Raw genomic sequence first — 91,694 nt, forward strand, 5'->3', positions numbered from 1 at the left:
TCCATGGCAATTGCTGATTTTATTACTCATTATCGTACTGCTGTTTGGCAGCAAACGTCTGCGTAACCTCGGTTCAGACGTAGGTAGCGCGGTGCGCGGATTTAAAAAATCAGTCAGTGATGACCCGAAAAAGGATGAAGATGATTCAGAAGAGACACCTAAGAATCTGAATCAAAACAACCATGCGGAAAGCACAAAAAGCGAATCCGAGAAAGACAAGAACGCTTAACCCTGTATGTTCGATATCGGTTTTTGGGAGTTGCTGGTCATTATTGTGGTCGGCCTATTAGTGCTTGGACCTGAGCGGCTGCCGTCTGCTTTGCGCGGCATTCAGCGCGGTATGGCAAAAGTGAAGTCCTTCTCTCAGAACGTACAAAATGAACTCGATCACGAACTTCGAGTAAAAGAGCTACACGAACACCTGCGTAAATTCGAACAGGAAGGTAAAGACTTCCACGAGTTGAGTCCTGAATTACAGCGTTCTATCGTCGAGCTACAAAATGCAGCGGCCGAAGTTCAGCGGCCCTATCAAGCGTCGAAGGAAGTTGACCCCGAGCCTAAAAAGCATGACTGATTCGCCACTTCTTAGTCACCTCATTGAACTACGCAAACGATTACTCAGAGCGGTTATCGCCGTTGTCGGCGTCTTTGCTGCGCTGGCGTATTTTGCTAACGATCTTTATCGTCTGCTCGCGGACCCCTTGATACGTTATTTGCCCGAAGGTTCGCAAATGATCGCGACTAATGTGGCGGCGCCCTTCTTTACACCGTTTAAGCTGACCTTTGTGGTTGCCTTTGCGCTGGCGATACCTATCATTCTCTGGCAAATATGGGCATTTATTGCGCCTGGGTTATACAAAAAAGAAAAACGCGTTGTGGTGCCGCTGTTAGCCAGCAGTACGTTGCTGTTTTACCTCGGTGTGGCGTTTGCCTATTTTGTTGTATTACCTTTGGCAATGAGCTTTTTTATGGCGGCGGCGCCTGATGACATTCAAGTGGCAACAGATATTTCGAACTACTTGGACTTTGTTTTAGCAATATTCGTCGCGTTTGGTATTGCGTTTGAGACACCTGTCGCTATTGTGCTCCTGATCTGGTCCGGGGTGACTACTCCGGCCAGCTTACGCAAGAAGCGACCTTATGTGATTGTAGCCGCATTTACCATTGGCATGTTGTTGACACCTCCGGATGTTATTTCGCAAACATTAATGGCAATTCCAATGTGGCTATTATTTGAGCTTGGTCTTATCATAGGTAGTTGGTATAAACCCAAATTGAATAATAACTAAAAATAAAGCGGGCTTTATGGAATGGTTTGATGCGGGTGTGAATTTGACGCACACTCGACTTAATCGCCAACTTGAATCGGTCATTGAACGAGCGCAAGCCGCTGGGGTTCGTAACCAGCTTGTGATCGCCACGAATCTATCAGAAGCACAATCAGCACTCGAGCTATGCCAACGGTTTCCTGATACGTTACATATGACAGTGGGCGTTCATCCCCACGATGCAGATAACGCTCCCAGTGATTTACAGCAACAACTCTTCGATCTCGCGCAGTCGCCCTTTGTTAAGGCAATCGGTGAGTGTGGTTTAGATTTTAATCGCAATTTTTCAAGCGCTGATAACCAGAAGCGTGTTTTCATTGAGCAAGTCGAAGTCGCAAATGAATTGTGCTTGCCGCTCTACTTACATGAGCGCGAGGCGCTCGCAGAACAACTCGATATACTCGATCGGTTTGCTCACCCGGACGTACCTCGTTTAACCCATTGTTTCACTGGCGGGCGCACTGCTGCCGACGCCTACAATGAGCGCGCGCATTGGTTCGGTCTCACAGGCTGGCTGTGTGACGAACGGAGAAATCACGAGCTGTTGACAGCTTTACCGGTGCTTCCTCAACAACGTACGGTACTTGAGACCGACGCGCCTTTCTTGTTACCCCGTAATATTCGCCCGCGGCCGCGCGATAATGAGCCTGCATTCGTGCCTCACATCGGTGAGGTGTTAGCTCAATATTGGCATATGAGCGTAGACGAAGTAGCTGCATTGACGACCACAAATGCCAAGCGATTGTTTGATCGTGAACTGATGTCGGGTAACGTATGAGTCGCTGGTCTTCGATAGCAATATTTCTTGTTGTTATAGCGGCAACCATTCTGTGGTTTGCGTTCTCGTCTTTGACGATGGATCAGCGGCGTAGTTCTGAAGATCTGAATATCGAGTACTTTAGTACCCCAGCCGCGTTGAATCTTGAACAGGTTAAATCACGACCCGCTTCAGACTGGCGCGTACTTAAGGGTGACCGCGGTTCCTTTGGTTACACGGACGACCGTTATTGGCTGAAGTTCAACATCGACTCAGCAGATTATGATCGCATTTTATATATTGCCTATCCTTTGCTCGACTCGATCCATGTATTTTGGCAAGCAGACTCGGGTCTTATCGAATATCAATTGGGTGATAAACAACCCTATTTCGAACGTCCAATACTTATTTCCGATTTTGCGATCCCCGTACCTGGTCAGCTGCAAGGTCAGATTTATATCGAGGTTGCGAGTTCGAGCTCAATGCGGATGCCTGTAGCGCTGATGTCCGAAAGTGATTTCTTTGATGCCAAATTACAAAGACGTTTGATTGAAGGACTTTATTTTGGACTGTTGTTTTGTATGACGGTCTATAACCTATTTGGTTTTCTCGCGTCACGAGAACCCGAGTTTGGTATTTATTCGTTATACACGATTTTCTTTGGCGGCTTAATGCTCAGCTTGGATGGCTTGGGCTTTCGGTATTTATGGCCTGATTGGTTGTACCTGCAAGACAAAGGCATACCTATTTTTGGTAGCTTAACTTTGCTCATGGCTGCGTTGTTTGCCTACCAGTTGTTACGGCTAAAAAACTACCGTCGCACGTTGGCACGCGGATTATTTATCATGGCCGGGCTAGCTCTGATTAGTCTGGCGATAGGTGCCTTTAGCAGTTATCAAATTGGCATTCATGCACTGTTGGCATTAGCGGTACCCGGATGTTTGTACTTGCTGATTATTGGCGTTTACTTATGGAGGAAGGGCTTAGTCTATGCCCGTATGTTTACCATCGCATGGGGCGCATTGCTGCTATCTGTTATGGTTAACTCTCTTGGCTATTTGGGCATTATCGATAGCATGTTTATTCAACGTCATGCGATTATGCTCGGCTCTGCCTTAGAAATATTGCTGCTCTCGTGGGTACTGGCGGTTCGTTACAACGAGCAGCGCCGTGAACGCCTCATTGCGCAGCAGCGTTACAATGAAGAGCTCGAAATACGTGTCGAAGAGCGCACGTTTGAACTAGAAATCACCCTGAAAGAGCTGCAAGAGGTGAATAACGAGTTAGAACAACGCAACCTTGAAGACCCATTAACGGGGCTCAATAATCGGCGTTACTTTAATCAACAGCTGGAACGTGAGTACCGCCGCAGTAGGCGTAATCAAAAACCGATGTGTTTGATTATGGTGGATATTGATCGCTTTAAAAAGGTTAATGATACCTATGGGCACGGTGTTGGCGATGATATTTTGCAGGCGGTGAGTAAGGAGCTGCGAGAGCAAGCGCGACGCCCTACGGATGCGGTGTGTCGTTATGGTGGTGAGGAGTTTGCTTTGATTCTTGCCGAGACAAACCTTACTCACGGCGTTGCTTTTGCGGAGAAGCTTGTTGCACATGTTAGACAATGCATGTTCTCTACGCGTGACGGTCAGCATTCCATCACTATCAGCGCAGGAGTTGCAGCGATAGACAATACGCGCGATCATAGTGTTGATGATTTATTTACTGCGGCAGATTCAGCGCTTTACAAAGCCAAACGAGAAGGTCGCGATCAGGTTGTAACAACGTCCATTGAGGAGTAGCCGTCATGTCGACGAATGGCAGTTTCCCACGCACACGGATGCGCCGTAACCGCGTATCTGATTTTAGACGCCGACTGGTAGCAGAGAATTCGCTTACGGTTAATGATTTAATTTACCCCGTGTTTGTCTTAGAAGGCGAGCAACAGCGTGAGGCCGTTCCGTCTATGCCCGGTGTGGAGCGTAAGTCGATCGACTTATTACTCGAAGAATGTGCGGAACTCGTGGAGTTAGGGGTGCCGTTGTTGGCATTGTTCCCTGTCACGCCTGCGTCAGCAAAATCTGAGATGGCTGAAGCGGCTTATGATGACAATGGTCTTGCACAACGTGCTGTACGCGCCATAAAGGCGACGTTCCCACAACTGGGCGTGATGACAGACGTGGCATTGGATCCGTTTACCGTGCATGGTCAGGATGGCATCATCGACGATGACGGTTATGTGATGAACGATATCACCACTGAGGTGTTGGTCAAACAAGCGTTGTCCCATGCGCGCGCAGGTGCCGATATGGTGGCACCTTCGGACATGATGGATGGTCGTATTGGTGCTATTCGCGATGCACTGGAACGTGAAGGCTTCTGTAATACCCAAATTATGGCGTACTCGGCTAAGTACGCTAGCGCATTCTATGGACCTTTCCGCGATGCTGTGGGTTCTGCTGGTAATCTTAAAGGCGGTGATAAGAAAACCTATCAAATGGATCCCGCCAATCGACTTGAGGCATTACATGAGATCGCGCTGGATATTGATGAAGGCGCGGATATGGTCATGGTGAAACCTGGCATGCCCTACTTGGATATTGTCCGTGAAGTCAAAGATCAATTCAAAGTGCCGACATTTGCTTATCAAGTGAGCGGCGAGTACGCGATGTTGCAGGCCGCTATTCAAAATGGTTGGCTGGCAGAGGATGTGGTGCACGAAAGTTTGTTAGCGTTTAAACGCGCGGGCGCCGATGGCATTTTAACGTACTTTGCTAAACAGGTTGCACGACAACTAGCGCAACGCTAATTGCTCCATTTGCTGGCTGATTTCAGCCAGCAATCCCTCACGCAGTGCGCCGTTAGTTATCTCAATTGCGTCAATACCCAACTGCTCCACGAGTGTTGCGAGGATGACCAGTCCGCCCACGAAAATTGGCTTTCGGTCGTCGCGTAAGCCTGCCAAGTTGAGCTTTTCAACTGAGCCTGATGTAACGCAACGAGCGAGTAATTCATTGAGGTATTCGCCATTGATAGGCTCACGTTGGTGAGCTTGTGCTATTTCGTATACCGCTCTAAAGGTGCCTGAAGCTCCAATCACACGACGCCAGCCGAGGCGCTTGAATGCTTGTTGATAATGGCTCAACTGATTGCGCACTTGCGCTTGTGCTGACTCAACCCGACTTTGGCTGATGATACCCTCAGGGAAGTAGTTATTTTGGAATACAACACAGCCCATATCAAAGCTGTGCATGAGCTTAGGTACTTTATCACGACCCGCGATAACTTCAGTGCTGGCACCGCCGATATCAATAACCAGCGTGTCACCCTGGCTTCGCGCTGTTGACGTGACACCCGCGTAAATCAACTCCGCCTCGCGTAAGCCACTGATTATTTCTATCTTGAATTGTAAAGCGTGCTCGAGCGCTTGCAGCACGTCGGCTTGATTATTTGCCTGTCGCATCGCTGCTGTGGCAACCGCTTTGATGGTGCTTGCACCAAACTCGATTATTTCATGATGAAACAGGTTTAAGCAGCGAATGGCTCGGTCTATGCCTTGTTGGCTGATATTGCGCGAGGCGTCAAAGCCGTCGGCTAGACGAACCTTTTGCTTTACGCGCTTAACAATACGGGGGGTATCGATGCCGCCGCGTGTCACCATTTCGGCCAAGAGTAAATGAAAACTGTTGGAACCTAAATCAATGGCGGCAATGCGGCGGTTGTTCGAGGTCATGTTAGTTCTTTGGACCTCTATGCTTGTTGTTATTGCGACTCCGATTACGGTTATTCGGATGAGGACCGCGGCGGCGTCTATGCTGATTTCGAGGGCGCTTTAAATCCGTCAAAATAGCGGTCTCATCATATTTTGTGACCGGAATCGTATGGCCAATATAATCTTCGATAGCCGGCAGATTATAAACGTACTCTTCGCAGGCCAAGCTAATTGCTGCGCCGCTTGCCCCAGCACGGCCGGTACGACCAATGCGGTGAACATAATCTTCACAGTCATCAGGTAAGTCAAAGTTATAGACGTGCGTGACTTCTGGAATATGAAGACCGCGGGCGGCTACATCCGTCGCAACTAAGATATCGAGGTGACCTTCGGCAAAGTCATCGAGAATCTTCAAGCGCTTTTTCTGTGGCACATCGCCAGTGAGCAAACCAACACGGTGACCATTGATCTCAAGCCATTGATGAACTTTGTCGCAGCCATGTTTAGTGTTCGCGAACACGATAGCGCGATCGGGCCAGTCTTCCTCAATGAGTGTGAGCAACAATGGCATTTTGTCGTACTTAGAAGGATAGAAAAGTTCCTCCGAAATACGCACGCCAGTTTTTTGTTTAGGCTCTACCTCAACTTTGGTCGGTGCGTTCATATGCTCGTATGCAAGCTCCTGCACACGATATGACAAGGTTGCAGAAAACAGCAAGTTGAGTCGCTCGCTTGGCTCAGGCATCGCTTTGAGCAAGTAACGAATATCGTTGATAAAGCCTAAGTCGAACATGCGGTCAGCTTCGTCAAGAACGACCACTTCGATATTACTGAGCGGGAACAAGCTCTGCTTGTAAAAGTCAATAATTCGCCCAGTGGTACCGATAATGATATCGGGCTTTTCGGCAAGCTGTTGCTGTTGCGCTTCGTAACCCTCTCCACCATAGATAACGGCAGTTTTTAGATCGCAGCTCTGGGTTAGAATTTTTGCATCATTAGCAATTTGTATCGCAAGTTCGCGTGTTGGTGCCATAATGATGGCGCGCGGGCCTTGCTCAGACGATTTTTGCGATTGCATTAATCGGTTGAAAGTTGCCAACAAAAATGCCAAGGTTTTGCCAGTGCCTGTTTGGGCTTGACCTGCAACATCTTGATTAGAGAGCGCTACCGGTAGGCTAAGTGCTTGAATAGGTGTACAATTTTCAAATCCTGCAGACGCAAGTGCCTGTTGGATTTTGTCATGCAAACCCAGCGTTTCGAATCGAGTTTCAGTTAAATGTGTTTTATTCATAGGTTATAAGCATATCAGTTTGCGCTTGTAATCAAAAACAGAAATAATATCATCATACACACATTAGTCGCGAAAAGAGTAGCGGAGATTAACATGAGTGACGTAATTGTTCAGCTTAGCGATGACAGCTTTGAAGCGGATGTCATCAATTCTGATAAACCTGTATTAGTAGACTTCTGGGCCGAGTGGTGTGGTCCATGTAAGATGATCGCGCCAATTTTGGACGATATCTCAAAAGACTACGAAGGTCGTTTGACCATCGGCAAGCTGAACGTAGACCATAACGATCAGACGCCGCCTAAGTATGGTATCCGTGGTATTCCTACTTTGCTGTTATTTAAAAACGGTGAAGTGGTAGCCACTAAAGTAGGTGCATTGTCACGAGCTCAGCTTACTGAGTTTCTTGACCAACACATCTAATTTGTTCGTAAAAACGGCGTCTAAGACGCCGTTTTTTAATTTTTATGGCCTAAAAACTGGACGAATCCGAAGTTTGGTGTTAGGTTTTGCTCATTAACTGAGCATCGAGGCGATGAGCGCCATTCATTGCGCGCAAAACAAGTCTTTCTTGACTCGATTTCCAACCGCTCGGAATCCAAATTTCAAATTTTAATGTAACCCTAACTTATAACCTTAGCGAGTCCTTACCGACTTTGTGATGAATCGATAATTCGAAACCCCCCTATGAATCTGACTGAACTTAAAAACAAACCTGTAAATGAATTAGTAGAGCTAGCCGATAGCATGGGCCTTGAAAACATGGCCCGTCTGCGTAAACAAGACATTATCTTCGCGATTTTAAAGGCGCACGCCAAAAGTGGTGAGGATATTTATGGCGGTGGCGTCCTAGAAATACTGCAAGATGGCTTTGGCTTTTTACGCTCAGCCGACTCTTCATATCTCGCAGGGCCCGATGACATTTATGTCTCGCCCAGTCAGATAAGACGCTTTAACTTACGCACTGGCGACACCATTGGCGGTAAAATCCGCCCTCCGAAAGACAGCGAACGTTACTTTGCATTACTTAAGATTCGCGAAGTCAACTTTGATAAGCCTGAAAACTCACGCAACAAGATACTATTCGAAAACTTAACGCCTCTGCATGCTAATGAGCGTTTTCACCTTGAGCGTGGTAACGGCAGTACAGAAGATATTACGGCTCGCGTACTGGATTTATCGGCACCTATCGGTAAAGGTCAACGGGGTCTTATCGTTGCACCACCTAAAGCGGGTAAAACGATGTTGTTGCAGAATATTGCAACGTCGTTGGCTGCCAATCACCCAGAAGCGGAACTCATCGTGTTGCTTATCGATGAACGTCCAGAGGAAGTGACCGAGATGCATCGTCTGGTGAAAGGTGAAGTTGTAGCTTCAACCTTTGATGAGCCGGCTAACCGTCACGTGCAAGTTGCTGAAATGGTGATTGAAAAGGCCAAGCGTCTGGTTGAACACAAGAAAGATGTGGTTATCTTATTGGATTCGATTACGCGTCTCGCGCGCGCATACAACACCGTTATACCGAGCTCAGGTAAAGTCCTGACAGGTGGTGTCGACGCCAATGCCTTACATAAACCAAAACGCTTCTTCGGTGCGGCGCGTAATGTCGAGGAAGGTGGTAGCTTAACGATTATCGCTACGGCACTGATTGATACCGGCTCTAAGATGGACGAAGTCATCTACGAAGAGTTTAAGGGTACAGGTAACATGGAGCTGCACTTAAACCGCAAGCTTGCAGAGCGCCGTGTATTCCCAGCGATTGACTTTAACCGCTCTGGTACTCGTCGTGAGGAACTACTCACATCTCAAGACGAACTGCAGAAGATGTGGATCCTTCGTAAGATCATGAACCCAATGGGCGAAGTTGAAGCGATGGAATTTTTGATCGACCGTCTGCAAATGACTAAGACAAATGACGAGTTCTTTGAGTCAATGAAGCGTCAACGCAATAGCTAGCCTATGAAATATCAAGATCTGCGTGATTTTATTCAGCAGCTTGAGGCGAAAGGTGAGCTCAAGCGTATCCAACACGAGATCGATCCATACTTAGAAATGACAGAAATTGCTGACCGCACGCTGAAAGCGGGCGGTCCAGCACTGTTATTCGAGAATGTGAAAGGTCACTCTATTCCTGTTCTTGCCAACCTATTTGGCACCCCTGACCGAGTTGCAATGGGCATGGGGCAAACGTCCGTCACGGCATTACGTGATGTCGGTAAGTTGTTAGCGTTTTTAAAAGAACCTGAGCCTCCTAAAGGCTTCAAGGACGCGCTTAATCTGCTACCGACATACAAAAAAGTGCTCAGTATGGCGCCTAAGTCTATCAAGAAAGCCCCCTGCCAAGAGACGGTCATTGAAGGCGATGACGTTGATCTAACCCAATTGCCGATTCAACATTGTTGGCCCGGCGACGCGGCTCCTTTAATCACCTGGGGTTTAACCATCACTCGCGGTCCGCACAAAGAACGTCAAAACTTGGGGATCTATCGACAGCAGGTGTTAGGCAAGAACAAGTTGATTATGCGTTGGTTGTCTCACCGGGGTGGCGCGTTGGACTTTCAGGAGTGGTGTCAGCAAAACCCAGGAAAACGTTTCCCTGTCTCGGTTGCGTTAGGTGCCGATCCAGCGACTATCTTAGGCGCGGTAACGCCGGTGCCAGATAGCTTGTCTGAGTACGCCTTTGCCGGGTTATTACGCGACAGCCGCACGCAAGTAACACAAAGTATCAGCAACGATTTGCAAGTGCCTGCTCACGCAGAAATGATATTGGAAGGTTACATTGAACCTGGTGAAATGGCGCCAGAGGGACCTTATGGTGACCACACGGGTTATTACAACGAAGTTGATGAGTTTCCTGTATTCACTGTAACCCACATTACGCACCGTAACGATCCGATTTATCACAGCACTTATACGGGACGTCCGCCGGATGAACCCGCGGTACTTGGGGTCGCGTTGAACGAAGTCTTTATCCCACTGTTGCAAAAGCAGTTCCCTGAGATTGTCGATTTTTACTTACCCCCCGAGGGATGTTCATATCGCTTGGCGGTTGTCACCATGAAAAAGCAATACCCCGGGCATGCGAAGCGTGTGATGATGGGCGTTTGGTCTTTTTTACGGCAATTCATGTATACCAAGTTTGTCATTGTGTGTGACGATGACGTTAATGCGCGAGATTGGAAAGACGTTATTTGGGCAATGACGACCCGAATGGATCCAGCGCGCGATACCACGATGGTGGAACATACGCCGATTGATTACCTAGATTTTGCCTCACCGGTGTCTGGTTTAGGCTCAAAGATGGGGCTCGACGCAACTAACAAGTGGCCAGGCGAAACAAACCGAGAGTGGGGTGAACCCATTGTGATGAGTGAAGCGGTTAAAAACCGGGTTGACTCGCTATGGGACGAATTAAATATTTTGGAGAAGTAAATGACGCAAGTAATGCACTGTAAAGCGCATGTGAGTCGCCAGCTAGCCAAGCACGTGTGGGAAGTGAGCGTGACTTTGCCAGCGGAAACTCAGTTTGCTGCGGGACAGTACCTGATGGTTGTCATGGGTGAGCGTGATAAGCGTCCATTTAGTATTGCTTCTGCGCCAACCGCGCATAAAGAGTGGTTACTCCATATTGGTGCACCACCGGATAACAGTTACGCAACTGAAGTGCTTGATACCGTTAAAGCAACGGGCGAACTTACGATTGAAGCGCCGGCAGGCGATGCGTTTTTCAAGGCAGATCGTAAGGGTGATACCGTGCTGATTGCTGGTGGTACGGGCTTTTCATACACGTATTCGATTCTGCAGAAGTTGCTTACTGATGGACTTGATAAGCCCGTTTACTTTTATTGGGGTGCTAAGTCGGCCGATGACCTTTATTTGCACAGTCAACTCGAGGCGCTAGCTGAGCAGCATCCGCTGTTCACATACCATCCTGTGGTCGAAGACGCCTCGGCTGATTGGGCTTACGGTATTGGGCTGGTGCATCATGAAGTCATCGCTCAGCAAAAGAATTTATCGGAATGTCAGATCTATATGGCAGGTCGATTTGAAATGGTGCGTGTCATTCGTGACGATTTCACGGCGCGCGATGTGCCGTTAGAAAATATGCACGGTGACGCACTGGCATTCATCTAGGTTTGCCAATTTAAAACGAGGCGTTATACTAGCGCCCGAGTACCAAGGGGTGCCTTTTTAGGCTGAGATGCGAAAGCGAACCCTTTTTACCTGATCCGGTTAATACTGGCGTAGGGATGGTCAAGTCTCGCATACAATGAGTGAATAACCTCCTTCAGTATCAGTCGCTGACTGATCAAAACCGGATCGTTTCTTTGCAGTCAATAAGGGAAATGATCCATGCACAACAACAAATTCAAACTATCCGCACTATTGCTCGGTTTGCTGAGCAGCACTTCTGCTTGGGCACAAGCCGCCGCTGAAACGATCGATGAATCCATCGAAGTCGTGGGTGACTTTCAAAAACAAACCATCACAGAAACGACACGCAGCATCGCGATTGTTGATGAAAATGCGATGCAACAACGCGCCTCGCGTCACTTACAAGATGTCTTGAACTCGGTGGCTAACGTAAACTTTTCGGGTGGTTCGAATACCGCGCGTTTTATTCAAATACGTGGTATCGGTGAACGTTCGCAGTTTGTCGATGCGATTAATCCATCGGTAGGCTTGGTTATCGATGGTATCGACTATTCTGGGTTGGGCTCTGCGGCGACATTATTCGATGTCGGACAAGTGGAAGTCTATCGTGGCCCACAAAGTGGTCGATTTGGCGTTAACGGGCTAGCGGGTATGGTGTTGCTCGAGTCTAATCAGCCTACCGAGGCTACGAGTGGTGAGTGGCTAATCGGTGTGGGTAACTACTCTGAAAGCACATTGGCCGGCGCTGTGGGCGGCTCCTTGGGCGTGTTGGGCAATGCACGCTTATCCCTCATGCAATTCGACCAAAATGGCTATACTGAGAATACTTTTCTAAACCGCGATGATACTGAGCAACGTGATGAGTTCACGGCACGCTTAAGTATCGATACTCAGCTCGGGCAAGATTGGCTTTTAAAAACCCGTATCCACAAAGTGGATGTAGACAATGGCTACGATGCCTTTAGTTTAGAGAACGATCGTACCACTTTATCTGATGAACCTGGGTTTGATCGTTTGGATTCAACGGCTGCTCGATTACAGCTCGATTACAGTGGCTTTGAAAACTTTACGATTGAAACCGCGGTTAACGTACTCAGCGCTGACAAAGACTACGCGTTTGACGAAGACTGGACTTATGTCGGTATTGCCCCTGGCTGGGAATACTCTTCGTTTGATGCGTATTATCGTGAACGTGACGATTTTACTGCCGAGTTGCGTATGACCTCAGATAAGCCAACAGCACTATGGGGCTTACCGACCGATTGGACCGCAGGGGTCTACTATTACAGTAAAGATGTTCAGTTGACCCGCGACTATTTTAATTGGGACATTGGCTCGCCAAGTATCTTTGGTAGCCAGTATGAAACCCACAATCAAGCGATTTATGGCGAGCTTGTGCAGCAGTTAAATGAAGCTTGGAGTTGGATTGGTGGGTTGCGTATCGAGCGGTATGACAACGACTATATGGATAGTAACGATGTGGTCGCCGAGCCAAGTGATACGATGGTTGGTGGTAACCTTAGCCTGCGCTATCAGTATGCGCCACAAAGCTATGCCTACGCTACGCTAGCGCGTGGTTACAAAGCGGGTGGTGTGAACGGTGAAGCGCTAGGCCGTGCTAAAGATCAACAGCTCGACGAGCTTGAAGCGTACTTGTTAGAACGAGCGACGTTTGCGCCCGAAATTCTGTGGAACGCGGAAGTGGGCGTCAAGGCAAGCCAGAGTGATTGGAGCTATCGTGTCGCTGCGTTTTATAACTGGCGTGATGATGTGCAACTCAAGAGTTGGGTTAATCGTAACCAGTCCTTCGTGGGGTATATCGAGAACGCCGCACAAGGTAGCAACTATGGCGTAGAAGCAGAACTGCGTTACCGCTTAAACGAAGGTGTCAGTGCGTTTGCATCACTCGGTTGGCTAGATACCGAAATCGATGGCTTTGTCACAGAAGACGGTATGGATATGAGTGGGCGCGAGCAGGCACATGCTCCTAATTATCAGGCGAACATTGGCTTTGAAGGGCAACTGACTAATGCCTTGAGTTGGAGCCTGCAAACCGATCTGAAAGATGGCTTTTATTTCTCTAACTCGCATAACCAGCAAGCCGATAGTATGGCGTTGGTGCACGCACAGTTGAATTATGATTGGCACCAGTGGCGGTTCACGCTGTGGGGACGTAATTTAACGGATGAAGATTATGAAATCAGAGGTTTCTACTTTGGCAACGACCCACGTGATGAGTACGTGACAGAAACCTATGTTCAATATGGTGAGCCACGTCGCTTTGGTTTAACCGCACGTTATACATTTTAAGGAGGTTGTATGCCATTTTCTGCAGAACTCTCGTTGTATCCACTAGCGAATAACTACATTGAGGTGATTCAAGCGTTTATTGATCGACTCAACCAACACGAGGATTTAACTGTGTTGACGAATACCATGAGCACGCAAGTGTTTGGTGAGCTTGAGGTTGTTATGAGTGCGCTGACTGAAGAACTAACTTGGTTGTATGACCGTGTGCCTTCGCAGGTCTTGGTGTGTAAGTTTATCAATAAAGATCTCACGCCTGATCATGCTAAGTGAGTTAATGGAAAAACTTATGCTGAGCTCCGTTTGGGAGCTCGGCGCATTGATATTGGCGCTTGCCTACTTAGTGTTGGCGGCACACCAACGGCAATGGTGCTGGCTGGCAGCAGCCGTAAGCTGTTGCGTATATGCCAGTATTTTTTGGGATGCCAAGCTGTATATGGAATCTTTATTACAGGTGATTTACGTCTTGATGGCTGGCTACGGTTGGTGGCAGTGGCGGCATCAAGGCAGTGCCGTTGAAGAGAACCAACGAGGTCATCACTATTCACTTAAGTGGCATCTCACGCAATGGACATGGGTTTCTGTTGCAGCGGTTATCACGGCACTCCTGCTGCAACGCTATACTGACGCAGATGCAGTTTGGCTGGATACCTTTACCACGGCGTTTAGCTTACTGGCGACCTATTTGGTCACAAAAAAAGCGATGGAAACATGGTGGTATTGGCTCGTCATCGATTCGGTTTATGTTTATTTGTACCTAAGTAAAGGCTTTGTTGCCACAGCCATGTTGTTCGTTGTGTACCTTGCGCTGGTGGTTTACGCCATGTACCGATGGCGAGTGGATGATGAACCTGCGGCACAAGCCACATGAAATTACCACGACCGCAATGCGTTGAGCGTATTTCAACTGGACAGGTAAACGACGTTTGGCGCATTGTCTGTGCCGATAATAGTTACCTGTTTAAATGGCTTAATTCACACGCCGGTCTATTACTTGATCGGCGTGATGAACTCCGCTTACAGACCGCGCTTGCGGCTCAAGGGCTAGCGCCGGGCATCATTGATACGGACTATCAGCGCTGGGTGCTGCAGCACTATGTTGAAGGGCCGACGTTAGCGCAAAGTGCGTTGTCGCGAGCGCAACGCCTTGATATCACCATGCAACTGATGGCAACGCTTCACCAAACATCCGTGAGCTATCAGGGCCCCACCTTTTGGCAGCGTCTGGACGGTTATTTTAAATCGGCACCGAGTCACATAACCGAGCGAATTAAATCACTGCGATCACGCTTAGAAATTGACTCAACGCACGTGTGCCTTTGCCATTTCGATCTTTCTTTCGATAATATCGTACTAACAGAACGACCTGTCGCGTTGGATTGGGAGTACGCTAGTCTGGGTAACCCCGCCATTGATTTTGCCAGTACCATGTTAATTAATGCGTGTACTGTACATGAGCAACACACCTGCTTTGCAGAGTATGCTCGGCTTCATCCGAACCGCTTGCAGTGGAACGATGTGGCGATAGCTTTGGAACTGATGCAATGGGTCAATGACATTTGGTATCAATTAGCTGACGATTAGGGAAAAATAATGGCAGACAAGCAATTGATGAATCGTGTCTACGGTTACCTTGCCGAGGACGAAGACGCACGAGTATGTAAAGATATCCCAGACAATGCATGTAATGAGCAGCCTCGCTCATTTGTGTTGATGCTTATTTCGTTAATGTTTACCAAGCTTGGCGATTCATTGGTCAGTGCACGGCTTGTCTTAGCATGGATGCTCAGTGCTCTAGGCGCACCGCCAGTATTTATCAGTGCATTGGTGCCGATCCGAGAGTCGTTGGCACTGCTACCACAACTGTTTGTTGCGCAAAAGCTCCGCGAACAACCTGTCCGTAAGTGGTTTTGGGTGGCGGGTAGTGTTGGCCAAGCTGTTTCACTTGCCTTAATGCTGGTTGCCGTGGCGACGCTCGACGGCAGTGCGCTGGGTTGGACAGTCATTTTATTCTTAATTACTTTTTCACTGTCGCGCGGAATATGCTCGGTCGCCAACAAAGACGTGACGGGAAAAACTATCTCTAAAACACGGCGCGGAAGACTCTCAGGTGTTGCTGCCTCGGCAGCGGGTTTACTGACCCTGGTAACGGCAGTCGTGATTGTCATGTTCCCAGATGTTGAGGGTGAACGTAGCCTCTTTCTCGTTCTACTGGGTGGTGGCGTTGTGCTGTGGTCGCTTGCTGCTATTACCTACGCTGGTATCCCTGAAGTCGCTGGTGCCACTGAGGGAGGCGGTAACGCAATCAGCGAAGCGCTAAAATCCTTGTCTTTGCTGTGGCGCAATAGCCTATTTGGGCACTTTGTCATTACCCGCGCATCACTCGTCGCAGCGGCATTTGCTATCCCATATATCGTTGTCTTGATTCAGCGTGAGGGCGGTGCCGGTTACACGAGCTTGGGTAGTTTACTGTTGGCCAGTGGACTCGCGGGTCTATTAGCCGGTCGATTCTGGGGACGTTGGTCTGATTCGGCGAGCCATCATGTGATGGCAGCGGCTTCGGTGATGTCCACCCTTGTCATGCTGTTGGCTTTGGCATTGTTTTATTGGTTTCCTGAAGCGCTCAGTTCAATTTGGGCCGCAGGTGGGCTGATGTTTTTATCGGCAGTAGCACACCATGGCGCACGTGTCGGGCGCAAAACTTATCTTGTTGATATGGCAAACCAAGACAATCGAGCGCAGTTGACTGCCGTCTCGAACACCGTGATGGGTGTCATCTTACTCGCCGGAATTCTACTGGGCTGGCTGGATGCCGCCTTTGGCGTGTCAGCTGTATTATGGTTGCTCGTGAGTATCGGTGTGCTGGCAACCGTTTCGTCATTGTCGCTGAAAAATGTGTCTGGCGCTTAGCCAGACACATCACGGGTACTAAAAACCCTGTTACTTACCCTTGAATACCGCGTATAGGCCGATAATCACGGCGACAACGCCGCCGATCAAATACCACATGGTGTTATCGGTGGGTTCGTTGGTGACCATTTGTGAAGCTTCTGAAGCCAGTGACTGAGATGCCTCGTACGAAAAATACAATAAAATTGCTCCGACCACTAAAAGAATAATACCTACGATTTTGTTCATGTTGTTCCACCTAACTTGTTGTTTTGTAATTAAAATAACGAAAACTCATTTATAACCATAGCAGTTATTTTTCAATTTGACGTCACTATTACGTCAAATGTCATATATATATTCTTCCGTAATATAAGTAAACACTGTAAATGAACAATTACAAAATGGTGAAGGAAGAGCGAGCATGAAAGATAAAATAATTAAATTGAGTGTGGTCGCGCTTGCCGTCTCAGCAGTTTGCAGTGCCTCACCGGCTTTGGCACAACAACAACAAGCTGAAGAAGCGCCAGAAGATATTGAGCGTATTGTGACGTTAGGTTCGCGTGTTAATGGACGCACAGCCACCGAATCGGCGTCTCCTGTTGATATTATCTCAAGCGAGCAGCTTGCGGAAACAGGAGCGTCAGAACTCGGTAAGGCGATCCAAATGAGCGCACCCTCGTTTAACTTTTCTTCCACCACCATTTCAGATGGTTCGGATATCATTCGACCCGCAACATTACGCGGTCTAGGTCCGGATCAAGTACTTGTGCTCGTCAACGGTAAACGCCGTCATCAACAGGCATTGGTTAACGTGCAAGAGACCATTGGCAAGGGCTCCGCTGGTTACGATATTAATGCTATTCCTATTACCGCAGTGGAGCGTGTTGAGATCTTGCGCGATGGCGCCGCTGCGCAGTATGGCTCTGATGCAATCGCGGGTGTTATTAATATCACGCTAAAGTCCAGCGACGGTGGCAGTGTTAATGCGGAAATCGGGCAAACCTATGAAGGCGATGGTGAAGTTAATCAAGTTGGCTTGAACCTAGGCACCACCAGTGACAAAGGTCACTTTAACGTTACGCTCGAGTATCGAGACCGTGGCATGACCAATCGTGCCGCGCCAGCGACACTCGAAGCGACCGGCGGTCAACTCATTGGTGACTGGTGGGATCGCAATGGCGATCCGGTGGTGCGTCTGCATGTGGGTGATGCCGATTCAGAAAACTATTATGCGTGGTTTAACTCGGCTTACACTCTCTCTAGTACGACTGAGCTTTATGCGTTTGGCGGTATTTCATCGCGTGATGGCGGTTCAGCGGGCTTTTTCCGTGGGCGCGGTCACCCAAGAACAATCGAAACACTTTATCCCGATGGGTTTTTACCGCAACTTAAAACCGAGGCAGATGATCAATCGCTGGCGGTTGGCGTGCGAGGCGACTTACCCAATGCGTGGTTATGGGACGCCAGTATCGTTTATGGCAAGAATGAGTTTGGTTTTAACTCAGCCAATTCGGCTAACGTAAGTTGGTATTACGAGCCTGCTCCGGGCGGCGGAATTTACGCAGAAACGCCGACAGAGGCATTTGACGGTGAATTGGTGTTTGACCAAACCACATTTAATCTTGATTTTAACGGTACTGTTGATTTAAACAACGAACTGCTCTATCTCGCGTTAGGTGTTGAGTTTAGAACGGACGGTTATGAGATCAATGCAGGTGACCCCGTGTCGTGGGCATACGGTCGCACCAATGATCCATCAGTCACTATTCTGACACCTTCGGGTGACCCAGCAGAGGCGGGTATTCAGGGCTTCCCTGGCTTCAGTCCAGGTCAAGAAGTGGATGCAACTCGAGATAGCTATGGCGCGTACGTGGATGCTGAGTACTACGTGACACCCGACTGGTTGTTAGCTGGTGCGTTGCGATATGAAGACTACGATATTGCTGGAGATAACATCTCGGGAAAAATCTCCACGCGCTATGATATTACCAGTGACTTTTCTGTGCGCGGTACCTTAGCGACCGGCTTTAGGGCGCCTGGTGTGCAACAGATTTATTACTCGCAAGTGCTCACTAATATTGTCAACGGTACCCTGGTGCAGACGGGGACTGTATCCAATGACGACGATGTCGCGCGTCAGTTTGGTATCAATCGACTTGAAGAGGAAACCTCAGAGAGCGCGAGTATCGGTATCATTAAACGTTGGCGAAACGGCCTCGATCTGACGGTCGACTTGTATCAGATCAACATTGACGACCGCATTGTGATCTCTGAACCCTTGACCGCCGATGTTGGTGCGGAGTTTGCCGCTATCCTCGAGAACAATAACCTCGGTGCGGCTCAGTTTTTCACGAACTCTGTGGATACCAAAACTCAAGGGTTGGATATCATTGCCTCATATCCGACTGAAGTGCTCAGCGGTGATCTGGTATTAACCACCGCACTGAGCTTTGTTAATACGGACGTTGAACAGGTCAATTCGGTATCTTCGCTGATCTCGGCAGAGCAGATCTTCAATGATACGCAGGTGCTGCGTATTGAGGAGGGCCAGCCGAGCGAGAAGGCGTCAATTATGGCGGATTGGGAGCGAGACCGTTGGAGTGTGAATGTGGCATTTAACTACTTTGGTGCGGTCGAAGGTCAAGCGTTTACGGGTATAAAGCACAAGTGGGATGGTAAGTGGCTCACCGATTTGTCGGTCGGCTATGATCTCACCGATGATTTCAAAGTGGTCGTGGGTGCGAATAACTTGTTCGATACCTATCCCGACGAGTGGGGGAGCGCGGGCGTGCCTTTCTCTCAAGCTGGCTTTAAGTATGGCTGGGAGACTTTACCCTTTGGGATCAATGGTGGTTATTACTACGTAAAAGCGAAGTACAGTTTCTAATCGTTTATAAAAAAAGCCCACCGTATGGTGGGCTTTCAGTTTTATACTACGAATTAGTCGTTTAAATATGAGGTTAGCATCCACGCTGTTTTCTCTTGCTCGCGGATATAATCACTCATTAACGCTGAGGTTCCCTCATCGCTTGCTTCATTGGCCAAATCTTGAATTTCGCGTTGTAAGCGAATTGTCGTTTGATAGCTATCAAGGATGTTGGCAACACACGCGCGACCATCATGAACATCTTTGACTTCTTCGATGTCACTGGTTCTGATGTAAGTCGAGTAAGCATGCATCGGACGTTGGCCCAAGGTTAAAATACGCTCTGCGATTTCATCAATTTTCAACAACAAATCGTCGTATGTCTCTTCAAATTTTGCGTGCAATTCAAAAAAGCGCTCACCTTTGATATTCCAGTGAAAACCGCGCACGTTCATGTAGAAAATTTGATAGTTTGACAACAACTCGTTGAGTTTATCGGCTAACTGTTCAGCTTTCTTCTCATCTAAACCAATGACTTTTAATTGCTTCATGACTTACCTCCAGTAAATACGATGCTGTTGAACTGATACGAATCTAGCGCAATTACGATCAGTTTTGTAGTGTGGCATCGCGTTTGCCATCGCGAATATGTTCTTCACCGCGTTGCTTGGCTAACTGGATTTGTCGTTCGCGTTCAGCATACCGCGCTTTCTGTTCGTCAGTGGTTTTGTTGTAGCAATGCGGACAACTGACACCCTTCACGTAATGTTCAGACTGCTTTTCTTGCTCTGTGATAGGCATTCGGCAGGCATAGCATTGGTCATACTCACCTTGCTCTAGACCATGCTTGACTGTGACGCGCTGGTCGAACACAAAGCATTCACCGTCCCATAAACTGGTCTCTTCGGGTACCATTTCTAAGTATTTGAGGATGCCACCCTTTAAATGATAGACCTCATCGAACCCCTGTTCTTTTAAATACGCTGTCGACTTTTCGCAGCGAATACCACCGGTACAAAACATGGCTACTTTTTTGTGCTTACTAGGATCTAGGTGTTGCTTAACGTATTCAGGAAACTCGCGGAACGTTTCTGTTTTTGGATTTACCGAACCTTTGAAGGTGCCAACGGCGTACTCGTATTCGTTACGCGTATCAATCAGAAGCACTTCAGGGTCAGAAATAAGGTCGTTCCACTGTTCAGGTTCAACATAAGTGCCTACGGTGTTCTTTGGATCGACCCAGTCGACACCCATGGTGACAATTTCACTTTTTAGTTTCACCTTAGTGCGGTAGAAAGCTTGTTCATCGCTGGGTGACTCTTTATGCTCAATACCAGCGAGGCGCTCATCAGCGTTGATATGAGCTAATACATTGTCGATGCCTTCGCGTGTGCCGCAGATAGTCCCATTAATGCCCTCACGAGCGAGCAAAAGGGTACCTTTGACATCGTTTTTTAACATGACTTGATAAAGTGGTTCGCGTAGGGCTTCATAATCGTTGAGTTCAACAAATTTATATAAAGCTGCACAAATATACATAGTTACTTCCTTTTTCAGCAGGTCGGATCGCAAATCCGGAGCGTTAAAATCGGGCGGATTATAACCAAATTAGTGCGGTGTGTGTAGGGGAGAATGGATTGGGCGTTGATAACATTTGGTTTGCTTTACTGATTGCTCTTTCGTTTTTGACTTCGTTGCTGAGTGCCGTTGCGGGTGCAGGTGGCGGGGCCGTGTTGATTGCCGTATTAGCATCGGTGCTGCCGTCCCATGCGATTATTCCGGTACACGGCTTTGTGCAAATGGGATCGAATGTCGGGCGATCGGTTCTGACATGGCGTCATATCGATTGGCCGACGGTGTTTTGGTTCGTCCCCTTTGGCTTAGCTGGCACATTAGTTGGCAGTTTGGTGCTGCTTCAGTTGCCCCAACACTGGTTGCAGTTGAGTATTGCGAGCTTCTTGCTTTTTCTAACCTGGGGACCGGCACTGCCTAAGCTGGTATTGGGGCGTATAGGTCTCGCTCTGGGTGCGGTGTTATGTGGCTTTATCTCGTTGTTTGTGGGGGCTTCAGGACCTGTTGTGGCAAGCTTTATTAAAGCACGCTTTGATCAGCGACATACCGTCGTGGCGACATTTGCTGCAGTCATGACCATGCAACATGCACCTAAAGCGATTGTGTTCAGTGCGCAAGGATTTGTGTTTGAGCAATGGTGGTTATTGATTATTTGCATGATCATTGCTGGCTTGCTGGGGACTCTAATTGGTTTGCGCTGGTTGAAGACGATCTCCAACCAGCATTTTGACCGCTTATTTAAATGGGTGATTACGTTACTCGCCCTGCGTTTGCTTTGGACTGCTTTTTAAACGTTTATCCCACCGTTGTCTGGCGTAACGACGTAGGCTCGCAATGTTGTCGGTTTCATCCATGATGGGTGTACCTAGGATAGTTTCGATAATATCCTCTAAGGTAATCAGACCCAACCAACTGCCGTGCTCGTCGTACACTAAGCACATGTGCTGGCGCTCTTGTAGTAAGTGCGCCATTAATGCCTCGACACTGACCGTCTCGGTAACAATTTCAACAGGACGGGTGAGTTCGGCCAAGGTGGTATCTGGGTCTGCCTCGAGCGCATCGCTGCGGAATAAGATACCATGGGGCTCTTCTTCAGCATCAATGACTGGGAACCTAGAAAAAGGGAGTTGCTTAGTGTGCTTGTAGAACTCGCTAATGGTCATATCAGGACGCACTGTCTCGCATACGGTGCGTGGAGTCATGACCTGTTTTACACGAATATCGTGTAAATCTAATATATTCCAAATCACCCGACGCTCGTCTTCATCTAATGCTTGCTGTTCAAGGCCCATCGTCGCCATGGCTTTGATTTCTGAGCGAACATCAATATCTGCCTCATTCGCACCAATTCGTTTAGTAATTTGATCAGAGAGCCAAATAAACGGCTTGAGGCTGCCAATTAGGAAGTTCAGGATACCTGGTAAAAGTGGCGCTAATGAGCGCCAAAACTTGGCGCCAATGGTTTTTGGAATAATCTCCGACAACACCAAGATGAGCAGGGTCATCACTGCGCTGGCGGCGCCGAGGTAGCCATCACCAAATACAACACCTACTTGCGCGCCGACCCCGGCTGCACCCGCGGTATGAGCGATTGTGTTAAGCGTAAGAATTGCTGCAAGAGGGCGATCAATCGTTTGTTTGAGTTTAGAAAGTTGCTTGTGCAACTTTGGGTGTTCTTCTTTTAGGCCAGCGATGTAGCTAGGCGTAATAGAGAGTAGGGACGCCTCTAGCATTGAGCATACAAAGGATATACCAATAGCAACAAAAGCAAATACAATCAGCAAAAACATGGATGAATACCTATACGAGTTGAACGCCGATAATAACCATTGCGGCGATAAGTACAACCCCCCAGCCGAGCTTAACTGCATGTTTTTGCCACCACTCCTGCGCGTATGGGCCTAACCACAGCGCGAGAACTGCAAGGCCGTAGTAACGAATCCCCCGAGAAAGGCCTGAGGCAATCATAAACATGACAAACGAGTAATCGACTGCGCCTGCTGCGAGCATTGCAGTTTGGAACGGAACAGGTGTAACACCGACAAGAAAAACAGCCCAGAACCCTTGGCTATCGAGTGTATTTTTAAACTGTTCAAACGAGCTTTCTAACCCCAAGTAACTAATCGCCCAAGCGCCGGCGGTATCCATAAACACCTGCCCAACAAAATAGCCGACTGTTGCGCCTGTCAAACATCCTGCCAACGCAACGGATGCGATCAACCAGATGCGCTTGCGCTCCATTAACATGTAAGGCACGAGTATCAGTTCAAGAGGGATCGGTATGATGGTGGCTTCTAGCGCCGAGAAAAAGAATAGCAGTATTAATGCATGAGGAGAGTCGACGAGCTTTTGAAACCATTTGTTCGCCTTTTTATCATTCGGTTTGACTTGCTGCTCAGGCATGTGTTCGTTGGCCACTTAAGATATCCCTTTTTACTCGATTAGCTTAATCGTATCGTTATACTGCTTAAATTGGAATTTAGTGGATCGTAAAGTCGAAAAATTTCGTAAACTAAGCCTAGAATAAAGTTAATAAGGTGTTCCTCTTAATGAATTATCGCGGTAATACAGCATTTTCGCATCAGCAAGCAGATAAAGTCGGTGTATTGTTGACCAACCTCGGTACGCCGGATGCGCCGACTAAGGCAGCTTTAAAGCCTTATCTAAAAGAGTTCTTATCGGATCCGCGCGTCGTTGAGTTCCCACGTTGGCTATGGAAAATTATTCTGAATGGCATCATTTTGAATGTCAGACCTAAACGATCAGCCGAGGCTTATTCAACGGTATGGACTGATCGTGGCTCGCCTTTGCTCTATCATACCGAGGATCAAGCCGCTGCTGTGCAACAGGCGCTGACACAGGATTTCGGTGAGCATGTCGTGGTCGATTACGCGATGCGCTACGGTAAACCGTCAATACAGGCAGCGCTGGACAGAATGATGCGTGCGGGTGTACGCAAATTGCTCGTGCTTCCGCTTTATCCGCAGTATTCGGCTTCGACGGTAGGCTCAACCTTTGATGCAATTGCCAATGATTTCACGCAGCGCCGCTGGTTGCCTGAATTTCGATTCATTTCGCACTACCATGACTACGACCCTTTTATTACTGCGTTGGTTAATAAAATAGAGCGTCACTGGGCGTCACACGGTCGCGCCGACAAATTAATATTTTCTTATCACGGTGTGCCGTTGCGCTACCTCAAAAACGCTGACCCCTACCACTGTGAGTGCTACAAAACGACGCGCTTAGTTGCCGAGCGTTTAGGCTTATCCGAGAATGAATACATGACAACGTTTCAATCGCGTTTTGGTCGTGAAGAATGGTTAAAGCCATACACCGATGAGACGTTAAAAGCGTTGCCTAAGCAATCAGTGAAGTCGGTTCAGGTGGTATGTCCTGGTTTCTCATCCGATTGTTTAGAAACGATTGAAGAAATTGGTGAAGAGAATCGCGAGTACTTCATGGAAAGTGGTGGTGAGCGTTACGAGTATATCAGTGCACTGAATGCCGATGAGGAACATATCTCAGCGCTGGTTAGCCTCATTAAAGATAACCTCAGCGGCTGGACGATACCTCAACAACAAGCTGAAGCGCTCGCGACACGACAGCGCGAAGCTGATAAGGTACAGCGAAACACGGCGAATTGAGTCAAGCATGAGTAGCACTCAAGGTTTTGGTAAAACATTTAGCTTTATAGCGTGGGGCCTCGCACTCGCGCTCCTTGTTTGGTTTTTTCAAGATAAACTCGAACAGCAGTTCAATCCTAACCAAGAGGTCATGTCGCAGCGGGTTGGTGATCAGACGGTCGTCGAGCTCACGCAGAACCGAATGGGGCACTATGTCGTTGATGGCGAAATTAACGGGCAACGTGTCACGTTTCTTTTAGATACTGGCGCAACTCTGGTAGCGATTCCTCAACAAGTGGCCGATCGACTGGGTTTAGTGAGGGGGCGCCAGGGTATCTCAGCGACCGCCAATGGTCGAGTTATTACCTATCGGACACACCTGAATAGCTTAACCCTGGGTGGAATTACACTGAATAACGTGGATGCATCAATTACGCCCGGTTTAGAGGAAGATGTGATCTTGCTCGGCATGAGTGCGTTAAAGCAAATGGAGCTGATACAAAAGGGTGACACCCTAACTATCAAATATTGAGAGGATTTATGAAACATGTAATCGCAATGGGTATGGTTGTACTGATGTCGACCCTAGCTTCTTCGTCGCTGATGGCACAGCAGTCCTATCGCGACTGTGCGGTCATCAATGACGATCAAGAGCGACTGATGTGTTATGACCGATTGAATGAACAGGACAAGAAACCCGTTCCCGCAACGAAGATGAAAGAGAAAGTTGAGCGTGAGCGTAAGGGTAACTCGGATTTCGGTTTAGAACATAAGCAATTGAAAAAAGATGAGCGTATGTCGGTGACCATTACTGCGCGTGATGAGGATGCATACGGTAAGTGGATACTCACTTTTGATAACGGCCAAGTGTGGAAACAAGAAGGTTCAGATAGCTACTTTCCGTGGCAAGAGGGTGCCAACTACTTTGTTGAGCGTGGCATGTTTAACTCGTTTTACTTGGCTCGCGAAGGTGTTAACAAACGCTTGAAAATAGAGCGTATTAAGTAGTTTCTTGCTCAATCACTTCAATTAACTGCTCAAGGGGCATGGGGCGATAATAGTAAAAGCCCTGCGCCGCTTGGCAGCTTCGTTTAGCAAAATACTCAGCTTCTTCTGCTCGCTCAATACCTTCAACAGTAATTGATTTATTCATTCCTAGCGCCATAGAAATTACCGCCTCGGTCACCGGGTGTGAGGCACTGTCAGTAAGGACACGGCGCGTAAAGCTACGATCAATTTTGATGATATCAGCGGGTAAGTCATTTAAATATGAAAGCGATGAGTAGCCTGTTCCAAAGTCATCTATTGCGATTTTGCAACCAAGCGTTCGCAGTTCGGCTAACTGTTTAAAGGCTGATTTTGCGTCGTCGACGATCATCGTTTCGGTCAGCTCAAACTGCAATTTGCCAAAGGGTATCTTGTATTGCTGGGCAAGCTCTGTTACTTGGTTGATAAGGTGACCGCTCTGAAGTTGTTTTGGCGATAGGTTAATCGACAAAACAAAGTTGGGATGAGCGATATATTGAGCTATTTCACTGATCGCCTTTTCTAATATGAGCGCCGACAACGGCATGATTTGACCGGTATGCTCAGCAAGTGGAATAAATACATCAGGAGGCACCCAGTTTCCTTCATTGTCTCGCCAACGAGCAAGCGCCTCGACGCCAATAATTTGTTCGCTTTTTAAATCCACGAAAGGTTGGTAAAAGACCTCTAATCGGCGGTTCTCAATTGCGACTTGAAGTTGGTTCCGTAAGGTTAAATCTGACTGATATTTTAATCCCATGGCTTGGGTAAAGAATGCATATGCGTTGCCGCCGAACTCTTTTGCTTTCGTCATCGCGACATCTGCATTTTGAATAAACGCCTCTGCCGAGGTGACATGTAGTTCCCGCGAAGCAATACCAATGCTGGCTGTTAAATAGAGATCGATGTTCTCAATCTCGAACTTCTTCTGTAGTGATTCGAGCAGCTCGTGGGCAACGCGACGTGATGTAGCCGCATCGGACTCTGGAAGAAATAGAATAAACTCATCACTACTAAAACGTGATAATAACGCTGATGAAGGGATTGTGTTAGATAAACGGCTCGCGACGTGTTTAAGTAACTCATTACCAGTATGTAACCCCAAACTGTCGTTGATCGGTTTAAAGCCATCTAAATCAATAAACAATATGTGGGCGTCGGACGAATGCGCTAACAACCATTGGTTGATATGTCGCTCTAATACATCACGACGCATGAGTTGAGTAACTGAATCAAAGTTAGCCATTTGAATCAGTTGTCCTTGTTGCTCCGTGAGTTTGCGATTGCTTTCAATAGACTCCAACAACAAAAAGGCCAAAAGAATACCCGCGATTAAGATGGTCTGGTTTACACGTGCGGCTTGCCAAAATACCGTTGGATCGGAGATAACAGCGTGCAGTGTAATAGGTTGACCTAAAACCGATGAGGATGCTGACACCTTAAAGGCGTGCTGGCCGTTCAGCTCGCTTAATGAGATGACATCAAATGATTCACTGCTGATCGGCAGTAGATAATCCTCTGATAATTCGACATAACTATCAAAAATATCTAAGTAAGGAATGCGCTCTACTCGCATTAAATCCTTTATGTCCAAAACCACGATCAACTGATTAAAGTCGCCCATTGCGTTGGTAATTGGATAGCTCAAGATCAACCGCGGCACACCTTGTTTGAGTGAATAAGCCGAGATAACTCGACTCACTTGTGTGACGTTATTAGCGCGCCATTGTTTGATGGATGGCTGGTTGATTATCTCTTCGTCAATGTTTGAGAGGTTGGTTGGGCTATGGACCAAGTTTTGATCATGACTATAAATCCCCATCCACTGAATCAGCGAAAAATCACGGGTGTAGTCTTCTGTGTCGATGCCGATAATTTGCGCTACGGAGCTGGGAGGTAACTCGCTCCAACGCCGATAAAGCCGTGTAAGAGCTTCAAATTGCGATTTAAGACGTTGGCTAATCACATCAGCAGACTGTGTTAGGTTAACCTCACCGCGACTACGAATTTCACTAATATCGGTATTGGACTGAGCAAACCAAATGCCGATCGTCGCACTCAAAGCAAAAATAAGGCATGCGACTGATAGCTTAGAGCGGTTTTGCGCTGCTTGATTAAAACAGTAAAAGACCATGCCTAAACCGGTTAATAGACCGACGATGGTGGCTGCCGAAAACGCAATGGGGTTTTGTATCAGGGGTGACGTCGGCAAACCGAGCCAAGTGATACCAAAGCTAACGATTGAAACGAGTATAAAAATACTGCCAACGGCTTTCCACACGATGCGATTTATATGGTTCTGGCCCGTCGCAAGAAACACTGCCGCAAGTAAAAAGCAGCATGATGGTAGAAACAGTGGTAATTGCAGGTCGGTTGCATTAAGGGCGAATAGGCCAGTGCATAGCAATCCCAGTCCAGCTAGCCGAGTCAACCAAAAGCGATGTGTTTGTTGACCAATGAGTGCGGCACCGATACACAAAGCGGCGGCACTGAGTGAGAGACTCGCCGAGTTGATGCGTGCTGATGGTTCTAAAAAGAGGTAGTTAAAAAAGCCAAATAAGCCGAACAGCAAGCATGAAAAAGCGGCCGTTTGTACGACTGAGGTTGACGCGTGTTTGAGTAATGCCTTTAGCAAAGCGAATCTCTCTTATCGTTCAGCTTTTTTACTTTTTAATCCAAAACAGCAAGTTAACAGATTATCGCATGCAGAACAGAAATTTTTGATCTTTGCTATTTATTTTCTGTCAGTACCGTATTTTGAGCGACTAATGAACTATCTGTCCTCTACCATACAGGCTAATGTATAGCTATTAAAACAATAAATAGGTCGATTATGGTTACCAAATATTTCACAGCCGCGTGCTCGTTGGGATTACTCGGCGTGCTAACCCTTTCAGGTTGTTCGTCTTCTACTCAAGCGCCATCAACATTAGCCCAAACACTCGAAACGGGTGGCGCATTAAAGCCGTTGCAAAAGCACGTCGAGTTAGAACGCGCGGACTTGTTTTTTGATATTCATCCAGACTCGAAATCAGTTACCGGTGAGACCACACTGACATTATCATTAAGTCAGCCGCAACAGCGCTTACTTCTTGATTTAGATAATAATTATGACATCACCTCGCTTGCTGTTGCAGGCACGAGGGTCAACAGTTTTGAGCACACAAAAGGCGAAATACGTATTCCGCTACCCGACGATATAAAGGTAGAACAGTCATTCAACGTGACTATTGCTTACACGGGTCAACCTCATGTTGCCGAGCGAGCGCCTTGGGATGGCGGATATGTGTGGTCAGAAACTGATTCCGGTGAACCTTGGATTGCGACTGCCGTGCAAGGGGAAGGCTGCGATTTAATTTGGCCTTGCCTTGATCACCCGCAATTTGAACCACAACAAACAGATATTCGCATTCGGGTACCAAAGGGTCTTGTGGCGGCGAGCAACGGGCGTTTAATTAACACCACCGAGGGAAGCACGTGGAGTGAGTATCATTGGCGCAGCGAGCAGTCGCAAAACAACTATGGTATCGCACTAAATATTGGACCCTACGACAAACTAGAAGCGACCTATGAGAGTCGCTATGGCCATGAATACCCTCTGGTGTTTTATTACTTACGAGGTCAGAAAGAGCAGGCTGAGCGTCTGTTTGCTGAGTTCCCGAAGCAGCTTGAGTTTTACGAACGTGTTATCGGTCCTTACCCCTTCTATGCCGAAAAAATGGGTGTGGTACAAACCCCTCATTTAGGTATGGAGCATCAAACGATTAATGCGTATGGGCAAGACTACAAGCCGGGTAAATATGACTTTGACTGGTTATTACAACACGAGCTGGCGCACGAGTGGTTTGGTAATCAAATCACCAATACGGATTGGGATCATATGTGGCTTCACGAGGGTTTTGGCACTTACATGCAACCGCTCTATGGCCAATACCTCCATGGCGATGCACTGTATAACACGATGATGTACGACCAACGTATTGGTATTAGAAATGAGCATCCGATTGTTTCGAATCAACCGATGGCCGAAGACGATGTTTACAAAGCTGACCGAGGGCCAGGCAGTGATATTTATCAAAAGGGTGCTTGGATTCTACATACATTACGCCACCTTATAGGTGATGAGGCGTTCTTTGCCGCAACGCGAAAACTCGTTTACGGAACAACGAACCCAGAGCCTGGCAATTTCAAACCCCACTTTGCCGATACTCAATACTTTATCGACGCGGTCAATGCCGAAGTCGGTGAAGACATGACGTGGTTTTTTGAACACTATGTGTACCAGGCTGAATTACCGGAACTTGTGTCGGAGCGTGATGGTGATCAACTTACGCTATACTTTAAGTCTGCGGCGAACGCGCCATTTAGTATGCCTGTTGAGGTGCGTGTAGGGGATGGGTTGAAAACCATTGAGGTGTCAAAGACGCCCAATACAGTGAAACTTGAATCCTCAGATGCTCACGTTGTGTTGGATCCCCATGCAAAAATCTTGCGACAGCGCGACTATGTGGATGAATATTCAGCGTTCGAGGATCAATAAGCGATCCAAAATACCATGGAAAGGTTACTTATTATGTATCTTAGAGAAACGAGAAGGAACGCATGAGCTACGTAAAAGAAACAATCGATATGTTGAAGCGCACCTCACCTGCGCAAAATGAGTTTTATCAAGCGGTAGAAGAGGTGCTGGAGTCTATTGAACCCTTATTGGAAGAGCATCCAAAGTATCGCCAACAGGCGATCATTGAGCGGCTTGTAGAACCCGAGCGACAAATCATGTTTCGCGTGCCATGGCAAGATGACAGTGGACAAGTTCACGTAAATAAGGGCTACCGGATCGAATTCAATTCGGCATTAGGGCCTTATAAGGGGGGACTGCGATTTCACCCATCGGTCAACGCTGGCATTATTAAGTTTCTCGGATTTGAACAGATTTTTAAAAATGCGCTTACCGGTTTGCCCATAGGCGGTGGCAAAGGCGGCTCTAACTTTGACCCTAAAGGCAAGTCGGACGCTGAAATCATGCGTTTTTGTCAGTCCTTTATGACCGAACTACAACGCCATATTGGTCCGCATACTGACGTTCCAGCCGGTGATATCGGTGTCGGAACGCGCGAGATTGGCTATATGTTTGGGCAATATAAACGACTTAAGAACCGTTACGAAGGTGTTCTTACCGGTAAAAGTTTACGCTGGGGCGGGTCTCATGCGCGTAAACAAGCCACTGGATATGGCGCGGTGTATTTTGCTCAATGCTTATTGAGTGATTTAGGCGAAAAGCTCAGTGATAAGCGTTGTCTTGTATCCGGCTCGGGTAACGTCGCGATTTACGCTATGGAGAAGCTATATGAGTTAGGTGCTAAACCTATCACCTGTAGTGATTCAAGTGGCATGATCTACCATGAGTCTGGTATTGATTTAGATTTGGTCAAACAAATCAAAGAAGAAAACCATGATCGCTTAAAGACTTATCTCGACACTCACGATGATGCCGAATACATTGCGCGTGAGGACTACCCTGAGAATGGTCACAGTGTGTGGCGCTATCAAGCGGATATCGCTTTTCCTTGCGCAACACAAAATGAGCTGACCGAACAAGATGCACACGCCTTAGCAGAAAACGGCTGCTTGGCAGTTGTTGAAGGTGCGAATATGCCATCGACTCCCGCCGCGGCTGATTTCTTTATTGAGCAAAAAATCGGGTATGGGCCAGGCAAAGCGGCAAATGCCGGCGGTGTGGCAACGAGCCAATTAGAAATGGCACAAAATGCGAGTATGCAGCAATGGTCGTTCGATGAAGTCGATCGCAAGTTGCAGGATATTATGAAGACCATTTACTCAGATTGTAAACGCACTGCTGAGCAGTTTGGTGAACCAGATAACCTTGTTTTAGGTGCTAACATAGCCGGCTTTAAGAAAGTCGCGGATGCGATGATTGAACAAGGCGTTGTTTAATACGTGAGCAGTTGATAAGAATAAAAAGGGAGTGCATCGCACTCCCTTTTTTTATTCCTGTTGATCGTCAACGCTGTCGGATTCCTTCTGTTCAATGAAGGGATCGATTGGGCGATGACGCTCCCAAAAACCCGTCTCATTATCTAAATCAGCTCCGGTACAAGCAGGCTGCGGTCCAATATCAGGATGTGAATCCCATTGTGAGTGATTGCTGTTAGCCATGTTTTCGTCCTCGTGATTAGGGCACTCTACTATTAGACGAAAAAATAACCAATTCGGATGCTGTGTTCGAAAAATTTCATCATTGCTGTAATAAAGCGCAGGGTTTGATCCAATCATTTACAAATCGACATCACTTTGACACCCAAATACACACATGACTGACTATAGTTAGTGCATAACAAAAATAATTTTACGGTGATGCAACCTTTGCTTTAGTGAGCACGACTCATTAGGTAAGCCTCAAGATTAGGAGTCAAGATTATGAAACGGTTAATGTGGATGGTCGCTGGCTTAGTCGTATCAGCGAATGTCATGGCAAATACAGAAATGAATACTGAACAAGCGGCAGTGCAGTCGAACGTGATGCAGCGTTATACCGTAACGCCGAGCCAAACAGGTTATCACGACACGATCCGAGGCAGTGTGCGATTAACACAACAACGCATGATGCATGACTTGGTATTAACCAACCAGGCGATGTTGGCACGTGATGCTCAAGGAGTCGTGTCACAAGTACGGGAGCAGTTTCGTGTCAGTGGGCTGGCAGCAACAGGCTTTCCAAGTGCGTTAAAGCTGCGAGCGAATAAGTAACGAAGATACCGAGTTCCCAACCTCTGCCTATTGATTTAGGTGGTTGTAAAAAAGGCGCCTAACGGCGCCTTTTACTTTTTTAATCAACGTTTGATTACTGCTTAGGCATCTCTTGGTGAAACTTCGCCAAATCATCAATGACCAACTGATCCGGTAAGTCAGCAAAGTCGGCGTCTTGGAACTTTTCACCGCGCAGCTGTACCGAGATACGAGCGCTGTTATCATTAAGCATTGTGTCTTGGTAGAACTGCTTTGCATCGTCCAACGTCACTTGCTCGACAGCGTCAATAAGTTGTTGCTTAGTGTCGAAGTTGTAGCGGTCTAAATACCAATCGCTGATAACCGGCTGGAGCTCCTCTGTCAGATTTTTCGGCGGCTCATTCAAAGTGACTAATGTGCTCGCTTTTAACTGTTCGAAGGTTGCTGGCTCCAAGTTTTGCAGTGTCTCCCAATACTCCTGTTTAAAGGACTCAAAGCGTGCTTGCATGTCGGCAACGTTTTTAACCGGTGTTTGTATATAAAGTCCAAAGCCCGTGTAGCGATCCAGCTGCGGTGCAAACGTGCCCACGGCATAGGCAAGTTGTTCTTCGGTGCGCAGCGTATCAAATGCTTCGGTGCGGAAATGCCCCTGCAATACGGTTGCTGCCGCTTGCGTTGCAAAACTCGGTGTACCGTTGATATGCGCGTCTACAATACCTACATCAGCCACTGATAAGTCTTTCCGCAATACGAGCGATGTATTTGCTTGGGGTTTCCAAAAGCGCGCGGTGCGGAACTCAGTGATATTTCTGTTTGCCGGTAACACGCCTTTAATCTCATTAACGGCTAACTGCAAATCCGCCTTATCGTAGTTGCCGAAGGCAAACATTTTGATTGAGTTACTTGCTAATAACTCGTCCATGTAGCCAGCTAAATCAGCAGGCTTCACATTTTGTGCTGTTTCAATCAAGCGCTCATCGGCAAACTGACCTTCGCGAATGATCTGTCCATAAGCATCAAAGGATTGGTACAGTGGGAATTGTTGCCCTTTATTCTTGATACCGCGTACCAGCCTATCAACAGCTTGAGCAAACGCCTGTGGCTCGACGTCGAAGGTGAGTTCGTTCAAGGCACGTTGCATGAGTTCGGGTTGCTTGTCGGTAAAGCCTGAAATATTAAAAGTTAAACCACGGCTATCGTTGAGGGATAAATTCATGCCCGCGATGCTCGCCTCGGTGGATAAGGCACTAACGCGCAGGTTATAGAGATCTTGCCACAAGCTTAATAATACGGACTTTTTAATGTCAGTGACTGGATCTGGATTATTAATAATGGTCGTTAGTACGCCGCGAGGTTGGTCTGAGAAGACTTGGCTCGGATACTGCCATACCTCGATACCTGGCTCCTCGATGACGATTTTAGGCTGCTCAAAATCAGCATTGCTTTTCAGGTCAAAGTTTTCAGGTAACAATGTGTTGACCTTAGGCAGGTTAATTGCGACCTGAGGCTCATTTGACCAAGTGGCTACTTCAGCATCTGTGATGCCTGCCACTTTATATTTTCCATCATAGAAACTCAGTGCTTGATCATGGGGTTCATCTTTTGAGATGTACCATACACGCAGGTGCTCCGGTGTTAACTGGTCTAGCACCTCGTTCACCGCCGCTGCATCAAACGCTTTGTATTCATAAGGTGCACTGATCACATACTGTGCTGGGTAGTTCTGCATGGCTTCAGCGAGCGAAGACACATAGCTAAATTCGTCACCCTTTTCTAAGAAACGGAAGCTATTAGCTAAGCTCGTTTGAATTTCCTTAAAGTACTTTTGATCAACGCCTTGCTCTTTAATCATGTTGATATACTGCATGATGAGGGCGGTGATATCTTCACGGTGCTGCATGCCGGCATCGGTTAGGTTGATATCAAGCGTGAGTGCGCCGTAATTACCATATTGAGTTGGCGAGGCAGACGCATTTAGGCTCGAAATAAGTCCCATACTCTTCAGGCGCTCTGTTGGCGTCCCAGGCATTTCAGAGCCCAGCAAATACGTCACGAAACGATTCGGCTTTGCAGCAAATTGATCTTGGTTGTTGTTAATAATGAACTCAAGTCGCAGTTGCTTCACATCTTCGTTCGGTACGTAGTGAATACGCTTCTTGCCAGCTTCAGCAAAATCAATCTTATCCGTTGTCTCGGGCGGCTCAATATTATCGTTTTCAATACTTGCGAAGTGTTTCTTCGCTAAGGTTTCCATTTGGTCGAGTGGCTCATTACTGATCATCGCCACTTTCATAATATTTGCTGAATAGTACTGATTATAAAACTTAACCAGCTCATCGTGTAAGGCGCTGTCTTCTTTATCGCCCAGAGTCTCGTTATTACCGATCAAAAAGCGGTTTGCAGGGTGTTCACCGAGTAATTGACGAGCAAGTTTGAATTGGCCAAAGAAGTCCATTTCACGGCGCATCGACCACTCCGCATTGACAGCATTTTTCTCTTTATCAGCGTATTCTGCGTAAAGTTTGGGCGCTTTGAAAAAATCCGAGAAACGGTCAAGGGCTTCGTCGTAAGCGTTGTTGTTCACTTTGAACATGTAGTTGGTGATATCCAGCCACGTGTACGCATTTTGGCTCCCACCATTGTTACTCATAAACTCGCTGTAACCATTGGTATCTGGATATTTATCGGTGCCGAGAAAGAGCATGTGCTCGAGATAATGTGCCATACCCTGCTGTGTCATCGGGTCTTTCAACAAGCCGACACCAACGCTTAACGAGGCTGCTGACTTTTCGGTATTGGGGTCAGAGACTAATAATACTTCGAGCTGGTTGGGTAAGGTAACAACACGGTATTCGCGTTCGTCGTTGGGGCTTTTTATCACTTGTTCGGTCAACGCTTGCTGCGACTGAGCGGCTACCTGTGCATTATTTGATTGCGTTTCTGAACTGCTACAACCAGCGAGTATAAGGGCTGATGTTAATGCAGACAGCATAAATAAATTTTTCATGATTCTGGTATTCCTGTTTGAGGGGACATTTAATAATAAACAGAAATACGGGTTTTCTGGCAGTAAAGAAGTGCGAATATACAGGGCAATTTGTAACAGAATTTAACAACCGCTTACTGGTGTATAGCAAGCGGTTGCTACGTCAGTGCTAGCGCATGGTTACGAATTCTTCTGCGCTGGTTGGGTGCAATGCTACGGTTGAATCGAGATCAGCTTTGGTTGCGCCCATCTTCATCGCGGTGGCAAACCCTTGCAGGATCTCATCCATACCCTCGCCGATGCCGTGAATACCGACTACGCGCTCTTCTTTGCCAAAGCACACCAGCTTAAAGTAACTTAATGCGCGGTGTGGCGTGACGGCGTTGTACATCGCAGCAAAAGAAGAAGTATACACTTTGATATTGCTCTTACCGTATTTAACGATGGCATCTTCTTCGCTTAAGCCTACAGTACCGATGGTGGGGTGGCTGAATACGACGGTCGGGATATTTTCATAATCCATATGGGCGTTCGGCATATCGTTAAATAAGCGTTCGGCCAATTGACGACCGGCTTTAATCGCAACAGGCGTTAACGCAGCTGCGCCCGTGTTGTCGCCTACCGCGTAAATGCCTTGTACACTGGTATTTTGAAACTTGTCGACTTTAATAAAGCCCTGCGCGTCAAGTTCAACACCCGTTGCTTCTAGGTTGATCTTATCGGTTGCGGGGACACGACCAATCGCCCAGACCAGGCAGTCGACATCACGCATTGTTTCGCCGCTTTCGAAATGCAACGTCAGCGTGCCGTTTTGTTCTTTAACGACTTCTTTCACGACTGTTTCGGTATGCAGCGTCGGACCGTCTTGCTCCATACGTTCTAGCAGACCATCGGTGATGTAGCGGTCGAACGAACGCAGTGGACGATCGCGTCGAACAAGTAAGTGTGTATCAGTACCTAGCGCATGAAAAACGCCGGCAATTTCAACGGCAATGTAGCCTGCTCCTACGACAGCGGCTTTTTTAGGTTGCTCGGTGAGGGCAAAAAAGCCGTCTGAATCAATACCATGCTCCGCACCCGGCACATCAGGAATCATTGGGCGACCACCGGTGGCGATGGTTATATGGTCGGCGGTAATTTTCTCACCGTTCACCTCGACGGTGCGATGGTCAACAAACTTGGCAAACCCTTCGATAAACTCAACACCGTTACCCTGAAAGCCACGGTGGTAACCACCATGAATGCGTTCGATGTAAGCCTCACGATTCTTTACCATTGTCGCCCAATCAAAGCCCTTTTGATCGAGTTCAAAGCCATAGGCAGACGAGTACTTCACTGCCTCAGCAATATGAGCGCCATACCACATGACTTTTTTCGGTACACAACCGACGTTGACACAGGTTCCACCGACCGCGTTGGCTTCGATAACGGCTGATTTTGCGCCGCGAATGGCTGCACGGTTAGCAGAAGCGATACCGCCGCTTCCTGCACCGATAGCTAAATAGTCATAATGTCTGCTCATGAAAATAGACTCCTCAAATCAATGATGCGCATATGATGAGTAAAAACCCCGTATCATGCAATGAAGATACGGGGTTTTTAAGTGGTTAATACCGATTAACTTAATCGGAAGATCAGTTAGCGAGCGCCTGCGGGCAGGTTCTCCTTGAGAAACTCAGTCATCATGGTGCGCAGGTGTAAGGTCGTGCCTTCGCCTTCGTAAATACCATGAGAACGGTTTGGATAGGCAAAGAACTCGAACTGCTTGTTGTACTTAATCAGCTCGTTGACTAAGCGTTCACTGCCTTGGAAGTGAACGTTGTCGTCGCCTGTTCCGTGTACCAACAACAAATCGCCTTCGAGGTTTTCAGCATGCGTGATGGCTGAAGTTTCTTTGTAACGTTCTGCTGATTCTGGCAAAAGCCCTGAGTAACGCTCCTGATAAATGGTGTCGTAGAGCGTGAGATCAGGTACTGGCGCGAGTGCCATACCCATATCGTAGGCTTCAGGATAACGGAATAACGCGTTAAGCGTTTGCGAACCGCCGCCACTGTGGCCCCAAATACCAACACGGTCGGTATCAATGTAATCCCAACGTTTTGCCATTTCTTGTAGCGCGTCGTACTGATCACGCACGGTGACAACACCTAGGTTCTTGTAAATCGAGCGGCGCCAGTCGAAGCCTCGCGGTGATTTAGTTCCGCGATTATCGATTGAGGCAACGATATAACCTTGTTGGGTCAACATGGTGTTCCACAGCGACAACCAGCCGCCCCAACGGTTAGCAACCGTTTGACCCCAAGGTTCACCGTAAACATAGAACAAGATAGGGTACTTTTTGTTAGGGTCAAAGTCTGTTGGACGCATGATGTAACCGTCAAGTTCTAATCCGTCACGTGCTGTAACGCGGAAGAATTCAAGCGGCTTGTGATTCAACGCATCAACGGCTTGCTGGGCTTTTTCATTAGCTACCACCGTACGAATCACTTTGTGGTCAGGTAGGCTAACCATTTCAGTTACTGGAACGTGATTAACGTCACTGTAGGTGTGCTCAGCATACTTGGCATCTTGTGAGACGCTGTAACTGTGCGTGCCAGGCTGTGCCGGCGTTAAGCGCTCAAGTACATTGCTACCGTCGAGTTTAGCGCGGAACAAGTAACGCTCTAATGGTGTTTCAGGCGAGGCGATAAAGTAAACCCAGCCATCGCTTTCATTAATGCGTAATACCTCAACTACATCCCAGTTACCCCTTGTGATGGTTGTCATCTTACCGGTATCACGTTCTACGCGATAAATGTGACGATAACCTGAACGCTCACTTAACCAAGTAAATGATTGGCCGTTATCTAAAAACTTCACGTCATCAACGTATTCTGCCCACGAGTCGGTCGTTTCGCTCAACAGTTTTTGGCTACGACCATTGTTGATGTCGCTCAGATAAACGCGATTAACATCCTGTTTGCGAGTCAGTTGTTGAATTAGCAATTGGCTTGAGTTGCCTGCCCAGTCCATCCGCACGAGATAATGCATGCGCGGATCACCCGGCAACTGCATCCAGGTAGTATTACCGCCGTCTACTGGCATCACACCGATACGCATCGCTGCGTTGGTTTCACCGACTTTAGGGTACGGGAATTGCTTTAACGTTGGGTACAGCGAGTCGGTGTTATTGATCATGGTGAAGGTGGGTGTACCTTCGGTGTCCAGTTGCCAGTACGCAATGTGTTCACCGTCTGGGCTCCAGCGAAAACCATCGCGTAAGAAGAATTCTTCTTCGTTCACCCAGTCAAAAGTACCGTTAACGATGGTGTCGTTACCATCATTCGTTAATGCTTGAATCGTAAATGTCCCTAAGTCTTGCACATAAATGTTGTTCTGCATGACATAAGCGACTTTCGTGCCTTGTGGATTAAACTTAGCAAACTGTAACGTTGACTCAGGTGCATCACCACCTAATTGACGTAGTTCACCTGTTGTACGATTCAGCACCCAATAGTCGCCAAGCGTGTGGGTACGCCAGCTACGTTTTGTGTTAGTAAAAATTAATACTTTATTGCCGTCGTTAGACCACTGGTAATCTGCGATTTCAAGCGCGTGATCCCAACCTTCTGGGGTGAGTGCCTGCGCTGAAACCATGATGTCTCGTGCGTTGGTCTCTGGGTGGTAACGGACGATGTCCCGCCCTTTAACCTGTTCTGAAGACTCGAGGGTCGTGTAACCTGAGCCGTCCTCTAACCAACGGGTTGGTGCTGGACGATCAATACTAAATTTATCGCTGGCAAAGATGTCCTGCAGCGTGAGTTGACCTTCGGCTTGTTGTGACGATTCAGCCTGATTCTGTGCTGCCTTATCAGAGGTTAACGTCGAGCAACCTGAAAGCGTCAGTAATGTTGCGAAACTCGCAACAGTAAATCCGCGAGCTAAGGGCTTAAGAGCGCTCAGCCTTGAAGCATTGCGATTCATAAATGTCTTCCATCTTGTTTTTTTAGTCTTAAAAAGCATACCTCAAGCGTGTAAGAAAATCAGTGTTTATGGTTGAAGATTGGACAAACTGCCCAATATAAGAGTTAAATCAAAATGTTTTTATAGGGATGAGTCGTAATGTCAAACCCGCTACTTGAAGTGGCTGATAGCCACAATGCACTGCCAAAATTTTCAGCGATTCAGCCCGCTCATATTGAGCTGGCTGTTGAACAAGTAATTAGCGATGCGAAAAATGCCATTGAAGAGGTGTTAGCCGCTAATCAATTGACTTGGACCACATTGGTTGAACCGCTCCAGAAAGCGGATGAGCGCATCCAGAAAGTCTGGGCGCCGGTGTCACATTTAAATTCCGTTATGAGTGAACCCGAATTGCGCACTGCACATGATGCATGCTTGGGTAAGTTATCTGAATACGCGACCTATGTTGGCCAACATCAAGGCTTATTTGCAGCCTATCGCACGTTTGCAGACAGTGAGGAATTTACAGCGCTCTCAGTAGCGCAGCGTAAGTTAATCAACGACACCTTGCGCGACTTCAAATTATCAGGCGTTGACTTACCTGACAGTAAAAAGAAACGTTACGCAGAAATCACCAGTCGTCTCTCTGAGTTATCGTCTACCTTTAGCAACAACTTACTCGATGCGACCCATGCATGGCATTATCAGGTCACCGACGAAGCTCAGTTAAAAGGCTTGCCTGATAGCGCGATTGAGGCTGCCAAAGAGGCGGCCGACGAGGCTGAAAAAACCGGTTGGTTATTCACCTTAGATATCCCGAGTTACTTACCTGTGATGCTTTATGCGGATGATGCGGAGTTTCGCAAGGCAATGTATCAGGCTTTCGTAACACGTGCGTCGGACGTCGGTCCAAACGCAGGCGAGTATGATAATTCTGAAGTAATGAACGAAACCTTGGCGCTTCGCCATGAACTTGCGAACTTACTTGGGTTTGATGATTACGCGCAGATGTCGTTAGCAACAAAAATGGCCGAGTCACCTCAGCACGTGATGTCGTTCTTGAACGACCTCGCCGAACGCTCAATTGACCAAGCTAAACGTGACTATCAAGCGATCGAAGACTTTGCCAAAGCGAAGTCGGTTGAATCTCTCGATGCGTGGGACGTGCCTTATTACAGCGAACAGTTAAAGCAGTCACAGTACGCAATTTCAGATGAACAACTGAAGCCCTACTTCCCCGAGCATAAGGTTGTCGATGGTCTGTTTAGTGTCGTGCAGCGACTGTTCGGGATGCATATCAGCGAGCGAACCGATGTAGAAACGTATCACCCAACGGTACGTTTTTATGAAATTAAGGATGCCGACGATGAAACCCGTGGCTTTTTCTACATGGATTTGTATGCGCGAGCGGGTAAACGAGGCGGCGCTTGGATGGCTGACTTTGTAGGAAGAAATCGCACTGTCGAGGGTGAAACCCAATACCCTGTTGCCTTCCTAACCTGTAACTTTAGTAAGCCGGTGGGCAATAAGCCTGCGCTATTTACACATGATGAAGTGTTAACGTTGTTCCATGAATTTGGTCATGGGCTGCATCACATGCTTACCCAAGTCGATACAGCGGGTGTGTCCGGTATCGATGGTGTGGAATGGGATGCGGTCGAGTTGCCGAGTCAGTTTTTGGAAAACTGGTGCTGGGAGCCTGAAGCACTCGGTATTATCTCTGGTCACTACGAAACCGGTGAACCCCTGCCTCAGTCGTTGCTTGATAATATGTTAGCTGCTCGCAATTTCCAGTCAGCCATGCAAATGGTTAGGCAGCTCGAGTTTTCGCTGTTTGATATGCAACTTCATAGCGAGTTTGACAGCGAGAAAGGTGCGGATATTGCGGGCGTGCTGCATCAAGTGCGCGAGCGCGTGTCGGTTCGTATGCCGCCGGACTATAATCGCTTCCAGCATAGCTTTGGACATATTTTCGCTGGCGGCTATGCCGCAGGGTACTACAGCTACAAGTGGGCAGAGGTGCTTTCGGCTGATGCGTTTGCTAAGTTCGAGGAAAACGGCATCTTTGATGAAGCTACGGGACGTGAATTCTTACATGCAATTCTTGAACGTGGTGGAAGCCAGCCCGCTGCGGAGTTATTTAAAGAATTTAGAGGGCGTGAGCCAGAAATTAGCGCATTACTGCGTCACAGTGGTATTGCCGAATAAATGGGTCGTTAAGCGTGGGTGGCTAACACCCACTTCACTATCAGCATAACGCCGATGACTAACAAAGCCGCCAATACAATGCCGACTACAATGAAAGGAACAGGACTCCTTTTGTTAAAGTCGCGTTGGCGGTTTTTGTCGGTTTGAACACCAAAAAATGCGGCAACAACGCTCAATAGCGTTTGTAATATTGAACTTTGGCTCATTAATGAAGGGAATCGCATCGTCTAATGATTAGAGCGATGTTTGACCGTTGTAACTGGAGCTTTGCTGCGACGCGCGCTCTTCAGATGAACTGAACAGCAACTCGAGTAAATCGAAGAAGTGAAATTGTGTTGAACGACTCTCGCCTCTGAGCCAGTTGGCCCAAGTGACTTGCGTGCTTGGCGCTTGGCATTGCTCACTCGATTTCTCTAGCTCTGACGCATTGAGTATTACTTCGCAACGTTGAGTTGAGTTGGCTGCTTGATTACTGACAAAAGCAGGACCTTGGCTCAGCGCAATTGCGGCTGATGCCGTGAGTATCACGCCGGCAGCAGCGGCTGCATATTTAGCGGATGTTTTCATGGTCTATACCTTTATCATTAACAATTCTGATTAATTTATCAGCGAAATGCTAAAAATGCTAGTCGTGATTACGAATTTTTTTGTCTTCTTTTCGGTGCTATAATGCGCGCACTTTTATAAACGGAGATGACCCATGCAGCCGTTAATTGCACCATCTATCTTATCAGCTGATTTTGCCCGCCTCGGTGAAGAGGTGAATAATGTGTTAGCTGCTGGCGCAGATGTTATTCACTTTGATGTGATGGACAACCACTATGTGCCCAACCTGACCATCGGTCCGATGGTCTGTAAAGCGTTACGCGATTACGGTGTGACCGCTCCGATCGATGTGCATTTAATGGTTAAGCCAGTGGATCGTATTGTTCCCGATTTTGCGGCTGCGGGTGCTTCAATTATTTCATTTCATCCAGAAGCGTCTGAGCATGTAGACCGCACTCTACAAGCAATCAAAGAGCATGGTTGCCAAGCCGGGCTCGTATTTAATCCGGCGACTCCTTTGCATTATCTGGATTACGTCATGGATAAAGTCGATTTAATATTGTTGATGTCGGTGAATCCTGGCTTTGGTGGACAGAAATTTATTCCTGCTACGTTGGATAAGCTGCGCGAAGTGCGCAAGCGCATCGATGCCAGTGGCCGTGATATTCGACTTGAAGTTGATGGTGGCGTTAATTGCGATAACATTGGTGAGATTGCTAAGGCAGGCGCCGATATGTTCGTTGCGGGATCTGCGATTTTTAATGCCGATGACTATGCTGAGGTCATTCGCACCATGAAACAAAATATTAAAGCGAATCAAATTACCTAGTTAGGAAGCAAATTAAGATGTCGAAACCTATCGTATTAAGTGGCTGTCAGCCGTCAGGTCAACTGTCAATTGGTAACTATATTGGTGCATTGCGTCAGTGGGTTAATATGCAAGCGACGCACGACTGCAAATTTATGTTAGTTGACCTGCACGCTATCACTGTGCGTCAAGAGCCTGAAAAACTCCAAGAAGCCACGCTTGATGGTTTGGCGTTGTATTTGGCCTGCGGTCTTGATCCTGAACAAAGCACTGTGTTCATTCAGTCGCATGTTCCTGAGCACGCGCAGCTGGCGTGGATCTTAAATTGCTATACACAAATGGGTGAACTTAACCGCATGACGCAGTTTAAGGATAAGTCCCAACGCCATGCGAATAACATCAATGCCGGTTTATTTACCTACCCAGCGTTGATGGCAGCAGATATTTTACTTTACCAAGCGAATGAAGTGCCGGTGGGTGATGATCAGAAGCAACACCTTGAATTGGCGCGAAATGTCGCGGAGCGCTTCAACAACTTGTACGGTGATGTCTTTAAGATTCCCGAACCAATGATTCCCAAAGTGGGTGCGCGTGTGATGTCGTTGCAAGATCCGACAAAGAAAATGTCAAAATCAGACGACAACCCGAATAATTATGTTGGCTTATTGGAAGATCCGAAGAAAATTCTTAAGAAGATTAAGAAAGCGGTTACCGATTCTGACGAGCAAGCGCGTATCTATTTTGATCAGCAAGAAAAGCCTGGCGTTTCGAATCTACTCAGTATTATGTCGGCGGCAACGGGTCGTAGCATTGATGAGTTGGTGCCAGAATACGAAGACAAAATGTATGGTCACTTGAAGAAAGACGTTGCTGAAGCTGTTGTGACAATGCTTGAGCCGATTCAACAGCGCTATCATGAGATGCGTAACGACCGTGAATTTTTGAACCAGGTGATGAAAAAGGGCGCAGACAAAGCCCGCGAGGCAGCTCACCAAACGCTTGCCGATGTTTACAAAGCCGTTGGCTTTGTCCAGTACCCTGGTCAGTGAGGTGATGGCGCGTGATCGCGTTAATCGATAACTATGACTCGTTTACCCATAACTTAGCGCGCTATTTTGAAGAGCTGGGTGAATCGGTTTGGGTTGTCCGGAATGATGCTATTTCACTAACGGATTTGCTGGCACGCCAACCGCGTGCCTTGGTCATTTCACCAGGGCCGTGCAGCCCAAATGAGTCTGGGATCTCGTTAGCGGCGATAGACGCGTGTGCGCACAATATCCCAATTTTGGGCGTATGCCTTGGACACCAAGCAATTGCGCAAGTGTGGGGGGCGCAAGTAGTCAGAGCACCGCGTGTTATGCATGGTAAAGTATCGACGATAAACCATGACGGCGAAGGACTATATAGAGGCGTGGCGTCTCCTCTGGAAGTCACGCGTTATCACTCGTTAATTGTTGACCAACAGAGTCTCTCGACCGACTTCCTGGTAGATGCTTGGGTTGAGACCGATGAGTTTGGTGTTGAAGTGATGGGAATGAGACACAAGCAGTTGCCCATATTTGGTGTTCAATTTCATCCAGAGTCGGTGTTAACCCAGTCTGGGCATCACATCATTAATAACTTTTTAACTATCGTTAACCGGTAACATGGTATATTCATCAACGAGTGCGTGTCTTTTCAAATTCAGTATCTTTTAAACAAGGGTATACCGCTAAATGTTTGATTTTTTTGCTGTATCGACCGAAGGAGGGAGCAAAGACCCCGCATTTCGTCTCGAAAAGCGTTTTATCAATTACTTAATTAGTTTCCCATTCGCGCGCAAAAGTCGTGATAAAGCTAATGGTGTTGAAAACGAAACTCAGGAACAGAAGCGCAGACTGTTGCAAGTTGAGCAAATAAATTACGATGAACGAGAGCGTCTTGCAAAAGCACGTCAACGTTATCAGGACAGGGTCTCTGATGAGCTACACGAAAACATCTATCGCCGCATCTTAAACCAGCTTGATGATCGAGATTTTATCCGTGAAAAGCTAATTCCTCTCCCAGACAAGTTGCCTGATTTACTTGATATCTTGAGTACTAAGGCGGCCTCAATGCGTCGAATTGAGGATATTGCTCAAGGTATGGACTGGTTTCACAATGGTGTGCTCAAAACCGTGAATCAACCTCCATTTATTGACCAGCGGCGACAAAGCAAAAAAGTAAAATTAGAGAATCTACGTACCGCAATGAGCTTTATGGGGAGCGAAAACCTTCGCTTACTCACGCCTGCTTATATCATGCAATATTGGCTTCCACCATCAACACAGCCATTCACCTTGTTTCGTCGCAAGGTATGGGAACACTCGTTGGGTACAGCGATTATCGCCCAAGCGATTGCCGAAACACGAAAGTTGAAGGATCCCGTGCTTGCCTACACGCTGGGGATGTTTCACGAGCTTGGAAAAATCGCGCTTACTAAGCTTTATTTACGGGTGTTTGATGATGTGCAGCGTGAAATGGCAATGGAGTCGATTAGCGACAGCAGCCCGGATCGCCACAGCGCGCTGGTTAACATTACGCCTGATGAACGCTTTTTACGAAATCTTATGTTAGAGCAGGATAAACGCGTGAGCTACATCGTGTCTGAGGGCTGGGGGTTGCAGCGCGTGCCGATTAGTCAGCATTTGCAGAACTTTCATCAAGCTAAAAATGTCAGGGATTTTGACTCGGACTACGCCAAAGTGCTGGCACAAGCCAATGCCTTTTGTGAGTTTCGTATGTTGCGCGAGGTTGAGTTGGCGTCTGTAGAAGAGGGTTCACACTTGCTGAAGCGCTACGATGTTGACGCAACATTGATTGCTGAGTTGAATACACTAAATCTCAAGCGCCCACGTTTTAATGTACCCGACTAGTGAAAAGAGCGGTGTTATTCTCACTTGCAGGCTATAATAAAAGTTATTTTTGAATGTAGCGCTGATTAGAGTGAAAAAAATAATGCTTAATCATTCTAGTTTAATGGCTCTGCGTGGATAGTTATTCGTATTCTTTGCAAAACTACTGCATAACTCGGCTTTCGCCCGATTTACTCCCCAATTACACAGACAAATTGCTCAAATTTTGGCATAATATGGTCTTTAAAATCCTTCGTGATTGTTAAGTTAACTAATTCGCGTTGAGCGATAAGGAAGTGAGCAATGACAGATAATTCAGCAACAATGCCCGTAACACGTGAGATGTTCAATGACGTGATGGTGCCCAACTATAACCCCGCTCAAATGGTACCTGTTAAAGGTGAGGGTTCGCGCGTTTGGGACCAGGCGGGAAAAGAGTACATTGATTTTGCTGGTGGTATCGCCGTTAACTGTCTAGGTCATTGCCACCCGGCAATGGTAAATGCGTTACAAGAGCAAAGCCAAAAATTATGGCATTTGAGTAACGTCTTTACTAACGAGCCGGCGATTCGCTTAGCTAAAAAGTTAACCGATGCAACCTTTGCCGACCGTGTGTATTACGCCAACTCAGGTGCTGAAGCAAACGAAGCGGCACTCAAACTTGCACGTCGTTGGGCAATTGATGTCTACGGCGAAAAGAAACAAAAAATCATCGCCTTTACTAAAGGCTTTCACGGACGTACGTTCTTTACCGTGACAGTCGGTGGCCAGCCTGCTTATTCTGAAGGCTTTGGTCCAAAACCAGGCGCAATTGAGCATGTACCTTATAACGATGCGGACGCCCTAGCGAAGCTCATCGACGACGAAACTTGTGCCGTCATGATGGAGCCGTTACAAGGTGAAGGCGGTGTGGTACCTCCTGCACAAGACTTCGTGAAGCAAGTACGTGAATTGTGTGATAAACACAACGCACTGTTAATTTTTGATGAAGTTCAAACAGGTTTCGGTCGCACCGGTACTTTGTATGCATACGAGCAATTGGGTGTGACTCCCGATATTTTGACCACAGCAAAATCACTGGGTGGCGGCTTCCCTATCGGTGCTATGTTAACCACGGATGCGATTGCAGAGCACCTCAAGCCAGGAACGCATGGCAGTACCTACGGTGGTAACCCGTTAGCCTGTGCGGTTTCAGAAGCGGTATTTGATGTGATTAATACTGAGACTGTGCTTGAAGGTGTTAAGCAACGTGAAGCACTGATCAAAGAGCATTTGGCTGCAATCAATGAGAAGTACAACGTATTTAAAGAGGTGCGTGGTAAAGGTTGTTTGCTAGGTGCTGAATTGACCGAGCAATTTGAAGGTCGTGCGCGTGACTTCTTACTTGCAGGGCAAGAGCACGGCGTCATGGTATTGGTTGCTGGCGCAAGCGTTATTCGATTCACACCTTCGCTGATCATCCCAGAAGAGGATATCAAAGAAGGCCTTAAACGTTTTGAGCAAGCAGTCGCTCAAGTCGTTGGTTAATTGAGGGCCCGCTATGTTGGTTATTCGACCGATAGAGGCAGCAGATTACGAAGCACTCTATAGTTGTGCGGTAGAGTCTGGGCACGGGTTTACATCATTGCCAATTGATAAAGGTCTGCTCGAGCGTCGTATCGCTCGAGCACAGGCTGCTTTTGCTAAACAAGATGTAGCGACGCCCGGAGATGAAAGTTACCTGTTCGTCATGGAAGATACTGAAACGGGCGAGATTGCCGGTGTGAGTGGTATTGAAGCCGCAGTAGGATTGACGGAAGCATTCTGGCATTACCGCCTAGGTAAGGTGGTTCACCACTCTGAAAAGCTGAATATTCACAACACATTGGAAACACTGTCGCTGTGCAACGATTACACAGGTGTGTCTGAGTTATGCACACTGTTTTTGCGTGAACCCTATCGCCATAACTTAAACGGTCGCACGTTGTCACGTTTTCGCATGCTGTTCTTAGCACAGTTTAAACAGCGTTTTAGTGATTGGGTGATCGCCGAAATGCGCGGCGTGTGTGATGATGATGGCGCATCACCGTTTTGGGATTGGTTGGAAGAGCACTTCTTCTCAATGGATTTTCCAAAAGCGGATTATTTAAGTGGTATTGGTGATAAAACCTTTATCGCTGAGTTAATGCCTCGCTACCCTATCTACACCTCACTGTTGCCCGAAAAGGCGCGTGCGGTGATAGGTAAAGTGCACGACAATACCCGACCTGCGCTTAAGTTGTTGGAGTCAGAAGGGTTTAGATTCCGTGGCTTTGTCGATATTTTTGATGCTGGACCGACAGTTGAAGCTGAAGTTCAGAACTTGCGTAGCGTACGTAACAGTGTGATTAAACAGGTGACATTGGTTGAAAAACCAGTCGATGCAGAGAATGCGACACCGCATATCATCTGCAACACCCAAATCGAATCATTTAGAGCGGCTCAGGTGCGTCATGTGGACGGGTCTGACCAAGTGCAATTAAGCACTGAGCAAGCGGATAAATTGAATCTATCTGAGGGCGATACAGTGCGTATCGTGGCTCTGTAACAGGAGAACAATGATGAGTTCTAATGTACAGTTTATTAATGATCAATGGCTCGCCGGCGAAGGGAAAACCTTCAAGTCAATTGATCCTGCCCGGAACGAGGTGGTTTGGAGCGGCGAAAGCGCCTCTGAACAACAAGTAGAGGCGGCAGTGATGGCCGCTCGAGCGGCATTTCCAGAATGGTCACATAAGTCATTCGATGACCGTCTCGCGATTTGCAAAAAGTTCTCGGAACTGCTTGAACAAAATAAAGAGCGTTTGGCACGTGTGATGGCGGCAGAAACCGGTAAACCCGTATGGGAAACCCGTACTGAAGTCGGCGCTATGATTGGTAAAGTCGGTATTTCTGAACGTGCATATAAAGAGCGCACCGGGACTGTCGAAAACGAAATGCCGGGCGCAAAGGCGTTTATTCGTCATAAGCCGCATGGTGTGGTCGCTGTTTACGGACCCTATAATTTCCCTGGTCATTTGCCTAACGGACACATCGTTCCAGCACTTCTTGCCGGTAACACCGTGGTATTTAAACCGTCAGAACTGACACCACACGTCGCACAAGTGACGGTCGAACTTTGGCAAGAAGCTGGCCTTCCAGCAGGTGTGCTCAACCTTGTTCAAGGCGAAGTCGAGACGGGTAAAGCATTGTCTGTTCATCCGCAAATTGACGGGTTGTACTTCACTGGCTCTTCGAACACGGGGCACTTATTGCATAAGCAGTTTGGTGGACGTCCAGATAAGATTTTGGCGTTGGAAATGGGCGGTAATAACCCTCTGATTGTGACCAATGTCAGTGATGTCGACGCGGCTGTACACAATATTGTTCAGTCGGCGTTTATTACTTCAGGTCAACGCTGCACTTGTGCTCGTAAACTGTTTATCGAGAATACTGAGTTAGGTGGAAAGGTACTCGACCGTCTTGTTGAGGTTACCGAAAACATTTTGGTTGACGATTATGATGCCGATCCGCAACCGTTTATGGGCGCTATGATTTCGGCAAAAGCGGCCTCTCAAATGGTTGATGCTCAGAATGAACTCATGCAGCTCGGTGGAAAGCCACTGGTGAAGTTGAAGCAAAAGGACAGCAACCTTGGCTTTGTGACGCCGGGTATTATTGATATGTCTGGCGTCGATGACGCACCTGATGAAGAGTATTTCGGTCCGTTGCTTAAAGTCTATCGGTTTGACGATCTGGATGACGCGATCGCTAAAGCTAACGATACTCGCTATGGTTTATCGGCAGGTATCTTATGTGATGATGAAGCAACCTACCGTCACTTCTTCAAGCATATCCGTGCTGGTATTGTTAATTGGAATAAACCGATTACTGGAGCAAGCAGCGCCGCGCCATTTGGCGGTATCGGAGCCAGTGGTAATCACCGTGCAAGCGCATATTATGCGGCGGATTACTGCTCCTATCCTGTTGCATCTGTTGAAGCAGACACACAAAGTTTGCCAGAAACACTAGCGCCAGGACTAAAATTTTAATAAGTTATCTCAATGATTACTGAGACAGACGGTTACGTCGAACTTATTCACTATCTGACTGAGCAACTTCCGCTGTTCGAAAAGCGTAAGTTGCCAGCAGGTAGTGCTAATTATACCTTGCGTGATGTGCTTGAGGAGAAACTCTCACAGCACATGATGGCGCTGTTTGAGCAAAACGATATCGACCAAGATACGCGGCTCGACATTGTGCGAGAAGCTGACGCCATTATGTATGATTTAGAAGAAATCCTCTCATCTGTACTCGACAATCATCCCTCCGAACAACAAGAGACGTTTATTATTGAATTCGTAGGTTTGGTGAAGAACCTCTTTGATCAGCGTCTGAATACCAAAGGCTAATCTCATTTATGTCTGATAATACCTTGAACGCGACGGTTAAGTGGCTTGATGATCTGACTTTTGTAGCTGAGTCGGGCAGTGGTCATCAAATGGTCTTAGATGGTCATGCCAAAACGGCAGCAAGCCCCATGGAAGCCATTTTAGTGGCGGCGGGCAGTTGTGCGTCTGTCGATGTTGTAAGCATTTTACAAAAAGCACGGCAAGCAGTTCATCATTGCGAATGTCGAGTGGTTGGTGAGCGGGTGAGTGATACACCCAAAGTGTTCAAGAAAGTGCACTTAGAGTTTATCGTAACGGGTGAAGCGATTGTCGAAAGTCATGTTGATAGAGCCGTTAAGTTGTCTGCCGATAAATATTGTTCAGTGGCGAAAATGCTCGAAGCCAGTGTTGAGATGAGCCACAGTTATAAGATTATTGAAGCGTGAACTATCGACATATTTATCACGCCGGTAACTTTGCCGACGTATTTAAACATCTTCTGCTGGTTATCGCGATTGACTACTACAAGCAGAAAAATAAGCCGATTTGCGTGCTAGATACCCATGGCGGTATTGGTCTGTATGATCTGACCTCTGAGCAAGCCGGCAAGACCAACGAGTACCCAGAGGGTATTGGACGGCTTTGGAATGATGCCGATGCACCTGCTTTCGTTGAACCCTACCTGAATATAGTGAAAGAGCTGAATGAGCATGGCGAGCTGACAGCATATCCAGGTTCACCTTGGGTTGTTCAGCAACTGCTACGAGCCCACGATAGACACATAGTCAGCGAATTACATACTGATGATGCCGTGGCGTTAAAAGAGAATTTACGCGGGCAGCGACACAGTCAGTTAGAGGTGTTAGCACCATTTGATGGTTACGAGGCTTTAAAGGCTAAGTTGCCACCCGCTGAAAAGCGTGGCTTGGTGCTGATTGATCCGCCGTTTGAGTCGGTCCATGAGTTCGATGATATTGTCACGGCTATTGAACATGGCATTAAGCGTTGGGCAGCGGGTAGTTTTGCTGTTTGGTTTCCGCTTAAAGACGACGAGAAGGTCGGTGATTTTTATCGCCAACTGCGTGATATAGCAGGATTGCCGAAAACCTTAGCGATTGAGCTAATGGTGAAAGAACCCAACCCTACTACAGGCTTATATGGCTGTGGGTATGTTTGGGTTAATCCACCGTATGGTGTTCAGCAACAATTGCCTGACGTGATGAATTACTTGCAACGTATCTTGGCACAAGACAGTTCGGCTCATGCGCGCACGTTTTGGTTAGTGGAAGAATCGTAATCTAGTTATCGAGCCAGTCAACTTGGGTACGTAGTTGAGTTTTGCGCTCGATAATTTGTTCGATCAACGGCGTGAGAATTAGCTCCATCGCCAACGCCTGCTTTCCTCCAGGCACCACTAAGGTGTTGGTACGTGACATAAAGGAGCCGTCGATCATCTGTAGGTAATACGGGAAATCGACATTTTTCATGCCGCGAAAGCGAATAACGACAAAGCTCTCGTCGTGGGAGGGAATCTCTTTAGCGCTAAATGGGTTCGATGTATCGACAGTAGGCACACGTTGGAAATTGATATGTGTCCGCGAAAATTGCGGCACGATATGATAGATGTAATCTTCCATGCTGCGAATAATACTGGTGGTCACTGCTTCACGTGAATGGCCGCGTTCTTGCGTGTCGCGTACCAGTTTTTGAATCCACTCTAGGTTGACGATAGGCACCATGCCGATTAATAAATCAACGTGCTGGCTTACGTCGTAACCTTCACCGCAAACGCCGCCATGTAAGCCTTCGTAAAATAGCGCATCGGTGTGCTCGGGCATATCCTCCCACGGGGTGAAGGTGCCAGGCATTTGATTGTAAGGTACAGCGTCGTCAAAGGTATGAAGATAACGACGAATCTGGCCACTGCCTGTGCGTCCGTACTCCTCAAAAAGTGATTCAAGGCGTTCAAAGTCATTGGCTTCGGGACCAAAGTAGCTGATATGCCGACCCTGCTCTTGTGCCTTACGAATAGCGACATCCATTTCTGGTCGAGAGTAGCGGTGAAAGCTATCGCCTTCAACAAACGCAGCGGATACATCAAGCGAGCGAAAGATATGACGAAGTGCTTGGCCTGTCGTAGTCGTGCCAGAACCCGACGAACCTGTGACCGCAATGATCGGATGCTTCGAAGACATAAAAACCTATTAACAATGAGTGAACATCTGTTATAGCGGATAACCGCTTCAGGATCAATAATGTGGTGGCGGTGGCTCAGCGCTTGGATCCGCATCAGGAGAGGACTGATTGTCCTGAATTTGACGTAAGCGCTCGCCGAGATACTTCATTCGTCGGGCGACTTCAGCGAGTTCTTTATTATGTTCGGTTACACGCTGATTGAGAGAGTCGATAATATCTTCTTGAAATGCAAGCTGTGACTCGAGGTTATCAATTCTGTTTTGTAATTGTTCTACATCTTTCATATTACTGCTGCCAATTAGGTTCAAGTTGCCACCATTCGCCAAAACCTGCTGAGCTCTCGCTCATGATGACGCCCGTGTTTTCATCAAGCCAGGTCGATAAAACGACGGCATTATTGGGGCGGTGGTCGTCCCGTAATTCTACGTTCCACGCTCTCAGCTCTTCACCGGTTTCGCTGCGCCAAAGGGTGACTTGCCGTGAGGGTGAGCCAGTAATTAGGAAATCGCCTGACTGACTAAAACGTGCGCTGCTAAATATTCTAACACGCTCAATGATATCAAGTTGCGTAATTTGCTCGCCTGAATTGACATCCCAAATATAGGCTTGGTCTAAACTGCCCGCGGTGAGTGCAAAGCGACCGCCGGCGTGCAACGCAACTTTAGTGAGACGAGTTTCATGCTGCCACTGATGTATTGGCTGGCCTGACTCTGTTGACCATAAAATAGCGGTTTGGTCAGTGCTACCGCTTAAGACATAGCGACCATTTGGTGCAATGGCTAAGTCAGTTATTGCATCTTGATGGCCGTAAAACTCTAACCGCCGTCCTGAATCAGGATTGAAAGCGATTTGAGTACCGTTATTAAGACCTAATATAATGGTGCTACCACTGTTTGATACCGCAACATTAGCTATATCGGCTCCGCCCGATTGCCAATACCCTAAATTTGTACCATCCTTAGCGCTCCAAAGGCTAAACGCCTTGCGGCTAGCAGCGACCACTGTGCGACCATCTGCACCGATATCCACGGCAATAATTTGTGACACATCAGCGTCATCTTGCCGCCATTGGTACTTGGCATTGTTCGCGTAGCGCGGCCATAATAGTACGCCATTACCGTCAGTTGCGACGACACTGAATGTGCCGTCATCAGCTATATCTGCAACATAAGTGCCTGCTTCGGCATGTGCTTTTTTATGGATCTGCTCCGGTGCAGGTGTGCAGCCAAACAGCATCGCGCAGCTTGTGATAATAAGAGCGAATATGGCGTTTTGCTTAATATTCATGGGCAAGCCTTATGGTGTTGTGTAGTATGGGGCTGACCGAACATTTTGATTATGGCATAGTCAATTACTTTACGGGATGTTAATTGGAGAAAAAGATGAACCGAATGATGAAACCATTAGCGCTATCTGCTATTGCGCTGGCTATTACTGCGTGCTCGCAGCAAGAACCTTATCCTGTCAGCCAGAAAAAACTCGAATCAGAACAAGAAAAGCAGGCCTATGCGCTGGGTTCGTCAGTGGGTAGTTTTGTCGCTCGAAACCTTGATGATCAAGAAAAAGCAGAAGTGATGCTCGACCGTCAACTGGTTATCGCTGGCTTTGTTGATGCGGTGAAAGGTGAGAATAAATTATCTGACGAAGAAGCGGATAAACTGCTTAATGACCTCCGTTCTAAAGTAATGGAGCAGCGCAAGAATGTCTTAGGAAGCAAAGCGGCGAAAGAAGGCGAGGCTTTCCAAGAGGAAAACGCGAAAAAAGAAGGCGTACAAGTGACTGAATCTGGGCTTCAATATGAAGTAATTGAAGCGGGTGACGGCGACAGTCCTAGCGAAGAGGATATTGTCGAAGTGCACTATGAAGGTACTTTAGTCAATGGTGAAGTCTTTGATAGTTCATATGAGCGCGGCGAACCGACTGTCTTTCCTCTGAATCGAGTGATTCCTGGTTGGACTGAAGGTCTTCAATTGATGAAGGAAGGTGCAAAGTATCGTTTTGTCATTCCATCAGAACTCGCTTACGGTGATCGCGAAGTCGGTGGCCAGATTCCACCTAACTCAACGCTTATCTTTACCGTTGAATTGTTAGACGTAAAAGACAACGCAGAGTCTGAGTCGACTCAACCTCAACAGTAAGTCATTACTAACAAAAAACGGCCGCAATCGCGGCCGTTTTTATAATCTGGTTTGTTAGAACTAGAGTGCTTCGTGTTTTTCGAGGTGATGAAGCAGCTGGTCCTCAAATTCCATGCGTAATTCGATAGCTTCACCGAGCGCAGATAGATCGCGGTCAAATTGATTCAGATGATTATTTGATTCAATGTCACCGTAATTGTCATTAAAATCCAAGGCAATTTCAGTCGTATCACTGATTAATGGAAATACTTGTTCGAGCAATGCCTCAAGGGGTTGCTTATTTTCTCTTGCCTGCTTCATTAGCTGCTCATAAATTTCAAAATGGCCGCTAGAAACATAGTCAACGAGTTGACCACAAAAATCTCGAATGTCAGTGACATCAGGTAAGCCGTTGCGTACACCCTCGTATGGAGGAAGGGCGGCTAGCTTAAAGTAGTTAACCAACAGATCCTGTCGTTCAATTAACCACTGGTCAATGCTTTCATGAGCTCCGCCCCAACGCTGGCGTGCTTCCTCACTTTTCTTTAACATGGGGTTCTCCGATATGAGATCTTCGACATACTGTAAAGGTGTCGAATGCTTTTCTCAATCAAAATTGGCGATCTTTACTCTAAGGAGTGTAACGTGGTTAAGCCTTATGTAAAACCATCGAAAGACGAACCCGCACGTTGGTTTATTTGCTCGGCGGGTGATGTTTTTGTAACCGAGAATGGTAACGTTCCCTCGGGACCGATGGCATCACTTAACTTTCCTGATCTGTCTCAATATACAGTGGTCTATTTAGGCGAGTTGCGTGAGCGCCCATGTTACCTTGTGATCGCTGATTTGAACGACCCCGCTTTTAGCGATGGCGAGTTTGTTCCTCTGCGAAGCTTGCTGTCTGTTCATGACGAAGAGCAGTTTGCTATGGCAGGACGAGCGCGCCAAATAATGGACTTTATCAATCAGCATCGATTTTGTGGACGGTGTGGTGCGCGCATGCAAGCCGTCGACTGGGAACTAGCGATGCATTGTCAGCAATGCAACCATCGCTGTTATCCGCGCGTATCGCCTTGCATTATTGTAGCCATAACGAAGGGTCCATCGTTGCTACTGGCTCGAGGGAAACGGCACAAAGCAGGTCTTTATTCAGTGCTGGCAGGCTTTGTAGAGCCCGGTGAATCGCTGGAGCAGGCTCTGGCTCGCGAGGTTCATGAAGAAGCGGGTATTGAGGTGTGTAACCTTGAATATCAATTGAGCCAACCTTGGCCGTTTCCACATTCTTTGATGATGGGTTTCACCGCTGAATGGAAAGCAGGTGACTTGCATATTGATCCAGTGGAACTTGAGACGGGTGACTGGTTCGCTATCGATGATTTACCCGAAACACCGCCTGAAGGAACCATTGCCCATCGGTTGATCGAAATCGCTATCGGCAAGGCTCGGCAAGAGTGATAAAATAGTTCGTAAATTGGATGTTGGAAGACGTTATGAGAAAGCCCGAGTTAAAAAATGATCGTTATTTAAAGGCATTACAAAAACAACCGGTAGATAGAACACCGATTTGGATGATGCGCCAAGCAGGTCGATACTTGCCAGAATACAAGGCGACTCGGGCACAGGCGGGTGACTTTATGTCATTGTGCAAAAACACAGAATTGGCGTGCGAAGTTACACTACAACCACTGCGTCGATTTGATTTAGATGCCGCGATTTTATTCAGTGACATCTTGACCATTCCTGATGCGATGGGGCTCGGCTTATACTTTGAACAAGGCGAAGGTCCAAAGTTTTCGCGACCACTTCGTTCAGAAGCCGACGTGAAAGCGCTTGCTGTACCTGATATGAGTGATGAGCTGCGTTATGTGACCGATGCGGTAAGTCTGATTCGTCAAGAGTTGGACGGTAAAGTGCCTTTGATAGGGTTCTCGGGGAGTCCTTGGACATTGGCAACCTACATGGTCGAGGGCGGCAGCACCAAAAATTTCTCAAAAGTAAAAAAGATGCTGTTTGCTCAGCCTGAATTAATGCATCACGTACTCAACGTGCTTGCTGACTCAGTGATTGATTATCTGAATGCACAGATTAAAGCGGGCGCACAGGCGGTGATGATTTTTGATACCTGGGGTGGTGTGTTATCGCCGCGCGATTATCAGCAGTTTTCACTCGCTTACATGGAAAAAATCGTCGCTGGTTTAATTCGTGAGCAAGATGGTAACCACGTGCCTGTTACGTTGTTCACTAAAAATGGTGGGCAGTGGTTGGAAGCTATGGCACAAAGCGGCGCGGATGGTCTCGGTGTGGATTGGACAACAGATCTGTCTGATGCTCGTGCGCGTGTTGGTGACCAAGTTGCCCTGCAGGGTAATATGGACCCATCGGTATTGTATGCCTCGCCGCAGCGTATTGAAGAAGAAGTTCAGTTAATTTTAGAAAGTTACGGGCAAGGCAGCGGCCATGTGTTTAATCTTGGACATGGTATTCATCCCGAGGTTAATCCCGATCACGCGGCAGCATTTATTGAGGCTGTTCATAAGCACAGCCCACAATATCATCGTTAAATGCGACATAATTTGAAACATTTGCGATTAACTCACGTTCATACTCGTTAGATGCACCGCCCAATGGGCGGTGTTTTTCATACAATAGACCTATTGTGATGATGTTGATCTCGAGGTTATTGTATGGCGCGCCGCAATTGGATTAATCCAATTACCTTTGTTGTAATCGCTCTTATTGCACTAGCGATTTATTTCTTTGCTTTCCCTCCAGCCAAAAAGGTCGAGGAGCAGTCTCAACCCAGTGTTCCTGTGCGAACTCAAATCGTGGCGATGAGTGAATATCGCGATGTGATTGAAGCGCTCGGTACGGCGCAGGCCAATGAGACAGTCGAGATTACTTCTCAGACGCAAGATATTGTTGATGCTATCTACTTTGATAGCGGTGATCGGGTCGAGCAAGGCCAACTGCTTGCTGAGCTCAACGCACGCAAAGAGGTCGCCCGCGTACAACAACTTCAATTCAGTCTCAACGAAGCGGAACGCCAGCTTGAGCGTTTAACTTCGTTAAGACGTCAAAATGCTGCCTCTCAACAGCAAGTAGAAGAACAGGATGTTGAAGTTAACCGTCTTCAAGCGGAGCTTGAAGTCGCCGACGCGACCCTCGCTGAGATGAAAATTTATGCGCCTTTTACGGGTCGAGTGGGTATTCGTGAAGTCAGTCCTGGTGCACTGGTTGCACCTGGCGATATTTTTACAACACTTGATGATATTTCACCTATCAAAGTCGACTTTAGTGTTCCCGAACGTTACTTCGCCAGTCTTGCGGTTGATCAAGAGGTCATCGCTCGTAATCGTGCCTATCCAGCTGAGCAGTTTCGTGGGCGAATTACCAGTATCGATTCGCGCATCGATCCGGTGACTCGATCGGTTCGGGTTCGGGCTAAACTAGGCAATGATGACGAACGTTTGCGCCCAGGTATGTTGTTGCAAATTACATTGCTGCGCAGTATTGACGAAGCTTTAATTCTCCCCGAGAAGGCATTATTACCAATTCAAAACCGCCAGTACGTCTTTATACTTACGCCTGACAACAGAGCTAAGCAGGTCGAAGTCACCATAGGCCGCCGTAAGCCGGGTGTGGTTGAAATTGTTGATGGCATAAAACCGGGTGATGAAGTGATTGTCGAGGGTCTTGTACGACTGCGCGACGGTATTCCAGTCGACGTGAGGGAGGACTAGGGCATGTTACTATCTGATGTATCGGTAAAACGCCCAGTCTTTGCCACCGTCGTCAATGTGCTACTCATCATCTTCGGTATTGTTGCATTTACAATGCTGCCGCTACGAGAGTTCCCAGACATTGATGCGCCTGTCGTCACGATTAGTACGGATTATCCAGGGGCAAGTGCTGAGGTTGTTGAGACACAGGTTACCCAACTGATTGAAGAACGGATAAGCGGTATCGAGGGGATTAAAAACATCTCCTCGCGCAGTGCGCCCGGAAACTCGTCGATCAGTATTGAGTTTACCCTTGCACGTGATATCGACGCGGCATCTAATGACGTTCGTGAGCGCGTATCGCGAGCGCTCGATAACTTACCCGAGGAATCGGACCCACCGGAAGTATCCAAAGCGTCTTCAGATGAGACAACCGTCGTTTGGTACAACTTGCGCAGTGAGAGTATGTCGATACTCGAACTGACCGACTACGCGGAACGTTACATTGTTGATCGGCTTGCGGTGGTTGATGGTGTTGCGCGTGTGCGTATTGGCGGTGACCGCCGTTATGCTATGCGTGTTTGGCTCGATCGTGATGCGATGGCGGCGCGTCAGATAACGGTGACTGATATTGTGAACCGTTTACGCGAGGAGAATATCGAACTGCCCGCCGGTGAAGTGGAGTCAACTGAACGTGAGTTTTCAGTTCGAATGGCTCGGGCTTACCTCTCTGAGGAGGACTTCAGAAACTTAGTGATTCGGCAAGGTGAGGATGGTTATTTAGTCCGGCTTGGCGAAGTCGCACGTGTTGAACTCGGTGCCGAAGATGATAAAACCGATTTCCGAGGAAACGGTGTCAACATGGTCGGTATTGGTATTATTAAGCAGTCAAAAGCCAATACGCTCAGTGTGGTTGAGAATGTCCGCAAAGAAATGGACGCGTTGGAAAAAACACTGCCCGAAACCATGTATTTGGCGACGAGTTATGACTCATCCATTTTTATCAAAGGCTCGATTGATGAGGTTTACAATACGTTGCTGATCGCCATGGCGTTGGTGGTTGTGGTGATCTACCTATTTCTTGGTAATATTCGCGCAACGATTATTCCCGCGTTAACAGTGCCGGTAGCGATTATCGCATCGTATATTGTGCTGTTCTCACTTGGCTTCTCGATCAACTTACTCACACTCTTGGCTTTGGTGTTGGCGATAGGCTTGGTCGTTGATGACTCGATTGTTGTGCTAGAAAACATCTATCGACGTGTTGAAGAGGGAGAGCCGCCCTTGTTAGCAGCATACCGCGGTGCCCGAGAAGTAGGTTTTGCGGTTATTGCGACGACGCTGGTACTGATTTCTGTGTTTGTGCCGCTGGCGTTTCTTGAGGGTAACATTGGTAAGTTGTTTACTGAGTTTGCGCTTGCCATCGCGGCTGCAGTGGCATTCTCGAGTATCGCTGCGCTAACACTCACACCGATGCTGGGCTCAAAAATACTCCATAAAAAAGAGCGTTCTAGTAAATTTGGTATCGCTTTTGATCGGTTTTTTAAATGGCTTGAGGCTAGATATACAACGTTGTTAGAAGGCAGTATTAAACGCCCTGTGTTGGCGTTGGTACTGGTGATTATGAGTGGTGTGGTGAGCTATGGTGCAATGCAATTTGTGCCGCAAGAATTTGCGCCACCCGAAGACCGTGGAACTTTCTATATCAGTATAAAGGGCGCAGAAGGCGCGAGTTTTGAGTCGAACTCACAGCATATGGATGAGATAGAGCAAATCATTCTGCCCTATATCGACCAAAACAAGATTGACCGAGTCATTGTTCGCGCGCCAGGTTGGGGTAATTCAGCGGGTATCGCGATTGTCGGTGCGGTACCGTTTGATGAACGCGATTGGTCTACTTTCGAGTTAATGGAAGAGATGCGTAAAAAGCTTAACCAAGTTGTGGGTGTCCAAGCTTTCGCGTTCATGCGCAGCGGTATCAGCGGTGGCGGTGGTCGTCCTGTACAATTTGTATTGCAAGGCAACACCTACGAGAAACTAGCTGAGTACCGCGATATCGTTATTGAGGAAGCCGCTAAGAACCCAGGGCTGGTGGAAGTCGACAGTGATTATAAAGAAACCTTGCCGCAATTGTTAATCGAAGTCGATGAGGTGCGAGCCGCCGATCTGGGTGTTTCGGTTGAAGATATCGGTATCACTCTGCAATCCATATTGGGACAGCGCCGAGTGACCACCTATCTTGACCGCGGTGAAGAGTACTACGTGATGCTTGAAGGTGAGAAAGCCGATTACCGCAGTCCGAGCGCCATAGATAACATTTACGTGCGATCGGGTAAGAGCGGAGAGCTGATTCCATTGTCCAATGTGGTTAAAGTCAGCGAACGTGCAACATCATCGCAGTTGAACCGCTACAACCGTATGCGAAGTGTTACGATCGAAGCGAATCTCGCGGAAGGTTACTCATTGGGTGACGCGCTTAGCTATCTTGAAAATGTGGTGGATGAACAATTGCCAGACAATGTGTCTGTTGATTACAAGGGCGAATCTCAGCTGTATAAAGAAAGTGGCAGCTCAATTGTGTTTGTCTTTGGTCTGGCATTAATTATCACGTTCCTTGTGCTTGCGGCTCAGTTTGAGAGCTTTATTCATCCTTTAGTGATCATGCTGGCAGTCCCGATTGCTATTGTAGGTGCTTTTATCGGTCTGTATTTAACCGGCAACAGCATTAATATCTATAGCCAAATCGGTATTGTCATGTTGATTGGTTTGGCGGCGAAGAACGGTATTTTGATTGTCGAGTTTGCCAACCAGTTACGTGATGCAGGACTTTCTTTCCGCGACGCGGTGATTACCGCATCACGTCAACGTTTGCGTCCGATTGTGATGACCGCCTTTACGACGTTGATGAGTTCTGTACCGCTTATCGTTGGCACGGGACCTGGTTCTGAAAGCCGCATGGTCATCGGTACGGTCATTTTTGCTGGGGTCGCGCTGTCGGCGTTCTTAACGCTGTTCGTGATACCCGCACTTTACATGCTGATGGCTCAGAAGACCCAATCACCGATGGCAATCACGCGGCGTTTAGAGTCGTTACAAGAAGAGTATCCGGACCACCGTCATTAAACGGTGGTTCAGTAATGCCAGAGGGGCGAACGGTTGATTCCCGGGAGCCCCTCTATTATTTTTTGAGCGTAACTTGGGTGGTTAGTAAAAATGCCATCCACACCCATCTCATGTAATTCCTCAATGTCATGCCCTTCATCCACAGTAAATACATAGACTTCAAGCGCACGGCGGTGCGCGTCATCAACTAACTCTTGTGTGACAAAATCAACGTCCACATGCACTGAAAAAGCATTGAGTCGAGAGGCAAAGTCACAGTAATCCAGTGGACAACAGGTAGTCAATGCGCCGACATTGATATTGGGTCGGCGATGCTTCAGTCGCTGTAGCCAATGGTGATTAAATGAGGATACTAAGAGTTGTTCTGGCTGGAATAGCGCTTTTTCAAGGACGTAGTCGATATCGAGCAGCAATGACTGACTCGGGATATCGCCCTTAAGCTCTATGTTCACGTGACAGCGTCCCGCGATATGTTCAAGTGCTTCACGTAGGGTTGGAATGGGCTGTTGCCCAAATACTTTGAGCCCTTTCACTTGTGCTTGCGTTAGGTCGAGCAAGCGGCCTGGTGATGCGGTTAAACGCTCAAGGTAACGATCGTGAAATACAAAACGCTCGCCGTCGACAGCATATACATCGAGTTCGATACCAAAGGCATGGCTATCAATAGCCCGACTAAATGCCGCCAACGTATTTTCGGGCGCTTCGAAGCTCGCACCCCGATGCGCCCAAATCTTCATGGCCGAACCTTCGCCATCGGTGCTCCCATGCGTGTCACTGAGCCTGGCTCGAGCGCGGTATCAAAATCGATAGCGCCTTTAGCAAACGTCATTACCACTGTTGAGCCGAGCTTAAAGTGCCCCATTTCCTCGCCTTTTTTCAGACGGATTGCTTCAGGTCCGGATGTTGGGTATGACCAATGCTGAATCCGCGCACCCGTAGGCGGCGTCACGGTTCCAGACCAGACGGTGCCGATGCTCGCCACGATAGTCGCACCGACGAGTACCATCGACATGGGACCCACTTCGGTATCAAATAGCGCGACAACACGTTCGTTACGTGCAAATAAATTCGGCACATTTTGCGCTGTGAGCGGGTTCACGGAGAATAGGTCGCCTGGAATATACACCATCTTGCGTAAGACCCCATCAATTGGCATATGAATGCGATGGTAATCCTTGGGTGCTAAATAAATCGTGGCAAATGAGCCTTCACGGAAGGGCGCTGCATCCTCATCTTTACCACCTAACAATTCTAGGAGCGAGTAGTCGTGACCTTTAGCCTGAAAAATTCGGCCTTCTTCAATGTCACCCAATTGACTAACAGCACCATCGACTGGATGTGAAAGGCTATCTGAATCCTCAACAATAGGACGAAGCTCTGGTTTTAGACGTCGGGTAAAAAAGCTATTAAACGTCGCATAGTCACGCGGATCCTCGTGGATAGCCTCCGACATATCAATTTTATACTGCTTAATAAACCAACGAATAAATGCCTGCGTAAATAAGCCGGCTTTCGCAGCGGCAAATCGACCTACTAAACGTGATAGTAGATGCTTTGGAAGTACATATTGAAGACCAATTTTGAATCGTTCGCTGCTGCTCACTTACAGTTTTCCTCTTGCTGAAACTCGAGACGGTTTATTTGCCATCATAGACTCGATGATCCGATGATAATTCTCTAGCCGCCATGGGAGTATTTCACCCTGTTCGACAGCTTCTTGCAATGCACAGCCCGGATCATTTTTATGCTTACAATCTTTGAACTTACATGCCCCAAGATAGGGCTGAAAATCAATATAACCCGATGCGACTTGTTCAGGCTCGAGGTGCCATAAGGCAAATTCCCGTATCCCCGGCGAGTCGATTAAGGCACCACCACTTTTAAGTGGATACCATGTCGCGACTGTGGTCGTATGCTGACCTAAGCCCGAGTTTGTTGAGACCTCTTTCGTCTCGGTCGCCACTTCGGGCAACAGCTGGTTTACGATGGACGACTTGCCGACACCACTTTGACCAACCACGATCGAAATATGTTCACTTAACATACTATTGAGTTCTGCCATGCCATCGGCTGTTTTGCTGCTGACCCATAATACCTGATATCCAATCGCACGATAGTCAGCCAAACGTTGTTCAATTAGCGCACGCTCGTCGGCATCGATGTCAGTCAATAAGTCTGCTTTATTTAGAACGATAATAGGCTCGATATCGATCGCTTCACAGGCGACGATGTAACGATCAATAATTTGTGTGGTGAAGCTCGGTAGCACACTTGAAATGACAAATATCTGGTCGATGTTTGCGGCAACAGGTTTGAGTCCGTCGTAATAGTCAGGACGTGATAGTAGAGATTCTCGCTCGTGCACGGCTTCGATAATACCGCGCATGCCGTCTTGTGATTGCAGCATAGGACGCCATTGAACTTTGTCCCCGGTCACTAGCGAATCGACGGTGCGACGAATGTGGCAGCGAACAATCTCATTCTCGCCGGTCAGCAAATCGGCATGTTGACCATAACGACTGACAATAATGCCCGTTTCGCTGGCGCCTAGCTGGTCGCTCGGCACATCGATTTCTTGCGCGAGACGCTTCTCGCGGTTTTGTTGAATTCGACGTTTTTGTCCTTTATTCAGGCGTTTTTGCTTGGCCAATCGCTTTACCTTGTTGCCACTTACGGTTTAACGCTATCATAACCTAAAATGAGTCGAGTTAAGAGAGTTCGAATGAGTGAAGAACAAAAAAGTCAGCGTTTAATTTGGATCGATTTAGAGATGACGGGATTAAACCCTGATTATGACCATGTTATTGAAGTGGCAACTATCGTTACCGACGCACAATTGAATATTCTGGCCGAAGGACCGACGATCGCAATACATCAACCGCAGGCCAACCTCGATAAAATGGACGACTGGAACGTCAAAACGCATACTGGTTCCGGGTTAGTTGAACGCGTGAAAAGCAGTCAACACAGCGAGCAAGATGCCGTACGCGAGACGATTGCTTTTTTATCTGAGTACGTGGACCCCAATACATCTCCGATGTGCGGTAACTCGATTTGTCAGGATCGCCGATTTTTAGCACGTCATATGCCAGAACTAGAAGCCTTTTTCCATTATCGTAATCTTGATGTCAGCACGGTAAAGGAACTGGCAAGACGCTGGAAGCCCGAGGCTATGAATGGTTTTAAAAAGAAAGGTGCGCATGAAGCCCTTGCGGATATTCGTGAGTCTATCGAAGAACTCAAATATTACAGAGAACATTTTTTCGCCATTTAAACGGGTTGCTGCGAAAAAGCGGTTGACGTGGGCGGCGGTTTCAGTAGAATACACGCCGCACTGACGATGCGGGAATAGCTCAGTTGGTAGAGCACAACCTTGCCAAGGTTGGGGTCGCGAGTTCGAGTCTCGTTTCCCGCTCCAAGTCAGACTCTCCTAATACTTATTTATTTGCACCTAGGTGCGGATAATAAAAAGTACCGAAATGCGGGAATAGCTCAGTTGGTAGAGCACAACCTTGCCAAGGTTGGGGTCGCGAGTTCGAGTCTCGTTTCCCGCTCCAAATTTTTTCAGTATTCGCTCCCTAACATGCCTTTTAAGTGCGCCACTACGCTACGTCCCAGTGCACTATGATCATACCCACCCTCGAGTGTCGAAACGATACGACCTGAACAATGTTGGTCTGCAATTCGTTTTAGCTTTTGTGTTATCCAAAAGTAGTCATCTTCTTTGAGCAAGAATTGCGACATTTCATCTTCAATATGACCATCGAACCCTGCTGAGATTAAGATTAACTCGGGCGCAAAGGCTTCAACCTTTGGTAAAATCTGGTAGTAAACCACTTCGCGCCAGTCCAAGCTTTTACTGCCTGCAGGCAGACCGATCGAGACAATGTGCTCGTCACTGACGTTCTCGTCAACATAAGGGTAAAGCTGTGATTGAAAGGTCGAACAGAACAACACATTGGGATGAGCTCGAATGATATCTTCTGTACCGTTGCCGTGGTGAACGTCAAAATCCACAATAGCAACCCGTGATAAGCCATAGGCCTGTTGCGCGTAGAGCGCCGCGATAGCTACATTGTTGAAAACACAAAAACCCATTGCTTGATCACGCGTTGCATGATGTCCAGGCGGGCGTACAAGGCAGAATGCTTGCTTATTCTCTTCTGATAGTACTTTATCGACCGCGGCAATGTTGGCACCGACCGCATGAAGTGCCGAATCGAGGGTGTCAGGCGTCATCGGTGTATCTGGATCGAGCCACACGTGACCTTGCTTAGGTTGTTTGTGATAAAGCTCGCTGATGTAGGCATCGGTATGTGCCAATTTGATATGCTCTAACGTGGCGGCTCCTGCTTGTTCGCGTGTTAGGACAAAATCGAGTCCGGAGCGGATAAGTTGGTCATTCACGGCATCGATCCGCGCTGGACATTCGGGATGTTCACTGTCCGGATTGTGCAGGAGGCAATGTGGGTGCGAATAAAGATAAATGCTCATGAGGATGACTCTTGTTGTTCTTGCTCTTGTTCTTGATTTAGCTCGAGTTTTAGCATGACTTCGCCTGGCTCATCACTTGCCTGACGTACGAATCCCGATTTTTCAAATACGTTGAGCATAGGCTTGTTATTGACCAGAACCACAGCCTGCATCGAGTCAAGACCTCGCGACTTGGCGATACGTATCATTTCTTGTAATAACACACTTGCCATGCCTTGACCTTGATAGTGCTCACGCGTCACAAAGGCCACCTCACAGCTATTATGCGACTCAATAAAGTAATAGCGTCCAACAGCCATGATTTTAGCCGCCGATCCTTTTTGTCGAACAATACACAGCGCTAAATCGACGGACTGATCAATACTCACGAGGGTACAGGATTTCTCGCGACTCATCTGTGTCGGCACCGCGTTGTATCTTAACTGTAAGGTTTCTTTTGTATGTGAATAAAAGAACTCTTGTAGACGCCGTTCATCTGATGGGTACAACGGCCTTAAATCAAACTCCTCGCCTGCAAAGCTGATCTTCTTAAAGCCGATTTCGCCAAGTTCCGGTACATCACTCGGTGTGAGTTGTTGGTAATGGGGGACCCAATAATGTTGACGCACCTGCTGCAAGAGTTGTTGGCGAAACTTCGGGTGTGCAACGCGAATAAGCTCAAGTGCTCGTTCACGAATACTTTTGCCACGTAAAGATGCAACACCGAACTCGGTTACTACGTAATGGACATGACCCCGTGAGGTGACTACACCAGCCCCTTCTTGTATGTGCGGGACGATGCGCGATATTTTTCCGTCTTCGGTTGTTGATGGCAGCGCTATCACGGGTTTTCCGCCCTGGCTGAGTGAGGCTCCGCGGCTGAAGTCAACTTGCCCACCAATACCCGAATAGAATTGGTGCCCGATTGAGTCAGATACCACTTGCCCAGTCAGATCGACTTCAATCGCGCTATTGATGGCAATAAGGTTGTCGTTCCGTGCAATGTTGGTGGGCGAGTTGACATACTCACTTGGATAAAAGCCAACATGCGGGTTTCTATCAACGAAATCGTAAAGTGCTTGGCTACCCATACAAAAGCTGGTGACAATTTTGTTTGGATGAAAGGTTTTTTTGCGATTGTTGATAACACCTTTAAGCATCAGGTTCATGATGTCGTCGGTAATCAGTTCGCTATGTACGCCGAGATCTTTATGGTTACCTAAATAGTGTAACGCTGCAGCACAGATACGTCCTAACCCAATTTGTAGCGTACAGCCGTCGCGTACAAGTAGCGCAATATACTGGCCGATACGCTCGATAATTTTGTTGTCTACAGTATCGGGGGGAGGTAACTGCGGTAGCGGTTCGTCGTGATACCAGAAATGATCAATTTGGTTTTTATGCAGGAACGATTGACCAAAGGTCACGGGCATATGCTCGTTGACTTGAGCGATGACCGTATTGGCCGATTTCGCAGCTGCGGCGACCACATCGACTGAAACCCCCATGGAGTGGTAACCGTACTGGTCGGCTGGGCTGACCATAATCAGTGCGGCATCTAAGGGTAGGATACCGTTATTAAATAAATTGGGGATATCGGAAATGAAACAGGGGGTATAGTCTGCGCGCCCTTCATTCACCGCACTTCGGACATTATCTCCGCCAATAAAGAATGTGTTTACTTTGAATAGTTGCTGGTGTTCAGGTAACGCCCACTTATTGTCTGAAAGCGTCATCAATTGAACCACTTCAATATCGTGCAAGTGTTTCGCGTTATTGATGAGATCGTCGATCAATGCAGTAGGAACCGCTGCGTGGGATCCAATAAAAATGCGCTGTCCAGATTTTAGGATCTTAGACCAATCAAGTTTGCTCATAGTCACCGCCTTGAAGGGGATTTTCTTTATTTAGATTGAGCGCTAAATAAGCTAAACTGTTACAGGATGTTGCAAAGTCGTATACAATGTCGCCGCTTACACAAAAAATATAACAAAAAGTTGGACGCATATCCGTGAAATTTGCCAAAACTCATGAGTCATTCAGACAAATACTTTTCCTATTGTTGCTGAGCCTTGCGGTAATTGGCTATGCGTCTTTAGTCGAAGCAAGTGGAATTCAGGATGAATCTGCTCAGTCGATAGAGTCGCAGCTCGATGATTACCTTAATCAGTCGGCGGCTGATGACTTTGATGGCAAAGCCTTTTTGCAGCCGGTGATTAATCGCTTAACTTCTTCGACACCGCTTGCGACGCGTGTTAGGGCATGGACTTATTGGGCCTCAGAGTTTGCCTACGATGAGCAATTCGACAAAGCGAATGGCGTTTTAGAGCAAATTGGGAAGGAGGTTCAGCGTAGTGATGATGCGAACCTGAAAGCCGAGTTACTTGCCAATAAAATCGACCTTCTGGTTATGGATGGCAAGCTCGATAAGGCATTTATTAAAGTGCCAGACCTTGAAGCGATGATGCCTCAAGTACAAAGTCCTCGTATTAATTATTACGCCTACAATCTGCTGTCGCAGCTCTACACCGAGTGGAGTCGCTATGAAATAGCGTTAGGTTATTTGATTAAGGCGCAGTCCGCACTTGACCACATGCAAGGGATTAATCAGCTGCGGCGCCGCCTGTTTTTGAAATCTTCGATCGCGGATATTCAATTAAGACTCGAACAGTGGGACTTAGCGTTAGAGACGTCGCAAGCGGCGCTCGATGAAATTGGCGATAATTCATTTCCTGCGCTTTCGTACGAGCTTTGGTTTACACAGTATTATGCGTATACCAGTCTTGGTAACTACGAGCTGGGCTTAAGTGCACTACAAAGAGCTTACCAATACACCGAAAACTATCCCTTTCAGCGCGCCATCGTATTGAATAATTTTGGCGACTCGTACATGCGACTCAATCAGTTGAACGAAGCCAAGTCGCATCTTAATGAGGCGCTAGAACTCGCGCAATCGTTAGATTACGAGGATATGGTAAGAACTGTTGAATTTAACCTTGGGTTTATTGCCGTTCGCCAAGGTGACAGCCTGGGTTTGCAACAGATGAAACGCGTTGTGGATTATTTTCGCGAAACGGAACAGCTCAGCGCGTTAGAGCAAACATTAAAAGAGTTGGCGCAAGCGTATGAAATTATGGAGCGCTACAAAGAACAGGCGAGCGCTTTAAAGGAGCGCCAATCGATCCGCGAAAAAATTCTACAGAACTCGCAGAATAAAGCGTTAGCCGAGATGCAAGCACTGTACGATAATCGCGATAAAGCACAACGCATTGACTTACTTGAACAAAAAAACAAGTTGAGCGAGCAAATCATTGAGAATAATCGGCAACAAACGATCATCACATGGTTGGCTATTATTCTTGGTGGCTTTGTGTTCTTAGCGTTGTTACTTTTATATCGGAAAGTAAAAGAATCAAATCGTAAATTAAAACAAGCTAACTTTGCGTTGTCGGAGCAGACTAAACGGGATCCACTCACTGGATTAGAGAATCGCCGCTCGATGCAACTGACCATGGAAGCGCGTAAACAAAAAAATGTCACAGCACCCATTGGTTTAGTGTTACTTGATATTGATAACTTTAAGCGAATCAATGATACCTATGGACACCATACGGGTGATGAGGTGTTAGTTGAGATGAGTCGTCGGTTACGCGAATTATGTCGAGAGGACGATAGCTTGGTGCGTTGGGGAGGCGAGGAGTTTCTATTTTGTTTGAATCGCGTGAACCAGCAACAACTGATTGAGCTTGTAAGAAGAATTCAGCAGGCCGTCTCATCGGCTCCCGTTAAAACCGGGAAAAAGGACATCAGTGTGACGGCAACTATTGGTTTTATTACATTACCGTTTAGTCATTTCGACGAAGCGGAGCTTGACTGGGAAAGTGCGTTAAAGTTAGCTGACTTGGCATTATACTCTGGCAAAGCACGTGGCCGCCATTGTGCGGTGGGCGTGATGGGCTTAACGGAGCAGGGCCATGTGCATATGGACGATCTTATTGAAAACTCAGATGCAGCCATTGAAGAAAATTGGCTGGTGCTTGAGCTTGTAGAGGAAGGCTAATGAAGCTATCTCAGTTTGGCCCCGGAGCACTTGTAGCCGCTGCATTTATCGGCCCGGGAACGGTAGTCACTGCATCACTTGCTGGCGCTGGATTTGGTTATGCACTGTTATGGGCGCTGGTCCTGTCGACGCTTATTTGTGTCATATTACAAGAGATGGCGTCGCGTATTGGTGTGGTAACAGGTCACGGGTTGGGTGAAAATATTCGCCAACAAATTACTGCGCCGTGGCTTCGCATTTTGTTCTTCACGCTGATTATTGCTGCGATTATTGTCGGCAACAGCGTCTATCAAGGTGGCAACTTATCGGGCGCAACGCTCGGTGCGCAAGAAGCACTTGGACACGTACCTTGGTTATCGAACTGGTTTGAACAGGGTTGGCCGGTGATTTTTGGTGTGCTTGCAGCGACTATTTTGTGGCAAGGCAAGGCCAAGTTCATTGAGTACGCACTCATTTCACTCGTGTTACTGATGAGCCTTGCGTTTATCGGTACCTTTTTACTTACCCAGCCCAACTGGCTTGGCGTGACAGATAGTTTGCTTCGTTGGCGATGGCCGTCTGATAGTATTCTGACCGTGATAGCGCTGGTTGGTACGACTGTGGTGCCTTATAACTTGTTTTTACACAGCGCGTCGGTCGCTAATAAATGGTCAGGTGATGACGGTGTCAAAGCCGCACGTATCGATACGTTTATATCGATACCGTTAGGTGGTTTGATTTCGATGGCAATACTCGCGACCGCGGCAAGCGCCTTTTTTGCGCAAGGGATAGCGATTGACTCGGCGGGTGATCTCGCGATTTCGTTAGCGCCGCTGTTCGGCGATTGGGCGAAGTATTTAATGGCGTTGGGCCTATGTGCGGCGGGTATTTCTTCTGCGACCACTGCACCGCTCGCATCGGCTTATGCGTTATGCGGGATAATGGGCTGGCGTCAATCATTAACTGGACGCGCTTTCCGTACTATTTGGGCGGTGATTTTGCTATTGGGTGTCGTGATAAGTAGCTTAGGTATTTCACCCATAAAAGTGATTTGGTTTGCACAGATTGCTAATGGTGTGCTGCTGCCCGTTATTGTCGGTTTTATTTGGTGGCTATGTAACCAGTCGACAATGGGAAAAATGAAGAACAGTATCCTTGGCAATACGTTTGCTGCACTAATTATGCTAATAAGTATCGTATTGAGTTGGAAAAGCTTGCACCATGTATGGCTTTCCGTGACCGGGTAAAATAGTTATTTGCAAGTAAACAAAAAGTTTTCGTTGACAAAAATCCTTTCTACATCTATATCGTCATTGTCGTTATAGGCGACAGACTTTTTGTTAGGTTTTAGTCTGTAGGAAGGGCTGCCATGACCGCAATTACACGTGAATTTTTATTGAGAAAACCGTTCAACGATTTCCGTAATTACCCCTATGGTTTTTCTCGCTCAGGGGACTTTTCTATCCGGGAAAGTGACGCGCTCACTCAATATGGTTGTTTGATCACTGCACTATTGCAGGATGAGTTAAAGCCAAGCTGTGATGAGGACATTTCATTGCTTGCATCGGCTCGTGGTGAACAAGCGCCCGTAACCGTTGTTGAAAAGGCTTGGGCGAAATACCAAGCGCGCATACATCGTCCTAAAGTGGCGAGCATGTACGGCAAAGGTAAATTATCTGATGAGGATTTTGGCTACTCCACTGATAGTGAAGATGACTTAATCGTCGAGGACTAATTGAGGAAAGCGTCTGTGACTAAAGAAACAGGCGCTTTTTTGTTCCAGCTTGGCTTTTTTCTTAGCCTCAGCCGCTAAATCTGATACATCGTGATACGAATTACAACGATAGTAGTCTGGCTGCACAACGCCTACGGCAATTCCCAATAATGGAAACTGCGCACGCTCGCCTGTACGGTCATTTGCTAAAATGTAACGTTTTTTCTGGTCGGCGGTCGAATAAAAGTCTTTGACCTTAGCTTCAAAGCGTTCAACTACTTTATGGTATTTATCTCGATTAGCAGGCTCAACGGGCGATATAGTGACAAAATCATCACCACCAATATGACCAATAAAATGATGACTTTCCGAGAACACTTCGCGCAGTAAATCGCCTACCCAAGAAATGACTCTATCGCCTTTAGAGTAACCGTAAACGTCGTTATATGGTTTAAAGTTATTGAGATCAAAATAGGCAACTTCAAACGCTTTATTCTCTTCTAAGTACTGAGAAATTGTTCGGTGTATTGGGACGTTGCCTGGTAATAACGTCAACGGGTTGGCATAACGTGCATTCTGTACTTTGACTTCAGTAATGCGTCTGAGCAAATCACGTATCGACGCAATGCCTTGGAATCGACCGTCTTGCGTTACGATAAACTGTTTGTATATATCCACATCAAAGTCGTCGGTCACCTTATTACTAACAAGGTCTATTGGAGTTTGCCAGTCGACAATCATGGGGTTTCTATCCATCACCCGCACAACATCTTTGTTGGCGTAGAGCGCTCGCCCGTACGATCCTGAAAACAATTCCATTATTGCTTCTCGCCTGAGCATGCCTATGGGCTTCATGTCATCAACTACCGGTATCGCAATGAGCTGCTTATCCTCGGTAAAAAGGTCGAGTGCGACATGTGCCTTGGTTGTAGAGGGGATCGTTGGTGCGTCCTTTACAAGCTGTGCAATGGTATCGCTACTCGGGGTATGCGAACTTGCGATACGCTCAAGTAGTTGAGAGTCAGGATGCAGTGGTGGGTTCTGAGTCGGTCGGCAGAGATAAAAGCCCTGATATAAGTGAATACCTAATTCGTTGAGCTGCTTTAGTTCAGCTTGAGTCTCGATGCCTTCTGCAATCACTTTCGCATTTAAGTTGCGTGCCAGGTTGATGATCGATTGTACGAACTCTTTCTTGGTCGCATCGTGCTGGAGTTCACTTATAAAGTACCGGTCAATTTTGACAAAGTCTGGCTGCAATTCAGACCACAGCTTTAAACCGGAATAGCCTGCACCTAGATCATCAATGGCGACACGTAAACCCAGCGCGCGGTAATGTGTGATGGCTTCAGACAGCAGTTCAGTATCGTCGATTGGATAACGCTCTGACAGTTCGATAATAATGCGATCGGGGGCTAATCCATGCAATTGTGAGAGTCGCAACGTGCTGCCAGTGGGATGGCTTTCGTCTTTTAGAACGTTAGGATTCACATTGAGAAACAACTTAGCATCAGTGTCGAGTTCGACAAAACGTTGTATCGCTGCACTGCGGCAAGCTAACTCAAGCTCTGATAGTAAGTCTTCTTCTTGTGCGACGCGAAATAGTTGGTCAGGGAACTCGAGTGAATGACCTGCGGGTCCGCGAATGAGGGCTTCAAACCCCAAGATCGTCTGGGATGCATTGTCAAAAATTGGCTGAAATAGCGGTGACAACCGGTCATTTTCAATAAGTTCTAATAAGGCTTCCCGATTCGACATGCATAAGGTGTTAACAAATTGACAATGACGTCAATTTATCTCATTTCGGTGACGAATTTGTGACAAATGAAATAAAAAAGCGGCTTTTCAGCCGCTTTTATTTTAACTACTGATTTAGCCGCTTAATCGCGTGATGAGCAATATCATTGCGATAATAAACGTTATCCCAATGAATATGCTTCACCAACTGATAGGCTTCGAGTTGTGCTTGCTGGACATCGTCACCGAGTGCGACACAACATAAAACGCGTCCGCCATTGGTGACCAAACGACCATCCTCATATTTCGTTCCAGCATGAAATACTTTGTAGGATTCAGTCGCTGCTGGAATACCTTTGATTTCATCGCCTTTTTTATATGATTCAGGATAGCCGCCAGCGGCCATCACAACACCCACTGCGGTGCGTTCATCAAAGCGTGCAGACGCGCCCGCCAACTGACCGGTGATCGCCTTTTGGCACAGCTCAACAAGGTCTGATCGCATACGCATCATAATCGGCTGTGTTTCAGGGTCGCCAAAGCGGCAGTTATATTCCAACACTTTAGCGGAGCCGTCAGGTGCAACCATTAAGCCAGCATAGAGGAAGCCTACGTAGGGTGTCCCCTCGGCCGCCATACCATCGATGGTCGGTTGGATAACATGCTGCATGACCCATTGATGCACCTCATCGGTAACAACAGGTGCCGGCGAGTATGCCCCCATGCCGCCTGTATTGGGGCCTTTATCACCGTCATCACGGGCTTTGTGATCTTGACTCGAGGCAAATGCAACCGCTGTCTTACCGTCGGCTACAACGATAAAGGATGCCTCTTCGCCGGTTAAAAACTCTTCGATTACGACACGACTGCCGGCCGCACCGAATTTGTTTCCAGCCAGCATATCGTCAATAGCAGCATCCGCCTGTTCGAGGGTTTCAGCAATAATGACGCCCTTACCAGCGGCAAGGCCATCGGCTTTTATGACGATAGGTAGTTGGTTGTCACGCACATAACGTTTAGCAGCATCAGTATCAGTAAACGTATCGTAGGCAGCTGTTGGAATGTCGTGACGTGCCAAGAAGTCCTTGCTAAACGACTTTGATCCCTCGAGCTGCGCGGCGGCGGCTGAAGGACCAAAAATAGCGAGTTTACGTTGTTGAAAAAGGTCGACAATACCTTTTACTAACGGCGCTTCGGGTCCCACGATCGTGAGGTCAATTGCGTTTTCTTGCGCGAAGTCAGCTAGACCATCAATGTCTTCCGCATTGATACTGACATTTTTCAGGTTAGCTTCATCGGCTGTGCCCGCATTACCCGGAGCGACAAAAACTTCAGTGACTTTCTCTGACTGGGCGGCTTTCCATGCAAGTGCATGCTCGCGACCACCGCCACCAACTACCAATATCTTCATGTGTTACCTTTGTGTTGTTGGTTTTCTGAATTTCAATGTAAAGCGATCGCTTTCTCCAATCGCCTTGTAAATTTCCGCGTCGTCACCCTCATTAACATTGAGCGTAGGAGGCAGGTTCCAAACGCCATTTGGATGATCGGCTGTATCTTTCGGGTTAGCGTTAACTTCACTTGCTTCGACGAACTCAAAGCCCGCTTGTTCTGCGATATCAATCACCCATTGTTGATGCACATAGCCTGACTTTGCCATCGCGTCCGCATTTGCTCCGCTCGGCAGGCGGTGGTCAACGACACCCAGAATACCGTCTGGTTTGAGCGCTCGCCAAAACTGTTCGAAAGCATCACGCACCGCTTCTTCGCCGCCACTCATATACCAGTTGTGGACATTGCGGAAAGTCAGTACGCGATCAGCGCTGTTGGGTGGCGCGATATCGCTCTCCAGTTCGGTTAGTGGGGCAAATTCAGTAATTTGAATGTTACCAAATACCGCTTCTGTTTGAACGCGGTCGGTGAAATTCTCTAACGAGCGTTGATAATAATCGCTATTGGAATTTTGCGGGAAGTGAGCAGCGTAGAGTTGTCCACCCTCACTTAAATAAGGGGCAAGAATTTCAGTGTAATAACCGCCGCCTGGCCAGATCTCGACCACTGTCATGGAAGGCGCCACCTCAAAAAACTCAAGTGTTTCGACAGGGTGTCGAGCCGAGTCCCGTTTTACAAAACGCTCGGTTCGGCTCTCATCTTGCACGGCTTGCTGTAACGTCATGTCAGAACCGACCGACTGATCACCGCCTGCTTGACCACATGCGCTCATACTTAACGCCGCGGCAATGGATAACATCAATTTAGTTTTCATTCTTCTTCCTCCGTAGTTGTTCAAGATAGATTAGCCCTGCATAGACAGGGCTGCAAATCTGTCTATCTATTACCTACGGATTAATGACGGAAATGGCGCATTCCCGTAAACACCATCGCAATACCGTGTTCATCAGCGGCGGCAATGATTTCTTCGTCACGAATCGAACCACCCGGCTGAATAATAGCTTTGATGCCTGCTTCGGCAGCGGCGTCAATGCCATCACGGAATGGGAAGAATGCATCGGATGCCATCACTGAGCCTGGTACATCGAGACCCTCATCATTTGCTTTAATACCCGCAATTTTGGCGCTGTAGACACGACTCATTTGACCGGCGCCAACGCCGATTGTGGCACCCTCTTTTGCGTATACGATAGCATTTGATTTGACGAACTTAGCGACTTTCCAGCAGAAACGCAGGTCGGCCATTTGCTCATCGGTAGGTGCGACTTTTGAGACTACGCGCAGTTGTGATTCATCGACGTCTTGCGCGTCTGCTTCTTGCACCAGCAAACCGCCTGCTACGCGTTTGTAATCCCATTGCGCAGACTCTTCTGACCAGTCACCGCAAGCAAGGAGACGAACATTCTTTTTAGCGGCTACGATTGCTTGCGCTGCATCACTGACCGCTGGGGCAATGATGACTTCGACAAATTGCTGGTCAATGATTGCTTTAGCGGTTGTTTCGTCGAGTGGACGGTTGAACGCAATAATGCCGCCGAATGCTGAAGTCGGATCGGTTTTGAAGGCGCGTTGGTAGGCTTGCTCGATAGTGTCTGCGACAGCCACACCACAGGGGTTGGCATGTTTGACGATAACACAGGCGGGTTGAGTGAAGCTCTTCACACATTCAAGTGCCGCATCGGTATCAGCGATGTTGTTGAACGATAATGCTTTGCCTTGCAATTGCTTGGCACTTGATACGGTACCTGCGGGCGCATTGTGCTCGGTATAGAATGCCGCTTGTTGGTGGCTGTTCTCACCGTAGCGTAGGCTCTGCTTATGGTCGAACTGTAGGTTATATGTGCGCGGGAATGCCGCCTCGCCACGCAAACGACCGCCCAAGTAATTAGCAATCATGCCGTCATATTGCGCGGTGTGCTCAAACGCGGACACTGCGAGTTCGAAACGTTTCTCGGCAGATACTGCACCATTATGCTGTGCCATTTCGGCGAGCACTTGATCGTAGTCGTCACTGTTAACCACGATCGTAACGTCTTTGTGGTTTTTGGCAGCAGCGCGCACCATAGTAGGTCCGCCAATATCGATATTTTCAATTGCGTCTTCGAAACTACAGTCGTCTTGAGCGACAGTCTTTGCGAACGGATAAAGATTAACAACGACCATATCGATAGGTGCTATACCGTGAGTTTCCATGACCGCTTGGTCGACATCACGACGGCCCAAGATACCGCCATGAACCTTTGGATGAAGTGTTTTTACACGGCCATCCATTATCTCTGGATGACCCGTGTGGTCCGAGACATCTTTGACGGTTAGGCCGGAGTCGCGTAACAGCTTGGCGGTACCGCCTGTAGAAAGGAGTTCTACGCCGCGCGATGCAAGTTGCTTGGCAAACTCCACGATACCGGTTTTATCTGAAACACTTAAAAGAGCACGTTTGATAGCTGGGGTCGTCATTATAAAGCCTTAATTTGAATTACAATTAATGGACAGTTTAGTAAAAAAAAGAGCGCCAGAAGGCGCTCTTGTAGAATAGGCAATTAGTTCATGCCGTATTTCTTTAATTTTTTGCGTAAAGTTCCACGGTTGATTCCAAGCATTGTGGCTGCGCGCGTTTGATTCCCTCGGGTGTAAGTCATAACTTCTTCAAGTAGAGGCGCTTCTACTTCTGATAATACAAGCTCATACAATTCTTCTGGATCTTGACCGTCTAATTGACGTAAGAAGCTGTTGATAGCTTGTTTGACTGAGTCACGTAACGGCTTTGGTTGTGAGTTATTTCCAATAGTGGTTAAAGGAGATGTGTTCTCACGATTTGGGTTTTGATCAAACATAATGCGCTTATCTCTTTCCTACAGTGACAAAAAATAATGTTCCAGGGTATTAATCTGCTGTTCAGCTTCTTCAATACCGTTAAACGCTTGGCGAAATTCGCGTCCGTTAGGGCGCTCATTGAGATACCAGCCAACGTGCTTGCGAGCTATTCGCACACCTTTATACTCGCCGTAGAACTGATGTAAGGCTTTAACATGTTCTACCACAGTACGTGCAACTTCTTCGAGCGGAGGGGCTTGCAAATGCTCTCCGTACTCAAGGAAGTGCTGTATTTGCTTAAATATCCAAGGGTTTCCCTGGGCACCCCGTCCAATCATGATGGCGTCGGCACCCGTATATTTAAGCACGTGCGCTGCCTGCTCCGGTGACGTGATATCTCCGTTAGCAATGACCGGAATCGAGACCGTCTCTTTAATCGCGCGAATCGTATTGTACTCTGCTTCACCTTTATACATGCACGCACGTGTGCGTCCGTGTATGGCTAGAGCCTGAATACCACACCGCTCGGCAATCTGAGCAATTTCAATTCCGTTTTTGTGGTCTGGGTTCCAACCTGTTCGCGTTTTTAACGTGACGGGTACATCAACCGCTTCAACCACTGCTGTTAAAATGTGTTCTACAAGCTCCGGGTGTTGCATTAACGCTGATCCCGCGAGCTTTTTATTCACTTTTTTTGCCGGGCAACCCATATTGATATCAATGATCTGGGCGCCTTGGCTGACATTTATTTTCGCTGCTTGAGCCATTAGTTCAGGTTCAGAGCCAGCAATTTGTACCGACCGGATACCGAGCTCACCAGAGTGGTCCATGCGTTGCATGGATTTATCTGTTTGCCAGACCTTCGGATTACTTGACAGCATTTCTGAGACTGTCATCCCTGCGCCTAGCTTATAGCAAAGCTGCCGGAACGGTTGATCAGTGACCCCCGCCATCGGCGCTAAAATCAGGTTATTTGGCAAAGAATATGAACCAATCCGCATCGGTTAAAAACTACTCAGCGAAAAGGGGGAGAATTTTATGGAATTTATGGGATAAAGAAAAGGCTAAAAAGTATGCAAATTAGGTCTTTTTTTAATTTTTTACTATTGACAAAAGTCGCGCAGAGTCACTCTGCGCGGTATCCTGCCAACATCACCCATTCTTCTTGTTGAGTTGGTGTTTCAAATTCGATTTCTGGCGCGTAGGCGTCCATCACCGATTGCGCTTGGCGCTCGAGTATGCCCGAGAGCACTAGGCGCCCGCCAGGCTTTACAAAACCTTTGATGATATCTGATAGCTCACGTAAAGGCCCTGCGAGTACATTCGCTAAAACAAGGTCGGCTTGCGCATTGGGATGCTGTTCGGGAAGGAACACATCAAATTGGTCGGCAACTTGATTACGCTCTGCGTTCTCTTGTGTCGAGAGCAGCGCTTGTTTATCAATGTCGATCCCCATCGCCTTTGCTGAACCCAGTTTGAGCGCAGCAATGCCCAAAATACCCGATCCACAGCCAAAGTCGACGACTTGCTCACCGCCCTTAACATTGGCATCGAGCCACTCAAGACACATCGCTGTCGTCGGGTGTGTGCCGGTGCCAAATGCCATGCCTGGATCGAGCAAAATGTTGACGGCGTTAGGATCGGGAATATCGCGCCATGTTGGGCAGATCCAGAGTCGATCGCCAAATTGAATGGGGTGGAAATTATCCATCCATTCCAGTTCCCAATCTTTATCTTCCAGTCCATCCAGCTTGTACTGTAAGGGTTTGGACAGAACCTTGGCTTTTTCGAGGTTGGCGACGACAGGCTTCATGTCGAGGCTAGCGTCAAATAAGCCGGTCACTAATGTCTGCTTCCAAAGTAGCACTTTGCCTAACGGTGGCTCAAAAATCGGTGTATCAGCGGCATCACGATAAGTGACGGCTTGTGCGCCATTAGCCATGAGCATGTCCCCAACTTGGGGCGCATGCTCTTCGGAGCTTGATAACGTGAGTTGAATCCAGGGCACCGTTTAGTGACCCCCAAGGCCAAGTTTTTTCTCAAGGTAGTGAATGTTAGTACCACCGTGTTGGAAGTTCTCATCAGCCATGATGGATTTCTGTAATGGGATATTAGTCTTGATATTCTCGATGATCAGTTCACTTAACGCATTGCGCATACGGGCAATAGCGATGTCACGGTTTTCACCGTATGTAATGAGCTTGCCAATCATTGAGTCATAGTTCGGTGGTACTTTGTAATCCGCATACACATGTGAATCCCAACGTACACCAAACCCACCCGGTGAGTGGAAACGAGTGATTTGACCTGGAGACGGTACAAAGGTATCGGGATCTTCCGCGTTGATACGGCACTCAACCGCGTGACCACGAATAACCACATCCTCTTGATTAAAGGATAATTGGCGACCCGCTGCGATGCGCAATTGCTCTTTAATCAGATCAATACCCGTGACCATCTCAGTTACTGGGTGCTCAACCTGAATACGGGTGTTCATCTCAATGAAGTAGAACTCACCGTTTTCGTATAAGAATTCAAAGGTACCGGCGCCACGATAGCCAATTTCGATACAGGCTTTTGCACAGCGCTCGCCAATGAATTTGCGCATTTCAGGAGTAATACCCGGCGCTGGCGCTTCTTCGACAACCTTTTGGTGGCGACGCTGCATTGAGCAATCACGCTCACCTAAATGAACCGCATTTCCCTGACCATCGGCGAGTACTTGGACTTCGACATGGCGTGGATTCTCAAGGAACTTCTCCATGTACACGACTGGGTTACCGAAAGCTGCACGCGCCTCGTTTTGAGTCATGCGGATAGCACTCAAGAGTTCGCTTTCCTGACGCACAACACGCATACCGCGACCACCGCCGCCACCTGCTGCTTTGATGATAATCGGATAGCCGATGCGTTTCGCTAATTTGATGTTACGTTCGTCATCGTCGTCCAAAGGACCATCAGAACCCGGTACACAAGGTACACCCGCCTTTTTCATGGCCTTAATTGCGGACACTTTATCGCCCATTAAGCGAATCACGTCTGCCGTCGGACCCACGAAAACAAAACCTGATTTTTCAACTTGCTCAGCGAAATCAGCGTTTTCAGCAAGGAAGCCGTAGCCTGGATGGATGGCCGCTGCATCGGTAATTTCTGCTGCACTGATAATTCGTGGAATATCAAGGTAACTCTCTGATGCAGGTGCTTTACCAATACAAATAGCTTCGTCGGCTAATAAGACGTGCTTAAGGTTTCGGTCGACCGTTGAATGAACAGCCACCGTTTTAATGCCAAGCTCTTTACACGCGCGCAAAATGCGAAGTGCAATTTCGCCGCGGTTTGCTATGACCACTTTATCTAACATGATGCGTTCCTGGTTTATTCTTACTCAATGACGAACAGAGGCTGATCAAACTCAACTGGCTCTTCGTTCTCGACCAAGATTTGCTTAATTACGCCACTTTTATCCGCTTCGATTTGGTTCATCATCTTCATTGCTTCGACGATGCACAAAGTGTCGCCCGCATTGACGCGTGAGCCTACAGTTACAAACGGGCTCGCGTCAGGTGAAGGTGCTTCGTAAAAAGTTCCTACCATCGGTGAACGAACGATATGGCCTGAAATTTCTTCAGATTCCGCTGCTGCAGCATTGTCAGAACCTTGCGGTGCTGGCGCAGGCGCAGCTTGTTGAGGCGCTGCACTGTATTGGATAGGTGCTTGCGCTGGCTGTGGGCTGTAACGATTGATGCGAACCGATTCTTCGCCTTCAGTGATTTCTAATTCAGAAATGCCCGATTCTTCAACTAACTCAATGAGTTTTTTAATCTTGCGGATATCCATGGTGCTTTTTAACCTCTAATTTATTTTTCTAGAGTTGAATCGATGAGCCGATTAGCAGCCGCTAATGCAAGCTCGTAACCGTAAATCCCGAAGCCACTGATCACACCTTCGGCGATGTCTGCCAAGTACGAGTGGTGACGAAATGCTTCGCGACGATAAATATTGGAGATGTGAACTTCATAAAAAGGTATACCCACACCCAGTAACGCGTCTCTAAGCGCGACACTCGTATGTGCGAAAGCGCCGGGATTGATGATAATCATTTGGGCGTTGTTTACTGCCTCATGCACCCATTCAATGAGTTCATATTCACGGTTGCTTTGCTTGCATTCGAGCGTCACACCCAATGTACTTGCTTGTGTGTGGAGTAGTTGCTCAACATCTTTCAGTGTTTCATGTCCGTATATATTTGGCTCGCGACGCCCCAATAAGTTCAAGTTGGGTCCGTTTAAAACCAAAATATGCTTTTTTTGTCGAGAAGTGTTTTGCATATTGCCGCCAAAAGTTACGAACATGTTAAAAATCAAAAATTAATGGCGGTTAAATGAAATTTCACCGCCATTTTCACAAAACTTTTTGCATTATAGTTGAGTTGCGCTAGTTTGCAGTAAAATACTGGTCTTATCAGCGATTTTAGCCGCAAACTCTAGTTTGCAGTGTCTTTCATCTTTTGTAAATGTTCATTGAACGCATCTTCATCCAAAAAGCCGGTTACGCGCCACTGTGTCAGTTCCTCTCCATTGGGGGAAAAGAACAGTAATGTCGGAAGACCAAGTACTTGATAGCGGTTCAGTAACTGCTGATGGTCCGCCGTATTGTCAGTGACATCAATCTGAAGTTTCTTGAAGTCACTTAATGCGTTTTGAACGGATGAACGCGAAAACGTATATTGCTCGAATTCCTTGCACGCTACACACCAGTCCGCGTAAAGATCGACCATCACCCATTGTTGTGATTGACGTGCTTGCTCAAGTTGTTGAGTCAGCGCTGTGCTCGATTCAACGCGGGCGAAAAAGCCATGAGATTGCTTCACTGCGTAATATTTATCGACTTGCCAGTAACTGCCAGCTACAGCCGTCGCGGTGACTAATATAAAGAGGAGTGCACGGCTCAATGGGTGTTTCAGATCAAGAACATGTCGGCCCATATAGGTTGCCAATGCAGCGAAGTAGGTGAGCCACAACACAAAGCTGAGAATATCCGATAATAGCCGCTCAAGGAGGAACACCACCGCGGCGAGTAGTAACCAACCGAGTAAGTGCTTGATGATATTCATCCACGCACCTGCTTTGGGCAGTAGTCGGCCGCCTGATGCCGCGAATATAATTAAGGGTAAGCCCATGCCCAAGCTCAATACATAAAGCAGCAGTGCGCCGGAAAGTAAGTCGCCTGTTTGTGCAACGAACAGCAGTGCACCGCTTAACGGGGCCGTCGTACAGGGCGACGCGACTAATCCAGAAATGACCCCAATAGAAAAGACACCCGCAATTCTTCCACTGCGTTGTTGGCGGCTTATATTGTCGAGTCGGGATTGCCAAGCGCTAGGTAACTGGAAGTTAACGATCCCGAGCATGCTCATCGCAAACAAAGCAAATGCAACCGCAAGCACTCCAATGATAACAGGGTGTTGAAAATACGCCTGAAACTGCATGCCCATTGAAGCAACAATCAAGCCCAGCAATGAATATGTAATTGACATTCCCTGTACATAGACAAAGGCGAGTAAGACAAGGTTTTTTAATGTCTTCGGCTTATCGCCAACCACCGTTGCAGAGATGATCGGGTACATGGGAAACACACAAGGCGTAAACGCCAGCCCAATGCCGAGTAAAAAGAAGAGTCCGAGTGTGGCTAAGTCAACGTGTTTAACCAGCGTATTGGCCACCTCATCAGCCAAGAGAGCGGGAGATTGCTCATTGGCATCGTTTTGTAATGTTATCGTGTGTGTTTCGGGTGGATAGCATAAACCGGCGTCAGCGCAGCCTTGATAGTGAAAGTCGACTGAGTTGACCGAGTCATTGAGATCATAAGTGAGCTCAACGTAATTGCGGTAAATTTTGGTTTCGCCAAAAAACTCGTCAACGTGGGGTTCGGCTGGTGGATAATCGATAGGGCGTTTAACGGCCGATGCAGGTGTAATCTTAAACGCGTGTTGATACAAGTAATAACCTGGCTGAATTTCGATGCCAATGGTGAGCGGCGAATCATTCACAACTTGAATAGTAAACGCTTGGTCGACGGTTAAAAATTCAGGTTGCTGGCTGAATAGGTTGCTATTCTGTGCAAACGCATGACTTGTAAGTAAAAACCAAGATACTAGCGCCACTAAAAAAGCCGAACATGTTTTATTCATGGCTTGGTTTGTACCTCGACCCAGTCTAAATATGACTCTAACCCATCGACAACTTCGGTAACGATAAACTCGGGTGAGTCGTAGTTGTGTTGCTCACTAATAAACTGCTTAAGGTTCGCGACCTGCCAATGATGGGTTTTAATCACCAACCAGTATTCACTGTCGCACTGAACTTTATCTTCCCAGCGATAGTAAGAACTCACCTTGGGCACGATTTTTACGCAAGCGGCTAAACGTCGCTCAATCATTGCTTTAGCGAGTTTATCAGCAACGTCGCCATCGTCGGTAGTGGTGTAAACCATGCGGATGGGAGTGGTCATGTTCACCTCGAATATGATGAAAAAAATTTTCTTGCAAACCTTGATAACAGAAAATCATACCCCATTTAAAGGTCACAGCTAAATTTTAACGCCCACCGAGTGGGTTTTATCAACAACAATAGGTTAAGGAGTTATCGAGAAATGAAACTTCGTCCTTTACACGACCGAGTCATTATCAAGCGTATCGAAGTCGAAGCAAAATCGGCAGGCGGTATTGTTCTAACTGGCTCAGCAGCAGAAAAATCAACGCGTGGTGAAGTCGTTGCCGTTGGCAACGGACGCATCTTAGAGAGCGGTGAAGTACGTCCACTTGACGTTAAAGTGGGTGACAAAGTGCTTTTCAATGAAGGGTACGGCGTTAAGACTGAAAAAATTGACGGCGAAGAATACCTGATCATGAGCGAAAGCGACATCTTGGCTATCCAAGAGTAAGCCGAATCTAAACAGTCTCTAAGAGTACAGTTAAGAGGAATCAAAAAATGGCAGCAAAAGAAGTAAAATTTGGCAATAACGCGCGTCAAAGAATGTTGAAAGGTGTAAACACCCTTGCAGACGCGGTTAAAGTGACCTTAGGTCCTAAAGGCCGTAACGTTGTTTTAGACAAATCATTCGGCGCACCAAGCATCACTAAAGATGGTGTTTCTGTAGCGAAAGAAATCGAGCTTGAAGACAAGTTCGAAAACATGGGCGCACAGATGGTCAAAGAAGTTGCCTCAAAAGCGAACGACGAAGCAGGTGACGGAACGACGACTGCGACCGTTTTAGCGCAAGCTATCGTGAACGAAGGTGTTAAAGCCGTTGCTGCGGGTATGAACCCGATGGATCTGAAACGTGGTATCGATAAAGCAGTTACTGCGGCTGTTGAAGAGTTGAAGAAAATTTCTCAGCCATGTGCCGACAGCAAAGCGATCGCACAGGTAGGTACTATCTCAGCTAACTCTGATAGCACGATCGGCGAAATCATTGCGAAAGCAATGGATAAAGTCGGCCAAGAAGGCGTTATCACTGTTGAAGAAGGTCAAGCATTACAAGATGAGCTTGATGTCGTTGAAGGTATGCAGTTTGACCGTGGTTACTTGTCACCATACTTCATCAACAATCAAGAAAGCGGTTCTGTTGAACTAGATAACCCGTTCATCTTGCTCGTTGATAAGAAAGTTTCGAACATTCGCGAGTTGTTACCTGTACTTGAAGGCGTTTCTAAAGCAGGTAAGCCTTTGCTTATCATCGCTGAAGACGTTGAAGGCGAAGCGTTGGCGACCTTGGTTGTTAACAACATGCGTGGCATCGTGAAAGTTGCAGCCGTGAAGGCACCTGGTTTTGGTGACCGTCGTAAAGCCATGCTGCAAGACATCGCGGTATTGACGGGTGGTACGGTCGTTTCTGAAGAAATCGGCATGGAACTTGAGAAAACTCAGCTTGAAGACTTGGGTACTGCTAAGCGTGTTGTTATTACCAAAGACAACACCACTGTTGTTGACGGTAACGGTGACGATGCAGCGATTGAAGGTCGTGTAACGCAAATCAAACAGCAGATGGAAGACACTTCATCTGATTACGACCGCGAAAAACTGCAAGAACGTCTTGCTAAACTCGCCGGCGGTGTTGCGGTTATCAAAGTTGGCGCAGCGACCGAAGTTGAGATGAAAGAGAAGAAAGCACGTGTCGAAGACGCATTGCACGCAACCCGTGCTGCTGTCGAAGAAGGTGTTGTACCTGGTGGTGGTGTTGCGTTGGTTCGCGCTGCAAGCAAGTTAGCGGATCTAACGGGCGACAACGAAGAGCAAAACGTAGGCATTCGTATGATGCTACGTGCGATGGAAGCTCCACTTCGTCAAATCGCATACAACGCGGGTGCTGAAGCGTCTGTCGTCGCAAACCGTGTACGTGAAGGCGAAGGTAACTTCGGTTACAACGCGGGTAACGACACTTATGGCGATATGCTAGAGATGGGTATTCTTGACCCAACTAAAGTAACTCGCTCTGCACTTCAGTTCGCAGCATCGGTGGGTTCATTGATGATCACTACCGAAGCGATGGTCGCTGAAGTACCAAAAGACGATGAGTCTGCTGGTGGCATGGGCGACATGGGTGGCATGGGCGGTATGGGCGGCATGATGTAATTCGCCGTTCAACCTTCTGAACACTCAAAAAAGAGCCCTGCGGGGCTCTTTTTTTGTTTGCCCATGTGTTTCGGGAATCTTTTGGTTATATTGTAGTCAAACCTTGTGAGTCAATTACCGATGGAGGTGATTATGAAAAGGATACTGATTACAGCGTTGATTCCGCTATCTTTTATGGCAACGACTGTGTTGGCCGGCGAGGCGAAAGTAACGTTCAAGAATGTTGAAAAGTACACAGACTTTTCGCCAGCAACAGGCATTGAGTCGCGTTTCCAAGAAAAAACGAAAGAAGACTTTACTGAAAAGTTCAATGAATTGGCTGGCTTACTGCCAAAAGGTCAGACATTTGATGTGACGGTGACTGACGTTGATTTAACGGGGCGTGTCGAGCCGACATTTGGGCAAAGTGCCACCTCGTATATTCGCGTTGTACGGCCCATTGATTTTCCGCGCATGAATTTGACGTACAAATTGATCGATGATCAAGGCGAGGTCATTAAAGAAGATTCTGTGGTTGTGAAGGATATGGGATTTGATATGAGCAGTATGGCGTCGATTAAGCGTCAGCGGAATATCAATTACTATGAACATAAGATGCTCGAAGACTGGTTTAGAGAAACCTTCTCCGAGCAAATAAAAGCTAACCAGCCTGGCGGAGCTGCTTAAGGCGCGCCAAGGTTTCTGTGAGCAGCTGGAGTTGTTCAACAATCGTTTTTAACAACGCTTCGTTATCGCGCTCCAGTTGCCATGTTTGAACATTCTTGGTGACTTCCTGAAGGTAAGGTTGAAAGCGGTTGCCTTTGGTCTCAAAGACCGCTTGTTCAACAAAAATGCTGTCGAATTTTGCTTTTCCTTGTTCACGTAAGTCATCTAGATACTGGTCGGCATCGACAACTTGGCGGTACAGCACACGTAGGTGCTCTTGCAATTGGTTGTCAACGCGGTCGATTGCTTCACTCATCGTTAAGTTTCCTCATTCGCTCGGCATGATGGGTGTTTTACTGTCACGGTTAGGAATTTCGCGAACCAATTTAGGCACTAAAAAGCCAGGCAACTGCGCATTGACTTGTTGCCAAAGTTCACGCGCGCGCTGATCGCTTACTGCAAAGTGCGCAGCTCCTTGAACCGGGTCAAGTTGATGTAGGTAATAGGGTAACACAGACGCGTCAAAAAGCCTTTCGCTGAGTTGTGCTAATGTGTCCGCATCATCGTTGATATCCCTCAATAAAACACTCTGATTCAATAGTGTGATGCCTCGGTCCCGCCAGCGCGCAAGATGCTGCTTGAGTGACGCACCGATCTCATTAGCATGGTTGGCATGAATGACCAGTATAACTTGTTCAAAACGCGCGGTGAGATGCTCCGCAAGCCGTTGAGTTAATCGTTGCGGGAGCACAACGGGCAACCGCGAATGAATACGTAGCCGTTTAATTTGCTTAAGCTCGGCGAGCTGATCGGCCAGCGCAATGAGGTAACTGTCGTTGGCAAAAAGCGGGTCACCGCCACTTAAAATGACCTCATTGATGTCTGGGTGTTGGCGTATATACTCTACACAGTCACTAAACTGCTTACGTGGCAACACATCCTCGGCGTAGGGATAATGACGGCGGAAACAATAACGACAGTTAATCGCACAGGCACCTTGCACAAGTAACAAAACCCGCGACGCGTATTTGTGAAGTAAACCTTGAGGTACGGTACTGGCGTGCTTATCAGTGACTTCATTAAGAGGATCTGTGCTATAACCCGGAGTCACTGCAAACTCGTCAGCAACCGGCAGTACTTGGCGTAACAAAGGATCATGTGGATTACCTTGCTCCATGAGCGCGACAAATGGCCGGGGCACACGAAACGAGAATAGGCGCTTTGCCTCAATGTGTTCGCTGAACGGCGCGGGATCGATTCCTAGCGTTTCCAACAGCTGGAGCGGATCTTTATAGCTTTTGGCGAGTTCAAGTTGCCATTCATCGCGCGTTGATACGTCAAGGGTTTGCATTGCACGACTCCCTATTTAACAATTAATGTCATTATTTTACCTGAAAATCCGCTTTGATTGGTTTATTATTGCCGCAATCAAGTTGTATTGAGAAACAAGGATACAAAATTTATGGCGAATTACAGCACCAACGAATTTAAAGGTGGCTTGAAGATCATGCAGGACGGTGAGCCTTGCTCTATCGTCGAGAATGAGATGGTTAAGCCGGGTAAAGGTCAGGCGTTTAACCGAGTTAAAATCCGCAAGCTGATTAGCGGAAAGGTAGTCGAGAAGACGTTCAAATCAGGCGAGTCTGTTGAAGGCGCCGATGTGATCGAACTTGAGCTTGCTTATCTGTACAACGATGGTGAGTTCTGGCACTTCATGAACAACGAAACCTTTGAGCAAGTTGCCGCAGATGCAAAAGCGGTTGGTGAAGCAGAGAAATGGTTAGTTGAACAAGACGTATGTACGCTCACGCTGTGGGAAGGTAATCCGATTAATGTTCAACCACCTAACTTCGTTGAACTAGAAATCACTGAAACCGACCCTGGTTTAAAAGGTGATACGGCGGGTACTGGTGGCAAACCAGCCACATTGATTACCGGCGCGGTTGTGCGTGTACCGTTGTTCGTGCAAATTGGTGAAGTTATCAAGGTAGACACTCGCTCTGGTGAGTACGTCTCGCGCGTCCAAAAGTAATTTAAAATGGCTGACTGGCGTTCACAAGCCACGCTCAACACATTAAAAAAGCGAGCGGAGTTGTTACGACAACTTCGTTCGTTTTTTTTCGACCGTGATGTATTGGAAGTTGATACGCCACTCCTTTGTAAGCATGGCGTGACTGACCTTCATATTGAAAATCTTGAAACTCGTGACAGTGAGGATAACTGCCGTTATCTCCAGACTTCGCCAGAATATGCGATGAAACGGCTTTTAGCACAATACGGGCATAGTATTTATCAGCTCAGTCACGTTGTGCGGGACGATCCAACCGGACGCCACCATAATCCAGAATTTATGATGTTGGAATGGTACCGAGTTGGTTTTGATGATGAGCAATTACTGGCAGAAATAGAGACACTTCTGACAAGCGTAGCGGGGGCGCCGCCTCTATTGCGGTTGAGATACCAAGATGCCTTTATTGATTACCTGCAATGTGATCCGCTAACTGATTCGGGCGTGCAAGCGATTCACCAGCGTTTAAAAGACGACGAGCGTACTCACTCGTGGATGGTAAGCGAAGATAGCGTCGATACGATATTGCAGGTGGCGTTTAACTTTTATATCGAGCCCCAGTTGCCCTTATCACAGCCCGTTGCGATTACGCATTTTCCTTCAAGTCAGGCTGCATTAGCTCAAATCGATTCGGACGATCCACGAGTTGCGCGTCGCTTCGAAATTTATTGGCAGGGTGTTGAACTGGCAAATGGCTATTACGAATTGACGGACGCAGTCGAACAGTCGTTACGTTTTGAGAAAGATATTGCATTGCGGCAAAGTGCCAAGCTGCCGTATCGCGCTGCCGATGAGTTACTCTTAGCAGCAATTAAACATGGGCTCCCGCGTTGTGCGGGTGTTGCGATGGGGGTCGATCGGTTACTTATGATTCTGTGTAATGCTTCCTCAATTGAACAGGTACTGCCTTTTTCTTATCAGTCAGCTTAAATATTAAAAATAGTGATCGCCCTTGCTAGCGGTGTGCGTATGTTATAATATAACACGCTCATTGAGGTAAGGGGGTCATATGACTTATTTAAAGCAACGAAAATTGGACCGCGCGGGTATTTGGATTACCACTATTTGTGCTATCCACTGTTTGCTATTACCCCTTATCCTTCCTTTATTGGCGTTGATTGGTTTTTCATTTTTAGGTGAAGACCTACTCGAGAACGCTATTCTTGGTATTAGTGTTGTGGTTGGCTTGGCTGCATTGATTGGTGGTGCTAAGCAACATGGTAAATGGTCGCTGTTGTTACCTTTGGTCGCGGGCGCCTTTATTTATTCACAACGCGATCTGCTTGGTCCTTGGGGCGAGCCTGTCATCATCGCATTAGGAGCGGGTTTAATTATCTACGCTCATATCAGTAATCTGCGCCGTTCGCGTAAATTGTCGGCTTCGACAGCAACCCCGCTCGCCGAAGCCGAGAACATTTAATCCGCCTTTCGTTCGAGTAAAACACCCGCTTCAATATGATGAGTGTAGGGGAACTGATCAAATAGTGCTGCCTTGGTGACATCAAACTTGTCACTCAATGCTTCAATGTTTTGTATCAAGGTTTCAGGATTACAGGATATGTATAGTATCCGCTGGTACTCACTCACGACATTAAGGGTAAGATCGTCAAGACCCGCACGTGGTGGATCGACCAGTACAGTGCCAAAGTCATAGCTGGTTAAATCAATATCTTGCAAACGACGTTTTTCGACATCGCCTTTAAGTGCTTCACTGAATTCCTCTGATGACATGCGAACAAACGCAACGTTATCGACTTTATTCATTTGCGCAGCGGTTTGCGCTGAGGCAACAGAGCGTTTACTTATCTCAGTTGCTAACACATGTTCAAATTGTGTCGCCAATGGTAGGGTGAAATTGCCATTACCACAGTAAAGTTCAAGTAGATCGTGACTTGATGTGCCAACAGCATGCATGGCCCAAGTGATCATTTGCTGATTAATGGCCGCATTAGGCTGGGTAAATGCATTCTCTGTCTGCACAGTCTTCCAACTATGTTGACCGAGCGTCAGTGATTCGATGACCTCATCAGTACCGATAACATGCTTTTGCTTTCGCGCACGTCCGATAAGACCCAGTTTTGCAGTAAGAGAACTCAGAGCTTTATGCATCTGCTCAGCTGCTTCCTCCCACTCTTTATCCAGTTGCTTATGATAAAGGCACGAAATCACGGCTTCATTTGTAGTGGTGGTAAGAAAGTCGACCTGAAACAGTTTGTTTCTGAGTATCGGCTTATCGATCACATAGTCGCGTACAGCGGTCATTAGTGTATTGATAAGTTCGGAACCAGGAACGAATTGGTCCATGCGGATCTTTTCACGGGTCTCAGGGTTAAACATTATGTAGTACAAATCATCTTGTTCATGCCAAACCCGAAATTCCGCGCGCATACGGTAATGACTGCGTGGGGATTCGTGCAAATCCAGCTCACCTTTATAGTAAGGAGACAATAGCGCTGCTAATCGTTTTGCCTTATCGGCGAATTGTGCCGGGTATTCGGCGGTATCAATTGTTTTATAGGTCATGATGAGTACGTGTTGCTTCTGATTAATGAGATCTAGTTTATCATTTTTGGCGCGTAAGTGCGGAATTGCTGACTTATTAGCCAGATTTGGGGTGGATTATGTTGGCTTTATTTACATTTGCTGAGAATCTGTTCAAACGAACAAAAGAGTTTAAAAAAGCCCTTGACCTGCGGAGATAAATATCTAAAATACGCCCCACGTTCGAGGCAGGCAACGAAGCCGCCGAAAACATAAGTTTTCTAAAAAATCTTTTTTCAAAAAAGTGTTGACAGAAAACTTACGGTGTGTAGAATACGCACCTCTCGCAGCAAGGCTGCTGAGAAACGCTCTTTAACAATATATCAAGCCAAGCAAACTGTGTGGGCACTTGCAAAAGTAAGCAACAAAGAAATATTGCAACTTTTGAATGAGTGTCTA

At 47.4% G+C, this 91,694-nt stretch carries 87 protein-coding genes, 2 tRNA genes and 1 riboswitch (1 of these 90 only partly in view); of the genes, 51 read left to right on the forward strand and 38 right to left on the reverse strand.

The window, feature by feature from the left end:
- The 6 genes in view from tatA to hemB are tightly spaced (at most 16 nt apart) and all read left to right on the forward strand, a layout consistent with a single transcriptional unit that may run on beyond the window.
- Window positions 1-229, forward strand: partial view of a twin-arginine translocase TatA/TatE family subunit gene (gene tatA / locus DFP83_RS07745; protein ID WP_110574523.1) — the 3' portion only. The gene continues 11 nt to the left of window position 1, outside the view; 229 of the gene's 240 nt are visible here — the last part of the coding sequence; the start codon falls outside the window, past its left edge; the stop codon is at window positions 227-229.
- A gap of 6 nt (window positions 230-235) precedes the next feature.
- Window positions 236-574, forward strand: a complete 339-nt coding sequence (tatB, locus tag DFP83_RS07750; protein ID WP_110574525.1) for a Sec-independent protein translocase protein TatB — start codon at window positions 236-238, stop codon at window positions 572-574.
- Window positions 567-1,289, forward strand: a complete 723-nt coding sequence (gene tatC / locus DFP83_RS07755; RefSeq protein WP_110574527.1) for a twin-arginine translocase subunit TatC — start codon at window positions 567-569, stop codon at window positions 1,287-1,289. The genes tatB and tatC overlap by 8 nt, the downstream gene beginning before the upstream one ends.
- A 16-nt stretch (window positions 1,290-1,305) precedes the next feature.
- Window positions 1,306-2,106: a TatD family hydrolase gene (locus tag DFP83_RS07760; protein WP_110574529.1), complete on the forward strand. Its 801-nt coding sequence runs from the start codon at window positions 1,306-1,308 to the stop codon at window positions 2,104-2,106.
- Window positions 2,103-3,887, forward strand: coding sequence for a sensor domain-containing diguanylate cyclase (locus tag DFP83_RS07765; RefSeq protein WP_110574531.1), 1,785 nt, complete (start codon window positions 2,103-2,105; stop codon window positions 3,885-3,887). Before DFP83_RS07760 ends, DFP83_RS07765 begins: the two co-directional genes overlap by 4 nt.
- Window positions 3,888-3,892: 5 nt before the next feature.
- Window positions 3,893-4,894: a porphobilinogen synthase gene (gene hemB, locus DFP83_RS07770; RefSeq protein WP_110574534.1), complete on the forward strand. Its 1,002-nt coding sequence runs from the start codon at window positions 3,893-3,895 to the stop codon at window positions 4,892-4,894.
- On the opposite strand, the gene DFP83_RS07775 is transcribed toward hemB, so the two are convergent.
- Both DFP83_RS07775 and rhlB read right to left on the reverse strand, forming a co-directional pair.
- Window positions 4,880-5,818: a Ppx/GppA phosphatase family protein gene (locus DFP83_RS07775; protein WP_110574537.1), complete on the reverse strand. Its 939-nt coding sequence runs from the start codon at window positions 5,816-5,818 to the stop codon at window positions 4,880-4,882. The two genes, hemB and DFP83_RS07775, sit on opposite strands and share 15 nt — an antisense overlap.
- 1 nt (window position 5,819) lies before the next feature.
- Window positions 5,820-7,088 carry an ATP-dependent RNA helicase RhlB gene (gene rhlB, locus DFP83_RS07780; RefSeq protein WP_110574539.1) on the reverse strand — a complete coding sequence of 423 codons (1,269 nt, stop codon included), beginning with the start codon at window positions 7,086-7,088 and terminating at the stop codon, window positions 5,820-5,822.
- 93 nt (window positions 7,089-7,181) lie between these two features.
- On the opposite strand from rhlB, the gene trxA reads away from it, so the two are divergent.
- The 9 genes from trxA to DFP83_RS07825 all read left to right on the forward strand — a co-directional run bounded on the left by trxA (window position 7,182) and on the right by DFP83_RS07825 (window position 16,457).
- The gene (gene trxA / locus DFP83_RS07785; RefSeq protein WP_071462065.1) at window positions 7,182-7,508 is read left to right on the forward strand and encodes a thioredoxin TrxA; all 327 of its coding nucleotides are present in this window, start codon (window positions 7,182-7,184) and stop codon (window positions 7,506-7,508) included.
- 264 nt (window positions 7,509-7,772) lie between these two features.
- On the forward strand, window positions 7,773-9,041 hold the full coding sequence (rho, locus tag DFP83_RS07790; RefSeq protein ID WP_006954424.1) for a transcription termination factor Rho: 1,269 nt from the start codon (window positions 7,773-7,775) through the stop codon (window positions 9,039-9,041).
- 3 nt (window positions 9,042-9,044) lie between these two features.
- A complete protein-coding gene (ubiD, locus tag DFP83_RS07795) occupies window positions 9,045-10,517 on the forward strand; it encodes a 4-hydroxy-3-polyprenylbenzoate decarboxylase (RefSeq protein WP_110574541.1) in 1,473 nt (490 codons plus the stop codon).
- The gene (gene fre / locus DFP83_RS07800) at window positions 10,518-11,219 is read left to right on the forward strand and encodes an NAD(P)H-flavin reductase (RefSeq protein WP_110574543.1); all 702 of its coding nucleotides are present in this window, start codon (window positions 10,518-10,520) and stop codon (window positions 11,217-11,219) included.
- Window positions 11,220-11,254: 35 nt separating this feature from the next.
- A riboswitch (TPP riboswitch) is annotated at window positions 11,255-11,353 on the forward strand.
- A gap of 85 nt (window positions 11,354-11,438) precedes the next feature.
- Window positions 11,439-13,550 carry a TonB-dependent receptor gene (locus DFP83_RS07805; protein ID WP_110574545.1) on the forward strand — a complete coding sequence of 704 codons (2,112 nt, stop codon included), beginning with the start codon at window positions 11,439-11,441 and terminating at the stop codon, window positions 13,548-13,550.
- Window positions 13,551-13,559: 9 nt separating this feature from the next.
- The gene (locus DFP83_RS07810) at window positions 13,560-13,820 is read left to right on the forward strand and encodes a hypothetical protein (protein WP_110574547.1); all 261 of its coding nucleotides are present in this window, start codon (window positions 13,560-13,562) and stop codon (window positions 13,818-13,820) included.
- Window positions 13,821-13,836: 16 nt separating this feature from the next.
- A complete protein-coding gene (pnuC, locus tag DFP83_RS07815) occupies window positions 13,837-14,418 on the forward strand; it encodes a nicotinamide riboside transporter PnuC (protein WP_244912975.1) in 582 nt (193 codons plus the stop codon).
- Window positions 14,415-15,131, forward strand: a complete 717-nt coding sequence (locus tag DFP83_RS07820) for a phosphotransferase (RefSeq protein ID WP_110574551.1) — start codon at window positions 14,415-14,417, stop codon at window positions 15,129-15,131. The genes pnuC and DFP83_RS07820 overlap by 4 nt, the downstream gene beginning before the upstream one ends.
- Window positions 15,132-15,140: 9 nt before the next feature.
- The gene (locus DFP83_RS07825) at window positions 15,141-16,457 is read left to right on the forward strand and encodes an MFS transporter (RefSeq protein WP_110574553.1); all 1,317 of its coding nucleotides are present in this window, start codon (window positions 15,141-15,143) and stop codon (window positions 16,455-16,457) included.
- 30 nt (window positions 16,458-16,487) lie between these two features.
- On the opposite strand, the gene DFP83_RS07830 is transcribed toward DFP83_RS07825, so the two are convergent.
- A complete protein-coding gene (locus DFP83_RS07830) occupies window positions 16,488-16,685 on the reverse strand; it encodes a DUF3185 family protein (RefSeq protein ID WP_110574555.1) in 198 nt (65 codons plus the stop codon).
- A gap of 175 nt (window positions 16,686-16,860) precedes the next feature.
- Between DFP83_RS07830 and DFP83_RS07835 the strand changes: the two genes are divergently transcribed.
- Window positions 16,861-19,326, forward strand: a complete 2,466-nt coding sequence (locus DFP83_RS07835) for a TonB-dependent receptor plug domain-containing protein (protein ID WP_110574557.1) — start codon at window positions 16,861-16,863, stop codon at window positions 19,324-19,326.
- Between the two features lie 53 nt (window positions 19,327-19,379).
- On the opposite strand, the gene DFP83_RS07840 is transcribed toward DFP83_RS07835, so the two are convergent.
- Entirely contained in the window at window positions 19,380-19,856 is a 477-nt protein-coding gene (locus DFP83_RS07840) for a Dps family protein (protein WP_110574559.1), read from the reverse strand.
- Between the two features lie 58 nt (window positions 19,857-19,914).
- The gene (trhO, locus tag DFP83_RS07845) at window positions 19,915-20,844 is read right to left on the reverse strand and encodes an oxygen-dependent tRNA uridine(34) hydroxylase TrhO (RefSeq protein WP_110574561.1); all 930 of its coding nucleotides are present in this window, start codon (window positions 20,842-20,844) and stop codon (window positions 19,915-19,917) included.
- Between the two features lie 98 nt (window positions 20,845-20,942).
- Between trhO and DFP83_RS07850 the strand changes: the two genes are divergently transcribed.
- Complete coding sequence (locus DFP83_RS07850; protein WP_110574563.1) at window positions 20,943-21,668, forward strand: sulfite exporter TauE/SafE family protein; 726 nt, start codon at window positions 20,943-20,945, stop codon at window positions 21,666-21,668.
- Here DFP83_RS07850 and DFP83_RS07855 read toward each other — a convergent pair.
- Window positions 21,633-22,667: a CNNM domain-containing protein gene (locus DFP83_RS07855; protein ID WP_110574565.1), complete on the reverse strand. Its 1,035-nt coding sequence runs from the start codon at window positions 22,665-22,667 to the stop codon at window positions 21,633-21,635. The two genes, DFP83_RS07850 and DFP83_RS07855, sit on opposite strands and share 36 nt — an antisense overlap.
- Window positions 22,668-22,677: 10 nt before the next feature.
- A complete protein-coding gene (locus DFP83_RS07860) occupies window positions 22,678-23,295 on the reverse strand; it encodes a YqaA family protein (protein ID WP_110574567.1) in 618 nt (205 codons plus the stop codon).
- Between the two features lie 131 nt (window positions 23,296-23,426).
- On the opposite strand from DFP83_RS07860, the gene hemH reads away from it, so the two are divergent.
- From hemH to DFP83_RS07875, 3 genes are read left to right on the forward strand one after another with little or no spacing between them, the layout of a single operon-like run.
- Window positions 23,427-24,524 (forward strand): ferrochelatase, encoded by a 1,098-nt coding sequence (gene hemH, locus DFP83_RS07865; RefSeq protein ID WP_110574568.1) that lies wholly within the window; start codon window positions 23,427-23,429, stop codon window positions 24,522-24,524.
- Between the two features lie 7 nt (window positions 24,525-24,531).
- Window positions 24,532-25,035: a retropepsin-like aspartic protease family protein gene (locus tag DFP83_RS07870; protein ID WP_110574570.1), complete on the forward strand. Its 504-nt coding sequence runs from the start codon at window positions 24,532-24,534 to the stop codon at window positions 25,033-25,035.
- An 8-nt stretch (window positions 25,036-25,043) separates the two neighbouring features.
- Entirely contained in the window at window positions 25,044-25,511 is a 468-nt protein-coding gene (locus tag DFP83_RS07875) for a hypothetical protein (RefSeq protein WP_110574572.1), read from the forward strand.
- Here DFP83_RS07875 and DFP83_RS07880 read toward each other — a convergent pair.
- Window positions 25,504-28,164, reverse strand: coding sequence for an EAL domain-containing protein (locus DFP83_RS07880; RefSeq protein WP_110574574.1), 2,661 nt, complete (start codon window positions 28,162-28,164; stop codon window positions 25,504-25,506). The genes DFP83_RS07875 and DFP83_RS07880 overlap by 8 nt on opposite strands.
- A 198-nt stretch (window positions 28,165-28,362) precedes the next feature.
- Here DFP83_RS07880 and DFP83_RS07885 point away from each other — a divergent pair, with 198 nt between their 5' ends.
- Together DFP83_RS07885 and gdhA are read left to right on the forward strand one after the other, a co-directional pair.
- Window positions 28,363-30,069 (forward strand): M1 family metallopeptidase, encoded by a 1,707-nt coding sequence (locus tag DFP83_RS07885; protein ID WP_110574576.1) that lies wholly within the window; start codon window positions 28,363-28,365, stop codon window positions 30,067-30,069.
- A 62-nt stretch (window positions 30,070-30,131) separates the two neighbouring features.
- Window positions 30,132-31,484: an NADP-specific glutamate dehydrogenase gene (gene gdhA / locus DFP83_RS07890; RefSeq protein ID WP_110574578.1), complete on the forward strand. Its 1,353-nt coding sequence runs from the start codon at window positions 30,132-30,134 to the stop codon at window positions 31,482-31,484.
- A gap of 51 nt (window positions 31,485-31,535) precedes the next feature.
- Here gdhA and DFP83_RS13535 read toward each other — a convergent pair whose 3' ends face one another.
- Window positions 31,536-31,706 (reverse strand): hypothetical protein, encoded by a 171-nt coding sequence (locus DFP83_RS13535; RefSeq protein WP_157981525.1) that lies wholly within the window; start codon window positions 31,704-31,706, stop codon window positions 31,536-31,538.
- A 261-nt stretch (window positions 31,707-31,967) separates the two neighbouring features.
- Here DFP83_RS13535 and DFP83_RS07900 point away from each other — a divergent pair, with 261 nt between their 5' ends.
- Window positions 31,968-32,297 (forward strand): hypothetical protein, encoded by a 330-nt coding sequence (locus tag DFP83_RS07900; protein WP_110574582.1) that lies wholly within the window; start codon window positions 31,968-31,970, stop codon window positions 32,295-32,297.
- Between the two features lie 94 nt (window positions 32,298-32,391).
- On the opposite strand, the gene DFP83_RS07905 is transcribed toward DFP83_RS07900, so the two are convergent.
- The 3 genes from DFP83_RS07905 to DFP83_RS07915 all read right to left on the reverse strand — a co-directional run bounded on the left by DFP83_RS07905 (window position 32,392) and on the right by DFP83_RS07915 (window position 39,225).
- Complete coding sequence (locus tag DFP83_RS07905) at window positions 32,392-35,283, reverse strand: insulinase family protein (RefSeq protein ID WP_110574584.1); 2,892 nt, start codon at window positions 35,281-35,283, stop codon at window positions 32,392-32,394.
- 148 nt (window positions 35,284-35,431) lie between these two features.
- The gene (gene gorA / locus DFP83_RS07910; protein ID WP_110574586.1) at window positions 35,432-36,784 is read right to left on the reverse strand and encodes a glutathione-disulfide reductase; all 1,353 of its coding nucleotides are present in this window, start codon (window positions 36,782-36,784) and stop codon (window positions 35,432-35,434) included.
- A gap of 116 nt (window positions 36,785-36,900) precedes the next feature.
- On the reverse strand, window positions 36,901-39,225 hold the full coding sequence (locus tag DFP83_RS07915; RefSeq protein ID WP_110574588.1) for a S9 family peptidase: 2,325 nt from the start codon (window positions 39,223-39,225) through the stop codon (window positions 36,901-36,903).
- Between the two features lie 138 nt (window positions 39,226-39,363).
- Here DFP83_RS07915 and prlC point away from each other — a divergent pair, with 138 nt between their 5' ends.
- Window positions 39,364-41,412 (forward strand): oligopeptidase A, encoded by a 2,049-nt coding sequence (gene prlC / locus DFP83_RS07920; RefSeq protein WP_110574590.1) that lies wholly within the window; start codon window positions 39,364-39,366, stop codon window positions 41,410-41,412.
- An 8-nt stretch (window positions 41,413-41,420) separates the two neighbouring features.
- On the opposite strand, the gene DFP83_RS07925 is transcribed toward prlC, so the two are convergent.
- Together DFP83_RS07925 and DFP83_RS07930 are read right to left on the reverse strand one after the other, a co-directional pair.
- Window positions 41,421-41,618, reverse strand: a complete 198-nt coding sequence (locus DFP83_RS07925; RefSeq protein ID WP_110574592.1) for a DUF2970 domain-containing protein — start codon at window positions 41,616-41,618, stop codon at window positions 41,421-41,423.
- Between the two features lie 28 nt (window positions 41,619-41,646).
- On the reverse strand, window positions 41,647-41,979 hold the full coding sequence (locus DFP83_RS07930; RefSeq protein WP_110574594.1) for a hypothetical protein: 333 nt from the start codon (window positions 41,977-41,979) through the stop codon (window positions 41,647-41,649).
- 133 nt (window positions 41,980-42,112) lie between these two features.
- Between DFP83_RS07930 and rpe the strand changes: the two genes are divergently transcribed.
- From rpe to DFP83_RS07980, 10 genes are all read left to right on the forward strand, one after another.
- A complete protein-coding gene (rpe, locus tag DFP83_RS07935; RefSeq protein WP_110574596.1) occupies window positions 42,113-42,787 on the forward strand; it encodes a ribulose-phosphate 3-epimerase in 675 nt (224 codons plus the stop codon).
- Between the two features lie 17 nt (window positions 42,788-42,804).
- Window positions 42,805-43,815 carry a tryptophan--tRNA ligase gene (gene trpS / locus DFP83_RS07940; protein ID WP_110574598.1) on the forward strand — a complete coding sequence of 337 codons (1,011 nt, stop codon included), beginning with the start codon at window positions 42,805-42,807 and terminating at the stop codon, window positions 43,813-43,815.
- An 11-nt stretch (window positions 43,816-43,826) separates the two neighbouring features.
- On the forward strand, window positions 43,827-44,411 hold the full coding sequence (locus DFP83_RS07945; protein WP_110574600.1) for an anthranilate synthase component II: 585 nt from the start codon (window positions 43,827-43,829) through the stop codon (window positions 44,409-44,411).
- A 70-nt stretch (window positions 44,412-44,481) separates the two neighbouring features.
- A complete protein-coding gene (locus tag DFP83_RS07950) occupies window positions 44,482-45,660 on the forward strand; it encodes an HDOD domain-containing protein (protein WP_110574602.1) in 1,179 nt (392 codons plus the stop codon).
- A gap of 303 nt (window positions 45,661-45,963) precedes the next feature.
- Entirely contained in the window at window positions 45,964-47,166 is a 1,203-nt protein-coding gene (locus tag DFP83_RS07955; protein WP_110574686.1) for an aspartate aminotransferase family protein, read from the forward strand.
- Between the two features lie 13 nt (window positions 47,167-47,179).
- Window positions 47,180-48,205 (forward strand): arginine N-succinyltransferase, encoded by a 1,026-nt coding sequence (astA, locus tag DFP83_RS07960; protein ID WP_110574604.1) that lies wholly within the window; start codon window positions 47,180-47,182, stop codon window positions 48,203-48,205.
- 13 nt (window positions 48,206-48,218) lie between these two features.
- The gene (gene astD / locus DFP83_RS07965) at window positions 48,219-49,688 is read left to right on the forward strand and encodes a succinylglutamate-semialdehyde dehydrogenase (RefSeq protein ID WP_110574605.1); all 1,470 of its coding nucleotides are present in this window, start codon (window positions 48,219-48,221) and stop codon (window positions 49,686-49,688) included.
- Between the two features lie 12 nt (window positions 49,689-49,700).
- On the forward strand, window positions 49,701-50,048 hold the full coding sequence (locus DFP83_RS07970; protein WP_110574607.1) for a DUF3802 family protein: 348 nt from the start codon (window positions 49,701-49,703) through the stop codon (window positions 50,046-50,048).
- Between the two features lie 8 nt (window positions 50,049-50,056).
- Window positions 50,057-50,473 (forward strand): OsmC family protein, encoded by a 417-nt coding sequence (locus tag DFP83_RS07975; protein ID WP_110574609.1) that lies wholly within the window; start codon window positions 50,057-50,059, stop codon window positions 50,471-50,473.
- Window positions 50,470-51,324, forward strand: coding sequence for a 23S rRNA (adenine(2030)-N(6))-methyltransferase RlmJ (locus tag DFP83_RS07980; protein ID WP_110574611.1), 855 nt, complete (start codon window positions 50,470-50,472; stop codon window positions 51,322-51,324). Before DFP83_RS07975 ends, DFP83_RS07980 begins: the two co-directional genes overlap by 4 nt.
- Before the next feature lies 1 nt (window position 51,325).
- Here DFP83_RS07980 and DFP83_RS07985 read toward each other — a convergent pair whose 3' ends face one another.
- Genes DFP83_RS07985 through DFP83_RS07995 form a run of 3 tightly spaced genes read right to left on the reverse strand, consistent with a single transcriptional unit; the run spans window position 51,326 to window position 53,510 of the window.
- Window positions 51,326-52,222 (reverse strand): phosphoribulokinase, encoded by an 897-nt coding sequence (locus tag DFP83_RS07985; protein WP_110574613.1) that lies wholly within the window; start codon window positions 52,220-52,222, stop codon window positions 51,326-51,328.
- Between the two features lie 54 nt (window positions 52,223-52,276).
- A complete protein-coding gene (locus tag DFP83_RS07990; protein ID WP_110574615.1) occupies window positions 52,277-52,507 on the reverse strand; it encodes a SlyX family protein in 231 nt (76 codons plus the stop codon).
- Window position 52,508: 1 nt separating this feature from the next.
- Window positions 52,509-53,510, reverse strand: coding sequence for a WD40 repeat domain-containing protein (locus tag DFP83_RS07995; protein ID WP_110574616.1), 1,002 nt, complete (start codon window positions 53,508-53,510; stop codon window positions 52,509-52,511).
- Window positions 53,511-53,605: 95 nt separating this feature from the next.
- On the opposite strand from DFP83_RS07995, the gene fkpA reads away from it, so the two are divergent.
- Window positions 53,606-54,361 carry an FKBP-type peptidyl-prolyl cis-trans isomerase gene (fkpA, locus tag DFP83_RS08000; RefSeq protein WP_110574618.1) on the forward strand — a complete coding sequence of 252 codons (756 nt, stop codon included), beginning with the start codon at window positions 53,606-53,608 and terminating at the stop codon, window positions 54,359-54,361.
- Between the two features lie 60 nt (window positions 54,362-54,421).
- Here fkpA and rsd read toward each other — a convergent pair whose 3' ends face one another.
- Entirely contained in the window at window positions 54,422-54,892 is a 471-nt protein-coding gene (rsd, locus tag DFP83_RS08005) for a sigma D regulator (RefSeq protein WP_110574620.1), read from the reverse strand.
- A 93-nt stretch (window positions 54,893-54,985) separates the two neighbouring features.
- Here rsd and nudC point away from each other — a divergent pair, with 93 nt between their 5' ends.
- From nudC to DFP83_RS08025, 4 genes are all read left to right on the forward strand, one after another.
- Window positions 54,986-55,795, forward strand: coding sequence for an NAD(+) diphosphatase (gene nudC, locus DFP83_RS08010; protein WP_110574688.1), 810 nt, complete (start codon window positions 54,986-54,988; stop codon window positions 55,793-55,795).
- A gap of 35 nt (window positions 55,796-55,830) precedes the next feature.
- Window positions 55,831-56,901 carry a uroporphyrinogen decarboxylase gene (gene hemE / locus DFP83_RS08015; RefSeq protein ID WP_110574622.1) on the forward strand — a complete coding sequence of 357 codons (1,071 nt, stop codon included), beginning with the start codon at window positions 55,831-55,833 and terminating at the stop codon, window positions 56,899-56,901.
- A gap of 123 nt (window positions 56,902-57,024) precedes the next feature.
- Window positions 57,025-58,080: an efflux RND transporter periplasmic adaptor subunit gene (locus tag DFP83_RS08020; protein WP_110574624.1), complete on the forward strand. Its 1,056-nt coding sequence runs from the start codon at window positions 57,025-57,027 to the stop codon at window positions 58,078-58,080.
- Between the two features lie 3 nt (window positions 58,081-58,083).
- On the forward strand, window positions 58,084-61,182 hold the full coding sequence (locus DFP83_RS08025) for an efflux RND transporter permease subunit (RefSeq protein WP_110574625.1): 3,099 nt from the start codon (window positions 58,084-58,086) through the stop codon (window positions 61,180-61,182).
- An 8-nt stretch (window positions 61,183-61,190) separates the two neighbouring features.
- Here DFP83_RS08025 and DFP83_RS08030 read toward each other — a convergent pair whose 3' ends face one another.
- The 3 genes from DFP83_RS08030 to rsgA are packed head-to-tail and all read right to left on the reverse strand — an operon-like array spanning window position 61,191 to window position 63,832.
- Window positions 61,191-61,919, reverse strand: a complete 729-nt coding sequence (locus DFP83_RS08030; RefSeq protein WP_110574627.1) for a glycerophosphodiester phosphodiesterase — start codon at window positions 61,917-61,919, stop codon at window positions 61,191-61,193.
- Window positions 61,916-62,785, reverse strand: coding sequence for an archaetidylserine decarboxylase (asd, locus tag DFP83_RS08035; protein ID WP_110574629.1), 870 nt, complete (start codon window positions 62,783-62,785; stop codon window positions 61,916-61,918). The genes DFP83_RS08030 and asd overlap by 4 nt, the downstream gene beginning before the upstream one ends.
- Window positions 62,786-63,832: a small ribosomal subunit biogenesis GTPase RsgA gene (gene rsgA / locus DFP83_RS08040; protein WP_110574631.1), complete on the reverse strand. Its 1,047-nt coding sequence runs from the start codon at window positions 63,830-63,832 to the stop codon at window positions 62,786-62,788.
- A gap of 72 nt (window positions 63,833-63,904) precedes the next feature.
- On the opposite strand from rsgA, the gene orn reads away from it, so the two are divergent.
- The 3 genes from orn (at window position 63,905) to DFP83_RS08055 (ending at window position 64,739) form a co-directional block, all read left to right on the forward strand.
- Complete coding sequence (gene orn / locus DFP83_RS08045) at window positions 63,905-64,456, forward strand: oligoribonuclease (RefSeq protein ID WP_110574633.1); 552 nt, start codon at window positions 63,905-63,907, stop codon at window positions 64,454-64,456.
- A gap of 68 nt (window positions 64,457-64,524) precedes the next feature.
- Window positions 64,525-64,600, forward strand: a tRNA-Gly gene (locus tag DFP83_RS08050).
- Between the two features lie 63 nt (window positions 64,601-64,663).
- Window positions 64,664-64,739 (forward strand) — tRNA-Gly (locus DFP83_RS08055).
- A 7-nt stretch (window positions 64,740-64,746) separates the two neighbouring features.
- On the opposite strand, the gene DFP83_RS08060 is transcribed toward DFP83_RS08055, so the two are convergent.
- Both DFP83_RS08060 and DFP83_RS08065 read right to left on the reverse strand, forming a co-directional pair.
- Window positions 64,747-65,676 (reverse strand): histone deacetylase family protein, encoded by a 930-nt coding sequence (locus DFP83_RS08060; protein WP_110574635.1) that lies wholly within the window; start codon window positions 65,674-65,676, stop codon window positions 64,747-64,749.
- Complete coding sequence (locus DFP83_RS08065; protein WP_181416390.1) at window positions 65,673-67,532, reverse strand: bifunctional acetyl-CoA hydrolase/transferase family protein/GNAT family N-acetyltransferase; 1,860 nt, start codon at window positions 67,530-67,532, stop codon at window positions 65,673-65,675. The genes DFP83_RS08060 and DFP83_RS08065 overlap by 4 nt, the downstream gene beginning before the upstream one ends.
- 134 nt (window positions 67,533-67,666) lie before the next feature.
- Here DFP83_RS08065 and DFP83_RS08070 point away from each other — a divergent pair, with 134 nt between their 5' ends.
- The 3 genes from DFP83_RS08070 (at window position 67,667) to DFP83_RS08080 (ending at window position 71,429) form a co-directional block, all read left to right on the forward strand.
- Window positions 67,667-69,715 carry a tetratricopeptide repeat-containing diguanylate cyclase gene (locus DFP83_RS08070; protein WP_110574639.1) on the forward strand — a complete coding sequence of 683 codons (2,049 nt, stop codon included), beginning with the start codon at window positions 67,667-67,669 and terminating at the stop codon, window positions 69,713-69,715.
- The gene (locus DFP83_RS08075) at window positions 69,715-70,941 is read left to right on the forward strand and encodes an NRAMP family divalent metal transporter (RefSeq protein WP_110574640.1); all 1,227 of its coding nucleotides are present in this window, start codon (window positions 69,715-69,717) and stop codon (window positions 70,939-70,941) included. The genes DFP83_RS08070 and DFP83_RS08075 overlap by 1 nt, the downstream gene beginning before the upstream one ends.
- A 122-nt stretch (window positions 70,942-71,063) precedes the next feature.
- A complete protein-coding gene (locus tag DFP83_RS08080) occupies window positions 71,064-71,429 on the forward strand; it encodes a MaoP family protein (RefSeq protein ID WP_110574642.1) in 366 nt (121 codons plus the stop codon).
- Here DFP83_RS08080 and DFP83_RS08085 read toward each other — a convergent pair.
- From DFP83_RS08085 to cutA, 12 genes are all read right to left on the reverse strand, one after another.
- The gene (locus tag DFP83_RS08085) at window positions 71,412-73,163 is read right to left on the reverse strand and encodes an EAL domain-containing protein (RefSeq protein WP_110574644.1); all 1,752 of its coding nucleotides are present in this window, start codon (window positions 73,161-73,163) and stop codon (window positions 71,412-71,414) included. The genes DFP83_RS08080 and DFP83_RS08085 overlap by 18 nt on opposite strands.
- A 106-nt stretch (window positions 73,164-73,269) precedes the next feature.
- Window positions 73,270-74,553: a phosphoribosylamine--glycine ligase gene (gene purD, locus DFP83_RS08090; protein ID WP_110574646.1), complete on the reverse strand. Its 1,284-nt coding sequence runs from the start codon at window positions 74,551-74,553 to the stop codon at window positions 73,270-73,272.
- Between the two features lie 3 nt (window positions 74,554-74,556).
- The gene (locus DFP83_RS08095) at window positions 74,557-75,408 is read right to left on the reverse strand and encodes a class I SAM-dependent methyltransferase (RefSeq protein WP_110574648.1); all 852 of its coding nucleotides are present in this window, start codon (window positions 75,406-75,408) and stop codon (window positions 74,557-74,559) included.
- A gap of 80 nt (window positions 75,409-75,488) precedes the next feature.
- Entirely contained in the window at window positions 75,489-77,051 is a 1,563-nt protein-coding gene (gene purH / locus DFP83_RS08100) for a bifunctional phosphoribosylaminoimidazolecarboxamide formyltransferase/IMP cyclohydrolase (RefSeq protein WP_110574650.1), read from the reverse strand.
- Between the two features lie 83 nt (window positions 77,052-77,134).
- The gene (fis, locus tag DFP83_RS08105) at window positions 77,135-77,428 is read right to left on the reverse strand and encodes a DNA-binding transcriptional regulator Fis (protein ID WP_006954357.1); all 294 of its coding nucleotides are present in this window, start codon (window positions 77,426-77,428) and stop codon (window positions 77,135-77,137) included.
- Between the two features lie 18 nt (window positions 77,429-77,446).
- Window positions 77,447-78,409: a tRNA dihydrouridine synthase DusB gene (gene dusB, locus DFP83_RS08110; RefSeq protein WP_110574652.1), complete on the reverse strand. Its 963-nt coding sequence runs from the start codon at window positions 78,407-78,409 to the stop codon at window positions 77,447-77,449.
- A gap of 125 nt (window positions 78,410-78,534) precedes the next feature.
- Window positions 78,535-79,416, reverse strand: a complete 882-nt coding sequence (prmA, locus tag DFP83_RS08115) for a 50S ribosomal protein L11 methyltransferase (RefSeq protein WP_110574654.1) — start codon at window positions 79,414-79,416, stop codon at window positions 78,535-78,537.
- A gap of 3 nt (window positions 79,417-79,419) precedes the next feature.
- Window positions 79,420-80,769: an acetyl-CoA carboxylase biotin carboxylase subunit gene (gene accC / locus DFP83_RS08120; protein ID WP_110574656.1), complete on the reverse strand. Its 1,350-nt coding sequence runs from the start codon at window positions 80,767-80,769 to the stop codon at window positions 79,420-79,422.
- A gap of 20 nt (window positions 80,770-80,789) precedes the next feature.
- Entirely contained in the window at window positions 80,790-81,245 is a 456-nt protein-coding gene (gene accB, locus DFP83_RS08125) for an acetyl-CoA carboxylase biotin carboxyl carrier protein (protein WP_110574658.1), read from the reverse strand.
- Between the two features lie 20 nt (window positions 81,246-81,265).
- Window positions 81,266-81,736 carry a type II 3-dehydroquinate dehydratase gene (gene aroQ / locus DFP83_RS08130; protein ID WP_198679844.1) on the reverse strand — a complete coding sequence of 157 codons (471 nt, stop codon included), beginning with the start codon at window positions 81,734-81,736 and terminating at the stop codon, window positions 81,266-81,268.
- A 155-nt stretch (window positions 81,737-81,891) separates the two neighbouring features.
- Window positions 81,892-83,598 (reverse strand): protein-disulfide reductase DsbD, encoded by a 1,707-nt coding sequence (locus DFP83_RS08135; protein WP_110574662.1) that lies wholly within the window; start codon window positions 83,596-83,598, stop codon window positions 81,892-81,894.
- A complete protein-coding gene (gene cutA / locus DFP83_RS08140; protein WP_110574664.1) occupies window positions 83,595-83,918 on the reverse strand; it encodes a divalent-cation tolerance protein CutA in 324 nt (107 codons plus the stop codon). Before cutA ends, DFP83_RS08135 begins: the two co-directional genes overlap by 4 nt.
- A 141-nt stretch (window positions 83,919-84,059) precedes the next feature.
- Between cutA and DFP83_RS08145 the strand changes: the two genes are divergently transcribed.
- From DFP83_RS08145 to DFP83_RS08155, 3 genes are all read left to right on the forward strand, one after another.
- Window positions 84,060-84,350, forward strand: a complete 291-nt coding sequence (locus DFP83_RS08145) for a co-chaperone GroES (RefSeq protein WP_006954340.1) — start codon at window positions 84,060-84,062, stop codon at window positions 84,348-84,350.
- 47 nt (window positions 84,351-84,397) lie between these two features.
- Window positions 84,398-86,041 carry a chaperonin GroEL gene (groL, locus tag DFP83_RS08150; protein ID WP_110574666.1) on the forward strand — a complete coding sequence of 548 codons (1,644 nt, stop codon included), beginning with the start codon at window positions 84,398-84,400 and terminating at the stop codon, window positions 86,039-86,041.
- 132 nt (window positions 86,042-86,173) lie between these two features.
- Window positions 86,174-86,707, forward strand: a complete 534-nt coding sequence (locus DFP83_RS08155) for a DUF3016 domain-containing protein (protein WP_110574668.1) — start codon at window positions 86,174-86,176, stop codon at window positions 86,705-86,707.
- On the opposite strand, the gene DFP83_RS08160 is transcribed toward DFP83_RS08155, so the two are convergent.
- On the reverse strand, window positions 86,682-87,002 hold the full coding sequence (locus tag DFP83_RS08160; RefSeq protein ID WP_110574670.1) for a hypothetical protein: 321 nt from the start codon (window positions 87,000-87,002) through the stop codon (window positions 86,682-86,684). The genes DFP83_RS08155 and DFP83_RS08160 overlap by 26 nt on opposite strands.
- A 12-nt stretch (window positions 87,003-87,014) precedes the next feature.
- Window positions 87,015-88,037 carry an EF-P beta-lysylation protein EpmB gene (gene epmB, locus DFP83_RS08165; protein ID WP_110574672.1) on the reverse strand — a complete coding sequence of 341 codons (1,023 nt, stop codon included), beginning with the start codon at window positions 88,035-88,037 and terminating at the stop codon, window positions 87,015-87,017.
- Between the two features lie 111 nt (window positions 88,038-88,148).
- Between epmB and efp the strand changes: the two genes are divergently transcribed.
- The 3 genes from efp to DFP83_RS08180 all read left to right on the forward strand — a co-directional run bounded on the left by efp (window position 88,149) and on the right by DFP83_RS08180 (window position 90,174).
- Entirely contained in the window at window positions 88,149-88,718 is a 570-nt protein-coding gene (gene efp / locus DFP83_RS08170; protein ID WP_110574673.1) for an elongation factor P, read from the forward strand.
- A 6-nt stretch (window positions 88,719-88,724) separates the two neighbouring features.
- Entirely contained in the window at window positions 88,725-89,684 is a 960-nt protein-coding gene (gene epmA / locus DFP83_RS08175; protein WP_110574675.1) for an EF-P lysine aminoacylase EpmA, read from the forward strand.
- A 79-nt stretch (window positions 89,685-89,763) separates the two neighbouring features.
- A complete protein-coding gene (locus DFP83_RS08180) occupies window positions 89,764-90,174 on the forward strand; it encodes a MerC domain-containing protein (protein ID WP_110574677.1) in 411 nt (136 codons plus the stop codon).
- Here DFP83_RS08180 and trmA read toward each other — a convergent pair.
- Window positions 90,171-91,277: a tRNA (uridine(54)-C5)-methyltransferase TrmA gene (gene trmA, locus DFP83_RS08185; protein WP_110574679.1), complete on the reverse strand. Its 1,107-nt coding sequence runs from the start codon at window positions 91,275-91,277 to the stop codon at window positions 90,171-90,173. The two genes, DFP83_RS08180 and trmA, sit on opposite strands and share 4 nt — an antisense overlap.
- Between the last annotated feature and the right edge of the window lie 417 nt (window positions 91,278-91,694).

Origin of the sequence: Idiomarina fontislapidosi (assembly GCF_003226255.1) — a bacterium.
GTDB lineage: Bacteria > Pseudomonadota > Gammaproteobacteria > Enterobacterales > Alteromonadaceae > Idiomarina > Idiomarina fontislapidosi.

Excerpts from the sequence above, each read along its gene's own strand:
- DFP83_RS07775 (WP_110574537.1), bottom strand. The coding sequence starts at position 5,818 with ATGACCTCGAACAACCGCCGCATTGCCGCCATTGATTTAGGTTCCAAC.
- DFP83_RS08180 (WP_110574677.1), top strand. The coding sequence starts at position 89,764 with ATGACTTATTTAAAGCAACGAAAATTGGACCGCGCGGGTATTTGGATT.
- accC (WP_110574656.1), bottom strand. The coding sequence starts at position 80,769 with ATGTTAGATAAAGTGGTCATAGCAAACCGCGGCGAAATTGCACTTCGC.
- astA (WP_110574604.1), top strand. The coding sequence starts at position 47,180 with ATGTTGGTTATTCGACCGATAGAGGCAGCAGATTACGAAGCACTCTAT.
- accB (WP_110574658.1), bottom strand. The coding sequence starts at position 81,245 with ATGGATATCCGCAAGATTAAAAAACTCATTGAGTTAGTTGAAGAATCG.
- purH (WP_110574650.1), bottom strand. The coding sequence starts at position 77,051 with ATGACGACCCCAGCTATCAAACGTGCTCTTTTAAGTGTTTCAGATAAA.
- DFP83_RS13535 (WP_157981525.1), bottom strand. The coding sequence starts at position 31,706 with ATGGCTAACAGCAATCACTCACAATGGGATTCACATCCTGATATTGGA.
- epmA (WP_110574675.1), top strand. The coding sequence starts at position 88,725 with ATGGCTGACTGGCGTTCACAAGCCACGCTCAACACATTAAAAAAGCGA.
- fre (WP_110574543.1), top strand. The coding sequence starts at position 10,518 with ATGACGCAAGTAATGCACTGTAAAGCGCATGTGAGTCGCCAGCTAGCC.
- DFP83_RS07810 (WP_110574547.1), top strand. The coding sequence starts at position 13,560 with ATGCCATTTTCTGCAGAACTCTCGTTGTATCCACTAGCGAATAACTAC.
- aroQ (WP_198679844.1), bottom strand. The coding sequence starts at position 81,736 with ATGCAAAACACTTCTCGACAAAAAAAGCATATTTTGGTTTTAAACGGA.
- tatC (WP_110574527.1), top strand. The coding sequence starts at position 567 with ATGACTGATTCGCCACTTCTTAGTCACCTCATTGAACTACGCAAACGA.
- hemB (WP_110574534.1), top strand. The coding sequence starts at position 3,893 with ATGTCGACGAATGGCAGTTTCCCACGCACACGGATGCGCCGTAACCGC.
- ubiD (WP_110574541.1), top strand. The coding sequence starts at position 9,045 with ATGAAATATCAAGATCTGCGTGATTTTATTCAGCAGCTTGAGGCGAAA.
- DFP83_RS07870 (WP_110574570.1), top strand. The coding sequence starts at position 24,532 with ATGAGTAGCACTCAAGGTTTTGGTAAAACATTTAGCTTTATAGCGTGG.
- DFP83_RS07925 (WP_110574592.1), bottom strand. The coding sequence starts at position 41,618 with ATGAGCCAAAGTTCAATATTACAAACGCTATTGAGCGTTGTTGCCGCA.
- DFP83_RS08060 (WP_110574635.1), bottom strand. The coding sequence starts at position 65,676 with ATGAGCATTTATCTTTATTCGCACCCACATTGCCTCCTGCACAATCCG.
- DFP83_RS07830 (WP_110574555.1), bottom strand. The coding sequence starts at position 16,685 with ATGAACAAAATCGTAGGTATTATTCTTTTAGTGGTCGGAGCAATTTTA.
- DFP83_RS08160 (WP_110574670.1), bottom strand. The coding sequence starts at position 87,002 with ATGAGTGAAGCAATCGACCGCGTTGACAACCAATTGCAAGAGCACCTA.
- astD (WP_110574605.1), top strand. The coding sequence starts at position 48,219 with ATGAGTTCTAATGTACAGTTTATTAATGATCAATGGCTCGCCGGCGAA.
- DFP83_RS07950 (WP_110574602.1), top strand. The coding sequence starts at position 44,482 with ATGTTTGATTTTTTTGCTGTATCGACCGAAGGAGGGAGCAAAGACCCC.
- DFP83_RS08145 (WP_006954340.1), top strand. The coding sequence starts at position 84,060 with ATGAAACTTCGTCCTTTACACGACCGAGTCATTATCAAGCGTATCGAA.
- gdhA (WP_110574578.1), top strand. The coding sequence starts at position 30,132 with ATGAGCTACGTAAAAGAAACAATCGATATGTTGAAGCGCACCTCACCT.
- fkpA (WP_110574618.1), top strand. The coding sequence starts at position 53,606 with ATGAACCGAATGATGAAACCATTAGCGCTATCTGCTATTGCGCTGGCT.
- cutA (WP_110574664.1), bottom strand. The coding sequence starts at position 83,918 with ATGACCACTCCCATCCGCATGGTTTACACCACTACCGACGATGGCGAC.
- DFP83_RS07905 (WP_110574584.1), bottom strand. The coding sequence starts at position 35,283 with ATGAAAAATTTATTTATGCTGTCTGCATTAACATCAGCCCTTATACTC.
- DFP83_RS08155 (WP_110574668.1), top strand. The coding sequence starts at position 86,174 with ATGAAAAGGATACTGATTACAGCGTTGATTCCGCTATCTTTTATGGCA.
- trhO (WP_110574561.1), bottom strand. The coding sequence starts at position 20,844 with ATGTATATTTGTGCAGCTTTATATAAATTTGTTGAACTCAACGATTAT.
- DFP83_RS08095 (WP_110574648.1), bottom strand. The coding sequence starts at position 75,408 with ATGAAAACTAAATTGATGTTATCCATTGCCGCGGCGTTAAGTATGAGC.
- DFP83_RS07820 (WP_110574551.1), top strand. The coding sequence starts at position 14,415 with ATGAAATTACCACGACCGCAATGCGTTGAGCGTATTTCAACTGGACAG.
- DFP83_RS07875 (WP_110574572.1), top strand. The coding sequence starts at position 25,044 with ATGAAACATGTAATCGCAATGGGTATGGTTGTACTGATGTCGACCCTA.
- DFP83_RS07970 (WP_110574607.1), top strand. The coding sequence starts at position 49,701 with ATGATTACTGAGACAGACGGTTACGTCGAACTTATTCACTATCTGACT.
- DFP83_RS08135 (WP_110574662.1), bottom strand. The coding sequence starts at position 83,598 with ATGAATAAAACATGTTCGGCTTTTTTAGTGGCGCTAGTATCTTGGTTT.
- pnuC (WP_244912975.1), top strand. The coding sequence starts at position 13,837 with ATGCTGAGCTCCGTTTGGGAGCTCGGCGCATTGATATTGGCGCTTGCC.
- DFP83_RS07825 (WP_110574553.1), top strand. The coding sequence starts at position 15,141 with ATGGCAGACAAGCAATTGATGAATCGTGTCTACGGTTACCTTGCCGAG.
- rpe (WP_110574596.1), top strand. The coding sequence starts at position 42,113 with ATGCAGCCGTTAATTGCACCATCTATCTTATCAGCTGATTTTGCCCGC.
- DFP83_RS07885 (WP_110574576.1), top strand. The coding sequence starts at position 28,363 with ATGGTTACCAAATATTTCACAGCCGCGTGCTCGTTGGGATTACTCGGC.
- DFP83_RS08030 (WP_110574627.1), bottom strand. The coding sequence starts at position 61,919 with ATGAAGATTTGGGCGCATCGGGGTGCGAGCTTCGAAGCGCCCGAAAAT.
- DFP83_RS07900 (WP_110574582.1), top strand. The coding sequence starts at position 31,968 with ATGAAACGGTTAATGTGGATGGTCGCTGGCTTAGTCGTATCAGCGAAT.
- rhlB (WP_110574539.1), bottom strand. The coding sequence starts at position 7,088 with ATGAATAAAACACATTTAACTGAAACTCGATTCGAAACGCTGGGTTTG.
- DFP83_RS07855 (WP_110574565.1), bottom strand. The coding sequence starts at position 22,667 with ATGTTTTTGCTGATTGTATTTGCTTTTGTTGCTATTGGTATATCCTTT.
- DFP83_RS07765 (WP_110574531.1), top strand. The coding sequence starts at position 2,103 with ATGAGTCGCTGGTCTTCGATAGCAATATTTCTTGTTGTTATAGCGGCA.
- hemH (WP_110574568.1), top strand. The coding sequence starts at position 23,427 with ATGAATTATCGCGGTAATACAGCATTTTCGCATCAGCAAGCAGATAAA.
- trmA (WP_110574679.1), bottom strand. The coding sequence starts at position 91,277 with ATGACCTATAAAACAATTGATACCGCCGAATACCCGGCACAATTCGCC.
- gorA (WP_110574586.1), bottom strand. The coding sequence starts at position 36,784 with ATGAGCAGACATTATGACTATTTAGCTATCGGTGCAGGAAGCGGCGGT.
- efp (WP_110574673.1), top strand. The coding sequence starts at position 88,149 with ATGGCGAATTACAGCACCAACGAATTTAAAGGTGGCTTGAAGATCATG.
- DFP83_RS08065 (WP_181416390.1), bottom strand. The coding sequence starts at position 67,532 with ATGAGCAAACTTGATTGGTCTAAGATCCTAAAATCTGGACAGCGCATT.
- DFP83_RS08080 (WP_110574642.1), top strand. The coding sequence starts at position 71,064 with ATGACCGCAATTACACGTGAATTTTTATTGAGAAAACCGTTCAACGAT.
- DFP83_RS07915 (WP_110574588.1), bottom strand. The coding sequence starts at position 39,225 with ATGAATCGCAATGCTTCAAGGCTGAGCGCTCTTAAGCCCTTAGCTCGC.
- DFP83_RS07930 (WP_110574594.1), bottom strand. The coding sequence starts at position 41,979 with ATGAAAACATCCGCTAAATATGCAGCCGCTGCTGCCGGCGTGATACTC.
- trxA (WP_071462065.1), top strand. The coding sequence starts at position 7,182 with ATGAGTGACGTAATTGTTCAGCTTAGCGATGACAGCTTTGAAGCGGAT.
- rho (WP_006954424.1), top strand. The coding sequence starts at position 7,773 with ATGAATCTGACTGAACTTAAAAACAAACCTGTAAATGAATTAGTAGAG.
- DFP83_RS07840 (WP_110574559.1), bottom strand. The coding sequence starts at position 19,856 with ATGAAGCAATTAAAAGTCATTGGTTTAGATGAGAAGAAAGCTGAACAG.
- DFP83_RS07975 (WP_110574609.1), top strand. The coding sequence starts at position 50,057 with ATGTCTGATAATACCTTGAACGCGACGGTTAAGTGGCTTGATGATCTG.
- prlC (WP_110574590.1), top strand. The coding sequence starts at position 39,364 with ATGTCAAACCCGCTACTTGAAGTGGCTGATAGCCACAATGCACTGCCA.
- DFP83_RS08085 (WP_110574644.1), bottom strand. The coding sequence starts at position 73,163 with ATGTCGAATCGGGAAGCCTTATTAGAACTTATTGAAAATGACCGGTTG.
- groL (WP_110574666.1), top strand. The coding sequence starts at position 84,398 with ATGGCAGCAAAAGAAGTAAAATTTGGCAATAACGCGCGTCAAAGAATG.
- DFP83_RS07995 (WP_110574616.1), bottom strand. The coding sequence starts at position 53,510 with ATGAATATTAAGCAAAACGCCATATTCGCTCTTATTATCACAAGCTGC.
- dusB (WP_110574652.1), bottom strand. The coding sequence starts at position 78,409 with ATGCGGATTGGTTCATATTCTTTGCCAAATAACCTGATTTTAGCGCCG.
- DFP83_RS07805 (WP_110574545.1), top strand. The coding sequence starts at position 11,439 with ATGCACAACAACAAATTCAAACTATCCGCACTATTGCTCGGTTTGCTG.
- trpS (WP_110574598.1), top strand. The coding sequence starts at position 42,805 with ATGTCGAAACCTATCGTATTAAGTGGCTGTCAGCCGTCAGGTCAACTG.
- DFP83_RS07985 (WP_110574613.1), bottom strand. The coding sequence starts at position 52,222 with ATGTCTTCGAAGCATCCGATCATTGCGGTCACAGGTTCGTCGGGTTCT.
- rsd (WP_110574620.1), bottom strand. The coding sequence starts at position 54,892 with ATGTTAAAGAAAAGTGAGGAAGCACGCCAGCGTTGGGGCGGAGCTCAT.
- hemE (WP_110574622.1), top strand. The coding sequence starts at position 55,831 with ATGAGAAAGCCCGAGTTAAAAAATGATCGTTATTTAAAGGCATTACAA.
- tatB (WP_110574525.1), top strand. The coding sequence starts at position 236 with ATGTTCGATATCGGTTTTTGGGAGTTGCTGGTCATTATTGTGGTCGGC.
- DFP83_RS08075 (WP_110574640.1), top strand. The coding sequence starts at position 69,715 with ATGAAGCTATCTCAGTTTGGCCCCGGAGCACTTGTAGCCGCTGCATTT.
- fis (WP_006954357.1), bottom strand. The coding sequence starts at position 77,428 with ATGTTTGATCAAAACCCAAATCGTGAGAACACATCTCCTTTAACCACT.
- purD (WP_110574646.1), bottom strand. The coding sequence starts at position 74,553 with ATGAAGATATTGGTAGTTGGTGGCGGTGGTCGCGAGCATGCACTTGCA.
- DFP83_RS08025 (WP_110574625.1), top strand. The coding sequence starts at position 58,084 with ATGTTACTATCTGATGTATCGGTAAAACGCCCAGTCTTTGCCACCGTC.
- DFP83_RS07835 (WP_110574557.1), top strand. The coding sequence starts at position 16,861 with ATGAAAGATAAAATAATTAAATTGAGTGTGGTCGCGCTTGCCGTCTCA.
- orn (WP_110574633.1), top strand. The coding sequence starts at position 63,905 with ATGAGTGAAGAACAAAAAAGTCAGCGTTTAATTTGGATCGATTTAGAG.
- DFP83_RS07760 (WP_110574529.1), top strand. The coding sequence starts at position 1,306 with ATGGAATGGTTTGATGCGGGTGTGAATTTGACGCACACTCGACTTAAT.
- DFP83_RS07955 (WP_110574686.1), top strand. The coding sequence starts at position 45,964 with ATGCCCGTAACACGTGAGATGTTCAATGACGTGATGGTGCCCAACTAT.
- DFP83_RS08020 (WP_110574624.1), top strand. The coding sequence starts at position 57,025 with ATGGCGCGCCGCAATTGGATTAATCCAATTACCTTTGTTGTAATCGCT.
- epmB (WP_110574672.1), bottom strand. The coding sequence starts at position 88,037 with ATGCAAACCCTTGACGTATCAACGCGCGATGAATGGCAACTTGAACTC.
- DFP83_RS07990 (WP_110574615.1), bottom strand. The coding sequence starts at position 52,507 with ATGAAAGATGTAGAACAATTACAAAACAGAATTGATAACCTCGAGTCA.